General features: G+C 59.9%; 107 protein-coding genes, 1 pseudogene and 1 other annotated feature (2 of these 109 only partly in view). Of the genes and pseudogenes, 80 read left to right on the top strand and 28 right to left on the bottom strand.

The window, feature by feature from the left end; translation table 11 throughout:
* The 3 genes from ACP26L_RS22665 to ACP26L_RS22655 all read right to left on the bottom strand — a co-directional run.
* Nucleotides 1-107: the 5' portion of a hypothetical protein gene (locus ACP26L_RS22665; protein ID WP_426446602.1), read on the bottom strand. It extends 112 nt beyond the left edge of the window; the window shows 107 of its 219 coding nt (coding positions 1-107); the start codon lies at nt 105-107; the stop codon falls past the left edge of the window.
* 90 nt (nt 108-197) lie between these two features.
* Nucleotides 198-866 carry a DUF3967 domain-containing protein gene (locus ACP26L_RS22660; RefSeq protein ID WP_426446600.1) on the bottom strand — a complete coding sequence of 223 codons (669 nt, stop codon included), beginning with the start codon at nt 864-866 and terminating at the stop codon, nt 198-200.
* Between the two features lie 441 nt (nt 867-1307).
* On the bottom strand, nt 1308-1949 hold the full coding sequence (locus ACP26L_RS22655; protein ID WP_426446598.1) for a cell wall hydrolase: 642 nt from the start codon (nt 1947-1949) through the stop codon (nt 1308-1310).
* Between the two features lie 308 nt (nt 1950-2257).
* Between ACP26L_RS22655 and ACP26L_RS22650 the strand changes: the two genes are divergently transcribed.
* The gene (locus ACP26L_RS22650) at nt 2258-2431 is read left to right on the top strand and encodes a hypothetical protein (RefSeq protein WP_426446597.1); all 174 of its coding nucleotides are present in this window, start codon (nt 2258-2260) and stop codon (nt 2429-2431) included.
* Nucleotides 2432-2577: 146 nt separating this feature from the next.
* Here ACP26L_RS22650 and ACP26L_RS22645 read toward each other — a convergent pair whose 3' ends face one another.
* Nucleotides 2578-4254, bottom strand: coding sequence for a peptide ABC transporter substrate-binding protein (locus tag ACP26L_RS22645; protein ID WP_426446595.1), 1677 nt, complete (start codon nt 4252-4254; stop codon nt 2578-2580).
* A 434-nt stretch (nt 4255-4688) separates the two neighbouring features.
* Between ACP26L_RS22645 and ACP26L_RS22640 the strand changes: the two genes are divergently transcribed.
* The 5 genes from ACP26L_RS22640 to ACP26L_RS22620 all read left to right on the top strand — a co-directional run bounded on the left by ACP26L_RS22640 (nt 4689) and on the right by ACP26L_RS22620 (nt 9742).
* Nucleotides 4689-5204 (top strand): cysteine hydrolase family protein, encoded by a 516-nt coding sequence (locus tag ACP26L_RS22640; RefSeq protein WP_426455054.1) that lies wholly within the window; start codon nt 4689-4691, stop codon nt 5202-5204.
* Nucleotides 5205-5337: 133 nt separating this feature from the next.
* Complete coding sequence (locus ACP26L_RS22635) at nt 5338-8169, top strand: EAL domain-containing protein (protein WP_426446594.1); 2832 nt, start codon at nt 5338-5340, stop codon at nt 8167-8169.
* A gap of 112 nt (nt 8170-8281) precedes the next feature.
* Nucleotides 8282-8566: a hypothetical protein gene (locus tag ACP26L_RS22630; protein ID WP_426446593.1), complete on the top strand. Its 285-nt coding sequence runs from the start codon at nt 8282-8284 to the stop codon at nt 8564-8566.
* A gap of 168 nt (nt 8567-8734) precedes the next feature.
* Nucleotides 8735-8959 carry a hypothetical protein gene (locus tag ACP26L_RS22625; RefSeq protein WP_426446591.1) on the top strand — a complete coding sequence of 75 codons (225 nt, stop codon included), beginning with the start codon at nt 8735-8737 and terminating at the stop codon, nt 8957-8959.
* A gap of 126 nt (nt 8960-9085) precedes the next feature.
* A complete protein-coding gene (locus ACP26L_RS22620) occupies nt 9086-9742 on the top strand; it encodes a deoxynucleoside kinase (protein WP_426446590.1) in 657 nt (218 codons plus the stop codon).
* A gap of 862 nt (nt 9743-10604) precedes the next feature.
* Here ACP26L_RS22620 and ACP26L_RS22615 read toward each other — a convergent pair.
* Nucleotides 10605-11726, bottom strand: a complete 1122-nt coding sequence (locus ACP26L_RS22615; protein WP_426446588.1) for an IS110 family transposase — start codon at nt 11724-11726, stop codon at nt 10605-10607.
* Between the two features lie 703 nt (nt 11727-12429).
* Between ACP26L_RS22615 and ACP26L_RS22610 the strand changes: the two genes are divergently transcribed.
* The 3 genes from ACP26L_RS22610 (at nt 12430) to ACP26L_RS22600 (ending at nt 19305) form a co-directional block, all read left to right on the top strand.
* Complete coding sequence (locus ACP26L_RS22610) at nt 12430-13602, top strand: trans-sulfuration enzyme family protein (protein WP_426446586.1); 1173 nt, start codon at nt 12430-12432, stop codon at nt 13600-13602.
* Between the two features lie 789 nt (nt 13603-14391).
* Nucleotides 14392-15735 (top strand): vWA domain-containing protein, encoded by a 1344-nt coding sequence (locus ACP26L_RS22605; protein WP_426446584.1) that lies wholly within the window; start codon nt 14392-14394, stop codon nt 15733-15735.
* A gap of 342 nt (nt 15736-16077) precedes the next feature.
* Nucleotides 16078-19305, top strand: coding sequence for an SNF2 helicase associated domain-containing protein (locus ACP26L_RS22600; RefSeq protein WP_426446582.1), 3228 nt, complete (start codon nt 16078-16080; stop codon nt 19303-19305).
* Between the two features lie 397 nt (nt 19306-19702).
* Here ACP26L_RS22600 and ACP26L_RS22595 read toward each other — a convergent pair whose 3' ends face one another.
* Nucleotides 19703-20032 carry a hypothetical protein gene (locus ACP26L_RS22595; RefSeq protein ID WP_426446580.1) on the bottom strand — a complete coding sequence of 110 codons (330 nt, stop codon included), beginning with the start codon at nt 20030-20032 and terminating at the stop codon, nt 19703-19705.
* 29 nt (nt 20033-20061) lie between these two features.
* Nucleotides 20062-20472, bottom strand: a complete 411-nt coding sequence (locus tag ACP26L_RS22590; protein ID WP_426455053.1) for a VOC family protein — start codon at nt 20470-20472, stop codon at nt 20062-20064.
* 179 nt (nt 20473-20651) lie between these two features.
* Between ACP26L_RS22590 and ACP26L_RS22585 the strand changes: the two genes are divergently transcribed.
* The 12 genes from ACP26L_RS22585 (at nt 20652) to ACP26L_RS22530 (ending at nt 33012) form a co-directional block, all read left to right on the top strand.
* A complete protein-coding gene (locus ACP26L_RS22585) occupies nt 20652-21209 on the top strand; it encodes an NUDIX domain-containing protein (protein ID WP_426446578.1) in 558 nt (185 codons plus the stop codon).
* A 211-nt stretch (nt 21210-21420) separates the two neighbouring features.
* A complete protein-coding gene (locus ACP26L_RS22580) occupies nt 21421-23340 on the top strand; it encodes a PAS domain S-box protein (protein ID WP_426446577.1) in 1920 nt (639 codons plus the stop codon).
* Nucleotides 23341-23455: 115 nt separating this feature from the next.
* Nucleotides 23456-23968, top strand: a complete 513-nt coding sequence (locus ACP26L_RS22575) for a TetR/AcrR family transcriptional regulator (RefSeq protein WP_426446575.1) — start codon at nt 23456-23458, stop codon at nt 23966-23968.
* Nucleotides 23969-24130: 162 nt separating this feature from the next.
* Entirely contained in the window at nt 24131-25042 is a 912-nt protein-coding gene (locus ACP26L_RS22570) for a hypothetical protein (protein ID WP_426446573.1), read from the top strand.
* Between the two features lie 183 nt (nt 25043-25225).
* A complete protein-coding gene (locus ACP26L_RS22565; RefSeq protein WP_426446571.1) occupies nt 25226-25657 on the top strand; it encodes an ABA4-like family protein in 432 nt (143 codons plus the stop codon).
* Between the two features lie 68 nt (nt 25658-25725).
* On the top strand, nt 25726-26199 hold the full coding sequence (locus ACP26L_RS22560; RefSeq protein ID WP_426446569.1) for a GNAT family N-acetyltransferase: 474 nt from the start codon (nt 25726-25728) through the stop codon (nt 26197-26199).
* 276 nt (nt 26200-26475) lie between these two features.
* Complete coding sequence (locus ACP26L_RS22555; RefSeq protein ID WP_426446567.1) at nt 26476-28374, top strand: PrkA family serine protein kinase; 1899 nt, start codon at nt 26476-26478, stop codon at nt 28372-28374.
* A gap of 23 nt (nt 28375-28397) precedes the next feature.
* A complete protein-coding gene (gene yhbH / locus ACP26L_RS22550; protein ID WP_426446565.1) occupies nt 28398-29627 on the top strand; it encodes a sporulation protein YhbH in 1230 nt (409 codons plus the stop codon).
* 34 nt (nt 29628-29661) lie between these two features.
* Nucleotides 29662-30912 carry a SpoVR family protein gene (locus tag ACP26L_RS22545; protein ID WP_426446563.1) on the top strand — a complete coding sequence of 417 codons (1251 nt, stop codon included), beginning with the start codon at nt 29662-29664 and terminating at the stop codon, nt 30910-30912.
* Nucleotides 30913-31162: 250 nt separating this feature from the next.
* On the top strand, nt 31163-32074 hold the full coding sequence (locus ACP26L_RS22540; RefSeq protein WP_426446561.1) for a GNAT family N-acetyltransferase: 912 nt from the start codon (nt 31163-31165) through the stop codon (nt 32072-32074).
* Nucleotides 32075-32149: 75 nt separating this feature from the next.
* On the top strand, nt 32150-32416 hold the full coding sequence (locus ACP26L_RS22535; RefSeq protein WP_426446559.1) for a hypothetical protein: 267 nt from the start codon (nt 32150-32152) through the stop codon (nt 32414-32416).
* Nucleotides 32417-32508: 92 nt separating this feature from the next.
* Nucleotides 32509-33012 carry a MarR family winged helix-turn-helix transcriptional regulator gene (locus ACP26L_RS22530; RefSeq protein ID WP_426446557.1) on the top strand — a complete coding sequence of 168 codons (504 nt, stop codon included), beginning with the start codon at nt 32509-32511 and terminating at the stop codon, nt 33010-33012.
* A 72-nt stretch (nt 33013-33084) separates the two neighbouring features.
* Here ACP26L_RS22530 and ACP26L_RS22525 read toward each other — a convergent pair whose 3' ends face one another.
* Both ACP26L_RS22525 and ACP26L_RS22520 read right to left on the bottom strand, forming a co-directional pair.
* Nucleotides 33085-33849, bottom strand: a complete 765-nt coding sequence (locus ACP26L_RS22525) for a hypothetical protein (protein ID WP_426446555.1) — start codon at nt 33847-33849, stop codon at nt 33085-33087.
* A 441-nt stretch (nt 33850-34290) separates the two neighbouring features.
* The gene (locus tag ACP26L_RS22520; RefSeq protein ID WP_426446553.1) at nt 34291-35499 is read right to left on the bottom strand and encodes a cytochrome P450; all 1209 of its coding nucleotides are present in this window, start codon (nt 35497-35499) and stop codon (nt 34291-34293) included.
* Between the two features lie 160 nt (nt 35500-35659).
* Between ACP26L_RS22520 and thiM the strand changes: the two genes are divergently transcribed.
* Nucleotides 35660-36478, top strand: a complete 819-nt coding sequence (gene thiM, locus ACP26L_RS22515) for a hydroxyethylthiazole kinase (RefSeq protein ID WP_426446552.1) — start codon at nt 35660-35662, stop codon at nt 36476-36478.
* A gap of 508 nt (nt 36479-36986) precedes the next feature.
* On the opposite strand, the gene ACP26L_RS22510 is transcribed toward thiM, so the two are convergent.
* Both ACP26L_RS22510 and ACP26L_RS22505 read right to left on the bottom strand, forming a co-directional pair.
* Nucleotides 36987-37484 (bottom strand): spore coat protein, encoded by a 498-nt coding sequence (locus ACP26L_RS22510; protein WP_426446550.1) that lies wholly within the window; start codon nt 37482-37484, stop codon nt 36987-36989.
* Between the two features lie 97 nt (nt 37485-37581).
* Nucleotides 37582-38886, bottom strand: coding sequence for an RICIN domain-containing protein (locus ACP26L_RS22505; RefSeq protein ID WP_426446548.1), 1305 nt, complete (start codon nt 38884-38886; stop codon nt 37582-37584).
* 292 nt (nt 38887-39178) lie between these two features.
* Here ACP26L_RS22505 and ACP26L_RS22500 point away from each other — a divergent pair.
* The 16 genes and pseudogenes from ACP26L_RS22500 (at nt 39179) to ACP26L_RS22425 (ending at nt 56724) form a co-directional block, all read left to right on the top strand.
* Nucleotides 39179-40344, top strand: a pseudogene (locus ACP26L_RS22500) (alcohol dehydrogenase catalytic domain-containing protein).
* A 164-nt stretch (nt 40345-40508) separates the two neighbouring features.
* Nucleotides 40509-40805 carry a hypothetical protein gene (locus ACP26L_RS22495; protein WP_426446546.1) on the top strand — a complete coding sequence of 99 codons (297 nt, stop codon included), beginning with the start codon at nt 40509-40511 and terminating at the stop codon, nt 40803-40805.
* A gap of 69 nt (nt 40806-40874) precedes the next feature.
* Nucleotides 40875-41405: a GNAT family N-acetyltransferase gene (locus tag ACP26L_RS22490; RefSeq protein WP_426446544.1), complete on the top strand. Its 531-nt coding sequence runs from the start codon at nt 40875-40877 to the stop codon at nt 41403-41405.
* Between the two features lie 202 nt (nt 41406-41607).
* Nucleotides 41608-41742, top strand: a complete 135-nt coding sequence (locus ACP26L_RS22485; RefSeq protein ID WP_426446542.1) for a hypothetical protein — start codon at nt 41608-41610, stop codon at nt 41740-41742.
* Nucleotides 41743-41944: 202 nt separating this feature from the next.
* On the top strand, nt 41945-43186 hold the full coding sequence (locus ACP26L_RS22480) for an NAD(P)/FAD-dependent oxidoreductase (protein WP_426446540.1): 1242 nt from the start codon (nt 41945-41947) through the stop codon (nt 43184-43186).
* A gap of 699 nt (nt 43187-43885) precedes the next feature.
* Nucleotides 43886-45466, top strand: a complete 1581-nt coding sequence (nikA, locus tag ACP26L_RS22475) for a nickel ABC transporter substrate-binding protein (protein WP_426446538.1) — start codon at nt 43886-43888, stop codon at nt 45464-45466.
* Between the two features lies 1 nt (nt 45467).
* Nucleotides 45468-46412, top strand: a complete 945-nt coding sequence (gene nikB / locus ACP26L_RS22470; protein WP_426446536.1) for a nickel ABC transporter permease — start codon at nt 45468-45470, stop codon at nt 46410-46412.
* Entirely contained in the window at nt 46409-47287 is an 879-nt protein-coding gene (gene nikC / locus ACP26L_RS22465) for a nickel transporter permease (protein WP_426446535.1), read from the top strand. The genes nikB and nikC overlap by 4 nt, the downstream gene beginning before the upstream one ends.
* A 22-nt stretch (nt 47288-47309) precedes the next feature.
* Nucleotides 47310-48413, top strand: coding sequence for an ATP-binding cassette domain-containing protein (locus tag ACP26L_RS22460; RefSeq protein WP_426446533.1), 1104 nt, complete (start codon nt 47310-47312; stop codon nt 48411-48413).
* The gene (locus ACP26L_RS22455; RefSeq protein ID WP_426446531.1) at nt 48401-49180 is read left to right on the top strand and encodes an ABC transporter ATP-binding protein; all 780 of its coding nucleotides are present in this window, start codon (nt 48401-48403) and stop codon (nt 49178-49180) included. Before ACP26L_RS22460 ends, ACP26L_RS22455 begins: the two co-directional genes overlap by 13 nt.
* A gap of 173 nt (nt 49181-49353) precedes the next feature.
* Entirely contained in the window at nt 49354-50175 is an 822-nt protein-coding gene (locus tag ACP26L_RS22450) for a class I SAM-dependent methyltransferase (protein ID WP_426446529.1), read from the top strand.
* Complete coding sequence (locus tag ACP26L_RS22445) at nt 50172-51509, top strand: opine metallophore biosynthesis dehydrogenase (protein ID WP_426446527.1); 1338 nt, start codon at nt 50172-50174, stop codon at nt 51507-51509. Before ACP26L_RS22450 ends, ACP26L_RS22445 begins: the two co-directional genes overlap by 4 nt.
* Nucleotides 51482-52366 (top strand): DMT family transporter, encoded by an 885-nt coding sequence (locus ACP26L_RS22440; protein ID WP_426446525.1) that lies wholly within the window; start codon nt 51482-51484, stop codon nt 52364-52366. Before ACP26L_RS22445 ends, ACP26L_RS22440 begins: the two co-directional genes overlap by 28 nt.
* 278 nt (nt 52367-52644) lie before the next feature.
* Nucleotides 52645-52799: a sequence feature (16S ribosomal RNA rRNA prediction is too short), on the bottom strand.
* 323 nt (nt 52800-53122) lie between these two features.
* A complete protein-coding gene (locus ACP26L_RS22435; protein ID WP_426446524.1) occupies nt 53123-53938 on the top strand; it encodes an MBL fold metallo-hydrolase in 816 nt (271 codons plus the stop codon).
* A gap of 414 nt (nt 53939-54352) precedes the next feature.
* A complete protein-coding gene (locus ACP26L_RS22430; RefSeq protein WP_426446522.1) occupies nt 54353-56314 on the top strand; it encodes a DUF2207 domain-containing protein in 1962 nt (653 codons plus the stop codon).
* Nucleotides 56315-56430: 116 nt separating this feature from the next.
* Nucleotides 56431-56724, top strand: coding sequence for a Dabb family protein (locus ACP26L_RS22425; protein ID WP_426446520.1), 294 nt, complete (start codon nt 56431-56433; stop codon nt 56722-56724).
* A 59-nt stretch (nt 56725-56783) separates the two neighbouring features.
* Here ACP26L_RS22425 and ACP26L_RS22420 read toward each other — a convergent pair whose 3' ends face one another.
* From ACP26L_RS22420 to ACP26L_RS22410, 3 genes are all read right to left on the bottom strand, one after another.
* Complete coding sequence (locus ACP26L_RS22420) at nt 56784-57389, bottom strand: potassium channel family protein (protein ID WP_426446518.1); 606 nt, start codon at nt 57387-57389, stop codon at nt 56784-56786.
* 117 nt (nt 57390-57506) lie between these two features.
* The gene (locus ACP26L_RS22415) at nt 57507-58100 is read right to left on the bottom strand and encodes a TetR/AcrR family transcriptional regulator (RefSeq protein ID WP_426446516.1); all 594 of its coding nucleotides are present in this window, start codon (nt 58098-58100) and stop codon (nt 57507-57509) included.
* A gap of 100 nt (nt 58101-58200) precedes the next feature.
* Nucleotides 58201-59682 carry an NAD(P)/FAD-dependent oxidoreductase gene (locus tag ACP26L_RS22410; protein ID WP_426446514.1) on the bottom strand — a complete coding sequence of 494 codons (1482 nt, stop codon included), beginning with the start codon at nt 59680-59682 and terminating at the stop codon, nt 58201-58203.
* 193 nt (nt 59683-59875) lie between these two features.
* Between ACP26L_RS22410 and ACP26L_RS22405 the strand changes: the two genes are divergently transcribed.
* Nucleotides 59876-60154, top strand: coding sequence for a hypothetical protein (locus ACP26L_RS22405; protein ID WP_426446512.1), 279 nt, complete (start codon nt 59876-59878; stop codon nt 60152-60154).
* Here ACP26L_RS22405 and ACP26L_RS22400 read toward each other — a convergent pair.
* The gene (locus ACP26L_RS22400) at nt 60151-61011 is read right to left on the bottom strand and encodes an aldo/keto reductase (RefSeq protein ID WP_426446511.1); all 861 of its coding nucleotides are present in this window, start codon (nt 61009-61011) and stop codon (nt 60151-60153) included. The two genes, ACP26L_RS22405 and ACP26L_RS22400, sit on opposite strands and share 4 nt — an antisense overlap.
* Nucleotides 61012-61209: 198 nt before the next feature.
* On the opposite strand from ACP26L_RS22400, the gene ACP26L_RS22395 reads away from it, so the two are divergent.
* The 5 genes from ACP26L_RS22395 (at nt 61210) to ACP26L_RS22375 (ending at nt 65422) form a co-directional block, all read left to right on the top strand.
* Complete coding sequence (locus tag ACP26L_RS22395; RefSeq protein ID WP_426446509.1) at nt 61210-61788, top strand: spore coat protein; 579 nt, start codon at nt 61210-61212, stop codon at nt 61786-61788.
* Between the two features lie 39 nt (nt 61789-61827).
* The gene (locus ACP26L_RS22390; protein ID WP_426446507.1) at nt 61828-62367 is read left to right on the top strand and encodes a hypothetical protein; all 540 of its coding nucleotides are present in this window, start codon (nt 61828-61830) and stop codon (nt 62365-62367) included.
* Nucleotides 62368-62761: 394 nt separating this feature from the next.
* Nucleotides 62762-63550: a hypothetical protein gene (locus ACP26L_RS22385; protein ID WP_426446505.1), complete on the top strand. Its 789-nt coding sequence runs from the start codon at nt 62762-62764 to the stop codon at nt 63548-63550.
* Between the two features lie 164 nt (nt 63551-63714).
* On the top strand, nt 63715-64359 hold the full coding sequence (locus ACP26L_RS22380) for a rhomboid family intramembrane serine protease (protein WP_426446503.1): 645 nt from the start codon (nt 63715-63717) through the stop codon (nt 64357-64359).
* A 43-nt stretch (nt 64360-64402) separates the two neighbouring features.
* Nucleotides 64403-65422 (top strand): DUF1835 domain-containing protein, encoded by a 1020-nt coding sequence (locus tag ACP26L_RS22375; protein ID WP_426446501.1) that lies wholly within the window; start codon nt 64403-64405, stop codon nt 65420-65422.
* Nucleotides 65423-65633: 211 nt separating this feature from the next.
* On the opposite strand, the gene ACP26L_RS22370 is transcribed toward ACP26L_RS22375, so the two are convergent.
* Nucleotides 65634-65831: a cold shock domain-containing protein gene (locus tag ACP26L_RS22370; protein WP_013919082.1), complete on the bottom strand. Its 198-nt coding sequence runs from the start codon at nt 65829-65831 to the stop codon at nt 65634-65636.
* A 255-nt stretch (nt 65832-66086) separates the two neighbouring features.
* Here ACP26L_RS22370 and ACP26L_RS22365 point away from each other — a divergent pair, with 255 nt between their 5' ends.
* Nucleotides 66087-67301 (top strand): styrene monooxygenase/indole monooxygenase family protein, encoded by a 1215-nt coding sequence (locus ACP26L_RS22365; protein ID WP_426446499.1) that lies wholly within the window; start codon nt 66087-66089, stop codon nt 67299-67301.
* Nucleotides 67302-68408: 1107 nt separating this feature from the next.
* Here the strand turns inward: ACP26L_RS22365 and ACP26L_RS22360 are convergent.
* A complete protein-coding gene (locus ACP26L_RS22360; RefSeq protein ID WP_426446497.1) occupies nt 68409-68585 on the bottom strand; it encodes a hypothetical protein in 177 nt (58 codons plus the stop codon).
* A 47-nt stretch (nt 68586-68632) separates the two neighbouring features.
* Nucleotides 68633-68776, bottom strand: coding sequence for a hypothetical protein (locus ACP26L_RS22355; protein ID WP_426446495.1), 144 nt, complete (start codon nt 68774-68776; stop codon nt 68633-68635).
* A gap of 317 nt (nt 68777-69093) precedes the next feature.
* On the opposite strand from ACP26L_RS22355, the gene ACP26L_RS22350 reads away from it, so the two are divergent.
* The 12 genes from ACP26L_RS22350 (at nt 69094) to ACP26L_RS22295 (ending at nt 79390) form a co-directional block, all read left to right on the top strand.
* Nucleotides 69094-70314, top strand: a complete 1221-nt coding sequence (locus ACP26L_RS22350) for a hypothetical protein (RefSeq protein ID WP_426446493.1) — start codon at nt 69094-69096, stop codon at nt 70312-70314.
* 63 nt (nt 70315-70377) lie between these two features.
* Entirely contained in the window at nt 70378-70959 is a 582-nt protein-coding gene (locus ACP26L_RS22345; RefSeq protein ID WP_426455051.1) for a DUF1697 domain-containing protein, read from the top strand.
* Between the two features lie 44 nt (nt 70960-71003).
* Nucleotides 71004-71459, top strand: coding sequence for a GNAT family N-acetyltransferase (locus tag ACP26L_RS22340; protein WP_426446491.1), 456 nt, complete (start codon nt 71004-71006; stop codon nt 71457-71459).
* Between the two features lie 548 nt (nt 71460-72007).
* Nucleotides 72008-73015, top strand: coding sequence for an ABC transporter ATP-binding protein (locus tag ACP26L_RS22335; RefSeq protein ID WP_426446489.1), 1008 nt, complete (start codon nt 72008-72010; stop codon nt 73013-73015).
* Nucleotides 73012-73815, top strand: a complete 804-nt coding sequence (locus tag ACP26L_RS22330) for an ABC transporter permease (RefSeq protein ID WP_426446487.1) — start codon at nt 73012-73014, stop codon at nt 73813-73815. The genes ACP26L_RS22335 and ACP26L_RS22330 overlap by 4 nt, the downstream gene beginning before the upstream one ends.
* Before the next feature lie 7 nt (nt 73816-73822).
* Nucleotides 73823-74602: an ABC transporter permease gene (locus ACP26L_RS22325; RefSeq protein ID WP_426446485.1), complete on the top strand. Its 780-nt coding sequence runs from the start codon at nt 73823-73825 to the stop codon at nt 74600-74602.
* 147 nt (nt 74603-74749) lie between these two features.
* Complete coding sequence (locus ACP26L_RS22320; protein ID WP_426446483.1) at nt 74750-75022, top strand: hypothetical protein; 273 nt, start codon at nt 74750-74752, stop codon at nt 75020-75022.
* Nucleotides 75023-75317: 295 nt separating this feature from the next.
* Nucleotides 75318-76010 carry an HAD family hydrolase gene (locus tag ACP26L_RS22315; protein ID WP_426446481.1) on the top strand — a complete coding sequence of 231 codons (693 nt, stop codon included), beginning with the start codon at nt 75318-75320 and terminating at the stop codon, nt 76008-76010.
* A gap of 11 nt (nt 76011-76021) precedes the next feature.
* A complete protein-coding gene (locus tag ACP26L_RS22310; RefSeq protein WP_426446479.1) occupies nt 76022-76906 on the top strand; it encodes a stalk domain-containing protein in 885 nt (294 codons plus the stop codon).
* 624 nt (nt 76907-77530) lie between these two features.
* The gene (locus ACP26L_RS22305) at nt 77531-78583 is read left to right on the top strand and encodes an NAD(P)H-dependent flavin oxidoreductase (RefSeq protein WP_426446477.1); all 1053 of its coding nucleotides are present in this window, start codon (nt 77531-77533) and stop codon (nt 78581-78583) included.
* 23 nt (nt 78584-78606) lie between these two features.
* Nucleotides 78607-78930: a hypothetical protein gene (locus ACP26L_RS22300; RefSeq protein WP_426446475.1), complete on the top strand. Its 324-nt coding sequence runs from the start codon at nt 78607-78609 to the stop codon at nt 78928-78930.
* Between the two features lie 232 nt (nt 78931-79162).
* Complete coding sequence (locus ACP26L_RS22295; RefSeq protein ID WP_426446474.1) at nt 79163-79390, top strand: hypothetical protein; 228 nt, start codon at nt 79163-79165, stop codon at nt 79388-79390.
* 481 nt (nt 79391-79871) lie between these two features.
* Here the strand turns inward: ACP26L_RS22295 and ACP26L_RS22290 are convergent, their stop codons facing one another.
* Nucleotides 79872-80834 (bottom strand): DMT family transporter, encoded by a 963-nt coding sequence (locus ACP26L_RS22290; RefSeq protein ID WP_426446472.1) that lies wholly within the window; start codon nt 80832-80834, stop codon nt 79872-79874.
* A gap of 143 nt (nt 80835-80977) precedes the next feature.
* On the opposite strand from ACP26L_RS22290, the gene ACP26L_RS22285 reads away from it, so the two are divergent.
* From ACP26L_RS22285 to ACP26L_RS22270, 4 genes are all read left to right on the top strand, one after another.
* A complete protein-coding gene (locus tag ACP26L_RS22285) occupies nt 80978-81811 on the top strand; it encodes a metallophosphoesterase (RefSeq protein ID WP_426446470.1) in 834 nt (277 codons plus the stop codon).
* Between the two features lie 151 nt (nt 81812-81962).
* The gene (locus tag ACP26L_RS22280; protein ID WP_426446469.1) at nt 81963-82466 is read left to right on the top strand and encodes a hypothetical protein; all 504 of its coding nucleotides are present in this window, start codon (nt 81963-81965) and stop codon (nt 82464-82466) included.
* 191 nt (nt 82467-82657) lie between these two features.
* Nucleotides 82658-83464 (top strand): class I SAM-dependent methyltransferase, encoded by an 807-nt coding sequence (locus ACP26L_RS22275; protein ID WP_426446467.1) that lies wholly within the window; start codon nt 82658-82660, stop codon nt 83462-83464.
* A 67-nt stretch (nt 83465-83531) separates the two neighbouring features.
* Nucleotides 83532-84626 carry a M24 family metallopeptidase gene (locus tag ACP26L_RS22270; RefSeq protein WP_426446465.1) on the top strand — a complete coding sequence of 365 codons (1095 nt, stop codon included), beginning with the start codon at nt 83532-83534 and terminating at the stop codon, nt 84624-84626.
* A 415-nt stretch (nt 84627-85041) separates the two neighbouring features.
* Here ACP26L_RS22270 and ACP26L_RS22265 read toward each other — a convergent pair whose 3' ends face one another.
* Entirely contained in the window at nt 85042-86499 is a 1458-nt protein-coding gene (locus ACP26L_RS22265; RefSeq protein WP_426446463.1) for a GMC oxidoreductase, read from the bottom strand.
* Between the two features lie 385 nt (nt 86500-86884).
* Here ACP26L_RS22265 and ACP26L_RS22260 point away from each other — a divergent pair, with 385 nt between their 5' ends.
* The 3 genes from ACP26L_RS22260 to ACP26L_RS22250 all read left to right on the top strand — a co-directional run bounded on the left by ACP26L_RS22260 (nt 86885) and on the right by ACP26L_RS22250 (nt 90947).
* Nucleotides 86885-88087, top strand: coding sequence for an MFS transporter (locus ACP26L_RS22260; RefSeq protein WP_426446461.1), 1203 nt, complete (start codon nt 86885-86887; stop codon nt 88085-88087).
* Between the two features lie 294 nt (nt 88088-88381).
* Nucleotides 88382-89200: an adenosylmethionine decarboxylase gene (gene speD, locus ACP26L_RS22255; protein ID WP_426446459.1), complete on the top strand. Its 819-nt coding sequence runs from the start codon at nt 88382-88384 to the stop codon at nt 89198-89200.
* A 202-nt stretch (nt 89201-89402) separates the two neighbouring features.
* A complete protein-coding gene (locus ACP26L_RS22250; protein WP_426446458.1) occupies nt 89403-90947 on the top strand; it encodes an extracellular solute-binding protein in 1545 nt (514 codons plus the stop codon).
* A 96-nt stretch (nt 90948-91043) separates the two neighbouring features.
* Here the strand turns inward: ACP26L_RS22250 and ACP26L_RS22245 are convergent, their stop codons facing one another.
* On the bottom strand, nt 91044-91820 hold the full coding sequence (locus tag ACP26L_RS22245; RefSeq protein WP_426446456.1) for a DUF1836 domain-containing protein: 777 nt from the start codon (nt 91818-91820) through the stop codon (nt 91044-91046).
* Nucleotides 91821-92082: 262 nt separating this feature from the next.
* Here ACP26L_RS22245 and ACP26L_RS22240 point away from each other — a divergent pair, with 262 nt between their 5' ends.
* Nucleotides 92083-93411, top strand: coding sequence for a hemolysin family protein (locus ACP26L_RS22240; protein ID WP_426446455.1), 1329 nt, complete (start codon nt 92083-92085; stop codon nt 93409-93411).
* 92 nt (nt 93412-93503) lie between these two features.
* On the opposite strand, the gene ACP26L_RS22235 is transcribed toward ACP26L_RS22240, so the two are convergent.
* The 4 genes from ACP26L_RS22235 to ACP26L_RS22220 form a co-directional block, all read right to left on the bottom strand.
* Nucleotides 93504-94115: an AAA family ATPase gene (locus tag ACP26L_RS22235; protein ID WP_426446453.1), complete on the bottom strand. Its 612-nt coding sequence runs from the start codon at nt 94113-94115 to the stop codon at nt 93504-93506.
* Nucleotides 94116-94397: 282 nt separating this feature from the next.
* The gene (trxA, locus tag ACP26L_RS22230) at nt 94398-94748 is read right to left on the bottom strand and encodes a thioredoxin (RefSeq protein ID WP_426446451.1); all 351 of its coding nucleotides are present in this window, start codon (nt 94746-94748) and stop codon (nt 94398-94400) included.
* Nucleotides 94745-95128: a MerR family transcriptional regulator gene (locus ACP26L_RS22225; protein WP_426446449.1), complete on the bottom strand. Its 384-nt coding sequence runs from the start codon at nt 95126-95128 to the stop codon at nt 94745-94747. The genes trxA and ACP26L_RS22225 overlap by 4 nt, the downstream gene beginning before the upstream one ends.
* A 275-nt stretch (nt 95129-95403) precedes the next feature.
* Nucleotides 95404-95874 (bottom strand): DL-endopeptidase inhibitor IseA family protein, encoded by a 471-nt coding sequence (locus tag ACP26L_RS22220; protein ID WP_426446447.1) that lies wholly within the window; start codon nt 95872-95874, stop codon nt 95404-95406.
* A gap of 162 nt (nt 95875-96036) precedes the next feature.
* Here ACP26L_RS22220 and ACP26L_RS22215 point away from each other — a divergent pair, with 162 nt between their 5' ends.
* The 9 genes from ACP26L_RS22215 (at nt 96037) to ACP26L_RS22175 (ending at nt 104695) form a co-directional block, all read left to right on the top strand.
* Nucleotides 96037-96960, top strand: a complete 924-nt coding sequence (locus ACP26L_RS22215) for a DoxX-like family protein (RefSeq protein ID WP_426446445.1) — start codon at nt 96037-96039, stop codon at nt 96958-96960.
* Nucleotides 96957-97637: a DUF4166 domain-containing protein gene (locus tag ACP26L_RS22210; RefSeq protein WP_426446443.1), complete on the top strand. Its 681-nt coding sequence runs from the start codon at nt 96957-96959 to the stop codon at nt 97635-97637. The genes ACP26L_RS22215 and ACP26L_RS22210 overlap by 4 nt, the downstream gene beginning before the upstream one ends.
* An 86-nt stretch (nt 97638-97723) precedes the next feature.
* Nucleotides 97724-98422 carry a Crp/Fnr family transcriptional regulator gene (locus ACP26L_RS22205; RefSeq protein ID WP_426446441.1) on the top strand — a complete coding sequence of 233 codons (699 nt, stop codon included), beginning with the start codon at nt 97724-97726 and terminating at the stop codon, nt 98420-98422.
* Nucleotides 98422-99681, top strand: coding sequence for an MFS transporter (locus ACP26L_RS22200; RefSeq protein ID WP_426446439.1), 1260 nt, complete (start codon nt 98422-98424; stop codon nt 99679-99681). The genes ACP26L_RS22205 and ACP26L_RS22200 overlap by 1 nt, the downstream gene beginning before the upstream one ends.
* Before the next feature lie 499 nt (nt 99682-100180).
* Nucleotides 100181-100432 (top strand): YolD-like family protein, encoded by a 252-nt coding sequence (locus ACP26L_RS22195; protein ID WP_426446437.1) that lies wholly within the window; start codon nt 100181-100183, stop codon nt 100430-100432.
* A 50-nt stretch (nt 100433-100482) separates the two neighbouring features.
* Nucleotides 100483-101154: a sulfite oxidase-like oxidoreductase gene (locus ACP26L_RS22190; RefSeq protein ID WP_426446435.1), complete on the top strand. Its 672-nt coding sequence runs from the start codon at nt 100483-100485 to the stop codon at nt 101152-101154.
* A 400-nt stretch (nt 101155-101554) separates the two neighbouring features.
* The gene (locus ACP26L_RS22185) at nt 101555-102388 is read left to right on the top strand and encodes an alpha/beta fold hydrolase (RefSeq protein ID WP_426446434.1); all 834 of its coding nucleotides are present in this window, start codon (nt 101555-101557) and stop codon (nt 102386-102388) included.
* 5 nt (nt 102389-102393) lie between these two features.
* A complete protein-coding gene (locus ACP26L_RS22180) occupies nt 102394-102885 on the top strand; it encodes a PAS domain S-box protein (protein WP_426446432.1) in 492 nt (163 codons plus the stop codon).
* Nucleotides 102886-103021: 136 nt separating this feature from the next.
* A complete protein-coding gene (locus ACP26L_RS22175; protein WP_426446430.1) occupies nt 103022-104695 on the top strand; it encodes a glycoside hydrolase family 13 protein in 1674 nt (557 codons plus the stop codon).
* A gap of 125 nt (nt 104696-104820) precedes the next feature.
* Here ACP26L_RS22175 and ACP26L_RS22170 read toward each other — a convergent pair whose 3' ends face one another.
* Nucleotides 104821-106014, bottom strand: coding sequence for a ParB/RepB/Spo0J family partition protein (locus tag ACP26L_RS22170; RefSeq protein WP_426446429.1), 1194 nt, complete (start codon nt 106012-106014; stop codon nt 104821-104823).
* A gap of 470 nt (nt 106015-106484) precedes the next feature.
* Between ACP26L_RS22170 and ACP26L_RS22165 the strand changes: the two genes are divergently transcribed.
* A complete protein-coding gene (locus tag ACP26L_RS22165; RefSeq protein ID WP_426446427.1) occupies nt 106485-106637 on the top strand; it encodes a hypothetical protein in 153 nt (50 codons plus the stop codon).
* A 75-nt stretch (nt 106638-106712) separates the two neighbouring features.
* Here the strand turns inward: ACP26L_RS22165 and ACP26L_RS22160 are convergent, their stop codons facing one another.
* On the bottom strand, nt 106713-107336 hold the full coding sequence (locus ACP26L_RS22160) for a hypothetical protein (protein WP_426446425.1): 624 nt from the start codon (nt 107334-107336) through the stop codon (nt 106713-106715).
* Between the two features lie 383 nt (nt 107337-107719).
* On the opposite strand from ACP26L_RS22160, the gene ACP26L_RS22155 reads away from it, so the two are divergent.
* The 3 genes from ACP26L_RS22155 to ACP26L_RS22145 all read left to right on the top strand — a co-directional run bounded on the left by ACP26L_RS22155 (nt 107720) and on the right by ACP26L_RS22145 (nt 110556).
* Nucleotides 107720-108853: a GDSL-type esterase/lipase family protein gene (locus ACP26L_RS22155; protein ID WP_426455050.1), complete on the top strand. Its 1134-nt coding sequence runs from the start codon at nt 107720-107722 to the stop codon at nt 108851-108853.
* 239 nt (nt 108854-109092) lie between these two features.
* Nucleotides 109093-109863 carry a C40 family peptidase gene (locus ACP26L_RS22150; RefSeq protein ID WP_426446423.1) on the top strand — a complete coding sequence of 257 codons (771 nt, stop codon included), beginning with the start codon at nt 109093-109095 and terminating at the stop codon, nt 109861-109863.
* A 135-nt stretch (nt 109864-109998) separates the two neighbouring features.
* Nucleotides 109999-110556 (top strand): hypothetical protein, encoded by a 558-nt coding sequence (locus ACP26L_RS22145; protein ID WP_426446421.1) that lies wholly within the window; start codon nt 109999-110001, stop codon nt 110554-110556.
* 180 nt (nt 110557-110736) lie between these two features.
* Here the strand turns inward: ACP26L_RS22145 and ACP26L_RS22140 are convergent, their stop codons facing one another.
* On the bottom strand, nt 110737-111693 hold the full coding sequence (locus tag ACP26L_RS22140) for an ArsR/SmtB family transcription factor (protein ID WP_426446419.1): 957 nt from the start codon (nt 111691-111693) through the stop codon (nt 110737-110739).
* 404 nt (nt 111694-112097) lie between these two features.
* Here ACP26L_RS22140 and ACP26L_RS22135 point away from each other — a divergent pair, with 404 nt between their 5' ends.
* Both ACP26L_RS22135 and ACP26L_RS22130 read left to right on the top strand, forming a co-directional pair.
* Nucleotides 112098-113435 carry an ABC transporter substrate-binding protein gene (locus tag ACP26L_RS22135; RefSeq protein WP_426446417.1) on the top strand — a complete coding sequence of 446 codons (1338 nt, stop codon included), beginning with the start codon at nt 112098-112100 and terminating at the stop codon, nt 113433-113435.
* A gap of 46 nt (nt 113436-113481) precedes the next feature.
* On the top strand, nt 113482-114333 hold the 5' portion of the coding sequence (locus ACP26L_RS22130) for a carbohydrate ABC transporter permease (RefSeq protein WP_426446415.1). 72 nt of this gene lie beyond the right edge of the window; 852 of the gene's 924 nt are visible here — the first part of the coding sequence; it begins with the start codon at nt 113482-113484; its stop codon lies off the right edge, out of view.

The following is a 114333-nucleotide window of genomic DNA, read 5'->3' as shown; positions in this document are numbered from 1 at the left end:
TTTTCGAATTCCTCGGGCCGCAGCCCGAGCGCCCGCTCCTCGTCCTCGCCCACATAGACGTTGACCATTTCTTCTTCCGTAAACGAGAGCACTACATAAATTTTCATCCGTAAGGTTCCCCTGTCTTCTTCTGTCATAGGGGGAAGCCGCATGGCATTGATTCCGGTCTGGAGGAGCTGATGCGAAACCTTCCGCCTTCAGCCGCGCATCGGTGCGCTGTCATCCCAGAACTTCCACCAGCGCTTGTCCCGCGCGGCAGCGATCTGGGTCTTCGTCTGCTGGATCTCCCGGAGAGCGAACATGAGCTCCTTATCCCGCTGATCGACCCGGTTCTCGATATAGCCCTTCAGGGTGGCGAGTTCCTCCTGCTGCTCGGCGCACTGCTGCTGCAGCTTCTTGCTGCGCACTTTAAGCTCCTGCACCTCAAAGTCCATCTCGTTGAGTGACTGCTTCAGCGACAGGAGCTCGGGGAGCAGTCCCATGCGCACATCCGTCTCGATCGACGTCTTGAGATGGGCGATCACATCGGTTGGCAGCACGGACATCGGCGCTTCGGCAGGGAGCTCGCCGGGAAGGGCTGCTGCCGCCTCGGCCTGCGGGGAAGGTTCTTCGTGGCCCGCTTCCATGACGCCTTTGGCCGCATCCTCGAGATTCATGCGCTTGTGCTTCACGAGCACCTGGTACCGCTTCAATGCGGCGATATCCTGCTCGCGGAAGACCCGGGCTCCATCCTCGCCGAGCAGGAACGTATAGCCTTGGAACTCGAGCATGCGGCACCAGCGCCGGAGCGAGCTGTCGGAGATGCCAAGCTGTTTGGCGAGATCGTGTGTCAGACGGACATCCATGGTGGTTTCGTGTGCTAACATGCTTATAACGCCCCCAATCGATTATACAACCGCATCCCCCGAAAGAACAAACAGCGCAAGAGCCTGCGGAAGCGGCCGAGAAGTCAGCGGGCCACAGGCCCGCAAGGTAACGCAGTGCGTGCATAGGAAACGATTGCGATCCATCCGGTGAATGGGTCTGCCGCGATTACACACACGGCCGGGTTCCTGTCCGGAATCCTTAGAATCTCTCAAATGATATTTATATCATAAAGGATTCATAGTGAAGTTGCTGTCGAAAAACGGATGGAGAAATATAAGAAATATTGCGGGAATAGGGGGGCTTTCAGAGCTTTTCGCGAGGACAGGGGGGCGCTATGACCGGGAAGTGACTCGGGAGGGAAGAGGCAAAAAAGAGACGGCGGATGAGCCGTCTCTCTTACGGACCGTTCGATGGGAACGGCGGGGCTGCCGGCACAGCGGCTACTTCGTAAACACATGATTGCCGATTTTCGTCACCCGAGGACGGGCCTTGCTCCACGCGGAGGTCGCGATCTTCGGGTTATAGTAGAAGAGGGAGCCCTTGGTCGGGTCGCTGCCGTTCAGCGCTTCGCGGGCCGCACGGTAGGCGGAAGCGTTCGGCTTCAGGTTGTACTGTCCGTCGAGGACGGCGTCGAACTGGCCCTCCTGGAAGATGACCTCACGGATCGAGCCAGGGAACATGGAATGATGAACCCGGTTGATGACCACGGCGCCTACGGCGACTTGTCCGAGATAAGACTCGCCCCGGGCTTCGGCATGAATGATGCGGGCCATCTGCTCCAGCGTATTGGCGCTGTCCTTGGTAACCTTCTTGAGCTTCGCCAGCGTGGCGTCATTCGCGACCCCGTCGGCCGGAAGGCGGTAGGCCTTCTGGAATTTCTTCACGGCCGCTGCCGTGACGGTGCCGTAATAGCCCGTCGTGCCTACCTTGAAATAGCCTAGGGAGGCCAGACGTTCCTGCAGGTCGAGCACCTGCGCGCTTTTGCTGCCCTGCTTGAGCGTCTGGGCGTGGGCGGTCTCCGAAGTCCCCAGGACCCCGAGTGCACCAGCCAGGATGGCAGCGGCTACTGTCAGTCTTTTCAACGTTACGGAACCTCCTCTGAAAATAATGAACCGCATTATGTATGGTGGGTTAGTCTGCGCACGGATGACTTGGAAATGACGGCCTTACAACACAGTTCGGCACAACATTGGGAATTTTGACCGAAAGGGTTTCCATTATCCTACCATATTTTCTCGCCTTCGTGTCAAACTATTCGTGATTCGGGCATTCTCCTCCCACATCCACGCCCAAAACAAACAAACCCCCATCAGTAATTAGACAAACTTGGCGCTGCATAAACATGAGTAAGCCACAAAAATGCAGGTCGAACTAACAGGGGGAGAGCGGTATGTTAAAAGGAGTCGACTGGAACCTGTTCCGGTTCCTGACAGGAAGCCTGCTGACGGAGGCCGCGGGACGTCCCGCCCCGATCGGCCGGTATCGGCCGAGGCGCCGTTGGATACGGCCCAGGCTGGTCATGTTCAAAGTAAAGGCTTCGCCGAAAAGCCGGCCAAAGTGGTAGCACGCCGCTGCCGGGGCTCCTTGCAATCGGGAAGCCGCCTGCCCGGCAGCAGTGCCTTGCAAGCGCATGTCAAAAAAGCCCTTGATCTCCGGTGGAGACCAAGGGCTTTGATGTTCTTGCAGCCGCGTGGGCGGCTTGACGCGGGATTATTTGACATAAGCCCACTTGAATTCCAGCTCCACACCGTACGGCGGGAAGATCAGATCCTGGATCTTCGGATTCTTAACCCAGCTTGTCGCCCGGAAGTAGTTCGGCAGGATCGGCATTTCTTCAATGAGCAGCTTCTCGGCCTGCACCATGAGGTCGGACCGCTTGGCCTTGTCGAGCTCGGCGATCGCCCCGCCTGCAAGCTTGTCATACTCCGGGTTCGACCAGTCGACATCGTTGAGGTCGGAGCCCGTGATGAACATATCGAGGAAGGTCATCGGATCGTTGTAGTCCGCCCCCCACCCGGAGACCGACGCCTGATACTTGTGATTGTTCTCGTTGTCTACACGCAGCTTGTGCGGTACCGGCTCGGCAAGCGCGTCCACACCGAGATTCTGCTTCCACTGGGCCACGAGGAACTCCAGCGCTTTGGGTCCGGTATTGTGGTCATCTCCCTGGAGCTTGAAGGTTGGCAGCTGGCTGAGGCCCGCCTCCTGCAGACCTTCCTTCAGAAGCTGCTTCGCCTTGTCCGGATCGAACTTCGGCATCAGGCTGCCCGCTTTCTTGCGGAACTCCTCCCCGTTGCCGTCGCTCGTGCCTGACGGGACGAATCCGGTCGCGGGTACGGGGCCCTTGCCCATGACGGTCTCGATGAAGGCGGCGTTATCGATGCTCATCGCCAGCGCCTGGCGGATCTTCTTGTTCTGGAAGGCTGGGACATTCTTCTGGCTGAGCTTGATGAACCACGAGGAAAGCTCGGGCTGCAGTACGTACTCCGGCTTGCCCTCCCAGAGGCGGATATTGTCGCCGGTGATCGTCTGCAGATCGGAGCCGCCCGTCTGGAACAGATTGAGGCCGGTGTTCTCGTCCTTGACGATGTTGAGCTGAATCTGCTCCAACTTCACGTTGTCTTTGTCCCAGTATTTGTCGTTCTTCACCAGAACGATCTGCTGATCGTGATCCCATTTTTTGAGGATGAAGGGGCCGGCACCGACGACGGATTCGGCATCGGCACCGTTCTTTTCTTTATATTTGTCGATAATATCCTGACGCTGCGGGAAGAAGTTCAGGAAGGAGAGCTGTTCGGTAAAAAAGGGAATCGGCCGCTCGAGCGTAATCTCGAGCGTTTTGTCATCCAGCGCCTTCACGCCCATTTCTTTTTTCTTGGCTTCGGCTTCTTCCGGAGTTTTGGCTTTCATGACGTCCGTGCCGCCTTTGATCCAGGCGACCATGAAGGCGTAGATGGCTTTGGTGGCCGGGTCCACGCTGCGCTGGTAGGAATAGACAAAGTCCTGGGCCTTGACAGGGACCCCGTCCGAGTAGGTCAGGTTGTCTTTGAGGGTGATGGTGTAGGTCCGGCCGTCCGGCGAGATCTTCGGCATATCCTTGGCCAGCCCCGGCTGCGCTTTGTTGTTCTTATCGAGCCGGTACAAGCCTTCGCCGACGGCACCGAGAATGGTGAAGGCGGCGATCTGCGTCGTCTTGGAGACGTCGAGCGCACCGGGCTCCGCCCGGTAGTTCAGCGTAATCTGCTGCTTGGGTGCAGCAGTCTCTTTCCCCTCTGGAGTGGCCGTTTCATTCGGTGTGGTTCCGCTTCCTCCGCCGGTACAGCCGGCGGCCAGCCCGCAGGCCAGGGTGAGTACAACCGTGCTGGAGAGCCATTTACGAAGATTCATAGAGTCGCTCCTTCACTTGTTTTATACAATCAAGAACGGTCCGAAGAAGACCGTCCGTTGATCCGGACCCCTTACCTGTACAGAAGTTAGAAGAAAATGAAACAAAAGAAGGAATATGGACACGTAGGAAATAATGGTAATGTGATTAAACTACCATATCGGGTGATAGGATTTCAATAGAAGAATACAAGATTTGGAAGGTATGGCAAGCGGGGGACGGGACGGTTGGCATGGGGAACGAACCGCGGGTCAAAGAGAAACGCCTATGCCGTCCTTTCAGGACGATGCGCGTTTGTTTCGGATACTCCAATGAAAAATAGGTTATAACGGTCCTTGCCCTGGCCGAGATACCCCTCAGGCAGGTACACTGGAGAAGAGAACTTGTCTGGAGAAGAGAACTTGTGGAATAGAACAGGAGGGAATAGCGTTTGAAGGTGGCGCTGTGCATTATCGATATGCAGGAAGGGTTCCTGGGACATCAGAGGAAGGAGCTTCGCCTCGCTTCCGCGTGCGAGGTGATCAACCATACGGCCGCACTGCTGCGGGAGGGGGGCCATCCGGTGATTCATATCCGCGACGTGGAATCGGCGGAGGAGCGGGGCCCGGAGGCTTTGGCGGTCGTTCCCGAGATCCGGGTGGAGGCGGGAGATCTGCACCTGGATAAAATGCACTCGAACGCTTTCTGGGAAACGCAGCTTGAGGAGCTGCTGCGCGAGCATGAAGCGGGGCTTGTGATCGTCTGCGGCTTTGCCGCGGAGCACTGTGTGCTGTTCACCTACCAGGGGGCGGTGGAGCGCGGGTGGAGAGCGGCCGTGCTGCAGCAGGGCATCCTGAGCGAACACGAACAGGCCGTGCAGGATACGTACCGTTACCGGCATACGATCTCCTACCCGGTCATTGAATTTATGATGGAGCCGTCCCGTCACGAAAGAAAATCCGGTCCGGCATAATGTTCCCGTACCTGATCCCCGATAATAACTATGGGGATCTTTTTTTATTTTCTGCGAAAGCCGGTGCCATGATGCGCTTCGGCTGCACAAATAAGGATCACAGTAGTAGAGCGGCAAGGGAGGAGGAAAGCCGATGCTCCGAAAGTATAAAAGATGGAGAAGCCGGAATATGGGCCGTTCGCTTGCTGTCGACCTCGGCTTCGTCTCGGCTCTGATCCTGACGGCATTCGGATTCTTCTATGCCGCGGTATGGAGGGATTCGTCGCTGGTCATCCGGAAAGACCGGATCGACCGGCAGGCCGAATTCATGGTCCAGCAGCTGCATACCGCTCTGGTTACCCAGGAGAGCGGGCAGCGCGGGTACCTTCTGACGCGGGACCCGGAGTATCTCGAAACCTATCAAGAGGGCACTCTTGAGTTCGAACGGCTGTCGAGGGAGCTGAGGGCACTCTATGAGCAGGAGGACCATCATCCGGATATTCATAAGGAAGTGAACTCGCTCATCCGGGCCGGGGAGCAGTGGCATGACGACTACGCGTTCCCTCAGATTGACCGGTTCCGCAAAGGGACAACGGTCACGAAGCCGGAGCTGCTCAGCGGGAACAGCACTTTTCTGCGTATCCGCGTCCAGGCGGATGATACGCTGCAGCTGATGAAGGTGATCCGCGAGGAGCATGCGGAGAATCTGAAGAATGAAACGGAAAAAAATTTGAATATTTTGCTCACCCTGCTGGTATCGGCGATGGTGCTGCTGATCCTTCCGGTCAGCTCGCGCGTCCGCTGGTGGTCGGAGAAGGTACGGGGCATGAACGCAGCGGCCGGGGTCTACATAAGCCGGCAGGGGGTGGAGCTGCCACCGGAGCATCACGGCGGCGATCTTCCGCTGCTGGCCGAGCAGCTGGCCGCCCTTCAAGAGCTGGCCTCGGCCAGGCAGGGGGCGGACCGGGAGCTGGCCGTCCGGCTGGCGGCTGGGATGACGGAGTTCGCCCTGGTGACGGACCGGGAGCTGGAGGTTCTCCATGAGGAGCTGCCGGTGCCGGTGGAGGCGAGCTTCCCGCATGGGATCCAGTCGCTTGGCGATCTGCTCTCAAAGGAGAACCGGTCCGGCTTCCTGGCCCGGATGGAATCCGCGCGCCGCACCGGAGGGGAAGAGCAGTTCACCACCGAGCTGATCCTGCCGGGAGGCAAACCGATGCAGGTGCAGGCTTCGCTCATACTGCTGAAGGGCGGCCGGGGCATGGGGGAGGACCGCTTCCTCTGCCTCTTCCGGGATTTGACCGAAGAGCTCGCTCTGAAGCAGCGCTACGCCGAGCATGAGCAGCGGTTCCAGTCGCTCTTCGACCACAGCCCGGATCCGGTGTACGCACTCGATCTGGAGGGGCGGTTCACCGCCTTTAATCCGGCCTGCGCCTTCCTTGGATACCGTTCGGAGCAGCTGCTCGGATCCTCGTTTCTCATGCTGGTGACCCCGGAAGAGAGAGAGAGGATCTGGAAGGTCTTCCTCCGTTCGAAGGAGGGGGAGCCGCAGCATATTGAACTGTCGGTCATCGATTCCCACGGCCGCAAGCTCTATCTGCGGGAAGTCAAAATCCCGATCAAGGTGAACGGGGAAGTGGTCGGGGTCTACGGCATGGTGCAGAACATCACGGAGCGCAAGCTGATGCTCGAGCAGATGAACGAGCTCGCTTACTTCGATGAGCTGACAGGGCTGCCGAACCGGCGCCAGTTCATGAGGAAGGTCCGCGAGTGGATCACCGGTGAACCTGGCGGAGAGCTGAAGCTGGCTGTTCTGCTTGTGGACCTCGACCGCTTCAAGATGATCAACGACTCGTTCGGACCCGAGCGGGGGGATGACATCATCAAGAAGGTCAGCGAGCGGCTGCGCATGATCCTGGGTCAGGACGGGGTGATCTGCCTGGCGCGGCTCAGCGGGGACGAATTCGCTATAGCGATGGAGTACAGCGAGGGCTATCAGCTGACCGCCACGGCCAAACGGATTGTGGCCTCGCTCGATACCCCGTTCGCGGTGGATGAGATCGAGTTCCGGTTCACGGCCTCGGTCGGGATCTCCGCTTATCCGCAGCACGGCCATGACGAGCTCTCGCTCTTCAAGCATGCGGAATATGCGATGTATACGTCCAAGAGCCGCGGCCGGGGGCAGTTCACGATATACTCCGACACGATTCAGGGCAACTCGCTGGAACGCCTGTCGCTCGAAACTCAGATCTCCAAGGGGCTGGAGGGCGGCGAATTCATCGTCTACTATCAGCCGCAGATCCATCTGGCGAGCGGCCGGGTGACCGGAGCCGAAGCGCTCGCGCGGTGGAATCACCCCGAACGCGGCCTGGTGCCGCCTGGCGAGTTCATCCCGGTCGCCGAGGAGACAGGGCTGATCGTCAAGCTGGGCAGGCAGATGCTATATGAGGCCTGCCGGCAGGGCCGGGCCTGGATCGATGAGGGCCATGAGGGCATCCGGGTAGCGGTGAACGTGTCGGGCAAGCAGCTGCAGTACGATGCGTTCGCCGAATATGTGCGCCGCACGCTGCTCGAGACGAAGTTCCCGCCGCACCTGCTCGAGCTGGAGATTACCGAGAGCGTCGTCATGGACAACGTGGAGAAGGCGGTCGGCGTGCTCAGCGCGCTGAGCTCACTCGGCGTACAGATTGCGATCGACGACTTCGGTACCGGCTATTCGTCGCTGAGCTATCTCAGCCGGCTGCCCGTGCAGCGCCTGAAGATCGACCGATCGTTCGTCAGCGAGATGTTCAGCTCGAGTGCGAACCAGGTCATCGTCCATACCGTGCTCGCGATGTCGGAGAGCATGGGGCTGGAGTGCACGGCGGAAGGCGTCGAGACCGCCGAGGAAGCGGAATTCCTGCGCTCGCTGGGCTGCGCCGAAGCGCAGGGCTACTATTACGGCAAGCCGATGACTGCGGCCGAGTTCAAGGGGAAGTTCCTGGAATAGCCTGCCGCGGAGCGGGAGCGGACCAGACGAACTGCACAAGCTGTAAAGCGGAAGGGGCTGCCGGAGCGGCGGCCCTTGTTTGCACGATTAAACAAAAAATACACATCAAAAATTGAAGGCCGGGCAGGCATTCGAGCATATTCAGGGATCGGTCAATGAAGTGGCCGAACAGGTCCTCGAGGTCTCTTCCGCGATCGAGCAGATGTCGGCAATTGCCGACATCTGCTCGATCGAATATGTGGTCCGGTTGGCGGAGGATACGGCCGGAGGAGCGCAGCGCATTTCCGCCGCTTCCCAGGAGCAGCTGGGCTCTATGGAAGAAGTATCGGAATCGGCGGACACCCTCTCGCGGGTGGCGGACGAGCTGGAGACGCTGACAGGCAAGTTCAAGGTATAAGCTTCGGGCAATAGATGCGGGAACCCCTCGATTGGATCACATCCGGGAGGGGTTCTTTTCGCTTGGCGTTTTGAGAGCGGGAGAGAGGCCGGCGGCTTGGTGCTACAGGGGACACTGGTCCCGCAGCGGGCAAATGTGTATCATAAGTGAATAAAGGGAGGCGATGCTATGGAAGCCTATCAGAACTTGATCGGCGTCGTGCTTGAGAAGATGCAGATGACCCATAAGGAGCTGCGCTTCAATCTTGACGGGCTGAACGGGGTGCTGCAGCAGCACAGCGAAGAGGAGAAACGGGATACGCCGGAGCTGCTGACAATTGCAGAGCTGCGGGATACGTATGCCGAGCTGCTCTCGGCACTGGAAGGGCGTTTTCCGGGGCTCAGGGAGCTGTAGGGGGCCGCGGCATCGTTTTGGCAAAAGAAAGGACTCCCGTCCCGCTGCATTCCCTGCTATAATAGGGACTCCAGGCAGGGAAGAAGCCGGCCGGGAACGAACTGGGTTAAAGGGGAAAGGGGAAATATGTCTGTGATTGTGGTTGGGGGAATGATCGGCCTGGGGAAGACATCGGTAGCCACGCTGCTCGGAGAAGCTTTGGGGTCTGAGGTATTTTTTGAGAGCGTTGACGACAATCCGATTCTGCCGCTGTTCTACACGTCATCGCCCGAGGAGATCGAGAAGAAGCGGTATCCGTTTCTGCTTCAGCTTCATTTTTTGAATACGCGATTTAAGGCGATCAAGGCTGCACTCATACATAACCGTAACGTATTGGACCGCAGTATTTATGAGGATTGGTATTTTGCCAAAGTGAACTTGGAGCTCGGCCGCATCTCGCCGCTGGAGTTCGAGGTGTACGAGGGGCTGGCGGACAACATGATGACGGAGCTTGCCGAGCTGCCGAAGAAAGCGCCGGACCTCATGGTCTACCTCAAGGCGTCGTTCGAGACGGTCATGTACCGGATCGGCCTGCGCGGCCGCAGCTTTGAACAGGATGCGTCGCTGGTGGAGTACTACCGGCTGCTGTGGTCCGGCTATGACAACTGGGTCATGAACCATTACCATGCCTCGGAGGTTCTCATCGTCGACATGGACCGCACCGATGTCGTCAACCGTCCGGAGGATGCCGTCCGGCTGGTGAACGAAATCAAGGCGAAGCTTGACGAGCTGTGCATTGTGTAAGAACGGAGTGTCCGGGAAGCCGGGCGCTTTTTTTTTGTTATTATAGAATTCATAACATAGCAGGGTGGCGCAGAGAGAAGATTAGAGAGGGAAGGAAGATAGGATGGGAAAAGTTTACGGGCCGCCTTTGAAGTCGCGTCGTACCACTCCAAATTCGAATGGGACAAGACTTCAAGAGCGGTTGGAGCCCCATGCCCCTGCCTCCCGTGACCAACGTATGGACTGGCACGCTCCGAGATCTTAAGGGACGCCGACAGGCGCTGCTGGCGCGCGAGCCCTCTATGAAAATAGCGGAAGTACGGTGCGTTATTTCCACTTTTCGGGGGTTCCCACCAGAAATAAGGGGGCTCTGATGCGCTATTGTAGGGATGGGCGGGGGTTCCAGGCCCGTTTTCCCCATATTTTTTTTTGTACTCCAAACTAAGCCTGTCAAGGTGTTCTTTTTGACAGGCGGCTTCTTTCCTCCCATACTTGTTTACGGGTCTGACTATCAAGTCAGACCCTGCCTTACGGCGAGTAACGGGGTGCAGGGGGCGTGCTCCCTGCATAGTCTTTTTCCTGAGAACAGCGGGACATGTCTACATTCCTTGGCACGAGGGCAAAATGGTTCTTTGCGCCGGCTGGCAACCTGATATTCGTGGGTTCTCACATGTGATTACATACGACCAGAGAGTTTCCTGCTAACTATCAACGCACATAAAGCTCCTGTTCCCTTGCTTTGTGCAGCGGAACTACGCGGATTTCTCTCTGCCTAGCTTTGTACTTTGCCCCCGAGCCAAAGAATGTAACGCATCTTCCTCAAATCCGTTCTCTTACCACCTCCTTCTTCGTATTTTCAAACTTCTATTACAAGCACAAGCGATTATGCTGCCGCTCTTTGCTTCTGGACTTCCTTGGCTATAGCCCAGATAAATCCCAAGAGCTCCCTGGCCACGGCGGTAACGATGGTTCCTTTGTTCTTTCCCCTGAAGCTTAACCTATTAAATTTATGATGCAGTCTTTTATGCGCCTTCCAAGAGATCTCAATAATCTCCGAACTGAGCTCCTTTTGCCTCTCCCGCAGGGCTCTTCTTACAGCAGGTTTGCTCCGGTAGGTCCAGGCGGCTTCGACCAGTACCCGTCGAATATGCGCATTACCGACTTTCGTGATTCGCCCTTGCCAGCGGCTGCCTCCGCTTGAACTTTCCGAAGGTACCAATCCGGAATAACTCATAAGCTGCGGCGCAAAAGCAAATCTTCCTGCGAGATCTCCGAGTTCGGCCGCAAGAGTAGTGGCCGTAACTAAAGCAATACCATGAAGTCCTTGCAGCGCCTGAATCATGGTAGCCTGGCACCCTGCCGAAGCCTGCCGTTCCATTTCCTTTTCGTATCGCCCAATCCGGTTTGCGGCCTCCCTGATGGTGTTGCGGTATTCTTGAAAGACGATATCCTCGCACGCATCCGTAAAGCGCAAGGTATCCAGCCAGTTCTCGTAGGCCGATGTCCATAACTTCGTGCCGCCCGGTGGATGAAGCTGGTGCCGAAGCAGGAACTTCGTTAGCCGCTGCTTGTGCCGATTCATATCCTGAACCGCATCCTCCCGGGCCCGAACCAAATCCCGCAGTGCTTCGTCCTCGGGTGTAGGTACGTAGATTTCGGTTAACTCTCTGGCCCTGTAGAGCTGCGCTAAACGTATAGCATCCCTTTTGTCGGTTTTAATGCGCTTGTTGCCATCCAATGCTTTGGGCGCAACGACGCTGCAATTGACAAAGAGTTCAAGGAACCAACGATACAGCTGAAACCCTGTAGGCCCGGCCTCATAGCAAACGTCGAGTTTGATCTCATCGTCCTTTGCAAGCTGCTTGACTAACTTTCGCACGGCCTCCTTGGTATGGGGAATCGTCCCCCAGAACCGCACGGGCTCATCTCGATTTTCCGTGGCTATGGCAACGGCAATTTTTTCCTTGGATACGTCTAACCCTACATACTTTGTGGACATACTCATTACTAACCGACTCCTTTTTGTTTGTAGCTCTGTTTTGGATATGATTGGTTTATTCATTCCAAGTCATTTCCAACTTCAACCTACGTGATGCAAAGAGGTAGTCGGTTTCGTTCATTATAACTATAATCCGGGAAATGCCGGGAAAACCTTCAATAAGATACCTCACTTCCGTTATTGTAAAACGAACACTTCGTCGCCCTGCCCAAACGATCGGTCACCGGAGGTGGAGGCTGAACCGAATACCTTTCGGATCTCACTTCAGGTCGCGGATCGCCGCCTGAGACAAATCGCAGCTCGGCTCCACCTGCAGCGGCTGAAGCTGAAACCATCCGTCAGGCAGGCGTACTCCCCGCGCTGCTTGTCCCCGTATGGACAGCGGTGAAATACGGATTCCGCCGGATCAGGTGGAAGAACAGCCGGCCCGCCGCCTCCCAGCGGTCACGGTAGAGCAGCTGCACATCTTATATGTTTAAGAAACTAGCACCGTTCATTAAGGGCGGCAATGCCATTTATCTCATTGCAGGGAATCGTCAGATTAATATACATTCCCCCAATTGGTGCGGCGGTGGTTAGGCCTAGTTCGGCGGCCGGCTGTATAGAACCGGCTTCGGAGGCAGAAACTGAGGGGCAAAGAAGGCATTGGCAGGACTGCGGAAGACGCGGTTCGCAGCCGAGGCGGCAGAGAAAGCGAGGAGGAAAACGGATGGTTACGGAAGCAGTCCCGCATGAAGACCGGCAGACACTCCTGCATGGGGGCGATGAACGGGAAGCCTTCGGGCATGCGGCGGTGCCGCCGATCTATCAGACGGCGCCATTCGCCTATGACACCTTCGAGGCCTATGCCGAGGCGGAGCGAACGGATTACGAGCACTATGTCTATTGGCGAGGCACCAATCCTACGGTAGAGCTTGCCGAGCGGAAGCTGGGGGAGCTGGCGGGCGGCGAAGCGTGCAAATGCTTCGCCTCCGGGATGGCGGCGATCACGGCGGCATTGATGTCATCGCTGTCAGCGGGAGACCATGTCGTGGCCGTGGGTCAGGTGTACGAATCGACGGTGGCCCTGCTGAAGTATCTCGGCAAATGGGGGATCTCCCATACGGTCACAGCCGGTTGTACGGTCCAGGAAGTGGAGCGGGCCATCGGCAGGCACACCAAGGTGATCTACATGGAGAGCCCGAGCTCCATGACCTTCCGGCTTACGGATGTGCCCGAGGTCGTCCGGCTGGCCCGAAGCCGCGGAGTTCGCACCCTGATCGACAATACGTGGGCGACTCCTATATTCCAAAAACCGCTGGAGCATGGGGTGGATCTCGTGATAGAGGCCGCATCCAAGTACCTCGGGGGGCATAATGACCTGCTGGCCGGAGCGGTGATCGGATCGCAGGCTGCCTTGGAAAGCCTGTTCTCCAAGGAGTTTCAGCTGTTCGGGGCGGCGCTGGCGCCCTTCGAAGCTTGGCTGCTGAGCCGTGGACTGCGCACCCTGCCGCTGCGGATGAAAGGCCACCAGGAGGGCGGGCTTGCGGTCGCCAGAGCATTGGAAGGTCATCCGGCGATTGCCCGGGTGAACCACCCGGGGCTTCCCTCCCACCCAGACTATGAGCTCGGAAAGCGGGTGCTCAAGGGATATTCCGGCGTATTCAGCATCGAGCTGAAGGACGCCCGGTTCGAGCGGGTCGCGGAGGTCATCAACCGGATGAAGCGCTTTGAGATCGCCCCCTCGTGGGGCGGGTATCAGAGCCAAGCGGTATCCCCGAATTATGGTTATAACCTGCAGGCACTGGAGCAGGAGAGGCTGTCTCCGGGGCTGATCCGCCTGGCCGTCGGTTTGGAGCCCCCGGAGGAGCTTATTGCGGACCTGGAAGCCGCGTTGGGATAGAAGGTGGAGCAGACGGCGGAAGCGGCTGGGGAGGCGTGCGCTGCAGACAGGAGACGCATGTCCCGCTGAGGTAGCTGGAGGCAGCAGTACAGGCACTAGTCCAACGCAGCTGGTGACCAAGCCGAAGGAGCAAGCAGTGGGGAAATGGAGGGCAAGGCGGCAGGCCGCGAGCGATCGCAAGCTGCGAGCGTATGCAGAAGCAGCTCCTGACAGAATGCGGAGCATGCGCAGGAGCCGCTGGTCTTCGGTCAGCCTGTTCGCAAGCCCAGCGGACAGCGGGCCATCGCAGCTGGGGGCAAAATACGGACCGAAGCACAGCAAAGAACAGACCGGCAGAAGAGGACACTCCCGGGTACGAGAGCCGGCGCGCGGCTTATTAATCTAAGGCAAGGACATCCAGGAGGGGGCCGGTCGGCGCCCTTTTTGTCTTGGACTTGCACGGAAATTCGCTTGGAGTATTCTTTGGGACAATATACTTGTTAACACAATTATAGTTGAATGTAAAATCATCCCTTGGCCGCTCGGTAAACATCGGATGCCGAAGCGCCTTCAGGCTCACCATAAACTTATTATCAATAAACGTGTTTACAACCTTAATGGACTGCTTTCTCTTTTCGGTACTCCGTCACTTCGAGAACCGGCCGTACGCTGCCGGGATCTTGACCCAAGAGGCATAGGCGGCAAAGGAGCTATCCCCGCTGGAAAAAAGAAGAAGTTCCAGAGCAACATCCCCCTATCGTCATTCGTCTGGAAAAAGGAAGGACCATCGATGAGAGGGGAATGAGCGGCATGGGGGGTCAAAAAAGAAGAGGAAACAAGAAGACAAGAAAGACGCTCAGAAGAACGGCCGGTTGGCTGAGCCTGATGATCATCATGGCGCTGGTGTCCGCCTGCAGCAGCTCAAGCAGCGAAGAGTCCCAGCCGGCAGCGAATACCGCAGCCCCGTCTGGAGCGGCAGGCTCCTCCGATTCGGCTGCCAAGAAGCTGGAAACGGCAGCTCCATCTTCCGAGCCGGGCGGCGGCGGAGGGAAGACTGACAGTCCTCCGTCCGATAAGCGGCCGCCGGAAGGGAGGGCGCCCGGTCCGGCAGCGAATCAGGCGCAGGCGGGCCAGCTCACGGCAGGGGAGTGGAACGACCTGCGGAGCTGGGATGCCTGGCTGGGGACGCTGAACAAACCGGCGTACAGCCAGTACTTGGGCCGCTGGAGGATGTACCCGCAGCAGCGGGTCACGGTCAAGGTGACGGACGGCGGGCAGCCGGTCATAGACGCTTCGGTAGACCTGCAGCCTTCCGGAGGAGGGCAGGCCGTCTGGAGCGCGCGGACGAACAACAGGGGAGAGGCGGAGCTGTACGTCGGCGCGTTCGGACCGCATCCGAAGGACAGCTACACCGTGGGAGTCACGAGCGGGCAGGCCAGCCGGAAGCTGGAGGCCGTCCAGCTGCAGTATCGGACGGAGCTGGCCGTCGAGCTGACGGGGGCCGCCGCCAAGCCGGCAGGAACGGCGGACCTCATGCTCGTCTTAGATACGACGGGCTCGATGGCCGACGAGCTCGATTATTTGACCGCGGAGCTGGCGAATGTCGTGGAGCGGGTGAAGTCACAGGAGAGCGGGGCGCCGCTGGCGGTGAGGGTGTCCGTCAATTTTTACCGGGACCATGGGGATGATTATGTGCTCCGGCCTTTTCCTTTTACGGAGGAGGTGAAGGAGGCGGTCCGGCGGCTGGAAGCGCAGACGGCACGGGGCGGCGGCGATACGCCGGAAGCGGTCGAGGAAGCGCTGGAGGATGCGCTGCTGAACCATCAGTGGAGTGAATCCGCCCGGGCTCGCCTGCTCTTCCTTGTCCTCGATGCCCCGCCGCACGGTACCGAGAACGCCATCGCGAAGATGGGTGAGCTCGCCCGGAAGGCCGCTGCCATGGGCGTGAGGATCATACCGGTCGCCTCGAGCGGTGTGGACACGAATACGGAATTTCTGATGCGCTCCGTTGCGGCCTTCAGCGGAGGCACCTATGTCTTCCTGACCAACCACAGCGGCATCGGAGGGGAGCATGCCGATCCGGTGACAGGAGAGTACAAGGTGGAATTCCTCAATGATCTGATGGTACGGGTCATCGGCGAGTATACGAAGTAAGCGAAGTCACCGAAAGAACCGAAGTCACAGGCCGGGAGCCGCAGCAGCGCGGCTTCTTTTTTTCGCTTACGGATGGCAGAAAACGAATGCTGCACCCAAACAGTACGCCTGAGAGGCAGCGCTGCGGCACGGTACCCTGAGTTTCACACCAGGGAGCAGGCTGGCAGGGACTTTTGCCGCATGAAATGCTGCTGCGTTCAGAAGGTTAGCTTGGGGGGGATGCCGCCTTCTGTTTTTTCTGCTGCAATCTGTTATGATAGGAGTACATATGTACGGGGATGGTATGTTCGCTTATCGCCCGGGAGCTGCGGAACAAGATCAGGTGGAGAGGACAAGAGAGTCATGAGTTTTACGCTGACGGATGATGGCATCAAGCTGCTCTGCGGCCGGTTTGCCTATGAAGAGGGGGAGTCGCTGTACAGGCACGGAAAAGTAAATCTGCTTCCCGGCGGGCCGGAGCCCCAGGTTCAGGAGGCGGAGGTGGACGGGGAACGGGAGCTGTACCTGGTTACCGTGGACCTGGACCGGGAGGGCGAAGCCTATGCGGAGTGCTCCTGCCCGGTGTACCACCCGGACGACAAGTACTGCGCCCATATTGCCGGCGTGCTGTGGCACCTGCTCCATGCCCCGCCGGAGGAGCCTGTCGATGTATCGGAGGTGGACCGAGTGCTGGCCGGCGGCATGCTGGATCTCTTCGGCCATAAGCCGCGGCGGTCCAGCGGGCTGCGCCCTTTGTTCGATGCGCGGACAGTCCTTCCGATGGAGTTCGTATGCAGACCCGCGGCTTACGGGGACGGAAGGACCGTGCTTGGAATGGAGCTCCACACAGGCCCCAAACGGGTATACGCCGTGCAGTCGATCAGGGCTTTCCTGGAAGCGGTGGACCGCAGGGTAAGTTACAGGGTCAGCAAAGGCTTCCTGTACGACCCGGATCTACACTGCTTCGCCCCGGAACAGGATGCCGTGCTCCGGAGCCTGATCCGGATTCTCCGCAACGAGGAACTCTACCGGGAGACGGAGGGTGGCGAGACGGGAGCGGGCCCTATGCGGCAGAAGGTCCTGGAGATCCCGCCTTACGCATGGGAGGGGCTGCTGCCGCTGCTGGAGGCGTCCCCTTCGGTACGGGTCGAACAGGCGGGATCCTCCTGCGAGGGGATCGGCTGGCTGGAGCAGGGACTGCCGCTCGAATTCCGCTTCAGCGATGCGGAGGGACACGGGTCGGGCTATGTGCTCGAGGTTGAGGGATTGGAGCGCGTGCTCGTGCTGGAGGGCTACAGGCTGGCACTGTGCGAAGGCCGGTTCCTGAAGCTGCCCGAGGAGGAGTGCCGCCGGCTCTCGGAGCTGAAGCGCATGCTGGCTGACGCGCGCCGCAGCCGGATCCGCATTGCAGCGGAGCAGGCGGAGCCTTTTGTCGACAAGGTCGTACCGGGGCTGATGAAGCTCGGCCGTGTCCGGATCGAGGAAGCGGTGTCCGAGCGAATCGTGCAGATCCAGCTGAAGGCGAAGCTGTACCTGGACCGGGTGAGGGACCGGCTGCTGGCCGGACTCGAGTTCCAATACGGCGACATTGTTATCAATCCGCTGGAAGCTTCGGGCGAGGTCCATGGGGAAGGAAGAATCCTCATGCGGGACGGGGAGCGCGAGCAGCAGATCCTGGCGCTGATGGAGCAGGGGGATTTTACGGTGACCGAAGCCGGGTACTACATGAACGATGAGGAGTCGGAGTATGACTTCCTCTACCGGATCGTGCCGCAGCTCGAGAAGCTCCTGCAGGTTCTGGCCACATCGGCCGTCAAGCTGCGGATCCACAGCGGACCGATTCTGCCCAAGGCGACCGTGGATGTGGATGAGCGCACCGAGTGGCTTGAGTTCAAATTCGAACTCGAGGGCATCCCCGATTCCCAGATCCGGAAGGTGCTGTTCTCGCTGCAGGAGAAGCGGCGCTACCACCGGCTGCCGGACGGCTCCCTGCTGCCATTGGAGGGGGACGCCTTCCAGGAGATTCTCCGCACGATGAACGCGCTCGGGATGGCGGAGGGGAATCTCGGGCTGAAGCTGCCGGCCTTCTACGGGCTGCGTCTGCCGGAGACCGACGGGCAGAGCGGAGCCGTGAGGCTTGGGAAATCGCTGCGGCGGATGATCGAGCATATGCGCAATCCCGACCACCTCGAGTTTCCGCTGCCCGAGAGGCTGGCCCCGGTGCTGCGGGATTACCAGGCGTACGGGTTTCAATGGATGAAGACGCTCGCCCGCTACCGCTTCGGCGGCATTCTTGCCGACGATATGGGGCTGGGTAAAACGGTGCAGAGCATCGCTTTTCTGCTCTCGGTGCAGGAGGAGATCCGGGAAACGGGTCAGCCCGCTCTTGTGGTCTGTCCCGCGTCGCTGCTGTACAACTGGCTCGCAGAGATCCGCAAATTCGCCCCAGAGCTACGCACCCTTGTCGCCGACGGAAGCCGGAGCCAGCGCAGCAGCATACTGGAGGGGGCGGCAGAGGCGGATGTCATCGTCACTTCCTATCCTCTGCTGCGCATCGACTGGACCTGGTATGCCGCTCGATCCTTCCATACGCTGATACTTGACGAAGCCCAGGCCTTTAAGAACCACGCGACCCAGACGGCGCAGGCCGTGCGGCAGGTGCAGGCCCTGTACCGTTTTGCGCTGACCGGCACGCCGGTGGAGAACCGGCTCGAAGAGCTCTGGTCCATCTACAGCGGGGTATTCCCCGAGCTGCTGCCTCCCCGCAAGGCCTTCCATGAACTGACCCGCGAGTCGGTGGCCCGAAGAATCCGTCCGTTCCTGCTGCGCAGGGTGAAATCGGATGTGCTCAAGGAGCTGCCGGACAAGATCGAGACGCTCCAGGCGGCCGACCTGCTTCCCGAGCAGAAGAAGCTGTACGCGGCTTACCTGGCCGGTCTGCAGGAAGAGACCTTGAAGCACTTGAGCGTAAGCGGCTACGATAAAAGCCGGATCAAAATCCTGGCCGGTCTCACCCGGCTGCGCCAAATTTGCTGCCACCCCGCGCTGTTCGTGGAAGACTACCAGGGAAGCTCGGCCAAATTCGAGCAGCTGCTCGAACTCATCGACGACTGCCGGAGTGCGGGCAGGCGCATGCTCGTCTTCTCGCAGTTTACGCAGATGCTCGGTCTGATCCGCCGGGAGCTCGGGTACCGGGGCATCCCCCATTTCTACCTCGACGGCCAGACGCCGTCCGCCGAGCGGGTTGAGCTGTGCGGCCGGTTCAATGACGGCGAAGGCGATCTGTTCCTCGTCTCGCTGAAGGCGGGCGGCACCGGCCTCAACCTGACGGGGGCGGATACCGTGATCCTGTATGACATGTGGTGGAATCCTGCTGTGGAGGAGCAGGCGGCCGGCCGGGCGCACCGGATCGGGCAGAAGCATGTCGTGCAGGTGATCCGGCTGGTTGCCAAGGGCACCGTTGAGGACAAGATGTACGAGCTGCAGCTCCGCAAAAAGAATCTCATCGAGGCGGTCATCCAGCCCGGGCAGGAGGCGCTGTCAGCCCTCACCGAAGAGGAGGTCCGCGAGATTCTGATGCTGCATCCGTAAGAGCCGGCCGCGAGGCCGAGAACGCACCTAAGCAGCATGCCCGTGATTCGCATGAAGCGGACGGGGCATGCTGCTTTTCTATGCTGTTGCGGGAGGGAAGGAGACAGGCCAGCCAATGGGGGCGGGCTTGCCGGTAGCCCAAACGCGTGCGGAACACGGAAAATCCGTGTCAGCGGAGGGACACTCGGGCAAAGTCAGCTCGAGCGCGTGCGGAACACGGAAAAACCGTGCTGCAGCGCAAGCATCGAAGGAAAGCGGCCCGTTAACACAGAAAAACCGTGTTAGCCGCGGATAAACCAGCCGCACGCTGCAGCCTGGAGAGGGTAAGCGGGTTCCACACCCGAGCCGCAATTCGTTTCATCACTCTACAACGACCGGCCACCGGACCGATCTCAAGTCACAAATCCTCAAAGCCGGCCACGAGGATTATCAGCATATTTACAATAAACAAGTGAACCGCCGCCATGGTGAAATGCAGCTGCCCGTCCCAGCGCAAGGATGGCCGCCCTCTTCGGCGGAGGTGGTATCCAGCGCTTTGGGTCAACGCGAAGCTGAACAGATTGGTGACGAGCAGGCATTGGACCAGCCACTTGGATACGGTGATGAACGCCGGGGTGTTGTTGACATTCGGAGGGAGAAACCAGCCCAGCGGGCTGTATGCCTGTAATGACAGCACGAGGATGACCCAGGCGAAAAACTGGCACAGCGCTGCGCTGACAATAGACATAGAAGCCGCTCCTTTCGATGATATCGTTCTTACGAGCCCTCGTCATCCCTGAAGGCGGGAGGAGCGACCACCTCCACCTTGATCCGGTCGGGATCCTCGAAGAATACGGCGTAATGGCCGGGCCCGCCCGCATACGGATGACGGTCGGGATAGAGCAGAGGCGTTCCTCTTCGCAGCAGCTCCACAGTCAGCTCGTCGACATGCTCCTTTGATCCGGCATGGAAGGCCAGGTGGTTCAAGCCCACCCGGCACCGGTGATACGGCGGGTCCATAAACCGCTCCTCAGCCTGGACGAAGACAAGATAAGTCTGATCCCTGCGGAAGCTGAAGCCCTGCTCCCACCGCCTGTATTCCGAGTATCCCAGGCGGTGCAGCAGCCAGCCCCAGAAAGCTTCGGACTTCGCCAAGTCGGAGACGTACAGCTCGATATGATGCAGCAGGACAAGGCCTCCTTCCCGATAAAAGAAATGCTCTACGGCTACCAGACGAGCTTCCCCCGGCGGAAGTTGCTCATCGAGGGAATGAACAATCATTCTTGTACGTTCTCCGGAAGCTGAAGTACAATAGACGAATGATTGGCATCACACCAATAATAGATTATTCAGGCAGGGTGGAGCGTATGGAAGCCAATTTTTGTATGAGCTGCGGAGCAGCGCTTGAGGACCGGGACATGGACGGAACGATCAGACGGGCATGCACGCAGTGCAGCTTCGTCCACTGGGGCAATTACAGCATCGGGGTCGGGGCATTGATTGCCAAAGACCGGGCGTTCCTGCTTGTACGGCGGGCCCAGAATCCGGGCAAGGGGTACTGGACGAACCCCGGAGGATATATCGAGCAGCTGGAGGCAATCGAAGAAACGATCCGCCGCGAAGTGCGCGAAGAGGCGGGAGTGGACGCTGTAGTCCGCAGGGTGGTGGCGCTGAGAGACCTGCCGAGGGCGGTCCACAACGTGTATATCGCCTTCGAGATGGAATACGTGGGCGGGGAGCCGGTGCCGGACGGCATCGAAGTCGATGCGGCGGGCTTCTTCACGCCGGAGGAGATCGAGACGATGAACGTCGCCCCGTTCACCCGCTGGCTGCTGGATGCGGCGGCGAACGCAGGTGGCGATGGGCTGCATGCCGACGGGAACCCGGCCGTGCCGTTGGCCGGCTATGGCTTATTCCGGGCCTGATGAGGAAGGACTGCCGGCGGCCGTGTAGAAGAGGGCTTCCCCTTCACCCTGGGGCCGCCGGTATTGGGCCGGCTGACCCAGGCTGAAGCAGGGCCCGCAAAACCGGCGTCATTTTAGCCTGATTAATCTTGAGCTCGGTCGAAGACGTATGCTATCCTACAAGCACGAGTTCGCCTAAGAAAGATACTACATGGATGAGGGATGCGAGAGTATGGGCGGTTTGGATGTGTTTGGCCATCTGAAGTTATTCGAGCATGTGTTTCGGAATGCGCCGATCGGCATAGCGTTCGTTACCACCGAAGGGCATTGGACCAGCGTCAATCCTGCCGTGTGCCGGATTCTCGGGTATACGGAAGAGGAGTTGATGACGCTTACGTCCCGGCAGCTCTCTTATGACAAGGAAGCGGACCGCGAGAACGCCCTTCTGGACGAACTGCTGGACGGACAGCGGACGACATTCGAGATGGAAAAGAAGTACGTGCATAAGAGCGGCCAGACGATCTGGACGTCTCTGCACGTAAGCCTGGTCCGCGATGAGGCGGAGGGCAGGCCGCTGTTTTTTATAAAGCAGATCATCGATATTACGGAAAGCAAGCTGGCGGAGATGAGGCTGCAGGAGAGCATTGAACGGTATACCTCGCTTAAAAAGTACAACCACGACGCCATCATCTCGATGGGTCTTGACGGCAATATCATTAACGGCAATCAAATGGTGAGGCAGCTCACAGGCTATACCATCGAGGAGCTGGCGGGCACGAGCATTTCCCGGCTGATCGGCCGGAGCAACCAGGACCGCATCCTGTCAGACAACATGGATTATTCAGAGATCGAACAGTCGATCAATTATCTTCAGCGTAAGGATGGGGGGATGACTGAAGTACTGGCCACGCTGGCGCCGATCGTAATCCACAACAAGACAACGGGCTTTTATATTATCGCCAAGGATATGACGGAGCAGAAGCGGCTGCTTATCGAGAAAGAAGCGGCGGAGAAGACGAACAAGGCCAAGAGCGAATTCCTCGCGATGATGAGCCACGAGATACGCACGCCCATGAACGGGGTGATCGGCATGACGGACCTGCTCTTCGAAACCCGTCTGGATAGTGAGCAGGAGGAATACGTGCAGATTATCAAGAACAGCGGCAATACGCTGCTCAGCATCATCAATGATATTCTGGACTTTTCGAAGCTGGAATCCGGGAAGGCCGAGCTGATCCAAGAACCGTGCAACGTACGGGCGATCCTGTCCGAGACGATTTCGCTGATTCTTCCCAAAGCTCTGGAGAAAAACCTGGAGATTACGACCTCCGTCTCTCCCGACATTCCCCATTTGGTACTGGGGGATCAAATGAAGCTGAAGCAGGTGCTGATGAATCTGCTCGGCAACGCTGTCAAGTATACCCCGAGCGGGTCGGTTGCGGTTTCCGTAAACCGGGTAAAGCAGGCCCCGGATTCGGTGAAGCTTCAATTCGAGGTCCGGGACACGGGGCTGGGCGTGCCGAAGGAGAAAGCCGTCCACTTGTTCGAGCCGTTCTACCAGGTGGATCATTTCATGACCCGCAATGCAGAGGGGACCGGGCTTGGGCTGTCGATCTGCCGGAACCTGGTTAAGCTCATGGGCGGAGAAATTTGGTATGAGGCCGGACGGGAACAGGCTGGCTCCACGTTCCTTTTTACAGCAGAATTCCGGAATCATCAGGGTGGAGGGCTGTATGAAGCGGACGAAGAAGCGAACGGGAAGGGTGCCGGTAAAGTGCGCATTCTGATTGCCGAAGATAACGATATCAATACCCTGGTCATGAAAAGAGTCATTGAGAAGCTGGGTTATTCCGCCACGGTCGTACAGAATGGGGCGGAGGCCGTCGATGCGGTCAAACGGCATACGTATGACCTGATATTCATGGATGTCCAGATGCCGGTCATGAACGGGCTTGAAGCCACGAAGGCGATCAAGGAAGTGACGCCGCCGGAGAGCCGCCCTTACATTGTGGCGGTGACGGCCCATGCGATCAAGGGAGACCGCGAGAGATATCTGGCATCCGGAATGGATGAGTATATCAGCAAGCCGATCAGCATGGACTCCGTATCGGATATCATTGAGGGATACCTGGCACTCAAGAAAGCACCGTGAGGGGACGGGCAGCGGCGGATGGATAGAAGGGGATGCCAGGAAGGGATTGACAATTCCTCCCCTTCCGGTTTATTATTTATTTATCAATAAATCAGACGATCGAGGTGCATGGCGTTTGGCCCGCGAAAGCAAAAAAGAAGTGATCATCGACGGAGCTGTGGGTATATTCGCGGAGCTCGGGTATTACAAGACGACGACAGCGCGCGTAGCCAAGGCGGCGGGGGTAACCCAGCCGTATGTGTTTCATTTTTTCAAGAACAAAGAAGAGCTCTTCTTGGCTGTAATCGACCGGGCGATGAAGCGGCTCCACGATACGTTCGACGGGGTGGATGCGCCGGCCGACCAGCTCTCCGAGACGATGGGGGATGCGTTCATGCGCATCCTCGAGACCCACCGTGACGAGACCCTGATGGTCATGCAGGCTTACGTGATCGCCGAGCCTGAGATCAGGGTGCATGTGCGGCGTAATTTTGCCTTTATCCATGAGACGCTGACGGCCAAATACGAGAAAGCGGGTCTTCCACCCGGAGAGGCCGGTGCGGCTGCATCCCAGTTTATCGGCATGGGGCTGCTAATTACGCTGTCCCAGGTGCTGGATCTGCCCGGAATCGTATGCTTCGATGAGTAGAAGTGCCGGATTGCCTACATTCGACTTCCTACCAGGATGCTTTCTTAATTCCTCCACCCAATCTGACAGACATTCACACAGGCAGCCGCAGCTGCCTTTTTCAAAAAGGTTCTATTTATTTATCTATAAATAAATTTATTTGGCAGAAAGGATGTTGAAGCGATGTACAGCAAAACCTCTATCGGGGGGTCCAAGGTGACCGGAGGACCCCGGTTCTTTGAGGGCGAGAGAATCCTGGTGCTCGTCGGCCTCTTCGGTCTCCTACTTGCCCTGCTGCTGAGGCTGCCGATTCTGATGAACGGTCCCCTCGTTGCCCCGGAGGGAAATCTGGAAAGCGCCTTTTCCTTTGATGCGGCGCTCGGCCTCTACGTGCTGTCGTTTGCGGCGTTCATGCCCTTAAGCGGCATGAGCGAAAAGGGCCTGCGGCGGCTGCGGGCGATTTTTGTTCCCGGGGCCCTGTATGCCTTCCTGATCGAGACGATCCAGCACCTGCGGGGCATCAATCCCCGTTTCTCGAAGGCAGGTTCGGACATGGACGGGGTGTTCGGACTGCTCTTCGGTGTAGATTCCCTGCTGCTCATCCTGGTCGCCGTCTTCGCGGCCATTCCTTTCTTCCGCAGCCGCCCGGCGGGAGACCGGACACTGCCGGTACTGGGTATAAGGTATGCGTTCGTGTCGACGATGCTCGCCTTTGCCGCAGGCCTCGGGATGATTGCTCTGCAGAGCCGCTACCTGGGAAGCTCGGGCAATCTCATGGTGCTGCACGGACTTGGATTTCATGCACTGCAGACGCTGCCGCTGCTGGGCTGGCTGCTCGAGAGGGAGGGGGGACATTCGCCGCAGGCCCGGCGGCTGCTCCATACCGGGGGCATCGCCTGGAATCTGGCTGTAGTCCTCGTAGGCCTGCAGACGCTGCGGGGTGTGACCGTATTCGAGATCAGCTTCCTTCCTGTGCTTGCCGTCATCCTGCTTCTCGTCTGGGCGGCTGCAGCAGCCCTGTCGCTGCTCATCTGGTGGAAGGGCCGTCCGTGGGGAGGCGGCCGGGCCGGAGCGCGCGCCGGGCGGGCTTCCTGATCCTCGTGGCCGGAGGGCGTCCCGCCCACAGGAAGGAGTGCGGCAGGCTCTCCGGCGTCATCCAGCCCGGAGAAGGGGTGGAAAAAGTCTCCAGGGCAGGTTATCCTTACAAGGAAGCCCTGCGAAGCGGCGTTTGATCTAAGGAAAAGCACCGTTTGATTATAGGAAAAGGAGCTGCCTCATATGTATTCATGGTTATTTGCCGCAGCCGGGATCGCGTTCCCATTCTGGCTGCTGATGATCCTGATGCCGGGCTGGCGCGTAACGCGATTCCTGGCGGACCGTCAGGTGTTCCCCATCCTTCTGGCTGTGCTCTACACGGCCGGGATCGGGGCGGCCGTCGCCCAGTACGGCATCGGCTTCGTGCAGGATTTCGGCTCGGAGGAAGGCGTGCTCCGCCTGCTGGGCATGCCGGATTTTGCCCTCATCGTATGGATTCATATCCTCTGCTTCGATCAGGCGATCGGCCATTGGATCTACCGGGACCACATGGCGGACCGCTTTCTGCCACTGCCCGTGCAGTCCGTGATCCTGTTCTGCACGCTGATGTTCGGCCCCTTCGGATGGCTCCTCTACACCGTGCTCCGGGCGCTGCTCCGGCCGGCCCGCACTTGATTCGAGGGACATAGCGCAGGATAATGACAGTGTCACTTCTGATATTCGACGAAAGAAGGGAACAAGGGATGAACACCAGCCCGTGCTCAGCGTCTATCACACTGCGTGCTGCCGATTTGTCTGAGAAGGAAAGGCTTGCGGACCTGCGGGCCCTTGTACTCCAGACGGATTTGACCCGGCTTGGAAGATATGACGAAGAGAAGGTCCGCGAACGATTCCGGGGAGCGTTTGCCCCCGAATGGACGCGGATCGTCGAAGTGGAAGGCGCCTTTGCCGGATGTGTGGCGCTGAGGCCCGAGGGGGAGAGGGATGTACTCGAGCACTTTTATCTTCATCCAGAGTTCCAAGGACGGGGGATCGGCAGCCGGGTGCTCGCGATCCTGCTGTCGAAGAACGCGGCGGAAGGAAGAGGCGTGACCTTGAATGCGCTGCAGGGAAGTCCCGTCAGACGGCTGTATGAAAGATTCGGATTCCGGGTCGACCGGGAGGATCCGATCGACGTATTCATGACTTGGGAGCCGGAGGATTGGCGGAACGCCTGAATGCCTGAATGCTTCCGCTGACTCTGCCTGCCGGTTGGAGCAGTCTTGCTGCGAATCCGGATGACGGGCACGTTAACGCCGATTGCTGCACTCCAGGGAAAATGAAAGAGACATTTTCTCGCCTTCTTCGGGGAACCGGGGAAGGTTTTTTTTCATATAATCTGAAAATTCATATTTATCTGACAATAATTTGCTGGTATACTGGGAATTGTACCTGTTCCATGACGTGTTGTTTTCTCAAAATGGGAGAGACGGACGAGGAGGGGAGATGCGCCTATGGTGTTTTTGGACAAGCTGGCGGATTACCGGCTGAAAGAACAGGGTCTGCACTGGGAAGGGACCTTCCTGCAGTATCTCGAGAAGGTCAGGGAGCGGCCGGAGATCGCAGGGCTCGCCCATGACCGGATCTATCGGATGATTGAGGCGGCAGGCATCGAGGAGAAGGAGGACGGGCGCCGGGAGTACAAGTTCTTCAGCTCCGAGCTGTTCGGGCTGGAGGACGATCTGCAGACGCTCGTCGAGGAATACTTCCGGCCTGCGGCCCAGCGGCTCGATGTCCGCAAGCGGCTGCTCCTGCTGATGGGGCCGGTTAGCGGCGGGAAGTCGACGCTCGTGGCGCTGCTGAAGCAGGGGCTCGAGAAGTTCTCGCGCACCGAGGCCGGCGCCGTCTACGCTATCGCAGGCTGCCCGATGCAGGAGGAACCGCTGCATCTCGTGCCGATGGAGCTGCGCGAGGACTTCCGCCGAGAGTTCGGGATCAAGGTCGAAGGCGAGCTGTGCCCCGTCTGCCGGATGCGGCTCGAGACGGAATACGGCGGCCGGGCGGAGCTCATGCCGGTGAAGCGGGTGCTGTTCTCAGAAGTGAACCGCTCGGGGATCGGCACATTCGCCCCATCCGACCCGAAGTCGCAGGACATCGCCGACCTGACGGGTTCGATCGATTTTTCGACCATTACGCAGTACGGTTCCGAATCCGACCCCCGCGCCTACCGCTTCGACGGCGAGCTCAACAAGGCGAACCGGGGACTGATGGAATTCCAGGAAATGCTGAAGTGCGACGAGAAGTTCCTGTGGAACCTCCTCTCGCTTACCCAGGAAGGCAACTTCAAAGCAGGCCGCTTCGCTCTCATCTCCGCAGACGAACTCATCGTCGCCCACACGAACGAAACCGAATACCGTACCTTCATCGCCAATAAGAAGAACGAAGCCCTCCACTCCCGCATGATCGTCATGCGCATCCCTTACAATCTCAAGGTGACCCAGGAAGAGAAAATCTACCGCAAGCTCATCGGACAGTCGAACATCCGCGGCGTGCATATCGCACCGGGCGCCCTCTGGACCTCCGCCGTGTTCAGCGTGCTCTCGCGGCTCAAGGAATCGAAGAAGCCCGGCATGGACCCGCTGAAGAAAATGTACCTCTACGACGGCACGGAAGTCGAAGGCACGAAGAGCGGCGACGTCCAGGAGCTGCGCCGGGAGTTCACCGACGAAGGCATGTCCGGTGTCGATCCCCGCTATGTTATCAACCGCATCTCCAGCGCGCTGCTCAAAGGGGACAAGTCGTGCATCAACGCGCTCGATGTGCTGAAGTCGCTGAAGGAAGGACTGGACCAGCATGCCTCGATCACGAAGGAGGAGCGGGAGCGGCTCCTGAACTTCATCAATCTCGCCCGCAAGGAATTCGACCATAAGGCGCGCACGGAGGTGCAGCGGGCCTTCGTGTATTCGTTCGAGGAGTCGGCGCATACGCTCATGAACAACTATCTCGACAATGTCGAGGCGTACTGCAACGGCTTCAAGCTGCGCGACCCGATCACAGAAGAAGAGCGGGAGCCTGACGAGAAGCTGATGCGGTCGATCGAAGAGGGGATCGGCGTCACCGAGAACCAGAAGCGGGCGTTCCGGGAAGAGATTCTGATCAAGATCTCATCGCTTGCCCGGCGGGGCAAAAAGTTCGAGTACACGAGCCATGAGCGGCTGAAGGAGGCGATCGAGAAGAAGCTGTTCGAGGACCTGAAGGATGTGGTCAAAATCACAACCTCGGCCAAGACGCCGGATGAGACGCAGCTGAAGCGCATGAACGAGGTGTCGGGCAGGCTGATCGAGCATCACGGCTACTGCGCGGTCTGCGCGAACGAGCTCCTGAAGTACGTAGGCAGCCTGCTCAACCGCTAGCATTCCGAAAGGGGGAGAGACCGATGCAGCATCCGCTGTTTATCTTGTCGCAGGAAGACTGGTCTCTGCACCGCAAGGGCGAGCAGGATCAGCAGCGGCATCAGCGCAAGGTGAAGGAAGCGCTGCGTGACAACCTGGCCGATCTGGTCAGCGAGGAGTCGATCATCACCTCGCAGGGGGACCGGATCGTCAAGGTGCCGGTCCGCAGCATGGACGAGCCCCGCTTCCGCTACGATTACAGCGATAAGCCGCGCGTGGGGCAGGGCGGCGGGGGGACCTCTGTCGGCGATGTGATCGGCCGGGCCGGGGACGGCGGCCAGCCGGCGATGCCGGGACAGGGACGGGAGGCCGGCGATATGCCCGGCAGCGACTATTACGAGGCGGAGATCACGGTGGACGAGCTGGCGGAGCTCGTGCTGGAGGACCTGCAGCTGCCGAAGCTGAAGCCGAAGGCATCCGAGGATCTGACCGTCCCCGACGTGCGGTTCCACGACGTGCGTCCGAAGGGGCTGATCGGCAACGTGGACAAGCGCCGCACGCTGATGCAGGCGCTGAAGCGGCAGGCGCTGAGCGGGCAGGGGGGAGGCTTCGCCCCGCAGCCCGTTGTTCCCTCCGCCCTCGCTGGCAGCGCGGCGCCGGCGGACGGGCTGACCGGAGCCCGGGGGCTCATCCGGCAGGAGGACATGCGGTTCAAGACGTGGGAGGAGTTCCGCAAGCCACAGAGCTCGGCGGTCGTTTTCGCGATGATGGACACTTCGGGGTCGATGGGCCGTTTTGAGAAATACCTCTCGCGCAGCTTCTTTTTCTGGATGGTGCGGTTCCTCCGGACGAAGTACGAGGACGTGCGGATCTGCTTCCTCGCACACGATACGGAGGCGAAGCAGGTGGACGAGGAGGCGTTCTTCACCAAGGGGCAGAGCGGCGGGACCCGGTGCTCCTCCGTGTACCGGCTCGCGCTCGAGCTGATGGAGCGGGAGTATCCGGTTTCGCACTACAACACGTACGCGTTCCACTTCTCGGACGGGGATAATCTCGACTCCGACAATGCGGCCACGGCCGAGCTCGTCCAGAAGCTGCTGGAGTCGGTACACCTGCTCGGCTACGGGGAGATCCGGCAGTACGGGCAGGGCGGCCGGCTGTGGGAGACGATGAACGGGATCCGGCACGAGGCGTTCTCGCGGTCTGTGCTCCGGGACAAAAGCGATGTGTACCGTACGCTGCGCGAGTTCTTCCGGGAAGAGGCGGAAGGTTGATACGGGCAGGTATACAAGGAAGGAGGGAGGCCCGTTGAGGACGGCACAGCTGCAGGCATTGGAGCAGTCCATTGCGGAAATCACCGAGATGGCGGTGGAGGAGGGGCTCGACTTCTTCCCCATGCGCTACGAGATCTGCCCGGCGGAGGTGCTCTATTCGATCGGCGCTTACGGCATGCCGACCCGTTTCGCCCATTGGAGCTTCGGGAAGGCGTACCAGCGGATGAAATCCGCATATGACCATGGGCTGAGCGTGATCTATGAGCTCGTGATCAACTCCGATCCGTGCTACGCGTTCCTGCTAGACCGCAATACGCTGCTGCAGAACAAGCTGATTGTCGCGCATGTGCTGGGGCACAGCGACTTTTTCAAAAACAATGCGATGTTCTCGCGCACCGACCGCGGCATGGTCGAGCGGATGGCGGTGTTCGCAGACCGCATGCGGGCCTTCGAGCAGGCGTACGGCAGTGAGGAGGTCGAGAAGTATCTTGACGCAGGGCTGGCCATCCAGGAGCACATCGACCCCCACCGGCGCTTCGGGCGGGAAGGCGGCTTCCAGGAGACCGAAGGCGGCACGAAGGACGTGATCGGCTTCATCGCCTCGAACAGCCGGACGCTGGAGGATTGGCAGAGGGAGATTCTCTACATGCTGCGGGGCGAGATGCACTACTTCTGGCCGCAGATGGAGACGAAGATTCTGAATGAAGGCTGGGCCACCTTCTGGCACCTGCGGCTGCTTCGCCGTATGGAGCTGGATGAAGAGGAGATCCTCGAGTTCGCCAGGATGAACGCAGGGGTCATTCAGACCGCGCCCGGGCGGGTGAATCCGTATCATCTCGGCCTCCGGATGCTGGAGTACGTGGAGCGGCGTGAAGGGCTGGAGGCGCTCTTCGAGCTGCGGGAGACGGAGTCGGATGTCTCGTTCCTGCGGAGCTATCTCAGCCGCGACATGGTGGAGGAAATGGATTTATTCCTCTTCGAGCGGCAGGACGGCTTCTACCGGGTGACGGACAAGGAAGCGGAGAAGGTCCGCGATACGCTGATCGGGGAGCGGGCGAACGGAGGCTTCCCGTACATCACAGCGCTGGACGACGACTACCAGGGCCGCGGGGAGCTGCTGCTGCTCCACCGCTATGAAGGGCTGGAGCTTGACCGCAAGTATGTGGACCGTACGCTGCCGCTCGTTCACCGGTTGTGGGGCAAGCCCGTGCATCTGGAGACGCGCGGGGAGCATCAGCGCACGGTCCGGTACAGCTGCGACGGGCAGCGGGTGGCGGCCGGGTGAGAGCCGGGGAAAGATGCCTGGATGAAGCGTGAAGGAGGAAGGAACCGACATCGGGTCAGCATGAGGGCGGGGACCGGGGCGGTAAGATAGAACCATAGGAGTGGGGAGCCGCAGGCCGTGGGGGCCTGGGCTTTCTTTCTTTTTAAGCGAATGCGCGTGGAATTCCCATGCTCTTGGAAGGAATTTGCAGAGGGGGCTCGAAGTAAAGGGAGGGAAGACAAGTCCAAAAAAGAGAATTCGGGAGGTACCCATGAGCAGCGTGGAAATCAGAAGGCTGACGGATTGTTCGTTATGCGATGCCGTTCAGGCGTGGAATCAGGGCTTCAGCGATTATTACATTGAGATTCCGATGACGCCGGCTTTGTTCACCCGCGTCAAATTCGGCATGGAGGACATCCATCCCGACCACTCGTTCATCGCCTACGTCGGAGGGGTGCCTGTAGGACTGCTCCTGAACGGCATCCGGACGATCCGGGGCAGCAGGGTCGTATGGAACGGCGGTACGGCCGTCGCGCCCGCCTACCGGCGGATGGGCGTAGGCCGGGTGCTTCTGGTCCGGACGCTTAAGGAGTACAGAGTGCTGAAGGCGGCTTCAGCTCAGCTCGAAGCACTCTCCCAGAACGAGAAGGCGATCTCCCTGTACAAGCAGTTCGGCTACCAGACAGTCGATACGCTGTATGCGTACGCCGGAGAGACCCCGGGCGGCTTGGAGGAGAATGCGGCCGGCCGGGAGCTTCGTTATGATCTGATTCCGTCGACTCCGCGGGAGGTTGGGGCGCTTCCGTTCCATCCGGACCCCGTCTCCTGGCAGATGCAGTGCGGCAGCGCGAAGGAAGGGCAGGCGCTCGTTGCGGAAGATCCGGGTACAGGCCGGGCGGCCGGCTATGTGCTCTACCGGCACGTGTATGACGAGGCCGGGAACCAGACCGCGACGTCGATCCTGCAGAGCTGCACGGACGGGGGCCGGCAGGATACGCCGGAGATCCTGGAGACCCTGCTGCGCAGCGTCCTGTCCGAGGGAGGTCCCCGCCGGATTACGGCGAACGGGGTGCCGCAGACGCAGCCGCATCTGATGAAGGCGCTGGAGTCGCTCGGGCTCGAGCAGAAGCTGAGTCAGGTGCACATGGTGTGCCGGCCAATGGATGGAGAGGCCGAGGGGTAAGGGAAAGGGAAAGAAAGTTAGGGGAAAAGAGTAAGGAAAGGGAACCTCCGGGCGGTGGATGGCGTCCGTTTAGGTATGAAAACACAAATAGGAAAGAAATTGAGGATCGTGCTCTTGTCGCTGGCTTTTCTCCTCTTTCTGCTGGTTGTGCCGGGGACCTGGCTGCTCGTGCCGGTGGTCGGTGTCTGGATCGGTGTCCGGCGGATCCGAAGCGGGAAGAGGTACGGGGGATGGATCATCGCCACCGCGCTGCTGTTGTTCCTGCTCCCTTATCTGCTGCTGCTGATGGCCGTTATGTCAGATCCCTATGAGCCGCTCGAAGGGGCGGCAGCGTGGCATTGATCCGTGCGGGGGATTCCCTGCTTGCATCCCGGGCCGGCTCCCGGTAAGCTAAGGGTAACTACACCGCAACAGGAATGGGGATCGGACATCTGATGCAGCCACCAAGTGAAAGCGTCTTCTGCCTGCTGGAGCGGGAAATCGCCGTTTTCGTGCGACGGGCGGAAGCCGCCCGGATCGCCCTGCTCAAGGATACCCCGATGGACCGCTCCACCTATCTGCTGCTGCAGGAGCTGAGCGGCAGAGGGCCGCTCGGGATCAAAGCTCTGGCGGAGGCGCTCCTGCTCGACATCTCGACGGCAAGCCGGCAGACGGCGACCCTGGAGGAGAGAGGCTATGTCGAGCGCGTCACCGACCCGCGGGACGCGCGCTACAAGCTGCTGCACATTACGCAGCGGGGACTGGAGCAGCTCGGCGAGATGGGTCGGGCGCGCGCCGCCTTCTACGCCGAGCTTCTGAAGGAGTGGCCGGAGGAGGAACGGCAGGCGTTCGGCGAGCTCATGGCGAAGTTCAACCGGACGACGGGGAAGCATATTGCCGAATACCGGGCAGCCGAAGCGTGCGCCGGGGATCGTAAGGCGGGAGAGCCTGGGGAATAAGCAGGGCAAAAAGCAGCTGCCGGGATTAAGGTTTGCTTTTTCAATTCAGGTTCACAGCGGAGAAACGCTCGATTAGCGCCGCATCAATTCTGGGAAAAGAATGGAAAGCACAATCGATACACTCTCCACCACTACGCATACAAGGGTCCAGATGATGGCCTTGCGTGATGGCGGCGGACCGTCGCGCAGCACTTTGATACCTAGAGGGACTAACGCAATGCAGAGTCCCAAGATCAGGAAGGTAGACTCGAATCTTGTACCTTTGAGGGTGCCCAAGGGCAGGAAGAACATGGAGGCCAATGCCACCGAGCGAATGATCCCTAATATACCTGAACGGTAGGCACCGATGGCCAAGAGTATCCAGCCAAACATCATCATGCCATTAAAATAACGGACGATATGGAATGCATGGTAGGAGTCGCTTACTGCTTTGGCAGCAAGATCAAGGCTTTGTACATTCACGAGTTGGAAGGCCATATGGTCAATGCCGCCATGAAACACTCGGCCCATTAGCCCCAAGATCGTAAACATGCCGCCCCAAATGGCTAAAACGGGATGTTTACTGCCGATGAATCTGGCTAATGTAATGATCCCGGGCCAGAGGAACAGGCAGCCTAGCACAAAGCAGCTGTAGGCGGCCGTGATGAGTGCGGGATGACCGGCATAGGCAGCAAGCTGCGCGTCGTAGAAATAATGAAACTGAATCCTGAGAAGAGCGGCTGTTAGTAATAAGAGCGGTCCAAGGATTAAAGAGAGGCCTCCGATCCAGCGCCCAGGGAACCAAAAAGCAGTGTTCTCTCTTTCATGGGATGAGTTTTCTTGTAATGGATGACTCATCATGCTTCCACCTCCAAAAAAATGAATGTGATCCCCAATTGAAAAAGCACCCTTAAGGGGTGCGAAAGAGGATATTCCTCATCATGTGAGAACGTGATTTAGATCTTCTGTAACAATGACATGATTCTGAGCTAATCCATTCTATAATATGATTTTATCATGGAATTGATGGATAGTATGTTAATTATTCACAAAATATGTAGCCATGATTGCAGCTGCGCCTTCGATGTGAACATGCCGGACGCTGCAGGTAAGGGCATCATGGCTCCGCTATCATGCCCTTACAGCTGAATATCCCGATGAAAAGAAAAAGAGAATCCAAGTGCGGATTCTCTTTTTCTTCAAGAGGCCAAGCTTTACGAACACAGCGGCAGGGCAGCGTCCAGATCGCTGTCGTTATCCGTCACAAACAAGGTCAGAAGTGCGGATGTCAGGCGCTGCTCAAGCCTGTGACCGGAACGTGACCGGATAGCCCGTCACCCCGAAGACGAAGGGGCTCGGGATCGGCACGAGCTCCGCCCCGTCCGCCAGCCGCAGATCGCGGAACCGGCGGAGAAGCTCTTCTGTGGCTACCTTGGCTTCCAGGCGGGCCAGCGGCGCGCCGAGGCAGAAGTGCGGCCCGAAGCCGAAGGCAAGGTGCGGATTGGGTTTGCGGTCCAGACGGAATGCTTCCGCGTCGTCGAACTTGATCTCGTCCCGGTTGGCGGAGGCGACCCAGGAGATGACCTGGTCCCCGGCACGGATGGTCTCACCGCCGATCTCGATATCCTGGGCCGCTACGCGGCCGACTGCGAGAATCGGCGGATAGAAGCGGAGGACCTCCTCGACAAAGCCCGGCACGAGCTCCGGCTGCTCTTGAAGGAGCGTCTGCAGAGCCGGATCCTCGGTCAGGCGGCGCACCCCGTTGGTGATGAGGTTGGTCGTCGTCTCGTTACCGGCAACGAGAAGAAGGATGGCGAAAGAGATGACCTCCTCCTCGGTCAGCTTCTTACCGTCGATTTCGGCCGCCAGCAGCGCGGAGATCAGATCATCCTGCGGCTGTGCACGGCGTTCCTTCAGGATGCCGGAGAAATAGAGGCCGAGCTCCTTCGCGGCCTGCCCCCGTTCGGCCTGCATCTTGGCGAAAGCAGCCTCGGTATTCTCGTCGACACCCTTGACGAGCACGTCGGACCACTCCTTGAACAGCTTACGGTCCTGCGTCGGTACGCCAAGCAGCTCGGCAATGATAATCACCGGCAGGGGGGCCGCAAGGTCGTGCACCATCTCCATGCGGTCGCGGCCGGCGGCCTCATCCAGCAGTTCGGCGGTGACCCGGCGGACGTGCTCCTCCAGCGCACCGATCGCCTTCGGCGTGAACGCCTTGTTGACGAGGTCGCGCATCTGCGTGTGCCTTGGCGGGTCCATCACGAGCAGATTCTCCTGACGCATCTCCATCCCGCGGCGCGAAGAGAAGGCGGCGGGGTCCTTCAGCACCCGGTGCACATCCGCATAGAGAAACAAGTCCCAAGCGCTCCGGTACTCATTGTAGCGGACCGGGGTATTCGCCCGCGCTTCACGGTAGAAGTCGAACGGATTCAGCTGCTTCTGGACCGTGTCGAGCTCCTTCAAGGGAATGATGTTCGCGTATTTTGCTGGGGAGCCGGTGTTCATAAGTATTCCTCCTTATGCGTAATATGGGAATAAATGCATTCAGTTGTATTATACAACTATACGGACGGAGGAGCAAATTACGCGGTCTTGACCCCTGCAGCGGAAGAGCGTATTATCAGGGACAAGCAGCACCAATAACAGGTTAATGGGGATGACGGATATGGATATGGAGAGAATCGGCAGCGTACTGGAGCGGGTGAGGGAGAGAAGTCCGCTGGTTCATAATATCACGAATGTGGTGGTTACGAATGTTACGGCCAACGGGCTGCTTGCGCTCGGCGCTTCGCCGGTAATGGCTTACGCGGCGGAAGAAGTTGCGGATATGGCACGGATCGCCGGAGCCCTCGTGCTCAATATGGGAACGCTCGATGAGACGGTGGTGGCCTCTATGCGGCTGGCTGGCCGCTCCGCCCGTGCCCATGGCGTCCCGGTCGTGTTCGATCCGGTCGGAGCGGGAGCCACGCCTTACCGGACGGAGACCGCCCGAAGTCTCGTTCGGGATCCCGGCGTATCGATCCTCCGGGGCAATGCGGCGGAAGTCGCCAACGTGATTGGCATCCCGTGGGACATCAAGGGCGTCGACTCGGCCGGAGGCAGCGGCGAGCAGCTTGCGGCGCTGGTGGTGCAGGCTTCCCGGACGCTCGGCTGCATCACGGTCGTGACCGGACCCGAGGACTGGGTCAGCGACGGGCAGCGCACGTACCGGGTCGGCGGAGGCACGCCGCTGCTGACGAAGGTCACCGGCACAGGCTGCCTGCTGACGTCAGTCATCGGAGCGTTCGCTGCCGTAGAGCCTGACGGCGTGCTTGCGGCCGTATCGGCGCTGGCCTTCTACTCGGCCGCAGCCGAAAGGGCTGTCGCGCTCTCGGGTGCGGACCGCCCGGGCCGGTTCCAGACCGAGCTGCTCGATCAGCTGCACTTGACGGGCAGCGCCGACCTGCAGCCGCCCGGAGCGGAGCCAAGGGTCACTGCCTGGTAAGCCGGCGGAAGGAATGTATTCCGGTACACCCGGTTTGCGGCAGGGAGCGGCTGCTAGACGAACAATAGAGCAGTATGAGCAGCAATAGGCGAAAGGGTCGGCCTCCCGTCAAGGGATGCCGGCCCTTTTGCTGCGTTCCGGCCCTGGCATGCGGCTGGGGCAGCCCGTTTCTTCGATAGCAGCTGCCATGCCGGCTTGTTTTCCTGCAGGACCTTGCTAAAGGGCTGCCAATGCCATGTTAAGTGTATTAACGGAAGGCATGCGCGCTTGCAGCCGCCCGGCCTCGCCCACGGCATGACAGCTCCCCGCGCCACACCGCAAAAATCACAAAGAAGCCGGTCAGCAGCGCAGCCGGCTTCTTTGGGGTATGTGTTTGGGATCGGCTCATGCAGCAGCCGTATGAATCGTCCCCTCCGGAGCTGCGGTCAGCAGGACGCAAGAAGGGGATCGGCTTTTCTACGCCGATGCCATCCTCCAGCCCATACACCCGGCAGGGGCGCCGCCTGAACTACAGCTGTATGGCGCGCGTGGCGTTCTTCACGTCGCCGGCCAGCAGCTGGTCGAGGTTGTAGGCCGGGTAGTAGCCGCGCTCGTACATGAAGTCGAACACTTTAGCGTGCAGGGCGATCGCCGCATTCAGGTGCTTCACGAACGTATCGCGCAGCTGGGGCGTCGCCGTCTCTGTAACGGCGATGGCGTAGTTGCGTACCGCCGTCTTCATGATGCCGAGCAGCTGGGCCGACTCCACATCCGGCAGCTCCACGTCATCCTTGCTGTCCCGGTGGGCGGACGGCGCTTTGGGATAGAAGGCGAGCAGCTCGGTGAGGTTCTTCGTCAGGCTGGCGACCGCTTCGGTGTAGAGTGCCCGCAGACCGGGGTCATGCAGTGTCGGCAGCTTCTTCTTGAACGAGACCAGTTGGGCGCTCTGAAAAGCGACCAGCTCATGCAGCTCCAGCGTCTCATGCCAGGCCAGGTGAGCCGGGTACCCTGCGTTCGGTTTGGCCATGTTCCATTCCACTCCTTCGGGGCGATTTGGTTCTTACGCCTAAGCATATGCCCATGGAACGTGAGTTGGAACAAAAAGCGTACATTACCCTGAACCGTCAGAGCCTGACGAGGCGCCACTTTTGGGCGGCGGAGCCGTTATCCCAGGCGATCTGCACATTCGTCCCGTCGCCGGTGCCGGCGCCCGCCACATCCAGCGCCTTGCCGCTGTTCGGGTTGATAAGCTTGAATGTGCCGTCCGCATTGGAGATGAACTGCCATTTCTGTGCGGCGGACCCGTTCACCTCCCAGATCGCCACGTTCGTGCCGTCGGCCGTGCCTGCGCCTGCCACATCCAGCGCCTTGCCGCTGTTCAGATTGACGAGGCGGAACGTGCCGTCGCCGTTGCTGAGCGCCTGCCACTGCTGTGCCCCCGTGCCGTTGTCGGTCCATACGTCCACGTTGGTGCCGTTGGCTGTTCCTGCGGAAGAGACGTCCAGCGCTTTGCCGCTGTTCACGTTGATGAGCTTATAGTTCGCACCGGACACCACACCGGAGGAGGCCGGCCGCTGGTACACCCGCACGTAGTCGACTTCCATCGTCTGCGGCAGGACGGTCGAGGCGGTGGGGTCGCCCGGCCAGTCTCCGCCGACGGCAAGGTTCAGCAGCAGGTGGAAGCGCTGGTTGAACGGAGCGGGCGAGGCGCCGCCGGAGCTGTACCACTCGGAGGCGGAGCGGGTCTGGAAGAGCTGATTGTCGACATACCAGCGGATCTGGTCGGGGTCCCACTCCACCGCATAGTCATGGAAGCCCCCGTTGGTGCTGTTATTGGTGATCGTATAAGAACTGTTGATGTACTTCCACGGGTTGCCGAAGTGCAGGGTGCCCCATACCTTCTGCGAGGCGGCCGAAGCCGATTCGCGGCCGACCATCTCCATGATGTCGATCTCGCCGCTGACCGGCCATGTACCGTATACATTGTCGGTCGGCAGCATCCAGATCGCCGGCCAGATGCCCTGCAGCTGCGCCGGGCTCCCCGCTGGAAGCTTCGCGCGGACGACCATCCGTCCGTAGGTCCAGTCTCCCTTGTTCCTTGTAACGAGGCGGGCGGAGGTGTAATTGCGGCCGCCGTACGATTCGGCGAGCGCTTTGATGACCAGCCTACCGTCCTGGATGTAGGAGTTCTTTCGGGAGTCGGTATAATACTGGCGCTCATTGTTGCCCCAGCCTCCGTTGATGCCGGTGCCGAGGTCGTAGGACCATTTGGCGCTGTCGGGGGCGGAGCCGTTCGCCCCGCTGAACTCGTCGCTCCAGACGAGATTCCACGAATCGGTGGGGGCGGCTTCTGCTGCGGGGACGGCGGAAGCGGATAGGGATGCCGCAAGCACGGCGGCTAGGACGGCTTTGGGAACGGGACGGGACATGACTTATACCTCCATCTCATAAGTAAACTTTTAGAATAAAGCGGTTACATAAAAACTCGCTGCTCACCTCCTCCCACTCATTATAGGAAAAGGGAGGCGGATTTACAGGGCTTCGAAGTTAGGATCGGGTGCCGGAATTTCAGGTGTCCGTACGAGGAAGGGAAAGGCGGCAGATAGCCGGGGGGCGAAGGAAGACCTCTGCAGAGGTTGCAATCGGCTGGATCGGGTGTAATAACAGGGGGACCCAGCCGGGTTCCACACCATTCCTGTCGGACCGAAGGGAGAGTCAACCATGAAAGCCGTAACCTACCAAGGCGCAAAGCGCGTCACCGTCAGCCAGGTCCCCGACGCCAAGCTGGAGAAAGCCGATGATGTGCTGGTCCGCATCACGACCACAGCGATCTGCGGGACGGACCTTCACCTGTATAACGGACCTTCACCTATATAACGGACATCTGCCGGGAACGCCGGACGGATATGTCATCGGGCATGAGCCTGTCGGCATTGTAGAGGAGACCGGGCCGGAGGTGACCCGGGTGAAGAAAGGGGACCGCGTCATTATTCCCGCAACTGTGGCGTGCGGGGGATGCCGCTACTGTCGCAGCGACCTTGAGAGCCTGTGTGACAATGTATCACAAAACCAGTGCGTTCGGGGAGCCGGGAGGGGTGCTTGGCTATTCGGAGAAATACGGCGGCTTCGCCGGCGCCCAGGCCGAGCTGCTGCGCGTACCGTACGGCAACTTCATGCCCTTCCCTGTTCCGGAGGAATCGGAGCTGACCGATGAATCGCTGCTCTTCCTCTCGGATATCCTGCCGACTGCTTATTGGAGCGTGGAGAATGCGGGCGTGATGCCGGGGGATACCGTGGTCGTGCTCGGCTGCTGGCCGGTCGGCCTGCTGACCCAGAAGTGTGCGAGGCTCAAGGGGGCGGCGCGCATCATCGCGGTCGACCATATCCCGTACCGGCTCGAGCACGCCAAGGCGACGAACGTCGTGGAGACCTTCAACTTTGATGAGACGGACAAACTGGAGGAGCACATCAAGGATATCACGAAGGGAGGGGCCGATGTCGTGATCGACTGCGTCGGCATGGACGGCAAAAAATCCGTGCTGGAGAAAGTCGAGACGGCACTGAAGCTGCAGGGCGGAACGCTCGGTCCCCTGCGCATGGCCATCCAGATGGTGCGCAAGGGCGGGACGGTGCAGCTTACGGGCTTTTACGGCATGCTCTATCATGCCTTTCCGCTCGGGTACATGTTCGAGCGTAACATTACGCTGCGGATGGGCAGCGTACCTCTCGTGCACTACATGCCGGAGCTCTATCATCTCGTGAGAGCCGGAGCGATTGACCCGACGGATGTCATTACACACCGCCTGCCGCTTGATGAGGGGGAGCGGGCTTATGATCTGTTCGCCGGGAAAAAAGACGGCGCGATCAAGGTGCTGCTGAAGCCATGAGTCTATTCCGTGAGCCTGGCTCGGAGACGTTGCGTCGCCGGGACGACTTGCCGGTCCCAACCTGGTCGCATGGGGTTGATTTCATTCTCACAAATGGAATATTCTAGTTAAAAGGCGGGGCATACATTACCCCCCGCTGTTCAGAAGGAAGTGAGGTGCAGGCGGTGGAAAAAAGGCTTGTCAAAGGGGCGGTGTACAGCTTTCTGCTGGGCATCTGCCTGGCCGTTCTGTTCACTCCGGCAGAAGACTCGATCGGGATGCCGATGAGGGAGTATATCATCCGGATTCTTCGGTTCGGCATCATGGCTATGTTCGGCACGCTGATCGCTTTGTGGCTTCTTGGGCTCGAGAGCATGCAGCGTAGCGAAGTCTACGAGTTTATCGCCGGCATGCTGAAGTCGTTCGTCGTCGTCTCCTTGTTCATCGCCCTGGTGGTCCTGGTCGCCAATGTATATTCGTAAGAGTAAGGCTCTCATGCGACAGATGTCCTATCCTAAGTTCAAAAATGAAGATGAAGATGGAGGCTGACTATGACTGCTGCCTGCACGCTGGAAGAACTGGACTCGCTCGACGCGGGTACCCGGGAAGCCCTGGTGGAACTGCTGGTCGCCGTAGTGGATGACGGCGCTTCCGTCGGTTTTCTGCCGCCGCTTGAGCGAGAGGAAGCCCAGAGCTATTGGGACGGCGCTCTGGGGCCGGGTGTCCGGCTCTGGGTGGCCCGGTCCGGCGGCCGGGTCGTGGGGACGGTGCAGCTGCAGCTGGCGGGAAGGGCCAACGCAGTGCACCGGGCGGAGATTGCGAAGCTGATGGTGCATCCGTCCTGGCGGCGTCATGGAACCGCCCGTGCGCTGATGAAGGAGGCGGAGCGGAAAGCGGCCGAGCTGGGAAGGGAGCTCCTGATCCTCGATACGAGGGAAGGCGATCCTTCCAATCAGCTCTACCTTTCGCTCGGCTGGACCGTGGCCGGCCGGATTCCGCAGTATGCGATCTCCGCTGACGGGAGCCGGGATGCCACCGTGTACTATTTCAAGCTGCTGAACGGCGGCGGGGCAGAGGCTTAACGAGGCCGCGCGGGGATCATGCTTTTGAGCCGCAGGGGCTGCGGCTGGGCGGTTTCCGAATTAGCGCGATTCCCTGCTCAGCCGACTAATCTGCTTCGCTCGATTCACGGGTTTCCTCAGATTCACGGTTTCATTCAGGCGGGAGCGGGTAAATTCTAAGAGAAGACAGGCTCACTACTACTCAAGCTTAGGAGGGAACAACATGGTATCCAAAAAATCACTGCTGACGACCGTTGCTCTCGGAGCTGCCTATCTCCTCAGGAACAAGGAATCCCGCGACAAGCTGATGAACCAGTTCAAGCAGTTCTCGGCTCCTACGACGAAGGAGAAAGCCTAATCTTTTCGCAGGCCCAAAACTGATTCCGGAACGAATCGAATGCAAAGCCGCGCCCCGCGCGGTTTTTTGCATTGGACTCCCAGCTGCCGCCATCTTCCGCATGACGCCCCCCATGACTCCGGTAACTGGTCACATGACGGCGCTCCGCGGTACGATGCACATATGCTATTCGTGTCTGAATGCGGAGGGGGATCATAACAGCATGACAAAGGATAAAACGTACGACGTCATTATCGTGGGTGCCCGGGTAGCCGGTTCCTCCCTGGCGTATGAGCTGTCGAAGAAGGGCATGCAGGTGCTGCTGCTGGAGAAGGGCGGTTTCCCTAGTGATACGCTCTCGACACATAATTTTTTCAACAATGCCGTAGCGGGGCTGCGGGACATGGGAGTGCTGGACCGGCTGCTGGAGAGCGGGTCGCCGCTGTACAAGCGGGCCCATGTGCAGTTCGAGGATGCGGTGATCGACGGGGATTATCCCGCTGTGAATGGAGAGGCGTGCTGCCTCTGCGTCCGCCGCACCCATCTGGATCGGACGCTGTTCGAGCATGCGGCCTCGCAGGAGGGCGTCACGGCCATACTCGGCTTCCGCGTTACCGATGTCGTCACGGAGAACGGGGCGGTGTGCGGCGTGGCCGGGCGTCACAAAGACGGGACCGGGATGACCTACAGGGGGCGTCTGGTCGTAGGGGCTGACGGAAGGCGGTCCACGGTCCGCTCTCTTGTGAAGAGTGAACGGAAGCACTGTGTGCCGACGGACTTTGCATCCTTTGTTGGCTATTTCGAAGACTTCCGGCAGGAGGGGGAGACCTGCGTCGAGTTCTACAAGCAGGGCGACAAGCTGGCCATCATCTTCCCGACCAGCGACGGCCTGGCTGTCGTCGGGCTGATGTATCCGCTGGAGGACACGGCACGGACGGAGCGGTTTGCACAGGATGTCGAGCAGGCGTTCCGCGAGCTGGCAGACGAGGCATTCCCGCATCTGAGCTTCCCGCAGCGCCTGGCGCAGGCACGCTTACACGGCAGTGTGAAGGGGCTGCTCGGCTATGATAATGACTGGTGGGACGGCATGGGACCCGGCTGGTCGCTGCTCGGCGATGCGCTGTCGTTCAAGGATCCGGCCGTCGGCCAAGGGATGTACGATGCGATGACCGGCGGCCGGGTGCTGGCGGATATTCTGGCGTCGCATCCGGATTGGTCGTCCTCCTGGGACCGGATGCGGGAGGAGTACAACGGCACGATGGAGGCGAAGACAATGACGCGCTTCGGCATGGCGTGCCTCTATACGAAGAACATGCCGTTCACCCCCGAGCAGACGGCGGTCAACCATTTGATCGGCGCTCATCCCGAAGCGGTGAAGGCATTCCTTGGCATGTACAACTATGCGAATGAGCCGCAGGATTTCGAGCGGCTGGTCGGGGAGCTGCTGCAGGGACTGGGTTCGTGACAGGAGAAGCTGATTTTCCGCAAAATATAAGGAGCTGACCGGTTCGCCGCAGGCTATCCCCCAAAGCTGTTCGCAGTGGAGTATCCGGAATTGCCGGAGCATCGTGCCATAAGGCCGCCAATCTCAGGCGGTCTTTTGGGTATTTTAGAATTTGGATTCGGCGTATGGGGTTGGGAGACGGCGCATATTCGCAGGAAAGCCGGCATATCTATGGAACAGTTTGTACCCAACGGCCGAGGCAAAAGGGGAAGACGAAGGCCGGTCTGCCGTTCCTGCCCGGCCGGTTTGGACGACCCGGATGCAGGGCTGTCCGCCGGACGGCTTGGAAATCGGAGGGAAATTCGCTATTGACAGGTGGAAAGGAGGCCTGCTATACTCAAATAGTAATAATTACGTTTAATTATGGATGCATACATAGGTGCAGGCCCAGGATGATCATTCGAATCCACGGGCAGCCCAACATTTCTTGTCTCCAGTGCAGTTCCTGCCGGAGCATAGCAGGCGGTGACGGCCCCCAAGCACCCCATCTGCGTCATGAAGTGGAAACGGCAACTCCCATCCGCTCGATACAGTCTTACCAAGGCTGAACTCAGGCGCGACACATATTCGTAATTATTACAGTACATTGGGAGGCTGTAAAGTTGAATTTTCGGCCGGCTTCCATCATCATGCTCGGATCACGAAAGGAAGGGTTCATTCTTGTTACTTCAATCGCGTAAGAAACTCGGCACGATAAGCCTCAGTGCGGTACTCTCCACAGCGGTCCTGCTTGCGGGCTGCTCCGGCTCCAAGGGTGCTGCGGGAACGACTGCGGGGACGGGAGACACCGTTCCTGCCTCCAAGAAGGTCACCCTGATGTATCACTTCAAAAGCGGAAGCCTCGACCCGTCGAACGACTATATTGGGGTCCGGGCGGGGATCGTCGAGACGCTCGCAAAGCTGAACGGGAATCTGGAAGTCCAGCCTTGGCTGGCGTCGGGGTGGGAAGCGAAGGATCCTGTCACGTGGAGCTTCACAATCCGCGACGGCATCCAGTTCCAGGACGGCACACCGCTCGATGCGGCCGCCGTCAAGGCTTCGCTGGAGCGTTCGATCCAGGCCAGCAAGCCGCTCGGCGGCACACTCAAGATCGCCTCCATGGAGGCGTCGGGACAGCAGCTGACCATCGTGACCCGCGAGCCGCACCCATCCTTGGTGTCGGAGCTGGTCAATCCGTACACGGGGATCATCAACACGGAGGCCGAGAAGAAGGTGGGCACGGCAGCATTCAACCAGGCGCCGGTCGGCACCGGACCGTTCCGGGTGAAGGCGTTCACGCCGAATGTCAGCGTACAGCTCGGGAAGAACGAGAAGTATTGGGACGGCGCGGCCAAGCTCGACGAGGTGGAGTGGAAGTTCAACGAGGACGGCAACGTACGGTCGATGGCCCTGCAGGCGAAGGAAGCCGACATCGCCACGCAGCTGCCGGCCGAAACCGTCTCCGCGATCACGAGCGACGCAGAGCTGAAGGTGGAATCGACCGCCAGCCTGCGCGTTCACTTCCTGCTCTTCAATCCAGCGCGGGACGCGGTGAAGGATGTCAGGGTGCGCAGGGCGCTGGACCTCCTGCTGAACCGGGAGAGCATTGTGAGCGACATCATGCTCGGACACGCCACGGCGGCGAACGGCCCGTTCAATACCCGCCTTCCCTTCGGGAGCAAGGACCCTGTGACAGCTTTCGACCCGGAGCAGGCGAAGAAGCTGCTGGCGGAGGCGGGCTATGTGCCGGGAGCCGGCGGCAAGCTGGAGAAGGACGGCAGGCCCCTGACTCTCGATCTCGTCACCTATAAGGGACGGCCGGAGCTGCCTCTGATCGCGCAGCTGCTGCAGTCCGATGCCGCCAAGGCGGGCATCACCATCAACATTCAGACGGTCGAGAACAGCGACACCTACCTGCGGCAGAACAAGAATTGGGATCTGGCCACGTACAGCAATCTGTCCGCTCCGCGGGGAGACGGAGGGTACTTCCTGTCCTCGTCCCTGGTACCGGGGGGCTCGCTGAATGCCGGCGGCATCTCCATTGACAAGCTGAATCCGATCCTCGCCCGCCTCCAAGCGACAAGCGATCCGAAGATGCGCAGTGAGATTACCCAGGAAGCGGTGGCTGTGGTAAGGGAGGAAGTTCCGCATGCTTACGCCGTCTACCCGAACTTGATCGTGGGCATGAACAAGCGGGTGACCGACTGGAAGCCGGGCGCGGAAGAATACTATATCCTTACGAACAAAATGGATGTGAAATAACATGCTTCAGCGCATTCGATCCCGTCTGCTCCAGCTCCTCACCGTCCTGTTCGCCCTGTCGCTGCTCACCTTCACTCTGATGAAGCTGGCTCCGGGCGATCCGGTACTGTCGCTGCTGCGGGTGGACGAAATGCAGGTGACGATGGCCGACGAAGCCCATCTACGGGAGGAGCTCGGCTTGAACCGGCCCATCCACCAGCAGTACTTGGCATGGCTCGGGAACGTGCTCCGGCTGGATCTCGGGACGTCGATCCTGAAAGGCAAACCAGTCCTCGAGGAGCTGCTGGACCGCCTGCCGGCCACCATCGAGCTGACCCTGGGCGGACTCGCGTTCATGGCGCTGGTGGCCGTCCCGCTCGGGATGCTGGCCGCACGATACCCCGGGCGCCTGCCCGATCATCTCGGGCGGCTCTTCGCCCTAATCGGGGCTTCCGTCCCGCTCTTCTGGCTGGGCCTGATTCTGATCTTCATCTTCTCGCTGAAGCTGCAGTGGCTTCCGATGACCGGCAGGGGAGAATGGAAGGGGCTCATCCTCCCTTCCGTAACGCTCGGCTTCGGGCTTGCAGCCGTGCATGCCAGACTGCTCCGCTCGGGCATGCTGGAGAGCCTGTCGCAGGAGTATGTGCGAAGCGCCAGGGCCCGTGGCCTGTCCGAAGGCCGCCTTTATGTGAAGCACGTCCTGCGGGCCGCTCTGATTCCCGTGCTCACCGTATTCGGCATGACCTTCGGCAGCCTGCTGGGCGGCTCGGTGGTGGTCGAGACGCTGTTCGCGTGGCCGGGGCTAGGCAGCATGGCGGTCGAGGCTGTGTTCCAGCGGGATTATCCGCTCGTACAGGGATACCTCATGATGACCGGCCTGCTCATCATCACCGCCAATCTGGCGGTGGATCTCCTGTACGGCTGGGTGGATCCGCGGATCCGTGTGAAAGGGGGCAGGGTGCAATGAGTCTCGTTCATTCTCCCTCGGGCGTCAGGGAGGCCGCGGCTTCCCGCAGGTCCCTGGTCCTGCGGATGCTCCGCGACCCGATGACGGCCGCCGGGCTGGTCATCCTGACGCTGCTGCTGGGATTGGCCCTCCTGGGGCCGATCCTCGTTGCCAATGACCCGCTGGCCGTCAACATGGCGCACCGGCTTCAGCCCCCGAGCCTGCAGTATCCGCTCGGCACGGACAGCATGGGCCGCTGTCTGTTCTCGAGGCTGGCGGCCGGCGCACAGACGACCCTCGGCATCCCGGTGCTGGTGCTGGCGATGGTGCTGGCCATCGGCATCCCGGCGGGCCTGCTGGCGGGCTATGCCGGCGGCCGGATCGACGCGCTGCTGATGCGTACGGTGGACGGCATGTCCGTCGTGCCGGATTTTCTGCTCGTCATTGCGGTCTCCGGGTTCCTCGGCCCTTCCCTGAACAACTTGATCCTCTCCATTGTGCTGATCAATTGGTGCGGGTATGCCCGTCTCATCCGGGGGATCGTGCTCTCGGAGCGGGAGAAGGACTACGTATTGGCAGCGAGAGTGGCGGGCGGCCGGGTCGGGACGATTCTGCGGCGGCACCTGCTGCCCCAGGTGGTCTCCCCGGTGCTGGTCTATGCGGCGCTCGATTTGGGCAAAACGATTCTCGTGATTTCATCGATGTCTTATCTCGGCCTCGGAGCCCAGCCGCCGTCCCCGGAGTGGGGCGCGATGCTGAACGAGGGCCGGTCTTATTTTCAAACGCACCCCGAGCTTATGATCTATCCCGGTATGGCTGTTCTGCTCGTCGTGGTCTCCTTCAACCTGATAGGCGAAGGGCTGCGCGATCTGCTGGATGTGCGCGGCCGGGGATGAAGCCGGGAAGAGGGAGGTCCGCATGACGGAAGGATTGCTCGAACGGGTACACCCCGAGAGTGTACAGAATGTAACGGAGACTGGGCGCAGCGACGAGCCGGAAAAAAGAAGCTGCGATCCGAAGGCGCAGACGCAAGGTGTGGAGAGACCTGTGGGGTTGCTGCAGGATGAGCGGCCGAAGGAAGCCGCGGCTCCGGCGGGAGGAAGGGAGGGCTCCTTCGCCGCGGTCCGCCTTGGGCAGGTACATCCGGTGATGGAGCTGCAGGGACTCTCCCTGGACGCTGCGGCCGGAAGGGGGAAGCGGGTGCCGATTCTGCAGGACGTGTCGCTCGCTCTCCACCCGGGCGAGACGCTGGCGCTCGTCGGGGAGAGCGGCAGCGGCAAAAGCATGACTGCGGGCGCGATTCTGGGCCTGCTGCCGCAGGGGATCGGCATCACCGGAGGTCAGATGATCTACGGGGGAGAGAATATCCTCCCCTGGTCCGCGAAGAAGCGCCGGAGCCTCTGCGGCCGGGAGATCGGCTGTGTGTTCCAGGATTACCGCGGAAGCTTCTCTCCCTTCTGGCGGGTGGGGGACCAGCTGGTCGAGACGGTCCGCACCCACCGGCGCCTCACGGGCCGTCAGGCCAAGGCCGCCGTACTCGAAGGCTTCGAAGAGCTCGGCCTGCCTCCGGAGCGGGCGTTCTCGAGCTATTCCTTCGAGCTGAGCGGCGGGCAGCTGCAGCGGGCGGCGATGGTTTCGGCCCTGCTGCTGCAGCCCCGTCTGCTCATCGCAGACGAGCCGACGACCGCGCTCGACGTGCTGTCCGGCGAGAGGGTGCTGGACCTGCTCGAACAGCTGCGGCGGGCAGCCGGCTGTGCGGTGCTGCTCATCTCGCACGATCTGCGGCAGGTGCTGAAGCGCGCCGACCGGATCGCCGTTATGCGGGAAGGCCGGATCGTGGAAAGCGGCCGGGCGGAGGCGGTCCGGGACCGGGCGCAGCATCCGTACACCCGTCAGCTGCTGGATGCCTGCCCGCGGCTTCCGGGGCACGGGCATGCGCACGGCATCGAATCGGAGGCCGGCTGCCAAGAGGCGGAGCTCTATCGCATCACGCGGGAGGAGGCGGTACCATGGGGGCGCTGATCGAGGCCCGGGGCCTGTGCAAATCTTACCGGCGGCCCGGCGGCGTAGTGGAGGCGGTGCGGGACGTGAGCTTCGAGATCGGGGCCGGGGAGTGCCTCGGCGTCGTCGGGGAGAGCGGCAGCGGCAAGAGCACGGTGTCCCGCCTGCTGCTCGCCCTCGAACGGCCGGACCGCGGCAGCCTCCGGCTGGAAGGCGTCTCCCTGCAGGAGCTTAAGGGCGAGGTCCTGCGCCGCTCGCGCAGACACATCCAGGCCGTGTTCCAGGATCCGTCCGCTTCGCTGAATGACCGGCTGCCCGTCTGGCGCTCGGTCGTGGAGCCGCTCGACAACTTCCCGGAGGTGGTTCCCCCCTTCCTGCAGGACATCCGGCAGGACCGGAGGGCTTCGGCTGCCCGTCTACTCGAGATGGTAGGGCTTGCCCCCGGACTGCTGGAGCGGTACCCGCATGAGCTCAGCGGCGGGCAGCGCCAGCGTGTCGCCATCGCCCGGGGGATCGCGCTGAGCCCGAAGCTGCTCGTCTGCGATGAACCGACGTCCAGCCTGGACGTTACCGTGCAGGCGCATATTCTCAAGCTGCTGAAGTCCCTGCAGCGCGAGCTCCGCATGTCGATGCTGTTCATCTCTCATGATCTGGCTGCTGTGTATTCGGTCAGCGACCGCATTCTGGTTATGAAGGACGGGTGCGGTGTCGATACGTTCCGGGGCGAGGACATTCTTCATCCCGACCGTCATCCGTACACCCGGCTGCTGGCGGCTGCCGCGCATTGAGCCGGAAGCCCGCGCCGGGGCGGCTGCTGCGCTGCACTGCGGCCTGACGCGAGAGAGGGATACGAAGGAGTGGGTAGGCCCGCGTACGGCGGGCTGTAAGCCAAACAGGAGAGTGAAACAAGACAACGAGATCTGACTTAATATCGTAATTATTACATATAAGGAGGCCGGTTATGATCGACAAGTATGAACTTCTTTTATCCATGAAGGTGCTGCAGCTTGAGATCGCGGAGCTGACACGGTATGCGAGGGAGTGCAGCACCTGCTACGGGCTGCTCAAGGAGAAGCTGGAGGGGCTGTGCGCGTTCATGACCTCCACGCGCAGCGAAGCGCAGTGGAACGAGTGGGGGAGCCTGCCCGAGATCCGGGAGCGGGCCGACGGGCTGCGTGACACTTCGGTGAGAGCCCTGTGCGAGATGGAGAAGTACCAGTCGGTGCGCGCCTGCAGCGGAGAGTTGGACCTGGGCGGCTATATGGCCGCGCTGTCCCAGTCGGTCCATACGGAGATGGGGCATCTGCGCATCGGCCACGGCGCCCGCGTGCTCTTCGTTGGTGCTGGAGCGTTCCCGCTCTCGGCGATGACCATAGCCCGGGAGCTGGATGCCGAGGTCGTCGGGATCGACATCGACCCGGAGGCGGTCTCGCTGGCCGAGCAGCTGGCGGATGCCTCAGGCATGGCGTCGAAGATCTCGTTCTCCGGTGAGCGGATCGGCCGCCTTCCATTCGCGGGCGAGGCCAGCCATGTCATCGTCGCGTCCCTGGTGGAGAACAAGGCGGAGGTGCTGCGCGAGCTCCAGGAGGCCGTGGCGGAGGGCACGCGGATTGTCGTGCGCTACGGCAACGGGCTCAAATCCGTCTTCAACTATCCCTTCACCGGGGAGGTGCCGGCCGAGCTGCAGCGCACCTCGGCCGGCGGGGGAAGCCCGATCTACGACACGGTCGTGCTGGAGCGGCTGCCCCGGACCGTGCAGGAAAGGAGTGTGCTCATCCGATGAGCAGGCATGAAGCCCCGCTGCGGGCACCGGGCGGCCAGCCCTTTGGCCGGACGCTTCTCGTGGGTGCGGGACCGGCCGCCGTGCACACAGCCGTACAGCTTTCCCGGGGCTGGTGCACGGAGCTCGGGCTCGCGAACCGGCCGGGCGCGCACAGCGTCCGCCTGAAGGAGGAGCTGCAGCGTAGCGGGCAGACGCTTTACTCTATCGTGCAGGCCGAGCGCTGCCGGCACTTGTCGGGGGAAGCGAAGCTGAGCCGCTTCCATGTCTCCTTCGCGGAAGTGGAGGAGGGCTGGCAGACGCTGGTGCTCTGCACCCCAAGCGACAGCTACCGGGAGATCCTGGAGGCCCTGCGGGCGGACTCCCGCAGAGAGCTTCGGACGATCATCCTGCTGTCCCCGGCGATCGGCTCCAACCTGCTCGTGAGGAGTCTTCTCGGGAGTGCGGGAGACCGTGTCGAAGTGGTCTCTCTCTCGAATTATTACGCCGCAACGAAGTGGGAGCCGGGCAGGGACAGCGTGATCCATGCCTATACGAAGGCATGCAAGAAACGGGTCTATCTCGCCTCAAGCGGAGCAGCAGCCGGGGCGGCCGCCGCATTTGCCGCCTTCATGGAGTCGATGGGCATCGGCTGCCGGACCGCTGCCGGCCCGGTCGAAGCCGAGAGCCGGAACATCACGACTTATGTGCATCCGCCGCTGCTTCTCAGCGATTTTTCCCTGGATGCCATCCTCAGCGAGCGCGATACGAAGAAAAGCATGTATAAGCTCTACCCGGAGGGGCCGATCACACCCCACACAATCCGGACGATGGTTCTCTTGTGGAAAGAAATCTCATCGCTGGTGGAGGCCCTCGGGGCGGCCCCGCTGAACCTGCTGCAGTTCCTGAACGACGACAATTATCCCGTTCATGAGCAGACGTTGTCCCGTGCGGACATTGAGGGCTTCCTGGTCCACGAGCCCGTGAAGCAGGAGTACCTGCTCTACGTCCGCTATGCGTCGATCCTCATCGATCCGTTCTCGGAGCCTGACGAGCACGGCCGCTATTTCGACTTCTCGGCTGTGCCTTACCGGAGGGTGGAGCTTGCCGCGGACGGCACCTGGTCGGTCCCGCGCATTCCCCATGAGGATTACCGCAGGCTGACCGGCCTCCGCGCCCTGGCCCGCAAGGCCGGAGTGGGGATTCCCACGGCCGAATCGCTGATTGCCGGCTACGAGCGCAGTCTGACGGCTTTCGCCGAGCGGACCGGCCGACCGGCGGGAGCCGCTTACAGTCCTGCTCCCCTCGAGGATGCGGACGCCGATAGGATATGGAAGGAGTGGCAGCGAAGCCGATGAAGAATGGTGTGCTGTTGGCCGTAGGTTCTTCCCTGATTTTCAGTGTAATGAATGCGCTCGTGAAGGCGGCTACGCTGACCGTGCCGCCGGCCGAGGTCGCTTTTTTTCGCAGCATCATCGGCACGGCGATGATCTGGATCATGATGAGAGGGGCGGGGGTTGCCTTCTCCACGAAGGGAATTCCCATGCTCACTCTGCGGGGTGTGCTCGGCGCCCTGTATCTCCTCGCTTACTTTTACACCATCTCCAAAATCCCGCTGACCGATGCCAGCATTCTGGCGCACTTGTCTCCGTTCTTCGTGCTGCTGCTGTCGGTCACCTTCCTGAAGGAGAAGCTGCCGCGCCAGGTGCTGCTGCTTCTCCCGCTTGCCCTGCTCGGCGCGGTGCTACTGGTGAAGCCGGGACAATTCGGCTCATACTCGGTGTATGCGCTGGTCGGCATGCTCAGTGCGGTCTTGGCGGCCGGAGCGGCGACGTCGATCCGCTACCTGAGCCAAAGGCATCATTCGTATGAGATCGTCTTTTATTTTCTTGCCACGGCGACGGTGGTGTCCGTTCCCCTGATGTGGAACGACTTCGTGGTGCCGAGCGGAGTCGAATGGCTCTATCTGGGGGCGATCGGCGTCGTGTCGCTGCTCGGGCAGGTGTTCCTGACCAAGGCGTTCACCCACGAAAATGCGGTGGTGGTCGAGGTCACGAGGTACATCGGGATCGTGTTCAACGCCCTGTGGGGATTCCTGTTCTGGGCCGAGATACCGGACGGGCTGACGGTTGTCGGGGGTATTCTTATCGTAGCCTCCTGCATTCTGCTCTCGAGGCGGAAGACCCCGCAGGCGGCACCCGCCAAAGCCGCGTAAGCTCGTGCCGGCAGCCGTGACGGTGACGGGTGAGCCTTTTCACAGGGGGGATTGCGGATTGCCGTTCGTGAACCTAGCAGTCCTTTTGCCCCTAATACCGTGCAGCGTGGACCCTCCAGTAGGGTCCTCTCTCTTGGCCATCCCATCATCGAATGGGCACAAAGCCGTTTCTGCAGGGCAGGCGTATTCCCCGCACCTCTGTCCCTGTATGGACCGCGCGAGGTAGGAATCCTGGCGGGACAGGTAACCCTGTTTGCTCCCACGCTTTCGCGCCTCAGCGTCAGTTATAGACCAGAAAGCCGCCTTCGCCAATGGTGTTCCTCCACCTCTCTACGCATTCTACCGTTACACGTGGAATTCCGCTTTCCTTTCCTGCACTCAAGTCTTCCAGTTTCCGGTGCGAACCGGGGTGAGCCCCGGGCTTGAGAAGCAGAGAGGAGTTAAGCGAGGGAATGGGTTTGGGGAGGTACGTTTACGGGCTGCATTTGAAGTCAAAAAGCGGTTGGAACCCGATCCCCATTCCTCCCCGAGTACCAACGGCTGGACTGACGCAGTGATCTTAAAGGACGTCAACTGGCGTTTTCTTAGCTGCAGTGGTCACCCGGCGCACTACGTGCGGAGCAGGCATCGGACCGAACGTACTCGATGGAACGGATTCCAGTAATTGACAAAGAATGAAATACGTAATATATTTATTGTACGTAATATAAATAATGTGTGTTGATCATACCTCCAAGCCGAAAGGGGACATCATCCATGACGCAGGGCTATTATTCGGTTCATCCCATTGATGACGGTATCTACCACCTGTTTGAGCCGGCGGGCGTAGGCTGCACGCTCGTCACCGGCACGGAACAGGCGCTGCTGCTGGATACAGGGTATGGCTTCGGGAACCTGGCGGACACGGTCCGGGGACTGACGGACCTGCCGGTTATCCTGGTGAACAGCCACGGCCATGTCGACCATATCGGTGGGAATCTGCCGTTCGGCAGGGCTTATCTCCACGAAGCCGACATGGATCTGGCCCGGCTCCACGGCTCGCAGACGATGAGGCGGCACATCCTGGGGGCCGTCGATGCTTCGCACCTGCCGGACGGCTTCTCCCGGGAGGCGTATGCCGGGCGCACTCCCCACGGGTGGAGCCCGGTCCGGGAAGGGCACCGCTTCTCCTTGGGAGGGCGGGAGCTTGCGGTTTATCACACCCCCGGCCATACGCCGGGCTGCATCTCGCTGCTCGACTCGAAGACCGGGACGCTGCTGTCGGCGGACACGGTGATGCCGATGGTATGGCTGTTCCTGCCGGAGAGCACCGGCCTCAGCACCTACACGGCCAGCCTGGAGAAGCTGCGGAAGCTTCCTGCGGGGAAGATTGTTTCCTCGCATGTTCCGCACGCGCTGCCTGTCTCCTGTATTGATCGCCTGATCGAGTGCGCTTCACGGATCGATATCTCGAAGAGCGTTCCTTACTCCACGCCGCTCGCTGCAGGCGAGGCTTATCTGTACACGGACCGGGAGGGGGACATGGAGGTATCCATCGCGTTTGATCCGCATAAGCTGGGGACGCCGGCCTAGGTTTCATCCCGCATAGTCCCCCGCTAACCTGCTTCATTCGTCACAGCAGCGCGGGATTAATTATGAAGGCGGAGATCCTCACCGGTTCGTCAAAGCGGTCCCCCTTCACTGACTTCCTGCGTCCGAAACTTATCCCGCTTCCGCGGCAGTGCCCCATGCACTGCCGTTTTTTGGCGTGGTGTCGGCGCATGGCCCTCTCGGAATACACTTAGACCGCCCAGCATTGGGAAGACAGGGGGGAGGCTTCTTCCATGCACCGGTGCCGCCCGGGCCGGAAGTCAGGCGTCCGCTTCGGGAAAATGCGGAACGCTGTGGAACATTTTGCCTGTTCGTGCGTATATGTCTAGGTGCTGTACGAAACTTGGACCAACCAGAGGTGAGCAGATGAGGAAGGGCTTGATTGGAGCAGGATTAATGGCAGGTCTGGCGGTAGGCCTGATCTTGGGCGGACAGGCGGCGTCGGCTGAGCCTTACAGCGTCGATGAGGTGAACGTGAGGGCCAAGGTGCTGCCGGACGGGGATTTGTTCGTGGAGGAGCTCTTCACCTACTCGTTCCATGAGCCGGTGGAAGAACTGGAGCGGCATGTGGAGCTTGGCGGCGCCGGCGGCGTGGAGTTCTTCGAGGCGTATGTGCCTCCGAAAGGGGCGAAGCTCGGAAGTTTCGCGCATCAGGGACTGCAGCAGCTGGACACGGCCTTTCAGGAGGAGGACGAGTCCTTCTATACGTCCCCTGCCGTGAAGGAGGGAACACAGCGGCTCTACTACCGCTATCGGGTGGACCAGGCGGCTTCACGCTATGTCCGGACCGGAGAGCTCAAGTGGAAGTTCTTCGCGGACAGCGATACCGACATACATAACGTGACGATGGAGATTCTGCTGCCGCAGGCCTTCAAGGAAGACCAGGTGCATGCTTTCCTGCATGACCCTACGGGAGGGAGGCTCCAGGTCAAGCCGCCTTCAATCGTGCGGTATGACAACCCGAATCTGTCGATGTACGGCAGCGGCGCCGTCCGCTTGTTGTTCCCGTCCGAATTTCTCGGGGAGGCGCCGACGAAGAGCGAGGCGGTGCGCGTGGAGGACATCCTCGAGGAGGAGGCTGCCCGGGAGAAGCGCTTCGGCATGCGGGGGACACTGCTGGGTGCCGGGAAGGCGGTGTCAGCCGGCCTGTTCGTGCTGGTGCTGGGGTCGGTGGTGTGGCTGCTCTTTTCCCTGAAGGGCCTGCTGGCGGGTCTGCGGGAAGGCCGTCCCGGGCTGAAGGAGCTCGCGGAGACCGATCCGGTGCGGCTCAGCTACCTGTACCGCCTGGGAGAACTGCAGGCAGGAGACTTCGCGGCCGGGCTGTTCTCCCAGCGCCGGCGGGGGCTGCTGGGCGTCGTGGCCGTACCGGCGGAGAACCGGTTCAGCAGCGAGGAGGGGGCCTTCCATACGTCGCTGCAGTTCGTGAGGACAGGGAAGGGCGGCGGGGATAGGGCCTCTGACGCCAGGCTGAACGCGTGGCTGCTGCGTTCCCGGAAGCAGGGAACCCCTTCCGTCCGCATCGACAGCCTGGCCGGCCCTACGGTGACGGAGCGCAAGAGCGGTACACGGACCGCCTCCTTCCGGAACAAGCGGCGGGGCTTCCTCGCCGGCTTCCGGACTTGGAAGGAGAGTGTGGAAGCGGAGCTGGCCGAAGCCTGCTTCCGGCCTTACTCCCCGCTGCGCCGGTACGGACGGGGGCTGGTGGCGCTGCACGCGCTGCTCCTGCTCTATCTGTTCTATGCCGACGCGCAGAGCTGGGGTGCCCTGCTGGTTCTGCTGCTGTTCCTCGCGGCCGGCGGCTGGTTCGCCATGCACCGCATCGAACAGAAGTGGAGGCTGGCGCTCTATCTATTCGCCTGCTTCGTGGCCGGCGCCATGATCGTGGACGCGGATGCGAGCGGTGTCTACCTGCTCTTCGTCCTGGCGTCGCTGGTGCTCGTGCCGCTGCTGCCCCGCCGGAGCCTGACCTCTCGGGCGGCGGGGGAACGGGGTGCGATCCGTTCCTGGCGGACAAAGCTGAAGCGGGGTGCGGTCGGAGCCGAAACGGAAGAGATCTCGGTGCTCGAGAACTATGCAGAAGCGGCCGTGCTCCTCGGGGTCGGGCGCGAGTACCTGACGAAGGTGCAGAAGCGGCTGAGGGAGGCCGGCCGGACCGTGGAGTCTCCGCTGCTGAGCCTCTCCGGCGGAATGCAGAGTGTGCTCTATACGCAGATGACGCTCCGGTTCCCTGCGGAAGGCACGGCCTCTAGCCAAAGCTCCTCCGGCAGCTCGGACACGGACGGAGGCGGCTTCTGGGACGGGGACAGCGGCAGCTCGGACGGCGGGGGCGGTGACGGCGGTGGAGGCGGAGGGGATTGAACCCCGCCGCCGGTTCCGGCCGCATGAAGGTTTGCTGAAAGGGTTGGTTCGTCCGCTTCTCCATGATATAGTATAGCTTGGACTTTAACCCTACTACCGGAAAAGAGGACACCCCGATGATCGACCATATTGTACTCGTCAAATTCGGCGAATCGACAACACAGGAGCAGCTGAGCGAAGTGGTAACGCGCTTCAAGGCTCTGAGGCCTCATCTTACCGGTATTGTGGACCTGCAGGCCGGCCTGAATTTCTCCGAGAAGAATCAGGGCTACCAGGTCGTGCTGTCGGTGCGGTTCGAAGACCGCTCAGCGCTTGAGGCTTACGGCCCGAACCCGCAGCATCAGGCGGTGGCCGCCTACATCCGCGAAGTCGGACGGGTGGACAGCATCGTAGTGGATATTGAGATTTAAGCGGTTTTCTTTCTTTTCACCAAACAAAAGAACCTTGAGCGGGGCCATGCTGCCTGTGCTCAAGGTTTTTTTGGGTTTGGCGTCTCTCCCTTCGCGCCGGCCTTGGCACCGCTCTCTGTCCGGGAATTTCCTTCCCGGTGCTGCTGAATGTATTTCCAGACGAGGGTGGCCAGGAGCAGGGAGCTGATGAAGAAGCCGTGAAGCATCTCCACAGATGCCACCGCGTTCGCCAGAGCGCCGTGGGGAAAGATGTCCCCGTAGCCGGTGGAAGTAAACGTCGTGATGCTGAAATACAGGAAATCGCCTTCCGTCAGCGTTTCTCCGGAGAAAGAAGCCGATCCGTAGATCCGGTACACCTGGTGAAAAAGAATCGAATAACCCAGGACGACGATCAAGAGCAGGAGGCCGGATGCAGTGAAGATATGCGTCAGTCGGGCCTGCGAATTCGTCATGCTGTCCATGAACTCCGTGATCATCCGGATGCTTGCCCCCAGCATCAGGATGGCAGCTAGGCATCGGACTCCAGCGCTAACGGGGTGAAGTGAGACCCACTCCCCCAGCACCCGGTCCGAGAAGAGGAGAAAAAGCAGCAGAGCGGCCGATCCGCCGTACAGGACGAGCTTCTTCCGGCTAAATTCGGATTCGGATATTTGTGTTCGCGGCAATGCGGCTTCCCTCCCCGGTTTGTCAGGATGTTCCATCCGGCAACTACTATCCCCCGGAAGAGACCATATTATGCGCCGTCTAAAGCAGGAAAGAACGGGACGCCGACGGAGCGAATCTCAGGGTGGAGTGAGCATGCGGAGCAGCAGGCTCGTCTCCGGGATCCGGTATTCGCCTTCCTTCGTATGCAGGACCATGAGCCCCGAGAGGATCGACAAGTAGGACGCGATGAGTTCCTCGGCATTCCCGGAGACGATCTCCCCCGCCTGCTGGCCTTCCGTGAAGAGGGGGATGAGCACGTCGATGAACGTCCGCATGGAATACGCCGCGATGAGTTCCTTCGCCTGCTCGGGCACGCCGTCCGACGTGCGGGCCTGGTGAATCAGCAGGAAGTATTCCGTGCCGCCCGGATCGAGAATCTCGGCGGTCAGGAACCGGAGCTTCTCCATCGGGGAGCCCGGAATGGAATAGATGCTCCGGACCGCTTCCGCGGCCGAAACGACGGCTTCCTCTACCAGGGAAATGAAGAGTTCATCTTTGGATTTGAAGTAGTGGTATACAAGACCGTGCGAGATGCCGGCCTCCGAAGCGATCATGCTCATCTTCGTCCCGAGGATGCCGCGCCGGGCGAAGACCTTCAGGCCTGCTCTGCGGATCTGCTCCCGCCGTTCGTCGCGGATCTGGTGCAGCTGTTCGTCGTTCAGTGGGGCCACAGTGGATGCTCCTTTGATTGGGGTATCGAGTAAAAAGATGAATGAATCGCAAGAAGCGGTGCGCATCTTCAAGTATACCACCGGGACCCCGCTGCCGCAGCTAGGCTTTGGGGACTTCAGCCGCCGTACTGCAAAAGAAGGAGGGGAGGAGCACCGCCGGCAGCCCGGAAGTGCGGACTCCGTGCTGCTGTGCCAGAGCGTCGAACCAGGCCCGGTCGTTCTCGGATGCCCCGGCCAGCACGGCATCCATCAGCTCGGGCCGGACCAGCTCGTTTGGCGGCGCAAGCAGGGTGTTCACCGCCCAGAACAGGCCGTAGAGCTCCATGCTCTGCTCCTGCATGACATGGCGGTGGTACTGATCGAGGTAGCGCTGGGCGAACTCGACCCCTTCCAACTGCACGGTCCCGGTATACTCGACGCCCTTCCAGCGGAGGGCGGCCGTGCAGTTCAGCCACCAGGCCGGCTCGATGAGCTCCTGCATCCGGCCGAGCACGCGAAGCTCGAAGCCTTCACGGGGCTGCCCCCGTTCTTCCCGGAGGCACTCCTCGAGCAGCTCGGCTTCCATGGCCGCCACGGTGATGCCCTGCCCGAAGATCGGGTCAAAATGGCAGAAGGCATCGCCGAGTACGAGCAAGCCGGCGGGCCAGCGCGTCATGTGCCCGTAGCGCCGGCGCACCAGCTCGGGGACCCGGAACGCACGGGGCGGGCCGAGCGGCTCCAGGTCCCGGATCGCTTCGGCCAGCACCGGGGAGGTCAGAGCGCCGGCTTCCTGCGCGTATCTCTCCGCTTCCGTAGTGGGATAGACGCCGCCGGCACTGTACAGCACGCTTTCGGCGAGGCCGTTCTCGATAGGGCTGAATACTCCCGTGGCCCTGCCCTCGGAAGCGCAGCCCGAGGTATGGATCACATTCCAAGACCGCTCCGTGCCATCGGGGACCCGGTAACGCCGGGTACTGTAGCCGAGGTTCAGGTGGAGGCGATCCGGCGCCGGCACCTCGTATCCGAGCTCGTTCAGCCAGGCGGTCAGGCGGGAGACACGCCCGCCGGTCTCCACGACAAGGTCGGCCGCAAGCGTGCGCCGCTGTCCTTCGGAGCCGCGCTCCCGGACTAGCACACCGGTCACTGCGGTGCTGTCTGGCGGGGAGAGCAGCCCGGTCACTTCCTGCTTCGTTAGAAAGCGGATGCCGGGGACCGCCCGCGCCCGGCGGCGGATCACCCACTCGAGCAGGGACCGGGTGCAGGAGGCATGGTTCTCCGGGTCGGGACCCATGACCAGGATGCCGTGCTCGTTGCTCATGTGATTGAACCCATTCAGCGTAGAGGGCGCTCCATGCCCGAGCAGCTCCTCGTTGAAGCCGGGGAAGTAGCGTTCGAGCAGCTCCAGGCCGCGCGGAGTCAGCCGGTGGGGGTGGAAGGCCTGCGGCGTCCCCGGCCTCAGCTCGGGTCCGTCCGGAAGCTCATCCTTCTCTACGACAATGACTTCCTCGTAAAAGCCGGAGAGCACCCCGGCCGCAAGCAGACCGGCCATGCTTCCTCCGATGACGACAGCCCTCTGCTGCCTGCACTCTTGCATCTCGTTCATCTTCATCGCTCCTTTGACGGTTCGGATTTCGGGAGGCGGGTTATGCAGCATGGGGGCTGCGTGCGCTGATGTCGTAGTCACACTATAGCTTAGATTGACTAAGTCAGTCAATAAAGAAATCAGGGTGCCTGTCCTTCCCTCAGGTTGGAGGCAAGGGGAAGGGCTTGGCCGATATCGTGACTGTGCCGGAGCTGTGAACCGAAAGCCGTCCGAACGGCGGCTGGCACTGGGGGATCTGATCCGGCGGAGGCAGAGGGCTGGGGAACGGGGGGACCGCGGTCAATGGATGACGAAGCGCAGCGTGCCGGCCGGAGGCAATGAGACGCCTCTTGCAAAAGACATGACGAACAGGCGGTCCGGCATCGATCTGCCTTACCGCCTGCCGTCCATCCAGGGCAGGAGCTTGTCACAGCCCCGCCCTTATCGTCCGCTTCCTCCGTGCAGCAGCCTGCAGCACGGACTGCCGTCCTAAGGCCGCTCGTACCAGCGGCCGGAGGTCCATTCGGAGGCTTTCCAGCGAAGCACATCCGGGGTGGCGAGATGGGCGATCTCCTTGAGGAATTCGAGCCGCTCTACCTCGGTCATCGGCTGGAAGCTCCGGGCTGCGGCCAGGTTGCGTTCGAGCTGGTCCATCGTCTCCATGCCGACAATCGCCGTGGAGACCGGCAGGCTCCAGGTGTACTGCAGCGCCTTCTCGTACCAGGGCGCGAGCTTGCCGAGAGCGAACACCTTCATCCCGACCACCGCCGTGCCCTTCTCCAGCGCCTTCGGCAGGAACTCATGCGCGAAGCTGTAGATGAGGTGGTCGGGGGCGGAGACGGCGACCAGCGCGCTGTCGAAGGCGAAGCGGTCGAGGGCTTCCAGCTGGACCCGGGGGTTCGTATGACCGCTGATCGAGAGCTTTTTGACGACGCCCTGCTCCTGTGCTTCCTGCAGCGCCTTAAGCGCCCCGTCAGCGGCAAAGCAAGCGTCTAGCTCTTCCATCGTCATGATATTGTGAAGACGCCATTCGTCGACATGGTCGGTCTTCAGCCGCTTGAGGCTTGCTTCGAGCAGCCGCCATGAGCCGTCCCGGGAGCGGTCATGCGTCTTCGTGGCGATCCAGACATCGTTCCTGCGGCCTTCGAGTGCAAGGCCGAGGCGCTGCTCCGACTGCCCAGCCGAATAGCTCGGCGCTGTGTCGAAGTAGGTGACGCCCGCTTCGATCGCCCGGTGCACGATGCGCACCGCTTCTTCCTCCGTGCACCCATGCTCGTCCACGATGCGCTGGGCGCCGAAGCTCAAGATCGGGAAGCGCTGTCCCGTCGTTCCGAAGGCTCTCTTTTCCATGATAGGCACTCCTTGTCTCAAGAGGGAATGGTGGATTCTGTAAATCAGTATACCACACCCGGGCAGCCATTCCAGCCGGCGTCGGAGTGCGGCAGATTTATATGGAAGAGGATGGAATAGAGGCGGGACGATCTGGGAAAAGTAACCTATGGGCTGAAGAGCCAGGAACCGATTTGACGACAAAAGGAGATTACCCCCATGCCATTCGGCGCTCATGAAACGATGGAAGTCCATGAAATTCTCAACGAGAAAATGAACCTCATCGAGCATTTTGCTCTCTACGGACAAATGGCCCAGTCGCCGGTGGTCCGCGATCTGGTCTACCGTCACCTGCAGACGGCCGCAGCAGGATATGACCAGCTTGTAGCCTACACACACGATTACAGTGCGGCGAAAGCACCGGGACCGGGGATGCCGGGCTTCCATTCCGGGATCCGTCCGGACCAGATCCAATATGGATTGAACAACCCGGCGCAGGTCGCCCCTATGCTGCAGGGCGCGCTGAATGACCGCCAGATTCTGGCCGCGGTCCTCTCCTGCCACAAGGCTTCTGCCAAGACGCACATGCAGGCCTGCCTGGAGTGTGCTGACCCGAATGTAAGACGCATGCTGCAGCAGGGAGCCAACCTCTGCGCAGAGCAGGCGTATGAGACGTTCCTGATCATGAACCAGCAGGGCCTGTATCAGGTGCCGACCATGCAGGATCATACCGCCAAAACCTTCCTGCATGCCTATCAACCGTCGAATCCCGGACAAAACCCGAACCCGATGATGTAAATCGGGGACCGACTTATTCAGCGGCAGAGGAGGAGAACCATGGAAGATCAAACAGCGCGGATCCTGGAGCGGATCCGCTTCGCCGGGACGCTCTGCGAGCTGGACGCAGCCAAGAGCCGTCTGCAGTCCGAACAGCTGCGGGAGCTGACCCGGCATCTGGACCGGATGAGGGAGCGCTTCAGCGCCCTGCAGTCCCTCCCGGAAGACCGGGCCGAAGTGATGGAACTGCGACAGAGCCTGGCCGAGCTGCGGGAGGAGCTGCGCCCGTGCGGCCAGGATGTGGAAGTGAAGAGGGAGGAGTGCCTCAAGGAATACCGCAGCGCCCTCGGCGAGGACAAGGAAGCATTCGAGAAGCTGAGCGAAGCGGAGCAGCAGGGAAGCCGGCCGCTCGCTTACCGCTACAAGCAGGATTACCGGACCCTGAAGGATCTCTCCGAGATCCTGTCCCTGCTGTCGGCGGACCTCATGAATCTCAGCGACCAGGTCGAGCATCATTTTCTGCACAGCCATCCGGCGCCGGAGATCGGGGATTACGAGTACAGGGACAATGTGCCGGAGCCGGGAAGCCTTTCGCCTTAAGCGTTTCACTTGGGGAGGCGGCTTCCGTCCATAACAGAAGATCGCTGCATTTACACCGAGGCCGTGAGCTCCCCTTTGGAGCCGCGGCTTTTTTGAATTTGCCTGCCTCGTCCATAGGAGACGTCGAAGCCATATATCTCATTGGGGCCGACGCCTGTAACCCGAAGCCGTACGGATACCCGCTGAAATCATAGGCTCATCCCTGCATTTGGCCTGCAAGGTCGGTGCTCCCCGCTTTCTTTAAATTGGATCCGTTGGATTTCGCTGGGATCGTACACGCTTTTGCTTTATTTCTGCGATTCTGACACCGGGCTTCGACAGTATATTTTGGCCAAGGGAGGTATTCTAGTAAAAAGCATGCCAAACTGTTCTCCCAGAAAGGATGAATGAAATCGTGAACATAGAGTCGGTGGCCCAGCGGGTATTCGTATCGGAAGTTTCCCTGAAGCGGTGGTGTGTGTTAATGGAGAAGTACAAGTACAAGTTCGCCGCGGATGAGCAGGGTGAGCGGGATTTCACGGAGCGTGACGTCGAGGCGATCAAGTGGATCTCGATGAAGCTGCTTGACGGCAAGGAGCTGCGTGTGGCGGTCAAAGAGGTGGTCGCGCAGTACCTGGTGCCGTCCACGGGAGGCGAGGACAAGCAGGCGGCGCAGAAGCTCGGCGTCGATGAGGAAGAGATCAAGAGCCTGATCCACCACCTGTTCGACCTGCGGATGAAGGAGTATATAGCGAGCAGCGACCAGCGGCTGGCGGACCTGGAGCTGAAGGTGAAGGAGACGGAGGGTGACCCGCGGCTCGCGAACCTGGAGAAGAAGGTGAAGGAGGCCGAAGCTCAAGTCAAGAAGACGGTGAACCAGATGAAGGCGGCCGTCGATCAGGTCAAAGAGACCGGCAGGCGCGTCAAGGAAGCCGAAGCCAAGGTATCGAGGCTTGAGAAGGATCAGGATACCATGGTGACGGAGGTGCTCGTTCTTCATGAGAAGGTGGATGAGAGCGCCAGGCAGAATGAAGCCTTCCGCAAGATCCGGGAGGACGAGATCATGAACATGATGAAGGAGATTCTCGAGACCCGTCGGATGGTGGCGGCTGCTCGGGAGCGGCGGTGGCAGGGGCTGTGGAAAACGGTCACCCAGGTGCTCTCCCCGAAGAAGCAGCGGCTGCGGGGGAGAACCACCACCTGAACCGCCTGCCCGCCCGTACGCTTAGCGGTCCGCCCATCCGGCAGACCGCTCTTTCCGCGTTGGCGGAGGGTCCGTCCTCCAAGGTATAATAAGAGGTACACGCGCCCTGCAGGATAGGGTGCGGGGTGTCGGTTTCATATCAACCTGGAGAGAGGTGCGGATCCATGTTTGACCGCAGAGAAAGCTTGAAAGAATACATGCGCCGCTACCCTGTGACGCTCGCCCTCATCCTGGTGCAGATCGGCGTGTGGCTGGCCATGGAATGGGCAGGCTCGTCGGAGGACCAGCGAACACTGTTGACCTTCGGAGCGATGTTCGACCTGCCCGGCATGCAGCCGGAGCCTTGGCGGTATGTCACCGCGATCTTCCTCCATATCGGCTTCCAGCATCTGCTCTTCAACAGCTTCGCCCTGTATGTGTTCGCCGCACCGCTCGAGAGGCTGCTGGGACGGTGGAAGTACCTGCTGTTCTACCTGCTGTGCGGGATCGCCGGCAATCTTGCCAGCGCCTGGCTGCACGGCGATTATTACATCGGCGCCGGGGCCTCCGGAGCGATCTATGGCGTCTACGCCGCCTTCCTGTACCTCTCGATCTTCCGCCGGGATCTCATCGACTACGCGACGAAGCAGACGGTGCGGACCATTGTCATTGTCGGCTTCATCTACTCCATCGTAGTGCCGCGGGTGGACCTCTATGCGCATGGCGGCGGGTTCATCGGGGGTTTTCTGATCTGTGCCTTGATGAGCCTGCTCGTTAGGCGCAGGCCTGCGCGGCCAGAGCGGGAACCGGACGGGACGCTGAATGAGTGAGCCGAAGGCTTACTGCGGCAGGGAGAAAGGAGGCGTGCGGAAAATGGAACGCTACATGGGGGAAGTGGGAAAGCTGAGCGAGGCGGAATGCCGGCGTTTCCTGGTGTTGCTGCTCACGCAGTCGGCAGGTCAGGAGCCGGGTGCGGTGGATGTATTGGGCCTGTGGCAGCCATATCAGGAAGCCTGTGACCGGGAGAACAGGCTGCGGCTGGAGAGGGAGCGGTTCACCCATGTCCTCTTCAGCCCCTCCGATGCGGGGCTCATGAAGGTGGCGATCAGCAGGCTCGGGAAGCGGCCGGAGAGCAGAGTGCTGGCTTCCGGGGAGCTTTTGTCCGTCGGGCCGCTCAGGAATCTGGAGCAGGGGGACGGCAGGATAGCCCGCTTCGAGTGGTTCTCAGCCCGTTATGCCGAATTTCCGTATGCCGCCTTCGGGCAAGAAGAATACGGTGTGATCCACTGGGCCGAGGAGCTGCGCAGGATTCCTGCGCATCATGCGGTGGTCCTATGGGGCGGAGAGAATGCGCATGACCAGATGGGGGTCCGCCTGGCGCTGCATCTGCTCCGCGAACGGACCGGGCCGGTGCATCTCGTTAACGTGTCGGAAGCTTATGCCCGCACAGCCGAACGGTATGATCCGGAGCTCCATCCGCTGACCGCAGGGGAGCTTCCCATGGAAGCGGTTCAAGAGCTGCTGCTGCAGGGGCCGGGAGAGCCGCTGAGCCCGGAGGCCAGGGCGCAGTATGCCGCGCAGTGGCTTGAGCTGAGTGAGGATCCTCATCCCTTGAGAATCTGGCGGGATGGACGCATAGTTCCGGTGGAGGAGGATTACTTCGACGGTCCTCTGCTCGAGATCGTGAAAGAGCTGGAGCTGCAGGCAGCGGAGGCGGAAGACGGCTTCGTGCGGGCGGGACAGGCTGTCGGCACGGCGATCGTCCGGTGGCGTCAGGTGGTCGGGGACGGCTTTGTAAATTACCGTCTGCTCTCGCTGATTAGCGCCGGACGGCTGGAATTCCAGGGGCTGCCGAGCGCGATGTTCCGCTACCGGGTCAGGGTACGGGAGTAGAGCGGGTAGGAGCCGCCTATACGGCAAGCACCAACTTATCGTCCACTCTCGCTGATTAGCGCCGGGCGGCTGGAATTCCAGGGGCTGCCGAGCGCGATGTACCGCTGCCGGGTCAGGGTACGGGAGTAGAGCGGGTAGGAGCCGCCTATACGGCAAACACAAAAGGAACCACTCCGGGGGAGTGGTTCCTTCTTCTCATTGACTCTTATTATTAGAGTTTTACGACGTTCGCAGCTTGTGGACCGCGCTGACCTTCAACGATGTCGAATTCTACGTCTTGGCCTTCGTCGAGAGTTTTGAAGCCATCGGATTGAATCGCGCTGAAGTGTACGAATACTTCGGTGCCGTCTTCGCCGGCGATGAAGCCGTAGCCCTTTTCAGCGTTAAACCATTTTACTTGACCCTTCATGTAACGTCCTCCTGTGTAAACCAACAAATTTTTTTCTTACAAGCCTATTATAAGCGTTTTGCGGAAAAAAACCAAATTTTGAAGAAGTTTTTTTTGGAAAATTATTTTTGGGAGGATTTAGGCGGGTTTGAGGCGGTTTCTAGTACCCATTCCGAGTAGTCGGTTTCGCCTATTCCCGTTGAAAGTGCTTTCCCTTATGATGGCAGGAGTGCAAGGGATGTTAAGAGTCTGTTAAGACAACCGGGAGGCGGATGTATGAAGAGGATTGCAGTGCTCGGAAGCGGGACGGCGGGTCTTCACCTGAGCTATGCCCTGGTGAACAGCGGGGCGTTCCAGGTAACCGTTTATACGGATCGGACGCCAGAGGAAGTAAAAAGGGGGCGCGTCAGCTCGACACAGGTGCATTTTGGTCCGGCGCGGGCCCGGGAGGCTGCATACGGCATGCCCCTGTGGGAAGCGGGGCCCGAGCTCGAGAGCATCCACGTTACGGTAGGCGGGCAAAAGCTGTTCACGGGAGGGCTCGTGCACCCGGCCAAGTCTGTGGATCAGCGGGCTTACTTCTTCAGGTGTATGAAAGACCTGGAAGCCAAGGGGGTCTCTTTCGTCTACGGCCGTGTGGACGAAGAGCGGCTGCAGGAGCTGGCGCGGGCATATGACCTGATCGTCGATTGCAGCGGCAAGCGGGGGCCTATTGCGCCGTTTCCGCAGATCGGCGAGCTCTCGCCCGTGACGACACCGCAGCGCAAATGCAGTGCCGGGTATTTCCACGGCGTGGTGCCCCTGGAACCGGCGGGCGTCTCGATCACGATCCTGCCCGGTGCAGGGGAGCTGTTCGAGATTCCGGCGCTGACCGCCTTGGGGCCCGTGACCATCCTGTTCATCGAATCGGTGCCCGGCGGGCCGCTGGATGTGTTCGGCGGGATCAAGGACCCTGAGAGCTTCCGTGACCGGATGAGGGCGGTCGTGGACCGTCATTTTCCTGCGGTCGCCGCCCGGGTGGACGGGGAGCACTTCGGCCTGTGCGACGAGCGAGGCTTCGTCCAGATTGCGGTGCAGCCGGCCGTTCACCGGCCTTACTGTACGGTGGGCGGGACGCTCGTGCTTGGCTGCGGCGACAGTGTCGTGCTGAACGACCCGATCACCGGCCAGGGCTGCAACACGGCGTCCTACTGCGCCGAGCAGCTGGTGCGAACGCTCACGGAGGAGCCTGTTGGGCCGTGGGACGAGAGAACCGGTGAGGCGTACTGGAAGCGGATCCGTGATTATGTGACCGAGGTGACGCAGTGGAGCAACGCCATGATGGGACCGCTGCCGGACCATGCGGTGGGCCGGCTTATGGCGGCAGCCGCAGACCCCGCGGCCGCAGACCGCATCGCCGGCTGGTTTGCCGATCCGGCCACGGCGTATGAGGATTTGTTCCGCTCCGCGGCGGGAACAAAGGAACAGGCGGAGCGGCAGGGCGGGCTTTGAGTGGGGCGGAGGTGCGAATTGCCGGCCGGTTAGGCGATCCGGTGATGGCGTTTGAGGATGGTTTCGCTCCGCGGCGAGGAACAAGAGAACGTACGAGGATTTGTTCAGCTCCGCGGTGAATCAAGGGAGTAACCGGAACGGCACGGGTGGCTGCGAGTGGATGCTCAGATGGCGACACCAGCTAGTTATCCCATCTCGCCAGGGCGTACGAGGATTTGCTCCACGCCGAGGCGGAACCAAGTGTGTAGTCGGAGCGGCAGGGCTGACGGCGAGAGGGTGCACTGTGGGCGTCGCCGGCTGGTAAGCCGATCCGCCTAGGGCGCACGTGGATTGTTTTCGCTCCGCGGCGAGGAACAAGGGAACGTACGATGATTTGTTCCTCGCCATGGTGGGTCCAAGGAAGAGGCGGGGCAGCAGCACTGGCGGCGAGCAGAGGTCGGAGAACTAGAAGTGCAGACAGGAACTACTGGACGAAAAAGGGTCCTCGAATAGCTGGCCGCACATCAGCTATTATGCCGGTCCTCCCGCCGTGTACGATGACTAGTTCCGCATCGCAGCGGGTTAAAGGAGAAGGGCGGCGGTTCAGCGAAAGCTGGCGGCGGGAGGAGGACGCGGGACATCGGCGACCGTATAACGGGCTATTATGCCGATCAATTTACTATTGGCAGCCACGTGAGCATTGGGGGAACCGGCTGAGATGGGTTCCCATGTCAACTCGGTCGCTCGCTCAGTCGAACTCAGGCTCATTCGTGCTGTACATTGCCCACGGGAAGAGAAACACTACGTCCGGCCCCTTACTCTCGGCGTAAACAATAAAATTAGAGGAACTGAGATGCGTTATATTCATCTGTGAATGGGCTGTTCTTGAAATAGAGGAACTGATGTTCGCTATTTCGCTGCAGGGGGCTGTTTTTCCATGAGTTTGGGATCATTAACGCATCTGAGTTCCGTTATCCTCCGGGAAATGACGGGAAATATGCCAATAAGGCATCCTAGTTCCTTTAAATTCAATCCACGGCGGTAAAGTCGGGGGTGTGAGGCCGAGCGGGGCACCAGGATATGCTGTCCGGATGGCTTGGACAGTATTGGCACAGCCGGCCTGCTGTATCATCTCGGCACAGCCGGCCGGATCAAGGCTCCGCCCGGAGGCCCGACATAGGCATGCATGGACTGCACGCCCAAGGCGACACAGCGGCGGGCGTCCGCAGCGAGCCCCTGCGGCGCCTGCGGAATTGCCTCATGCAGGCGGCAGCACGACCTGACGTTCAGGGCAGACCTGGACATAGGCCGGCCTTTCAACAAAAACGGATCTGCTCCAGTCCCCGATTTTCTTACCCCAGCCATTTCACCAGAAGATAGACGAGCAGGATCCAGAACGGCGTACAGACGAGGATGCCGGTCAGGCAGCCTTTGAACAGGAAAAAGCGTTTGCCGGTAGTCGTGTTTTCATCGAGAGGATGATGAGAGTCCGGCACAGAATCGTCTGCCGGGTGGTTGTCTCTGTGGGACTTTCGATCGTTGTTAATAGGTCATTTCTCCTCCGTCAAGGATGCTGTTATTTATTGTAGTATCGTTCGTTATAAAGAACAACTCTTTTTCGACCTGCTCTCCTTATATGGGCAGCTGTCCATCCTTCATGAATTCATACCACCATGCGGCATACCTGCGTGGGAGACGGGAGGGCACAACGATGATTCCGTCCTGGGCCGGGGCCAATCTCTCCGTGTTGTTTCTGGAGGGCGGCGCGGCGGTTAACTCTGCTTATAGACGTTTCTGAAAGAGGTGGACTTTCATGACAAAAAGCGTCCGCTGGCTGGCCGCCGCGCTGTTCCTGCTGCTGCCGGGCACCGTGTCGAGCGAGGAGGCCGGAGGGCTTCCGGATACATCGGTATCCACGAAGGAAGTAGTGATTACAGCAGATTCCTGGCTCTACGGGGATGAGCAGGGGAAGCCGGGAGAGTCGGATGGCCTCCTTCCGGCCCTGCGGGAGCTGCAGATCGGCTGCCGTCCGCTCGAGCAGGGATGCATTGTACTGCAGAACGGACGGCCTTGGCTTCCGGTAGAGACGGCCGAGGGACGAAAGTGGATCCCGTACGACAGCCGGGTGCTTCAAGGCAGGCTCGATCCGACCGAGCGGAAAGGGACCCTCCTGCACAAGGTGCAGCTGTACGAGACTCCGGATGAAGAGCGGGGAACGAGTGAGGAGCTCGACCCGCAGCAGGTCGTGATCACCGCCTCGATCTCCTATACGCCCCGTGACGCGGACACGGCGAGCAGCATGGTGGCTCAAAGCGGCACCTGGTACCGGATCTCCACCTCTCTCGGAGAGAAGTGGATTCAGAATCCGGTCATCCCGGAGGAGTTGGAGCAGCGTCCCTATATCGTGCCGATCAAATTAAGCGGCGACGAGCTCAGCTATCCTTTCCCTTTTGAGGCGGAAGGGAAAGGGGAGCGCACCGGACAGGATTACATCCAGCCGGTCTCCGTGTCCAGCGTGCCGCAGGGAAGCGAACGGGCGGTCTGGTACCGGTATAGAGGAACGGACGGGGTAGATCGCTGGGTAAGTCCCGATCCCCGAACGCAGGAGGAGAGGAACCGGTTTCTGCTGGACGGAGCGCCGGTCGTGCTGCCCACGGCGGCCCGTTTGTTCAACATCCGCGGGAAAGAGGAGGGGGCGCAGTGGGTTGAGGGGGGAACGTACCCGGCGTTCGAAGTCTACGAAGGCTGGATACGGCTGCGCACGCCGGCTGGAACCGGATGGGTGAATCTGAACCGCGCTCTGCTCGAGAGGCCGGAAGGAGTCGTGCCTTCGGAAGCGGTCATTACGTTGACCCCCGAGACGAGAGCGTACCGGTTTCCGCTGACCGGAGAGGTGAGCCTCGAAGCCGGCACCTTCCAGACGCAGCAGGTTCGCGCGAACGAGCAGTGGACCTCGCCTGAGGGTGAGGTGTGGTACCGGATCGATTCGTTCGGCGGACCGGTATGGATTCCGGAGAAGCCGCTGCCGGCTTGATCGTGCTATACTGGAACCGTCAGGATTATCTTAAGCCAGGGAAGCGGGGCGACGGAATTGGCCGTGTATATTGCACTGCTGCGCGGCATCAATGTCAGCGGGAAAAAGATTATCAAGATGGAGGAGCTGCGCAGCCTCTTGGAATCCTTGGAGCTGCAGCGGGTGCGGACGTATATCCAGAGCGGCAATGCCGTGTTTATTGCGGCTGACGACGCTCAGGATGCCATGGCGGATAGGATCTCCGCGGCGCTGAAGGAGAAGTTCGGCTTCGAGGTCGGCGTGATCGTCAAGACTCCCGAAGAGCTGGAGGCCGCTTTGCGCGATAATCCCTTCTCTGCCGCTGCCAGAGGTACGGCGCAGGAAGAAGCAGGGGAGAAGCGGTATTATTCTTTTCTGGCGAAGGCTCCGGAGCCGGCGGCCGTGGATTCGCTGCAGGCCTATGCCAATGAGGTGGATGACTACCGCATCGTGGGCGATGCGGCCTATATCCTCTGCCGGGGCTCCTACGGGAAATCGCAGTTTTCAAACAACTTCCTTGAAGCGAAGTTGAAGGTCATGGCGACGACACGCAATGAGGCGACCGTCCGGAAGCTGCAGGAGATGGCGAGAGAGGCAGAGGGGGAAGACGCCGTACGGACTCGCTGAAATACGTAGAATTAGCAGGCTGATTGTTCAGGAGGATGGGTTTCATGGAAATACGAAAGCTGGCGCAGGAGGACCCTCTGCCGATGGAGCTGCTGCTCCTCGCGGACCCTTCCCTGAAGCTGGTGGAAGAGTATGTATCCCGCGGTGAATGTTATATTGCCTGCGGGGAGAAGGGGGCGGTGGTGGGCGTCTATGTGCTGCTCCCGACCCGTCCGGAGACGGCCGAGCTGGTGAATGTCGCGGTCGATGAGGCCCATCAGGGCCGGGGGATCGGCCGGCAGCTCGTTATGCATGCGGTCTCCCGGGCAAGAGAGCTCGGTTTCCGCACGATCGAAGTCGGCACCGGGAGCACCGGCGTCGGGCAGTTGGCCCTGTACCAGAAGTGCGGCTTCCGCATGACCGGGATCGACCGGGACTTCTTCGTCAGGCATTACAGCGAACCGATCTTTGAGAACGGCATGCAGCTGTTCGATATGGTGCGGCTGAGCCAAGACCTTTAAGTGAAACGGCACATCCGGAATATGCAGGTGTCCCCCTTCCAAGCGGATGGGGGCTTTTTGGCTTGAGTTTTTTCAACGCGCATCGTCCGTAAAAGACGCCATGGCCGTTTAATCTTTAGCCTGGCTGCACGAAATCAGGGATCACTCGTTAACGAGTTCGCGGATGTCCTGGTTTCGGGCGGAAAAGGGCACCTGCCGGAAGGAGCCGCAAAGCAGTGGAACGGAAAGGGCATGGCGCCTGGAAGGACCCCTGCTTGTGGGTGTCCCCAAAACATCAAAAAAAGCCGGGCAGCTGCTAATGCAGCCTGCACGACCTTGTAAGTAACGATGTAAATAAACCAAAAAAACCAACGAAGATAACAAATAAAAAGGCGAAAAATCGAATGCTGGTTCGAAAAATTAAAGATTTGAATACCGGACTCATGAGGGTAAAATTCAATTTCTAATAATAATAGTATAGCACGCGGATGATTATAAGTCTATACTTTCTTCCGCATTTTGGATATATTTTTTTAGCATTCGAAACCGCGGTTGAGGGAGGTTGAATCATGAGAAGGGAAAGCGTCACACATGAGCCGATCATTACCCTGAAGGATATTGGCAAATCGTTCCAGGTAGCGAAGCGGGCGGCAGGCCTCGGTCAGGCCTTCAAAGCGCTGTTCGCCCGCGAGTACAAGGTGGTGGAAGCGCTCCAGGATATCTCTTTCGAGATCCGGGAAGGGGAGATCGTCGGGTACATCGGCCCCAACGGAGCAGGCAAATCCACGACGATCAAGGTAATGAGCGGTATTCTCGTTCCCGACCGGGGGACGTGCAGCATTATGGGATACACGCCCTGGAAGAGCCGGGTGGACTATGTCCGCGGGATCGGCGTCGTATTCGGGCAGCGCTCGCAGCTCTGGTGGGATGTGCCGGTGATCGATTCCTTTGAGATGCTGAGGGATATCTACAGTATTCCCGCAGGCGCTTACCGGGCGAACCTGGAGATGCTGACCGACACGCTGGGGCTCTCCGACATCCTCCAGGTCCCTGTAAGGCAGCTCAGCCTGGGCCAGCGGATGCGCTGCGAGATCGCGGCTTCGCTCCTACACGATCCGAAGATCCTGTTCCTCGATGAGCCGACGATCGGACTTGATGCGGCCAGCAAGATCGCGGTCCGGCAGTTTATCAAGACGATCAATCGGGAGAAAGGCGTCACTGTCATCCTCACGACTCATGATATGAGCGATATCGAAGCGCTGGCCGACCGGATTCTGATGATCGGCAGAGGAAAGCTGCTGTACGACGGGACACTGGAGGAGCTGCGCGGGCGGTTCGGCACCCAGCGGACGCTGACGGCGGATTACCGGGCTCACCCTAAACCCGTCGAGATTCCGGGCACAATCAGGCTCTCCTGGACCCCGGAGCGGGCGGTGTACAGCATGGATACGGAGCACGTGCGGATCGACCGGGTAATCTCCCGGCTCTCCGAAGAGGTGGAGCTGCTTGACGTTTCGGTGGAGACGAAGCCGGTTGACGAGCTCATTCTCCGGCTGTACGAGGAGCACCAGGTATGAGGGCGTATGTATCGGTGTGCCGGATGCGCTTTCTGAACGGTCTGCAGTACAGGGCCGCCGCGATGGCCGGTATTGCCACGCAGCTGTTTTTCGGACTCATCTTCATCATGGTCTACCTGGCCTTCTACAGCGGAAGCACGGCGGAGGCTCCGATCTCTCTGCGGGATATTGTCACCTACACCTGGCTGCAGCAGATCTTCCTCGCCTTCATCATGCTGTGGGCACGCGACAACGAAATCTTCCAGCTGATCACCGGCGGCAACATCGCTTACGAATTATGCCGCCCGTGCGGGATCTATCCGTTTTGGTTCGCCAAGCTGCTTGCGAACAGGCTCTCCAGTACGCTGCTCCGCTGTTTCCCGATTCTGCTCATCGTGTTCTTCCTGCCGGAGCCTTACCGGCTCTCTCCGCCCGAGTCCCCCGGGGCGTTTGCTCTCTTCCTCATCACCCTCGCCCTGGGCCTGCTTCTCGTGGTGTCGATCTCCATGCTGATCTACATCTCCGTCTTCTGGACGATGTCACCGACCGGCTCGATCCTGATGGTCTCCGTGGCCGGCGAGTTCTTCGCGGGCATGATTCTTCCGGTGCCCCTGATGCCGCTCTGGCTGCAGCACATCACTTATCTGCTGCCGTTCCGCTGGGCGGTCGATCTGCCGTTCCGCGTCTATTCGGGCCATATTCCGGCGGCCGAGGCGCTGTGGGGCATTCTCATTCAGCTGGGCTGGCTGGCCGTGCTGATCGGCACCGGCCGGCTGCTTCTGCGGCGGGCACTCCGCCAAGTCGTGGTACAGGGAGGGTAAAGAGGGTATGATCTATTTTCGCTACATGTCGCTTCACTTCCGGTCCCAGCTGCAGTACCGGGCTTCCTTCTGGCTGATGACGTTCGGACAGTTCTTAATCCCGTTCTCGGTCTTCGCGGGGCTGTATCTGATGTTCGAGCGCTTCGGGCAGCTGCAGGGGTGGAGCTTCTTCGAAGCGGCGCTTTGCTTCGCGGTCATTCATCTCGCGTTCTCGCTCAGCGAGTGCTTCGCACGCGGCTTCGACGCCTTCTCGTCCCTCGTGGGAGGGGGCGAGTTCGACCGCCTGCTCGTCCGTCCGCGCAGCACGGCGGTTCAGGTGCTCGGCTCCCGGTTCGAGTTCACCCGGTTCGGACGCATCCTGCAGAGCGCGGTGGTCCTCGTATGGGCGGTAAGCAGCCTGCCCGTGGCCTGGACAGCGGCCAAAGCGGTGACGCTCGTGCTCATGATCGCCTGCGGCGTGCTGATTTTTACCGGGATCTATATGCTGGCCGCCACGCTGTGCTTCTGGACGATCCAGGGGCTGGAAGTCGCCAATATCTTCACGGACGGGGGCCGGGAGATGGCGCAGTATCCGCTGAATATTTACCAGAGATGGGTGACCGTCTTCTTCACCTTCATCATCCCGTTCGGCTGCGTGAGCTACCTGCCGCTGATGTACATTTTGGACCGGGTGCAGGGTCCTCCCATGCTGTATATGCTGATGCCCCTCGGCGGCGCCGTGTTCGTGCTGCCCTGCCTGCTCGTCTGGTTGGTCGGGGTTCGCTATTACCGCTCTACGGGGTCATGACCCGGCTGGTGCACAGGTGTCTCCCTCATTTCCTAAATATAGGAAAATGTGACAACCATCATAGGCCATCCCGCAGGCCGGGTGTATAGTGAGCTTATACACTCGGATCTGCTTCAGGGCAGAAGCGATGGAGAGGGGATAGGCACCATGTGGATGTCCATGATCGAAGCAAGCGCAAGGTCGGCAATGGAGCTGCTCATCGCCGCCGTACGGTTATTGGAGGAGTCGAAGAACTCGGGACTGGGGACGGATTACATAGAGGACTTGTCAACGGATATTCTGCTGATGGAAAAAGAAGTCGTAAGTCTGCTCGGCGGCAATTACGATTCCGGGGAGGTCACCGGGCTGTTCAATAAAGTCTATGCGGCCGAAATGACGATTGACGACTTCATCAGCCGGACCCTGCTGGAAACGGCCTGATGGGATGGCCGGGTCCACGCCATAAACCAAAGAGAAGCTACAGCACCTGCGCTGTGGCTTTTGCCGTTGACTCCAGCTCCAGGCGTCAGCTGTTCCGGAGGCTAAAGGGGCGCTGCGGTGCCATCGGCTCTCCGGCAGCATCGCGGCCGGCAGGACAGCCGTCAGCCGGAATTCAAGTGAGGGGGCATTGCATCCGCGCAGCCCGCTTCACTTATTTACAATTGGAAGAAGAGGGACTAGGATAGAAAACAGCCCTCATCTTGAGCAGCCGCAAAAAAGCCTGAGGAGGAGCGCCATGCCAAGGGTTCAAGCCGTCTTCTTCGATTTGTTCGAAACGTTGATTACCGAGTACAAGAACGGGGTCTGCAAAGTGAGACGGGCTGCAGACCCGGAAAGCCGGAGTCGGATCGGTCTTACACAGAGCGAATTCAGGCGGGAATGGAACGCGCGGCACGCCCAAAGAATGACGGGGGAATACCCCGGATACCACGCGGTCCTCAGGGATATTTGCTCTCATCACGGATTGGGTTATCCGGAAGAAACGGTTCAAGCCATGTACGAGGAGCGGGTGGCCGAGAAAGCGGCGGCCTTCGGTGAGATCGGCGAGGACGTTAGGGAGCTTCTGCGGCAGTTGAAGGTCAGAGGCCTCCGGATCGGGCTGATCAGCAATTGTACGGAGGAGGAGGTGACGGCCTGGGGCGGGTGCGGCTTGGCGTCCTATTTTGACACGGTGGTGTTCTCCTACGAGACGGGGCTGGCCAAACCGGACCCGAAAATCTACGAGCTCGGCTGCTCGCGCCTCGGTGTCCGCCCTGAGGACTGTCTTTTTGTCGGCGACGGAGGGTCGAAGGAGCTGGAAGGGGCAGGGGCGGCAGGCATGACCTCACTCCAGGCCGCTTGGTATGTCCCGGAGGAGATTGCGCTGCGTGTGCAGGGAGTTACACGATTGAAGAAGCCGGCACAGCTGCTGGAGTGGATTACAGAATAGGAGAGACAGCGATGAAACGAGGAATAGCCGGGCTGGCACTGTGCACAGCCCTGTCGGCAGGTACGGCGGCATCCGCTTCGGATGCCGTGCAGGCGGTGCTTTTTGACGTTACATACAAATTCGGCGGGAAGCAGGCGCAGCTGGGCGGGGAGTATGTCTCCTTGAATTATAACGGGCATGCGTATGTGCCGATCCGCTTCGTGGCCGAGCAGGCCGGGTTGAAGGTGGAATTCGACGAGCAGTCCAAGACAGTGAAGGTCGGCCGCGCGGGGAGCTATGTGGCGGAAGCGGCGGCACTGGAGCTGGCGAAGCTGTCGGTTCCGGATGCCAAGGGGGCCGCCTGGAAAGCCGAACTGCTCGAAGCAGCGGGTGCGGAAGGGCAGCCCGTCTGGAGGGTGACAGGCACTGATCCGGAAGGCAGACGGACGGAGGTGAAGCTGAACGCAGAGACCGGGGAGCGGATTGCCATGAAGGAGCTGGGGGTAAGTGTTCCACAGCTCGGAGAAGCCTACGGCCTGATTCTGTCTACGATGGCGGATCATAGCAGGGCGACCGGCGGCCCGGAGGCGTATATAGCCGTTGATCACCGAGGGCTGGAGAAGCTGGGGGAAGCGGAGTCCGGCGTGATGCTCGGCATGCTGGGGAAGTACCAGGTGCCGGTCCTGTTGGCCTCGCTGGATGAATTGAAGGCGCAGGGCAGGGTGGATGCCGCAAGCCATCATGCCATCGACGGTGTGCTGCTCGGGATCGAAAAGACCGTTGTGGAAGGAAGCCGCCTGGTCGTCGACGCTTATTTGTACAAGAGCGCACTTGGGGCCGAAAGCCGGCAGTTTACGCTGGAGCATAAAGAAGGCGGATGGAAAGTGGTAGAGGACAAACTTTTCGGGATCAGTTGAGGAGGCTGGAAAGACAAAGGACAGGGCTATGACGGTTAGCTGCCCAGTGAATGTGGAGGCCGCGCGCGGAAGGAAGAGATCCGACCGTTGGGGGCGTATGTTGTCCGCTCCGGGTGCCGTGGCGTATTATCCGACAAGCGGCTTTGATCGGGCGGACAAGGCTTTTGTGGTCACGTGGAGAGGCTGAAGGGCGCCGACCGGCGTCCTTTTTTGCGTTCTGGCTGGCGGCAGGAGGGGAAAAGATAGATGTGTGGGCAATATACTTGTTTTCACACTTTTCATCCTGATTGTACGCGTATTCCTATGTGCAGGAAACCGTATTGAGGAGCCTGTACGACCCGCCCCGACCGGCCGCCGCCATTGCCGTTCGTACCTGTGATGTCGGGAGTATTGGAATAAACTTGCGATAAATATACTTGTTTGCACGGGTTTGGGCGTTTGCTCCATCCTGCCGTTCCATGGAACCACGAGGTTGGCAGACGTTTTCCCGTTCGCTCACCGCCAAAAAGTGAGAAAGGGTGATGTGCTGTACCTGTCCGTTTGGTTGTGCAGGAAGGAGCTTCCGTATTACACTGGGAACAGCGGATTCGCTCATATGTAAGCTAAAGAGGGGGAGAAGGCGGAATGAATCACAAGCTGGCTTGTCCGATCATTGCGGCTCCGATGGCAGGCGGGGTATCCACCCCGGCTTTGGCCGCTGCCGTTTCGAATGCCGGGGGATGGGGCTTTCTCGCCGGAGGATATAAGACGGCGTCCGCCATGCAGGCGGAGATTGAAGCATTGAGGGAGCTGACCGGGGCGCCGTTCGGTGTGAATCTGTTTGTGCCCGGAGGGGAATCCGTGGATGAGGGGCTGCTTGCTTCTTATGCGGAACGGATGAGGGGAGAAGCGCAGCATTACGGTGTCCTCCCGGGGGAGGCACGGTATGATGACGACGAGTGGGAACGGAAGCTGCAGGTTCTCATGAAGCTGCACGTTCCCGTGGTCAGCTTCACGTTCGGCTGTCCTTCCCCGGACATTGTGAAGGAGCTGCAGCAAGCGGGCTCCACGGTTATCGTGACGGTTACGACGCCGGAGGAGGCCGAAGTCGCCGTGGAAGCGGGGGCGGACGCGCTCTGCGTACAGGGCGGGGAAGCCGGCGGGCATCAAGGCTCCTTCGGCAATGCGCTGCCGGACCCCGAGCCCATCGGGCTGCTTGTGCTGCTGGGGCAGATCCGCAAGGCGGTCTCCGTCCCGCTGATCGCCGCCGGAGGCCTGATGCACGGGGCGGATGTGGCGGCCGTGCTGAGTGCCGGAGCCTGTGCGGCGCAGCTCGGTACAGCTTTTCTGCTGTGCCCCGAAAGCGGGACGCATCGGGTGCACCGGGCGGCTCTGACGGACGGCAGGTATTCCGGGACGGCTCTGACGCGGGCTTTCACCGGCCGGCGGGCCCGGGGGCTCGTGAACCGGTTCATGAACGAATACCCGGACGCCCCGGCTGCTTACCCGCAGCTTCATCACCTGACAAGGCCCATACGCAAGGCCGCCGGAGACAAAGGGGATGCCGAGGCCATGTCGCTGTGGGCGGGGCAGGGATACCGGCTTGCACGGGAGCTTCCCGCTTCCGAGCTGGTGGACGTGCTGCTGCGTGAAGCCGGAGAGGCGATAGCGCAGGGCGCGGTCCGGCTGCCCTCTTGAAAGCCGGGAGGGAGACATATCCTATGAAATTCCAGGGAGCCGACGAAGCCTATAGTCATCTGCAGGGGGCATACTCCCCCCTAGAACAGAATCAGGAGCTGACGATGGACAAAGAAGTACAGCTGGCTGTCGAGAAGATCGAACAGCTCAATATCAGGAATCAGAGAGCCATGATGGAGCTCATCCGCCGCAGCATGAAGCTGAATGAAGACGAGTTCATCAAGGAGCTGCTGCTTGCCTACGCGCAACGCAATCCCGTACATATTCTCGAGATTTCGATTGCGCTGCAGTACGAGGAAATCATTAAAAGCCTGCCGGACAAGTTCGTGTGGTCAGGCGAAGGCTAGTCGAAACTGTGCAGGAACCGGGAAGAGCCGTGGAAAGCGGTGAAGCTTTCCATCCCGGCCGGACGCCATCGAGAACGGGAGCTGCTGCCTTAGGCGGTTCTCGTTCTTTTTTTCTATCGGTCCCTCCCAGGCGGGAGAAGATACGTGAGGATCGTACGCGGTTATGTACTCGGAAGCGTAGGCTGGCCTCCGTCGGGGTAAATAGAAGGAACAAGCCATAGGAGGTGCTGTCATGCATAGCTCATGGAATACCATAGGTGAGTCGGCCGGCGTACTGGAGAGGCCCGAGATTCCGGCAACCCCCGCACAGCCCGAAATCGTCCCGCAGCCGCTGCCCGAGATTACACCGAAGCAGCCGCCGGAGGTGGTGCCTACCGTCAAGCCCGAAATCCGGCCGGATACGCCGCCGGAGATTAAGCCGGGAGGTCCCGCCGAGATCCCTGGTGAACAGGCGGTGTAAGGCCGTACAGCAACCGCGATCCCATCCTGTGGATGGATCGGCAGCGCTGAACGGCGGAGACGGAGAGGAAGGCTCGCCCGCTGTTGTGTTCCTTTCCGGCGCAGGAGCGGCCCGAAGATAATGAATCTTTGTCATACCGACCCTCTTCTGACTCTAGCGGAATCAGGCGACGGCTTGCTTTTCACAACGATTGCAGTTTCGTTGAGAGAAGTGCCGCAGCTGGATTCCGCTAGTTTTGTTTTTTTGAGGGGGCGCGCAGGAAGGGGAATCCCTATACTTGTCGAAATTGTATGGAAAAGGAAGGCGATGGCCGGCAGTGAGCGTTCGTCCGGCCGTCCATGCACGACAACCAGCCCAGTCCTCAGCGGGATGACCGCTTCTGGCTGGGCAGTATGCCGGTGCTGCCCCAGCCGGGGAGCCCGTATTTCCGGGCAGCCCGGAGAGTCTGCACGCGCGGGCGGGAGGGCCTTCACGTCCATCGTCATCCCGAGATTGGCGGCGAGAGTCGCTTCGCCTGCCGCGCGGCGCGCACGGTCCACAGGCTCTGCGCAGCCATCCCAAGGCAGATCAGCGTCATGCCCAGCCAGCCCCATACAGCGGGGAGAGGGGCGGAGAGGATGAGGACCTCGCCCAGCACCGCGAACAGCACCTCGAGCGACTGGGTCGCTTCCACGGCGCTGAGCTTCTGCATGTCGCTGCGGACCACGTCCGTGGCCTGAAAGAACAGAGCCGTCGCGATGATCCCCGACAGCAAGGCGACCAGCCCGGACTGCAGGATGAGCCCGGACGACGGCGGACCCGACTGCACCCAGCTGACGGCGGCGAGCAGGAGCCAGAACGGCATGCTGAGCAGCGTCATGCCGAGCAGCCGCTGGGGGGCGCTGAGCCGGCCGCCGCAGACGTCCATCATCTTGCGGTTGCCGAGCGGATACGCGAACGAGGCGAGCAGCACCGGAAGGAAGCCGAGCCACAGGGCGGACGGATGCGCCCAGGAGAAGTGCTCCGCCTGGATCATCCCAATGCCCGCGAGAATGATCAGCGAGAAGCCGAGACCGCCCCAGGGAATGCGTCCGCGGACGGGTACACCGTCCTTCTCCTGCCAGAAGAGCGGGGCAAGCAGCGAGCCGGAGAGGATCGTGATCTGCCAGGTGCCGGCGATGAGCCACCCGGGACTGTAATCGGAGGCGAAGCACAGCGGCGCGTAGAACAGGCCGAAGCCGACGGTGCTCCACAGCAGCCAGGCGCCGGGAGCTCTACGGATCTCCGCCCACAGCGGGCTCAGCCGGTGGCGGCCGACCAGGAGCAGCAGCAGGGGAACCATGAAGACATACCGCAGCGAGGCGCTCCACATCCAGGACCCGCCGGAGAGCGAGATCGAACGGTTAAGCACGAACGTAAAAGCAAAGAAAAAAGCAGCACAAATGCCGAGCAGGATCGGGCGCATGGTCCAACCACCTTTTGTATCCAATTGGGCTTCGAATCTTCATTGTACTGAAACGCTTCCCCTGTTGTCATTAGGAAAAAACGGTTAACCTCATAGCTCGCCGCCTGTCATTGTCGATTGAATCCTGTCTTCGGAGGTCTGCCATGAAAATCTGTGTGGTCTCGGATCTGCATATCGATACGTATCCGTCGTCCGCCCCCCTAAGCATCATCGACGCTCTCTGTACGGTCGTACAGGAAAGAAAACCAGGCCTGCTGCTCGTTGCCGGCGATCTCTCCAGCGATTTCCGCATGAGCCTCGCCGCTCTTGAGGAGATCGAACGCCGTACAGGCCTTCCCTGCCTGATGGTTCCCGGCAATCACGACCTCTGGAATTGGCATGACCCGGAGCTCGGTACGTGGGACATCTACAACCGGCTGCTGGACTACCCGCACAATTTGGCGCGAGGGCCCTACCGGGTGAACGACGAATGGGTCGTGATCGGAGACTCGGGCTGGTATGATTTTTCGTTCGGTGACACCCGGTTCACGAAAGAGGAGTTCTTGCGGATGGAACGCGGCGGGCGCGCATGGAACGACAGGGAGTTCGCTCCCTGGGACCGTCCGGCTCCCGAGATGCACAGGTATTTTCTCGAGAAGCTCGAGGCCCAGCTGGAGGCCCACCGGGGAAGCAGCATCCTTCTGGTTACCCATACCGTCCCTCACCGGCATTTTACCGTGCCGCTGCCGAACGACACCTGGAGTTATTTCAACGCGTTCCTTGGCAGCGAGGCGTATGGCAGCCTGATCGCCCGGTACACCGATTCGATCCGCTACGCGGTGTGCGGCCATGTGCATTACCGCAAACGGCTGACGTTTCATCGGACCGAATTGATCTGCTCCTGCCTGGGCTATGCGAAGGAATGGCGGAGTGCCGACGTACTGGAGGAGATGCGCGTGTCCGTAACGGACCTGGAACTCCACGACCCGCAGCCCTAAAGATTCGAAGTAAAATAACGGGAATGGGTTATCCTAAGGGATAAATTAACAATGCGCCGCCCTTCTGACGATATGATTAGATGGGCTTATGCCGTTATTTTTTTATCCCGGCCGGAGCAGTAGGCCCGCGCGGGAGATCGGGAGGACATCCATGTCGGATTTGGATCGCAGATTTCATTATTGGCTGGAGAACGGAACGCTGATTTATGCGAGCTTTTTGAGGAAGGGCGAGAGAGATCCTGTTAAAATTTGGGGCCGTGTGATGAAGTATGAAGTGCTTCCGGACGGTGACGTTTCTTTCGTTCTGTACAACGACGACTCGAAGGAATCTGAGGCCATCCGGATGTCCCGCCTGGATGACTTTCAAGCGGAAGAGGAGCCGGATGTGCAGTATGTGACGTATTATCCGGGGCAGGGCTCGCAGGTGGTCGGCTCGATTCACGGTACCGTGGAGCCGCAAGCGGCTGAGCCAACCGCAGGTGAGGCGGCGGTGGAGGATGGCAGCCCGGCAGCCGGACTGCCAGCGGAAAGCACGACGGCAGCACCACAGTCTGCCGGTTCGAACGCGGACGAACTGCACCGCATTGCCGTGGGCCTCGCGGAGCAGGACCTCGCGCTGCTGCTGGAACTGGCCAGACGGCTCGCCTCCCGCTGAGGAGCCACCTGCCAGCTGTCCTTAAGGCCCGCTGTACCAGTTAAGCCGGATGATCTCCGGCTTATTTGTCGTAATCCGGCCATCCGGTCCGGCAGCCGCTGAAGAAGCTCTTGACATGGGAATGGTACTGATTTACAGTTATGGACCCGATGGACAGAGGAAAGATCAGGAAGTCAAGGAGGAGAAGCTGAATGGTGGATATCACGGCAAGCAACAGGGAGGGCTGGTCCCGCCATGCCTATCGTGCGTGGGTACGGGGCAAAGGGAGTCCGCAGGCGGTGGCGGAAGAACTGAAGGCGGCCCCGTGGAGGAAGCTGGAACCGTTTTGTTCTGTGCTCGGCGACCCCGAAGGGCGGAAGGTGGCCAACCTCCTCGGCTCGAACGGCAAAGCGGCGGTCTCCCTGGCCCTGCTCGGCGCCGACGTGGCGGTAGTCGATCTCTCCGCAGAGAATGCCCGGTATGCGATGGAACTCGCTGAGGCGGCGGGTGTCAAGCTCCGGTACCTTGTCGCGGATGTGATGAACCTGCCTGCGGAGCAGGCGCCGGCAGATTGCGATCTGGTGCTTATGGAGCTGGGCATTCTCCATTGGTTCACCGACCTGGGGCGCTTCTTCAAGGTGGCGGCGGCGATGCTGAAGCCGGGAGGGCGGATGATCGTCCGCGACTTCCATCCGGTGAAGAACAAGCTTCTCCGGTGGAAGGACGGCCGGATGACGGCGGACGGCGATTATTTCGACGAGTCGCTTCGGGCCGGGGCGGTGCCTTATTCGGTTTTTCTCACGAATGAAGAGCGGGCTGAGGTTCCTGAGGTCTATACGCGGGGCTGGACGATGGGGGACATCGTGACGGCTGTAGCGGACGCGGGCCTGGTCATCCGGTCGCTGAAGGAAGAGAAGGGAGCGGTGCAGCGGTGGGTGTTCCCGGAAGAGGCGCCGGCCGGGACGGAGGAACGGATGCCGGGAATCTACACGTTGACCGCGGACCGGATCGCGCCTTGAGTTTTGTACGGAAAGTGCGGCGTAGTACAATAGGGAGTGAAGGATGTCACGAAAGGCGGTATTCCGCATGAACGAAAGACTTAGCAGACTGTATGCGCTCCTGGAGCGGGAGGGGCTGGATGCGGCCTTCCTTACCCATCCGAAGAGCGTGTATTACTTTACGGGATTCTATACGAATCCCCATGAGCGTTTTTTGGCGCTGGTATGCCTCCGGGGGGAGGAGCCGATGCTGTATGTGCCTGCCCTGGATGAAGAAAAGGCGGTGCAGACCTCCTCGGTAACCCGGATTGCGGCGCATTTGGACACGGAGAATCCATATACCAAGCTCGCCGGGCTGCTGGGGGAGCGGCGTCTTGGGACCGTGGGTCTTCAGGAAGACCACCTCAGTGTGAAAAGCTTCCGCGCACTGATGGATGCCACAGGCGCGCAATCGGCCCACAGCCTGGAGGCGGAGCTGGCCGCCATGCGGGTGATCAAGGACGCCGCGGAGATTGCGGTCGTCCGGCGGGCGATCCACTGCATTGAGGAAGTGTTCCGTCACGCGGCCGCCAAGGTGAAGCCGGGCATGACCGAGATGGAGCTCACCGCTGAAATGGAGTACCAGATGCGGCGGCTGGGCTCAGAGGGGCCGTCCTTCGAGACGATGGTGCTCTCCGGTGCGAAGTCCGGTCTGCCGCACGGCTTTCCTTCAGGGGATGCGATTCGGGAGGGACAGCTTCTGCTGCTCGACGCGGGCGTGTTCGTTGACGGCTATGCGTCGGACCTGACCCGCACTTTCGCCGTAGGTGAGATCGGAGATGAAGCGAAAGCTGTGTACGATGCCGTACTGCAGGCCAATCTCGCCATGATCGACGCCGTCCGTCCCGGTGTCTCCTTCGGCTCGCTGGACCGCGCCGCCCGCAGTACAATCGAGGGCAGGGGCTACGGGGAATTCTTCATTACCCGGGCCGGCCACGGGTTCGGTCTGGAAATTCACGAGTACCCCTCGATTCATGGAGGCAACGAAGACCTTCTGCAGGAGGGCATGCTCTTCACGGCAGAGCCCGGCATCTATATTCCCGGCTTCGGCGGCGTCCGCATTGAAGACAATGTCGTGGTGACGGCGGACGGGGCGAATGTGCTGACGACGTTCCCCAAGGAGCTGACCGTGGTCGGGGTATAGCAGCCGCGGCGTGCTCCCCGGTACGGTCCTTCCGTGAGCGGTATCTCACAGTTCGCGGGGGACGAGCTCATCGTGGATAAGGCGAGGCTGCCGGCACGCTCCTCTGCCGGTTTCGAGAGCGGCATAAGCGCCGCCGCAGCCGGCTGCCCGGCGAAAGACTGGGGGCGGCGGGCATTACGCATGGATCACGAATGGCATCGGCATGCAGGATCTAGCATGGAACGCAACCTAAATCACCCTTCATTCCTGGCGTTTACCGCCGTAGTGAAGGGTGATTTTTTTGGAAGGGGGCCTCGGCAGCCTAGTGTTTAGGGACTGAGGCTGCCGCCTGCTCCCTTGCCCCGCCGGTGCGGCGGAAAGGTTATCGGGCGTGGATGCAGGTGCAGGTGTAGGTGCAAACAAAGGTGCAGGCAGGTCACCCGTTATCCCTCTCTGCGATATAGTCGGCCGTCCGGAAGGCTAAGGCGGCTGTGGTCAGTGTAGGATTCGCCGCCCCGATGGACGGCAGCATGCTGTTGTCTGCGACATAGAGCCCGGGGACGCCGTGAATCTGCCCGTAAGGATCGGCCGCGGAATTATCCGGGTGCCGTCCCATCCGGCAGGTGCAGGCTTCGTGGTTATCATCCCCGGGCGGAAGGGTCCTGGGCGGGGAAGCGCCGTCGGCTTCCTCCAGAGAGAGCCCGAGGGCATCGGCGGTCCGACGGAGGGTTTGTGCCGTCCGTTCGATCGCCTCCAGATCACGTTCGCACCTCGAGAACGCGACCTGAAGCAGAGGCACACCGTCCTCGTCCAGCTGGAGAGGGTCGAGGTAGATCCGGTTCTCCGGCCGGGACTCTACGCGCGCAAAGCCGTTCATCTGGACATCGACCGCCTTCCCTCGGGGCGCCGGATGCTCCGGAGGATACGCATAGTGGGGGGCGGGTCCGAAGAGCTGGAGCTGGTAAGGAGCTTCCGCCGTCTGGGGCAGTTGGATCACGGCCGGGCCCTCCGGAGGGCCTGCCGCTGCCGTACCCAAGAGGCGGCCGGTGGCCCGGACGGTCGAATGGTTCGTAAGATACCGGCCGATCGCGGCGCCGGGGACACCCGATTGCAGCAGGATCTGCGGGGTGATGAAGCCGCCGGCTGCCAGGACGACGGTGCGGGCGTGAATCACATGCGCTCTGCCGCCGCATACCGCCTTGACGCCGGCCGCCCGGCCGCCTTCCAGCAGCACTTCGGTTACGCGGGCCCGGGCGGCCAGATCGAAGGGCAGGCGGTATTGGGCGTAAGCCAGGTGATCGATGGAGCTGAAGAGACTGCCGGCTGACAGCATACCGCTGCGGGCGGCATCCAGCCTGACGGCCATCGGCAGGTCGGCCGCCTGCGGGAACCCGTTCTCCCGCAGCCGGGAGAGCAGCAGGGTCTGCAGGGCGGAGCCGGCGGCAAAGCCGTCCGTGACATGCATGGCCTGCTCTGCGAGGCCGTAGTAGGTGTCAAGCTCCTGCCGGGAGAGCGGCCAATCCGCCGTTTCGCAGGCGGGCATACGGGGCGTGCCGCCCGTCCAGAACAGCGTCCGCCCGCCGAGGCCGAAGGTCAGCTTCGCGTCGGGATAATCGGGCAGGCGATCCCCAAGCGGGGTGGACATCCGGGCGAAGAGCTCGCTGACGACCCGATCCGCCGTCACAGTCGGCAGATTCTGGGCGTGCGTCGGCAGCAGCAGATCTCCTGCCTCCAGCATGCCGATCTTCCTGCCGCTGCCGCCCCACTGCTCCGCCAGCCGTCTAAGCACGGCTGCGCCCCCGGCCCCGCTGCCTGCAATCAGCACGTCATACTCCCGCTCCGCCATCTCTTCGGCAGGAGTCAACGAGATCCATTCCACCGGGTAGGTTTCCATCCGCACCACTCCTCTTTTTCCATCGATGGTTCCAAACATGTTTACACCTTTGGATACCCTCCCGGAAGGGGAGTTAAACGAGCCATAAGGGAGATGATAGACGGCCCGGAAACATGTTGACTTATATACAAACATGTTACGTCGGGAAGAGGCCGGTTCGGCGAACGCTGGGGGGATGGTGGGAGTACACGTACAATAAAATAGCGGATCCCACATATTTCCTTTACATTTGTATGAAGTTCATTGGCGATGCTTTTATGAGATTAAAATGGAGGTTCATTTTTGACCAAGGATCAGATAAAATAAGCTGGCGTGCCCTTAAGGGCACAACAAAGGAAATGGTCTCAAAAGTGAAATCCAAACTGCTCTTAAAGGAGAATGTGCTTTGCATCCGAACCGGAACGACATAGCGGAGACACCAATTCCAACACGCCATTATTTCATTCTGATTACCGTGGTGATTGTAGCCGGGATGAATCAGGGGCTGCTGCTTCCGCTGCTGACGATGATGCTGGAGCAGACCGGGATTTCCTCAGGTGTCAACGGACTGAATGCGGCGGCCTTGTATGTAGGCATCTTCGCGACGATGTTCTGGATCGAGAAACCGGTCCGGCGCTTCGGCTACAGGCCTGTGATTGTCGGAGGGATGCTGATCGTCTGTGCGGCGCTCATCCTCTTCCCGATATTCCCTTACTTCTGGGTTTGGCTGCTCCTGCGGGCAGCGGTCGGCGTAGGGGACAGCGGGCTGCATTATGCCACCCAGCTGTGGATCGTCTCTTCCTCACCGGCGGACCGCCGCGGCCGGTATATCTCGCTGTATGGGATGGCCTATGGGGCAGGCTTCAGCATCGGTCCGCTTGGCATCAATCTGCTCGGCTTCGGACAGAGTGCGCCGTTCCTCGCGGCCGCGGCTTTGTCCCTGGTCTCGCTGATGCTCGTGCTGAGGCTGCGCAGCGGCTTTCCACCATCGGTTCAAGCAGGGGAGAAGGCTGCCGCCAGCTATCCGGCCGTGTTTCGGCTGGCCTGGTTCGCCCTCTTGACTTCGCTGCTGTACGGCTATATGGAATCGTCTCTGAACAGCAGCTTCCCGGTGTACGGCCTGCGTGCAGGCTTGAGTGACACCTGGATTTCCCTGCTGCTGCCTGCCGTGGGGATCGGCTCGCTGATGCTTCAGCTGCCGCTTGGCATCTGGAGCGACCGCTGGGGGCGCAGGCCTGTGCTGATGGTGTCGGGTCTCTTCGGCGGAGCGGCCTTCCTGGCCGTTCCATTCCTTGAGGGCGGCAGCCCTTACCTCCTTCTGGTGCTGTTTGCCCTGGCCGGAGGGGCTGTCGGTTCCTTCTATACGCTGGGGCTTGCCTATGCGGCCGATGTGGTTCCCCGGTCGGTGCTGCCGCGGACGAATGTCATCGCGTCGGTCCTCTTCAGCGTCGGCAGCATCCTCGGCCCGAATATCGGGGGCTTCAGTATGCAGTACGTTTCCCTTCACAGCATGTTCTATTGGCTGGGCGGGGCTTTCGTGCTGTTCGCCCTGCTGGGGTTGATGTACCGGCCGGCCGCAGTGGATCCGACGCGGAAGCTGCCTGCCTAACCCCGTCCTGCCCGCTCTCCGAAGCGGTTTTTCTCAACTATAAGAATGCATGTCTCGCCTGGGCTCGATCCTGTCATCTTATATTTGTAATAAACGCGCCTCGTCCCCAGAGGACGGCGAAGCCGTTTATTTTGCGCTGTCACGCGCCTTCCGGTGCCCCGGTCAGGGTCAGTGTGTTTTTTCTTAGTTAGAATGGGTAAACATAGTATGTATGCCGCTGTGCTACGGAGAGAACAACTGCCGCAAGGGAACATGGGTGGTCCCAATCACTGTTACCAGAAGGAGACATCGCTTATGAAACTAACACCGGAACAGCGCGTGACACTGCATGGATTCAATAACCTGACGAAATCGCTCAGCTTCAACATGTATGATATCTGCTACACGAAGACGAAGGAAGAACGCGAAGCCTACATCGAATACATTGACGAACAATACAATGCGGACCGGCTGACAAGCATTCTCAAGAATGTGTCGGAGATTATCGGCGCGCATGTGCTGAACATAGCCAAGCAGGATTATGTGCCCCAGGGGGCCAGCGTGACGGTACTCGTATCGGAAGGGCCGGTGGTCGAGGTGCCGACGGAATCGTTCGAGGAGTCGCCGGGACCGCTGCCTTCTACGGTCGTCATGCAGCTCGACAAGAGCCATATCACGGTGCATACGTATCCGGAGTATCACCCGGACGAGGGGATCAGCACCTTCCGTGCGGACATCGACGTGTCGACCTGCGGGGAGATCTCGCCGCTGAAGACGCTGAATTATCTCATTCATTCCTTCGATACGGATATTATGACGATCGATTACCGGGTGCGCGGCTTCACCAGAGACATCTACGGCCACAAGCTCTTCATCGACCATGAGATCAGCTCCATCCAGAACTATATCCCGGAAGAGATCAAGGATATGTACGATATGATCGATGTGAATGTGTACCAGGAGAATATATTCCACACGAAGTGCAAGCTCCGGGAATTCGATCTCGACAACTATCTGTTCGGTTACACGAAGGAGAAGCTGACGAAGCGGGAGCAGGAGCAGATCGCCGACCGGCTCAAGATGGAGATGGACGAGATTTATTATGCCAAGAATATTTCATTCGTTGGAAACTGACTCAGCTCGGCAGAGCGTCCGCGGGCAGCCCGTCTCTTATTCCAGGGAGAGGGCTGTTTTTTTGTGCCGGCAGGACAAGAATAGAGAAGTTTGGGGCAAGAAGTACAAAGAAGTGGAAGAAATCGCAGAAATGATCCCCTAAAATGAAAGCGGTAACAAGTTTGTCGCTGCTATCCATATCACGGGTATAGGAGGTCATTTCGTGAATCGTGGTTTCTTGTTTGCCGGGCGCAAAGCCAAAGTGCTGCCGCTCACCTGTTCTGCGCTGCTGCTAACCATGACCGCCTGCTCTCAAGGCACCGGCTCACCGGCTTCCTCGGGAGGAGCCGCGGATTCGAACAAGCCCTTCGAGCTGAGCATCATGACCGTGCTGCATACGCCTGAAGTGCCGAACAACAAGGTGCTGAGCCGCATCGAAGAGAAGACGAATACGAAGCTGAAGATCAGCTGGGTGCCTAACGGTGCCTATGAGGAGAAGGTCAACTCGGCGATCGCTACCGAAACGCTGCCGATGGCGGTCTTCGCTGGCAATATTGCCATCTATAACAATTTTAAGAGCTCCATGCGGGACGGGCAGTTCTGGGAGATCGGTCCGTATCTGAAGGATTACAAGTATCTCAGCAATCTGGACCCGGCCGTGCTGAAGAACAGTGCCGTGGACGGGAAGATCTACGGTCTCTATTCGTCGACGCCGCTGTCGCGGCAGGGGGTGATCTACCGGAAGGACTGGGCGGACAAGCTGGGGCTTGCAGCGCCGCAGACCCTGGATGATCTCTATCTTATGATGAGGGCGTTCAAAGACAAGGATCCGGACGGCGACGGGAAAGCGGATACATTCGGACTTGCAGACCGCAGTGATCTGGTGTACGGAGCCTTCAAGACCGTGGCTTCTTATTTCGGCACACCGAACAATTGGGGAGAGAAGGACGGCAGGCTGGAGCCGGAATTCATGTTCCCATCCTATATGGAAACGATGAATTTCTTCAGAAAACTGGTGGACGAAGGCCTCATCAACCGGGATTTCTCGGTCACGAGCAAGTCGGACCACGAAGCGTTGTTCAAGTCCGGCAAGGCCGGCGTCTTCATCGGCTGTATCTGCGCGGCACCCGGCTATGAGCGGGATATGGTGAAGACGATGCCGGAGACGAAGCTGGATGTCGTCAACCGGATCATGGGACCGACCGGCAAGCACGGGGTCTGGTCCGTGCCGGGCTACGGGAATGTCGTGCTCTTCCCCAAGACAGCGGTAAAGACCGAGGAAGAATTGAAGAAGGTGCTGTCGTTCTTCGACGGTCTGATGAGTCCCGAGCTGTATAATCTGGTGAGCTATGGGATCGAAGGAGAGCACTACGAGCTCGTGGAGGGCAAGGCCAAGATCCCGACCGATCCGGCGAAGGTGGCCGTGAACGACCGGGAGGTCCGACCGATTCTGAGCCTGCGTGTCGGCGGACCGGAAACGGTAGCCGGGCTCAAGACGCTGGTCGATAATCCGCTGCAGAAGAAGACCGACGAAAGCATGGAAGACAACAGCAAGATACTCATCACCGATCCGACGGCCGCATTCAGCTCCCCTACGAAGGATAAGAACGGGGTTCCGCTTGGGCAGATCATCACGGATGCGACGTATCTATACATCATGGGCAAGATCGACGAGCAGGGCTTCCAGGCCGCAGTGGAGAATTGGAGGCAAAAAGGCGGGGACGCGATTATCTCCGAGTACAACGAGCAGTACGCGAAGTTCAAATAGCGGCCGGGGGACCGGGTCCCCGGCACCATCAAAAAAAGATCGCCCTTCCGTAAGCGGAGGACGATCTTCCTTTTTTTATGATCTATGTTGAAAGCCTCAATTCAGATTGTTCAGGAACAGGGTGGCGTTGAGATAGCGCCTCGCCATGGAATGAAAATACGCTGTCTGGACCGAGATCATCGCGATGAACAGCATGTTGCGGACCGCTTCCCGCTGCTGCGGGTTCAGGTGCTCCATCGCGCAGGCATACTGGTCGGCCTTCTGCCTGATCGTGAGCTCCGTCAAGAAGTCCTCGTTGCGCCTGCCGGCGGCATGGCCCTGAACGTCCATCAGCTGGTCATTGTTGGCATCAAGCTCCTCGAACAGCCGCGAGTAAGCGGCATACAGATCGACAGGGCTGAGCAGATCGTCGTTCTCGTCTTCCGGCTTCTGGAAGATGATCTCGAAGAGCCGGCGGATCGATTCGAAGTCGAGGCAGTGCTTCAGGTCGTCGATAATGAACAGCATGGCCGCCTGGTCGATCGAATATTTCTTGCCAACTTTGGGCGATCCTAAGAAATCTTTAAAATCCCTCTTCACCCAGTTCTGCATGGATGTGATAGACATGTGGGTATATTCGATGCCGCTGCCGAGAGAGACAATCTCCTGAAGAGAGAAGCCCTCCACGCGCTCGGTCTTGATCATCTTCTCGAGCACCGGAGTCAGCTGGGTGGACAGAAAGGCCGACAGCGACGAGCCGTGCTGAACTTCGGTGCGGTGATTCTTCTTCCAGGCCTCCTGCAGAACGGTCAGCGGTGTGGCGGCGGCCGATTTTCCTTTCAGCGAGAGGAGAATGATCGCCATGTCTTTGCGGGTCAGCGTGAACGTCTCCATCCCATCTCCTCCTCCTTCGGCAGTTTGTCGTGGTGTGACGAGTTCATTTGAACCCATCATAAATCGTCAGCAATCCTTTGTCAAAGAGAGTCAGGGAGCGAGCGGGGGTTGTTTAGTCCTCACGTCCTTCCACTACGCCTGAATTGGGGGCAGAGAGGTCCAAAATCGGCTTTGGAGGTTTGAAGCCGGCTGCGATATAATGAGTTCATAAGAACTCTTTTGATTGGTGGTCTTAAAATCTTATTTTATAAGGAAGGTTGATATGGCCTTAAATTTGTTTCTTGTAGCCCTTCTCATTTTGCTCACGGCCTTTTTCGTCGCAACCGAATTTGCGATTATCCGGCTCCGCGGCTCCCGGGTGGACCAGTTAATCCTCGAAGGACGGAAGAATGCGGTCGCCGTGCAAATGGTTCAGCGCAACCTGGACGGATATTTATCCGCTTGCCAGCTGGGGATTACGATCACTGCGCTCGGACTGGGATGGCTGGGAGAACCGACCGTAGAAGCGCTGCTTCACCCGATTTTCAATACCCTCAGACTTTCCGAAGAACTCGCAACGCCGATCTCCTTCTTGGCCGCTTTTCTGATTATGACGTATATTCACGTGGTATTCGGCGAACTGGCGCCCAAGACCTTCGCGATTCACAAGGCGGAGGCGATCTCGTTGATGCTGGCGCGTCCCATCATGATTTTCTACAAAATCATGTACCCGTTCATCTGGCTGCTCAACGGTTCAGCCAATGCGCTCGTGCGGGTGTTCGGCTTGAAGCCGGCCAAAGAGCATGAAGAAGCGCACTCCGAGGAAGAGATCCAGATCATCGTATCCGAGAGCTTCCAGAGCGGAAAGATCAACCAAACCGAGTACGGCTATGTGAACCGGATCTTCGCATTCGACGACATGCTGGCCCGGGAAATCATGGTGCCCCGCACGGATATGATCTGCTTATATACGAACAATTCGCTGGAGGAGAATCTCGAGATCATCCGCCGCGAACAGTACACACGGTTTCCTGTGGCCAAAGAGAGCAAAGACAATATTGTCGGGATGATCAATACGAAGCAGTTCTTCCTGAAGTATGACTACCACCCGGAAACCTTCGACTTTGCGTCGCTGGTGCATCCGGTATTGACAGTTCCCGAATACATGCCGGTCAATAAGCTTCTGACGCGGATGCAGAAGGAGCGGGTGCATATGGCCCTGCTCGTCGACGAATACGGCGGAACCTCAGGCCTCATCTCGATGGAGGATATCCTGGAGGAGATCGTCGGTGAAATCCGGGATGAGTTCGATGCCGATGAAGCGAAGGAGATTGAGAAGCTGGGCGAAGCCCACTATATCTTCGACGGGAAGGTATCGCTGACCGAAGTGAACGACCTGCTGGGCAGTCACCTCGACAATGAAGATGTGGATACGATCGGGGGCTGGCTCTTCGCCGCGAACTCGGAGATTAAGGTCAACGATCCGTGGGTCCGGGGTGACCTGGAGTTTATCGTCCACAAGAAGGACAGCTACCGCATCCGCAGGGTGGAGATCCGCAGAGCGGATATGCCCGTCACGGAGGAGCCGGCTGTAGAGATGTCGGAAGTGTGAGGCTGTCCTGCGTGGAATGGAATCAGGTAGATGAAAACAGTCATGCATGACCAAAAGCCGGGAGCAATCCCGGCTTTTTGCTGCTCGTCAGGTCAGTGGGAAGGGGCTGCGCCCGGCGTACTGCCGTAGATGAAGTCCTCCAGGGAAGCCAGCCGCGCCTCGGTCAGCGGGCCCGTGTTGTCGAAGTGCAGCACGGAGGAGGAAGCGAGCGGCCAACGGATCGCGCGCGGAGCGAGGGAGCGGCGGAACTCGTCCCAATGCTCGAGCTTCCACAGGTCGAGCTCCGAGCCGCGGCGGCGGATCCGATCCCGATAGGCTTCTTCGGAGGGAAGGGTGACCATGACGACACGTACTTGAACGGTCTCCAGGGAGCCCCCGATGCGGGCCAGCTCGCTGTCGATCCATTCCCGGTCTTCGGTTTCCTTGGTGAAAGGACCGACGACGACGGCGTCGATGCCAAGCTCCAGATTCTCCAGGGCCGCATCCATGGTGATCCGGTAGCCGAGGTCCCGGCAGCGGACCTTGTACTCGGCGGAATCCCGGTCGGCTGGGTCGAGGCCGGAGAGCGCCATGATCTTCTCGGCGGCGGGCCGGAGCAGGGTGTCCATATCGAAGAAGGCGGACCGCCGTTTGGCCGCCAGCTTCTTGGCCAGAGTCGTTTTGCCTGCGGCGGCAGGTCCGAGGAAAAAGGTCAGCTTCGCCATACAAGTTCTCCTTGCGTTAGGAAATAAAGGTTCATGGAATCCATGTCCCCGGGTGCCGTCCGAGCATCCTATTCATGCCGGAAGGATACGGGTGGATCCATTATAAGCCGGAGCGGCTTCGCAGGCAAAGCCTGACCTGTGGACCTTCGGCGGCCTGCCTCCGCTGGCTGACCCGGAGGAGGTGGAGGGCCGCTGCCAATGGCCGCAGTACCGGTGCAGGCTGTCTCCGCGAAGCGGAGAGCAGCCCGCCAGAGGCGAGGTCACGGGTGGCAGCTGGGCAGCTTACCCGCGGGCCGGCGTGATCCCGCTTGCAGCCGGAAGATGCCGGTCGACGATGCTCTGATAGCCGGCCTTGCCCCGGAGTCCGACGAGCTTCTCCACAGGCTCCCCGTTCTTGAAGAGGATGACCGTCGGCATGGACATGACGCCGTAGGCAGCAGCTGTCTCCGGGGAATCGTCGCAGTTCAGCTTGAGCACCGCCAGGCTGGAGCCGTAGTCTTCGCCGAGCTCATCGAGCAGGGGGAGCAGGGTACGGCAGGGGGGGCACCAAGGGGCGCCGAAGTCGACCAGGGTCAAGGCGTGCGAACGGAGCTGTTCGCCAAAATTCGAATCATTCACATTCACGGGTTTCATTGGGGGATTCCTCCATTTCGCTGGGTGGATTGCTGTTCTTCGCGGATCGCTTCGATCCGCTCGATCAGGTTGGAGCGGATGCGGGTCAGCAGCTCGATCTGCTCATTCATTTCGGCAAGCTTCTTCTCGTACAAGGGCAGGACCTCTGCGCAGAAGGCCTCCTTGTTCTTCATGACACACTGCAGGAAGCCTGCGATCTGTTCCGTCGTCAGCCCGAGGCTGAGATAGAACTGCACGGTCCGGACCTGCTCCGCCGCAAATGGGCTGTATTCGCGGTAACCGTTGGCCATGCGCACGGGCTGAATCAATCCTTGTTCTTCGTAATAGCGCAGGGAGCGGATACTGACCCCTGTGCTGCTGGCGAGCTCTCCGATTCGCACCGCGGCGCCTCCTTTCCTCGTGGAGTATCCCCAGTATAAACCATGACATGGATGTGAGGGTCAAGAGGTTTTCCTCGGGGGATGGGGTGCAGTTCCTCGGGGCGGGGATGCTGGTGAAGCCGGTAAGGCCCGGTGAAGCGCAGTACCTTCTGCTTGCAGCCGGTGACCCCGCGCTTATGGGCTGAGCTTAGACATCCTTACAATAGAGAAGCGCCGGTCCTCCATGGGAGGCCGGCGCTTTTTGTCACTGCGCATGGGGTGGACTTGGGCATGAGTTAACGGCAGGGCTGATACCGGTAATCCACCAGACGGCGGGTCCGGTTAATAATGGCGAGCCGCCCGCGGATGACCGCGAATGTGTACAGGATCGTCACGTTGCCATCCGGATCGCCGGACAGTACGGCCCGTACGGCGATACGGGAGGACGTACGGCGGATGACCGCCAGCGAGACGACGCGGGTAGGTACGGGGCCGGGATCACCGACCGGCACGTACAGCGCTCCGCGGTACCGCAGTGTTCTCAGGTTGCAGAGCAGAATCCGGCTGAGGCTGGGGCCGAAGTAGCGGCGGAAGAACGCAAAGATCTTCGTCCGCGTGTTGAAGCGGGTGGGGAGCTGACGGTACTGATTGCCGCCGATCGTGAGGAGCCGTCCGTTGAGAGAGGAGTCGAAGACAATGAACCAGAGATCTTCGGCCCGGTTGATGAAGTTGCGTAGCGTAGTTGAAGTATATGGCAGAAGTGCCATTTTGGCTTCACCTCCTGCGTTATTCTATGAATCTATGAGTTCGAGCGTCCGGGCAGGGGTTATAGGATAGAGCCGTTTTTTTAGTTATGGGGCGATTATGATAGGATGGTAAGCAATAGAGTGAACGATTGGCCTGATCTTGTATGGGGGAGGACAAAGACATTGAAAAGTGAACCGATCTATGTCGAGATCGCGATGAACACAGAGATGGAGAGGCTGTGGGAGTATACACAATCACCCCAGCTGCATCAGCAGTGGGACCTGAGGTTCTCGGAAATCCTCTATCTGCCGAGGACGGACGACCGGGAGCCGCAGCGCTTCCTGTACCGTACGCGGATCGGATTCGGATTGTCCGTCGCAGGAGAAGGGGAGACGATGGGAACAACGGAGAAGAACGGCGTGAAGACCTCCGTGCTAAAGTTCTCCTCCGGCCAGTCGGTCTCGCTGATCCGGGAAGGGGCGGGATTCTGGAGGTACGTGCCGCAGGGGGATGGAAGGATCCGTTTCCTGACCCGCTATGATTATCAAACGCGCTTCGGGGCGTTCGGGAGGCTGCTGGACCGGTTCTTGTTCCGGCCCTTGATGGGCTGGGCAACGGCCTGGAGCTTCGACTGCTTGAGACTGTGGCTGGAGAAGGGCATCCCTCCGCATCTGTCAGGTGCCAAGGCGCTGACCCACACCGTCTGTCTTGCGGCGCTGTCATTCGATTGGATCTATCAGGGCGTCGTGCCGAAGCTCCTCTATCCGAATTCGGGAGAGCTGGAAATTCTGGGGGGCACGGGTTGGTTCTCCGGCAGCGAGCTGGAGGTCATCCGGCTGATGGGGGCGGCCGAGGTGGTATTCGGCCTGCTGACGCTTGCCGCCGGCAGCAGATACGGCCGCCTCGTCTACTGGCTCCATATCATACTGCTGACCGGGCTCGGCTTGAGCGCCGCAGGCCATCCCCTCACTTATGTGGAGCCCTTTAATCCGGTGACGCTGAACCTCTCGATGATCGCCATTGCCTTCATCGGTCTGCTGCAGCTCAGGGACCTTCCTTCGGCCCGCCGGTGTCTGCGCAGACCGGAGAGGAGGGAGGAAGCGTGACGTCCATATATCAGAGGATGCTCGGCCCGGAGTTCGGCCGGCTGCATCCGGAGATCCGCAGGCGCTTCGGGTTCTGCTCGGAAGACCGGATCGCTTCCATCGGCCGCGGCGTCATGGACCGGGTCTGGTATGGGAGAGCATTCACCAAGCCGTTCCTGTCCCTTGGCGCGTGGCGCAACATCATGTTCCCCCAGCAGGGGGAGAACGTGCCCTTTAGCATCGAGAACTATGCGTACAAGGACCGCTTCGGGAGAGAAACCGTCACCTGGATCCGCAAGTTCCACTTTCCCGGGCGGATCCGCCGGTTCGATGCCACGATGATCTACAGCGAGCAGCGGCGTAAGATTGTGGATTATCTCGGGACACACCAGCATCTCGCTGTGGAGATCGACATGTCTCCGGCGGAGGATGGCGGGATCCGGCTGCGGTCGGGCAATCAGTACTTCTACGAAGGCTGGATCGGCTTCCGATTTCCCATGCGGTTCTCGGGCTATGCGGATGTATGCGAATGGTTCGATGAGCAGGAAGGGCTTTTCCGCATTGAGGTGAATGTCGCGAATCCCTCCTTCGGGCCGCTCTTCGGGTACAGCGGCCGGTTCCGTGCCGAATATGTACACGTCGAGGAGGGGGGGGTTCCGGCAGATGTATTCCCTCTCCGGGAGGAACGCCGGGAGTAAGGGACTTTCGGGACATATGTCCTTTTCTTGACGGGAAGGATCGGGTTTAATGGGGAATATCCAAAGAATACAGACAGGTGGAGAGCATGGAGATATCCCAGATCCTGAAGAAGCACCGGCAGATGGCGGAGCTGTTCGCCGGCGTGGACGAGGAAGCGTTGAAGGAATGGAAGGTAATGACCTATGCCCCCGGCGAGAAACTGTGCGGGCAGGAGGAGCCGCTGACCCTGCTGCAGATCGTGGTGGAGGGGCTCGTACAGGCCGAGCATCTGATGCCGGGCGGCGAAGGCGTCGTACTCGCACGGATGGAGAGCGGACACATGATCGGCGATCTGGAGCTGCTGCTGACCGAGCCGGTCGTCTGCCAGGCGGTGGCCGTCGTGCCCACGACGGTACTGGCCACCCAGGTCGAGAAGTTTCGCCGGCGGCTCGAAACCGATCTCGTCTACTCCCGCATGCTGAATCTGCAGCTGGCCAGCAAGCTGTACCAATCGTCGGTCAGCACGGTGGAATATGCGCTGATCCCTTTGAAGCAGCGTCTGCTCAAATATTGGGTTGACCGTATGGAGGGGCTCGACTTCGGCAGCCAAAGCCTATACGAACTGGACTACTCCTCGGAAGAGACGGCGAGGCAGTTGAGGGTGACAAGCCGGAGCGTCAACCGGATCATGAAGGAGTGGAAGGAGCAGGGCCTGCTCCAAGCCGGACGCCATAAGGTGCTGGTGACAGAGCGCAGCCTCTCGGTATTCCGCAAGCTCCTGAAGCGGGGCGGAGGGGGAGACTGATGGGCATCGGGCAGGCAGGCTCGGCTGCGCTCTCCGGGCCGGGAAGCAGTCTTCAGGCTTCGGCCCTGAAGGCGTTCTACTTCTGCTATTTCGCGGCGTATGGCTCTTTGTTCCCTTACCTTGTTCCTTACCTGCAGGAGCGCATCGAGCTGACCGGGCTGCAGGCGGGGGTGCTGCTTGCGGTGCAGCCGCTGATGATTATCCTGATCCAGCCGCTCTGGGGGCTGCTCTGCGATACGACCCGGCAGGCCAAGCTCATACTGGCCGCCGCGGCCTTCTGCACGGTGGCGAGCGGACTGGCCTTGTCCGCCGCCGGGAGCTTTACGGCGATCGTGCTCGCCCTGGTCGGTGTGGCAGCCTTCCAGTGCGCCCTGATGCCGATCGCCGACAGCCTGACCATGGCGTTCTCGCTGCGGACCGGCAGAACCTACGGATCGTTCGGGCTGTGGGGGGCCATCGGCTTCTCGGCATCCGTCTTCCTGACGGGCCGGCTGGCGGCGGTCTTCGGGCTGTCGGTCTCGGTCTGGTCCTTCGCAGCGGCCGGTGCGCTTGGTCTGACGATCATCCTGCTCCTTCCTGGGGAGCTCGGGGAGCGGGAGGCGGCGGAGAAGCGGCAGCCCGCGCTGAAGGTGCTGCTCGGGCTGCTGCGGATCCCGAGAGTGTGGATGTTCCTGCTCGCGGCTCTCCTCATTATGGGGCCGGTGTTCGCGAACAACACCTACTTCGGCACGTATGCGGCAGGCCTTGGAGGCAGCATCGCGGCGGCGGGCCTGCTCATGCTGGTTGCGGCCGCCAGCGAGATTCCCTTCATGCAGGCCGCCGAGCGCTTTGCCGCCCGGCTCGGCCTGCTGCCGATGCTCACGGCCGCGGCGGTGCTCACGGCCGTAAGATGGTATATGTACCTCTTCGAGCTGCCGCAGGGCCTCCTGTACTTGACACTGCTCATGCAGGGCTTCTCCGTGGGCCTGCTGCTTCCGCTGACGATCCGCTATATCGTTGCGGCGGCGCCGCAAGAGGTCCGGGTGACGGCGATCGCGCTGTATTCCGTGATGGGCGCAGGGGTGGGCAACGCCTTCTGCAATTTTGCCGGCGGCCTGCTGCTGGCCGCCTTCTCGGTCCATGCGGTATACCTTTTGTTCGCGGTCCTTGCCACGGCCGGCGTGCTGCTGCTTGCGGGCATCGGGGCGATCGATCGGCGGGGCAGGCATCAGCTGCCGGAGCGACCGGCATCCGTCAGGATGAAAACCGGGAATCCGTAGACGGCGTCACCGCCTTAAGGGGGCCGGCAACCGAAGCCGGCGGCCGGGAGAGGATGCCGGATGCGGTGCACCAGCCTCCTCCCGGCCGCAGTCGGCAAGCAGCAGCGGTGAAGGAGCTGCGGCTTGGATGAAGGTATCGTGTGGGCGTCTCTCCCTTCCGTCAGCCTGACGGGGGAGGGCGCTCTTTTTGCTGTGGGATGCCTGCGCAGTCATAGTTTCTCCTGAGGGCGTCCCGTGCAAGGGAATGACACCCGAATCTGCGAACGAAGCGCATGGTGCAGGAGCATCCGGTGGGAGAAGGGGCCGAAGAAGGAGCCTGCGCCATAGGAAATGAGGGAGAATGCCCGGTTCATGCCGGTGGGGCGAGCGAAAGGGGTTCGGAAGTAAGGCCGGCCGTGAAAATATCGGGTTCCCCTTGCCGCGCATCTTTTGCTATAATGATAGGATATGTATCTAAGGCAGTGCATCGTGCACCAAGCGGCAGGAGGGAAGGACAACCATGGCAAAAGCGAAGGTGGCCAAGCGCCCGACACGCGACGAATTCGAGCTCGAGGAGCTCGGCAATCAGCTCGTGGAAGCGAAGAATGAGGATTCCGAAATCGTGCTCACCGTCTGGGGCTGGGAGGAACAGGTCCGCGGCAGGATCGTCAACATGGATTCGAGGACGAAGCTGGTTCATATCGAAGGAGAGCAGCAGCTGACGAAGGTACCCTTCATGGATATCATGAAAGTGGAGTATCCGAGGGATTAAGGCATAAGCGACAGCGGGAATCAGGAAAACATCAAGGAGGGCTGCAACTTATGCACAGCAAAGCCGAACGATTGAAAGCGATGAAGACGCCGGTGGCGGCTGCGGTCAAGCCGGAGCTCGCCCGCCGGCTGCCTCCGGGGCAGGTCTGGACCGAGCGGTTCCCGATTCTCCATGAAGGGGAGGTACCGCAGTATGATATGGCCGAATGGACGCTCCGCTTCTTTGGGGCCGGGGTGGAAGAACGGACGCTTACATACGCGGATCTGATGAAGCTGCCGCAGACGACCCTGCGGTGCGACATTCACTGCGTGACCCGGTGGTCCAAGGCGGATACCGAATGGTCGGGGGTCCGGTTCCGGGATCTGCTTGAGGCCCTGGAGATCCGCACGGAAGCGCCCTATCTCATGATCCACGCCGATCCCGATTACGAGACGAATGTCCCGCTGAAGGATCTGCTGGGCGATGCGCTGCTCGCCCACAGCTACAATGGCGAGCCGCTGACCCCGAAGCACGGCTGGCCGCTGCGTCTGGTGGTGCCGCACCTCTACTTCTGGAAGAGTGCGAAGTGGATCCGCGGCGTCGAATTCATGACGGAGGACCGGACAGGCTTCTGGGAGCGCAACGGCTTCCACAATACGGCGGACCCGTTCCGGGAAGAGCGGTTCTCAGGCGAGGAGCTGCCGATTCCTGAGGATGAGTGGGTCCACAAGGATTATGACTGAGAGCACGTTTACGCAAGGATACAACACTCGGCGGCTGTGCCGGGTGTTATTTTGTATGGGGACACAGCTAGTACCCAGACCATGGCTGATCGGACGAGTGCCTTCTGTTTTCTCTTCTTATGAGAGCGGAGGGTACTTTATTTTTGTGGTAAGGGCTTACAATGGAATATCGATGGGATGACGCTTGCAGGAGCGGGTAAGATTGAGATGGGGAGTGGGAGAAGAACCGGGGTGATGGGCGGGAATCCCTTCAGGAATCCCTTCGGGGAAGCGAACGCAGGCTGGGCAAAATATGGTATAGTAAGGGACGTTACGATCCGAAAGGGCCATTACCGCGCGGTATCCGCTTAGAGAGGTGCAGGCTCCTTAAGGCTGGCCTGCCATAGAAAGGTGTGTTGTGATGAATGCCGCTATTCTGGTCCGCAATCAAGTGAATATGACGGACAGGGGTACGCAGTCCATCTTGTTCGCCCCCGGTTTCGGGTGTGACCAGAGCATGTGGCGTTATGTGGCCCCCGCCTTCGAGGATACATACCGGGTTGTCCGCTTTGATTATGTCGGTGCAGGGCAGACCGACAGGTATGATTATGATCCGCAGCGGTACGCCGATCTGGACGGCTACGCGCTGGATGTGCTGGATATCTGCCGCACGCTGGATCTGCAGGGTGCCGTGTTTGTCGGGCATTCCGTCGGTGCTATGATCGGCCTGCTGGCTTCGATTCGAGAGCCGGAGCGCTTCTCCCGCTTGATTCTACTCGGCCCGTCCCCGTGTTACAGGAACGATCCGCCGTCTTATGCCGGCGGCTTTGAACTGGAGGACCTGGAGGGGCTCATCGAGCTGATGGAGAGGAATTTTACGGGCTGGGTGGACTTTCTCGCTCCTGCGGTGATGCAGAATCCGGAGCGTCCGGAACTCACAGAAGAGCTCCGGACCAGCTTTTGTTCGATGGAGCCGGATATCGCCCGCCGCTTCGCCCGCGCGACGTTCCTGGCGGATAACCGCAGCGACCTTCCTAAGGTCACGGTGCCTTCCCTGATCCTCCAATGCTCGGGGGACGTCATCGCTCCGCTGGAAGTAGGGCAGTATGTGCACCGGCACCTTCCCGGGAGTACGCTCGAGCTTATGGAGGCGACCGGCCACTGCCCGCATCTGAGCCATCCGGAGGAAACCATCCGCCGGATCCGCGAATACCTGGCGGCAGCCGGGGGCCCGCCACCGGAAGACGGCAGGTGAGGCTCATGGATGAAAGGCTGGATCGGGCCCCCTGCGGCTACCTGGCCGTGAAGGAGGACTGCACGATTCTGGAGAGCAACCGGACCCTAGCCGAGCTGCTCGGCACCGATGCCTCCAAGCTGGCGGGACGGCCGCTTCATTCCATTCTGGCGGTCTCCAGCCGGATGTTTTTTCAGATCTACTTCTTTCCCTTGATGCATCTGCAGGGCAAGGTTGAGGAGATGTACCTCTCCCTGCAGACGGTTGCCGGGCAGGAGATTCCCGTCCTGCTGAATGCGGTTAGACAGGATCGCGAAGGGAAGCCTGTGTTCGAATGCATCTTCGTGCCGATGCGCCGGCGTATGGAATACGAGCAGCAGCTGTCCGCATCCGAGCATGCCGCCTCCAAGGCGAAGCTCGAGCTGGAGCGTCTGCAGCGGGCTGTGGAGCGGAAGCGGAAGGAATGGCTGGAGCTTAACGGCAGGGCGGGGAAATTCGACTCCGCAGGTCCCTTGTGAGCTGCGGACTCCGTCCCAAGAAGGAGCTTCTGGAAGGAAGTCTAGCGATAACAAGAAGGGGGCTGTCACCGGTTGGAGGGCGGTCCCCTTGGGTTGATGAAAACAGCCGAGCTGTGAGACGAAAGGAGCGGACATGATGAAACGCGCATTCTGGAAGGAAGCGGTGGTGTATCAGATTTATCCCCGAAGCTTCATGGACAGCAACGGGGACGGGGTAGGCGACCTGCAGGGCATCGTCTCGAAGCTGGATTATCTGCAGGAGCTGGGTGTGGACGTCGTCTGGCTGTCGCCGGTGTATCAATCCCCGAACGACGACAACGGATATGATATCAGCGACTATCAGGCGATCCTCGGCGAATTCGGCACGATGGAAGATTGGGAGCAGCTGCTGGAGGGCCTCCATGCCCGCGGCATCAAGCTGATTATGGACCTGGTCGTCAACCACACCTCGGACGAGCATCCGTGGTTCGTCTCTTCGCGGGAGTCCAAGAGCAGCCCGTACCGCGATTACTACTGGTGGAGGCCGGGCAGGGACGGCCGGGAGCCGACGAACTGGGTGTCCGTGTTCAGCGGTCCGGCTTGGGAGTATGACGAGCCGACCGGAGAGTATTACATGCACCTGTTCTCAAAAAAGCAGCCCGACCTCAACTGGGAGAACGAGAAGGTGCGGGAAGAAGTATACGAGATGATGACCTGGTGGCTGGACAAAGGCATCGACGGCTTCAGGATGGACGTCATCAACATGGTTTCCAAGGATCCGTCCCTGCCGGATGCCGGCGATGCCCGGTATGCATGGGGCGGGGAGTACTTCACGAACGGGCCGCGCATTCACGAATTCCTGCAGGAGATGAACCGCAGGGTGCTCTCCCGTTATGACATCATGACGGTGGGGGAGACACCGGGCATTACAGCCGAGGATGCCGTGCTCTATACGGGCGAAGACCGCGGGGAGCTTAACATGGTGTTCCAGTTCGAGCACATGGACGTCGACAGCGAGGGCAGCAAATGGAACGTCAAGCCCTGGAAGCTTACCGATCTGAAGCGGATTCTGAACAAGTGGCAGCTGGAGCTTCAGGGCAGGGGCTGGAACAGCCTCTACCTGAACAACCATGATCAGCCCCGCATGGTTTCCCGCTTCGGTAACGATGGACCGTACCATGTGGAATCGGCCAAAATGCTGGCCACGCTCCTCCATACGATGCAGGGCACGCCTTATATTTATCAGGGGGAGGAGATCGGCATGACCAATGTCCATTTCGGCTCGATCGAGGAATATCAGGACATCGAGTCGCTGAACTGGTACAGGGAGCGTACGGCGCAAGGGGCGGATCCGGCGGAACTGCTGCATGCGATCCATGCCAAGGGCCGCGACAATGCCCGGACGCCGATCCAATGGGACGCTTCGCCGAACGGAGGGTTCACGGCCGGCACGCCATGGCTGGCGGTCAATCCGAACTACACAGAGATCAACGCGGAAGAAGCGCGGAGGAACCCGGATTCGGTATTCCATTACTACAAAAAGCTCATCGCCCTGCGTAAGCAGCATGACATTATGGTCTACGGCGAGTTCGTCTCGATCCTGGATGAGCATGAGCAGATCTATGCCTATCTCCGGAAGCTGGGCGAAGAGCGCTGGCTGATCCTGCTGAACTTCGCGGGGGAAGACACGGTGTTCGAGCTGCCCGGTTCGGTAGACGAGGGCGGCGGCGAGCTCATCATCGGCAACTATCGCGATGCGGAAGCTGAAGCGGCTTCCGTCCGCCGGGTGGACCTGCGGCCGTATGAAGCGAGGGTATACAGGTTGAAGTGAAAACAGGAACAGAAGAAAGCGCGGTCACCTGGGTGACCGCGCCTTTCTTCGTGTCCGTGCTGCACTGCGTGTGAGGGCAGTTGATTTGCTTGACGTGTTGGCCAGAGTGGCCGGGTACGAGCGCGTTACACCGTGGCCTTGGCCTGCTCGCGCACACTCTTCCACTCGCTCAGGTGGAGCTCAAGCTGGCCGATCAGGCTGTCGATGCCGGCGAGGATCTCCTCCCGTTCGGCGGCCGGCAGCGTGTCCAGCGAGCGGATCAGGTCCGCCCGCAGCGGGGCGGTCTGGGGCAGAGCCGCCAGCATGCGCTGCACCTGGCTCAGGGCGGATGTTGAGGCGGGCTGGGCCGGGGCAACGGCCGCATCCGGCAGGAGCAGCGCTTCGCCGCCCGGCGTGCTTGCTGCGGCGGCCCCAAGGGGAGCTGCGGCCTGCGAGGCAGGTGCGCTGGACGGCACTGCCGGCGCCGCCGCAGCAGGCTGTGCCGCCGCCGCGCTTCGCTCGGCCGCCGCCTGCTCCGCCTGGGCCTGCCGCTCCTTCGCAGCCTGCTCAGCCGCCGCCTTTGCTTCGGCCTCGGCCTCCGCTTTGGCCTCCGCCGCCTTGGCCCGCTCGGCCTTGTTATGCTCGTGCACGGACCAGGTCTCGATCAGGCCCGGTCCGCTTTTGTAGAGCAGCTTGCTCTTCGTGTTCTCCGAGACATCCTTCGACTTGAACAGCTTCGCGATCTTTTTGACGTCGCTGACCGGCATCTCGTCACGGGCTATCGTGAGTGCCAGCGTATCGCGGTACTCAAGCGGCAGATCCTTCAGTGGAAGCAGCTGCTCTTCCGTGAGCAGATCCTTGCGGATTTCCGTGCCGCTGACGATCAGCTTTTTGACCGCTCTGCCGAACTTGAGGAGCTCGCACTTGTTCTTGATGTAGGATTCGGGCTTCCCGAGCTTGTTCGAGAGGTATTTGGTCGAGCTCTTAAACTTGGGATTGTTGAGCAGCTTGTCGAACGCCTCCGCTTCCTCGATCGGAGAGAAGCCTTCGCGCGTCAGGTTCTCCGCGATCTGCTCCAGATAAATCTCCATTTCATCGGTTACATCCGAGACGATGCAGGGGATGGTCTTCCGGCCCAGCATTTCACATGCCTTGTACCTGCGGTTTCCATAAATGATCTTGTACCGCCCGCCCGGTGTTGTTCTTACTTTGATCGGGGAGAGAAGCCCCAGCTCTTCGATGCTCTCCATCAGCTCCCGAAGGGCTTCTTCGTTAAACTGATATCGGGGCTGGTCCTTGTCTTCGTCGATCAGGTTCATCGCAATTTCGGTCATGTTCATCTGCACGTTCTCCTATGAATCTATTGACCCGCTGTATGGCAGCCTGCGGGACATCTCTCTAATTATATACCATTCCAGGGGCCGTGAACATGTTTTGGGGTGCCCGGTTCATAGTATGGCTCCCTCAAGCAAAACTTGAGTTCCATAGAATCCCGGATTTTAAGTGGCTTCCTGTACTTTTTTTCTCTTGGTCTTCAGCTTTCACCCATTTCGTATAGCATGGAACCTTCTGGCTAATCCTAGGTTTTAGCTCTTGGTTAGTTTAGCCCTTGGTTAGGTGCAGTGGTGAATTTAGCACTTCGTTAGTCAGCGAGGAGATCTCTTTTTGACAGCGACCTTTATGCGAAGCATAACGGAGCGCAAAAAGAGATGCCCGAGCGTCGAGCGCAAAAAGAGATGCCCGAGCGTCGAGCGCAAAAAGAGATGCCCGAGCCTGATCTGTCCGAGCGAGGGAAAGGAGGGGAACGTGCATGCCGAACGAAAAAGTGGAAATGGAACGGGACCAGGACGAGAAGAGCTTGTTCGAGGACACAGAGGGACACGAAAGAACCGGCTTCGTCATCGATGAAGACGACCGGATTCCCGCTTCGCAGAGCACCCGCGAAGAATTGGAGCTGGATTGATCCGGCCGGGAGGGCTGAGCAATACCGAAAAAGACGGCCGGCGGGCCGTCTTTTTTTAAGGGTTACAAAAATAGATTACTGCGAGCAGCCGATCGGCAGCGGATATCCAAAGAGCTTGGAGTTGGTGCATACGGTATCATGCCAGTAGGCCAACTGGTCGTCGAGATCTTTGGCGGCATGCTGCTGGATGATTTCCAGGGAAACCGTATCGGCTGCAACCTCAGGGGAGAAATCCTGCGACCAATAGTCCGTTCTGTCATAACGGCCGATCCATGTGCCGTCGACCCCGAATTTTTTCTGGTCGGTCACTCCGATTACGGCCCCGTCGTTGTTGCGCAGCAGGATGAATACGCCGCCGGTAAAGCCGGTCAATTTGACGCTGTTCTTCGTGCGGGTAACGGCATCGAGCCTGCCGGCCAGCGGGCCGGAGCGCTGGAGCGTAGCCCGTGTGTTCATGTAGCGTCCGCCGTTTGAGCTCTGCCAGGAAGCTTCCTGGGACAGGGCGCCTAAGGTCTGCGCTGTGCTCTGCGATGTGGTTGGAGCCGGAGTATATCCGCCTCCACCACCGCCTCCGCCTCCTTCTACATCCTCGTTACGCTGAGCCAGCGCCGAGGATCCGGGCGCCACAGCGAGCAGGGCTGTGCCCGCGATGGTAAGGGACAATAAAGCGGTTTTCCATTTCGATTTTGCCGTTTTCATGTGTAAGTACCTCCTGAATTTGTACATTATTAGCAGCTGCATAATGAATATAACGCACTGTATAAGAATTGGTAATTATCCTAAAGTATACATTTTATGGCTTTACAGGAGACCATCCCTAATTCTCTGGCAGCGCATAAAGCGGAAATTTAAACAGAGAGCACTGATTTTTTGCTTTCTCTGAATATGGGAATTATCCTATCATTTAACTGTAAGGCGCGGCGCAGCTTTAGAGCAATCGACGAAAGGGGAGGAGTGTGGGGCGGCGAAGGCATAAGGCGAGACCTGGCATCCGCGTCAATATGATTGCGCTTACAAGACAGGCGCAGACCTACATATTCAAGGAGGTAATGATCATGAGAAAAGGCATAATCCCGAAGCTGATGAGCCTGGTGCTTGGGGCCGGCGTGCTGCTGGGCAGTCTGGGAGCCCCGCAGGTGGGAGCAGCGGAAGACAGCTACCGGTTTGATTTTGGGAACGGTCCGGTGGAGCGGGGGTATATCGGTGTAAAGGCGGAAGATCAGTATACTAAGAAAAAGGGCTACGGGTTCAATACGCCGGAGAACATGCGTAATGTGGCGGCTTCAGGTACGGGGGCTGCAAGCGACTCCGTCCAGTTCGTGACCTACGGGACGAAGAGCACGAATACCTTCAATGTCGATCTGCCGCCGGGCCTCTATGAAGTCAGCGTAACGCTCGGCAACACAAGCCGCTCCAGTGTAGCGGCCGAAGGGGTCTACCAGATCATCAACATGACAGGCAACGGGGCGGTCGACAAGTTCCAGATTCCCGTCTCGGACGGCCAGCTGAATCTTCTGGTGACCGAAGGCAAGGCGGGAGCCGTGTTCACTCTCAGTGCGCTCGATATCAAGAGGATCTCGAGCAGGCCGGTCACGAACCGGACCATCTGGATCGGCGGCGACTCTACCGTCTGCAACTATTATCCGCTGGACAGCAGCGTGCAGGCCGGATGGGGGCAGCTCTTCCCGCAGTTCATCGACCCAAAAGCATTCCAGGTCCGGAACATGGCCTCCGGCGGGCAGATTGCCCGGGGCTTCCTGAATGACGGGCAGATGGAAGCGATCCTGAAGTACATCAAGCCGGGGGATTACTTCATCCTGCAGCTCGGCATCAATGATACGAATCCGAAGAACACAACTACCGAAACGCAGTTCAAGGAGTACATGCGCGAGATGGTAAGACTGGCGAAGGCCAAAGGGGCAACCGTCATCCTGTCGACGCCTCAGGGGCGCGCTTCCGACTTTACGGCGGATGGCGTGCACTTCTCCGAGAACCGCTGGTACCGCCACTCTACGGTAGCACTCGCCCAGGAGGAGGGGGTGCCGCTGGTGGATCTCAATGTGCTGAGCTCGGCTTATTTTACCTCGATCGGCCCGGAAGCGACGCTGGCTCTGTATATGACCGGGGATACGCTGCATCCGAACCGCGATGGAGCAAGAGAGCTGGCCCGGATCTTCCGGGAAGAGCTTAGAAGACAGGGACTGAACGGCTTCTAAGCCCGCCGCACCCTCCGCGTTGATTCACCTTGCAACCATGGTCCCTCGGTTTCATCAGGGCTATTATCTATTCAACTTAAAGTGGCAGCAGTCTTGTCCGCCTTACGGCCGGGCAGGGCTGCTTTTCTTTTTCACAGCAGCGGCAACCGGCAGGGACGGAAATTCTTGACATAAAATCGGACGCCCTGTCCCATCCTAAGGGCATCAACTTACGGAGAGGCTCAGTGAAGAGGATGCGAATGAACAAATGGTTGGTCGTGCTGCTCTGCAGCTGTATAGCGGTATCGGGCTGCTCCGGCGGCAGGAGCCGGATTCAAAGTGCGGGTGAGGAAACCGGTGCGCAGGATGAACCGGTGACCGACGGCCGGATGTCAGACCGAGCGCTGCTGCTCGGTGATGAGGATCAGCAGGTGGGGGATCTGGGCGTGGAACGGCTGTACCGGGAGATCCGTACGCGCAGCATCGAGCCGGGTGTACGCCCCTATGCCGCTTCCCCGCTGCTCGACCCTAGCGGCTTTCCCTTGATCCGAAGGGTTCCGGACAAGTCCGTTGTACCGCTGCGAGGACGCTATGTGGAGAATGTCATCGAGACGGCCAAATCGTACAGGGGCACGCCCTATGTATACGGGGCGGACCGCAGCGATCCCTCCGCGTTCGACTGCTCCAGCTTTACCCGCTGGGTGTACCTGTACGCCCTGGGGATGGACCTGCCGTGGAACTCCAGGGGCCAGGCCGCTTATGTCAAGGCGTTCGCGAAGCGGCAGTATACGGCACTGAGCCAGGCGCGTCGAGGAGACCTGCTGTTTTTCACCAAATTCCACGGCACCCGGCCATCCGACTACGTGAAGCTGACGCCCGGGCAGAAACCTATCTCCCATATGGGCATTTATCTCGGCAGCGGCAAAATTATTCATACGGCGTCAAAGGATACAGGAGGGGTTCGGATCGATACGATCCGGGGCAAGCACCTCGAATACCGGCTCGTGTTCGGAGGAGGCATTCTCGATTAGTGCGATGGAGGCTATCAGCGAATGTTAAGCAGACTTTCAGCCGTCATTCATGTGGGATTCAGGCAGGATTTAGATTTCTCCCTTATGCTGTGAAGGAAGAGAAACCAAACCATACTGAGACTAAGGGTGAACAAGATGAAAAAACAAATGATCTCCTCCCTCGTCCTGCTGGCCGTTCTGGCTGCAGGCTGTGGAACGAAACCGGAAGCGGCACAGGAAAGCGCGGCGCAGGGAGCCCCGGCGGCAGCGGCAGCCGGAGAACAAGCGGCTGGGACATCGGCAGACTCGCAGAGCGGAACCAAGCCGGCGATGAACGACAAATCGTTCTCGATGATGTCAACGTTCCGTTCGCTGATCATGCTCGATAAACAGGAGGGCCTGGCCATTACGAAGGAGCAGGCGCAGCAGATGCTGCCGGTCGTGCAGAGCGCGGTCACCGCTTCCGAGCTCACAGAGGAGAACAAAACGAAGCTCACCGGCATGCTGACGGACGAGCAGAAGAAGTTCGTCCAACAGGCGGCAAGCCAGCGTCCCGGCGGCGGGAACCGTCCGGCGGACGCAGCGGCCAAGACCGACGCGGCTGCAGGCGACCGGCCGGCCCGCGGCGGCGGCCAAGGCGGCCAGGGCATGAACGGCGGACGCAATGTCGGCCAGGAGCTCATTACCCTGCTGCAAACCAAGATCGGGCAGTAATCCGCAAGGTCAGCAGCGGGATCCATCCAAGCAGCATGACCACCGGATAACCGTACTTCGTACACAGCACGGCAGCCCCGGCGGGTCTCCTCAGAAGGAGCCTGCCGGGGCTGCTGTTGTTTGCGGGGGATACGGTTCGGCCTTCATACGAATCAGCGGTGATCGTGCGGTCCGCTGACCTTACGGCTGTTCCAGCGCGTCTGTGCGATCGGGCAGGATCTTGGCGGAGCCGCTGATGTACGTCAGCTTGAAGACGATGTCCTGGTAGTAGTTGCCGAAGCCGGTGCCGTAGATCGTCAGGCCGCCGATGTTCTTCGCGTCCTCCTTGACGGAGAGGATGAAGTCCCACTGCAGCCTCCGGATGTTGACGTCGCGGATCGTGTAATCGGACACCTTCGTGCCTTCGATGAAGGTTCCGTCCTCGTTGATGCGGATATGAACCAGCAGACCGTATTGGTTCATGTTGATATCCCACCACTCGGGCGTATGCTTGCCCCGCGTGCCGCCGAAGTCGCCGGGGGAGGTCCACCTGCCGATATCCACCCCGTTGAAGGCGAAGGATATATCGGACGGCCAGTGCTCGTTGGACAGCGGGGCTTCGGAGGCGAGCTCCATGGAGATCTCGAGCTCCTCCGGCTCTTCGTCCGGAAGCAGGTAATTGGCGATCTTGTAGGTCACATAACCCTGGGAGAACCAGAGGATCTTCGCATCGACACGCTCGGTATCAAGGAAATAACGCGGGTCGTCGAAGCCGCCCCCGATGATCTTGTACTTCGAAGCGAGTCCGCAGGTCGGCTTGACCTCAAAGTCCGTGAAGTGCCCGATCGGGATATTCGAGACGTGAAAATTGCGGGGGATGAGCCCCTTGCTCGGGAAGACGAGCTCGATGCGTTCGGCCACCAGCGTGCAGAGCTTCTGGGACGCGCCTTTGCCCGGGATCATCTCGGTGCGGACCAGATCGGCCCGCTCGAGCTTCTTGACGTGCATGGTGATGATCGAGTTGCTGAGTCCGAGCGCGGAGGCCAGGTCTTTCATAATCATGGGCTGCTGGCCGAGCAGTTCGATAATTTTGATCCGTACGTTGCTGGCCAGTGCTTCAAACAGGGGAAGATTGCTTTCCGATACGATTTTCTCCATGGTCCCTCTTCCGGTTTTCAATTTATGTTTTACTATACCTTACTTATTTGACATTTAGCAAGGGAGGTTCGTGTCCCTTAGAAAAATATTGTAAACCCCTAATAATTTCACATAAACATAAAACACTTCACAAAAAAGTGTTGACATGAGGAAGGATCATCCATATGATGTGAATAGATAAACGTTGTTGTGAAGTAGTTTATAACATTGTGAACCACTTAAGAGCTGTTATCAACATTAGGGGATGCAATGAAATAAGCTGCCTTCTTTTGGCTCTTGTGATATCGCTTTCATAACCTGAACTCCCAGCCAATAGGGGAACGCTTCCGCAGCAGCAGCGAAGTTGGAGACACTAGTAAGCGTTTACAATTTAGCTGGTATCAAACCAAGGAGGTCACTAAGGAATGAACAAAAAGGCTATCACGATGTTGATGATGTCAGGGGTCATTGCGCTGACAGGGTGTTCAGGCGGCGAGGCTCCGAAGGATGGGGCGGCCGCAGGGTCTTCCTCCGGAAACGGCAAAGTAGAAATCACCGTCTCTTCCTGGGGCGCGCCAGACGAGCGGAAGGTCTTCGAAGCCGTTCTCCAGGACTTCGAGAAGGCGAACCCGAATATCAAGGTCAAGTTCCAGCATATTCCGAGCGATTACTCGGTGAAGCTGAACACCATGATTGCCGGCGGCAAAGCACCCGATGTCATCTTCACGACGGACGGGGACTTCCCGCGCTGGGTGAAGCAGGGAGCGTTCCTCAATATCGACGAGATGATCAAGGCCAGCGGGAAGCTGGATCTGAACGATATGTGGGAAACGGGCTTGGCCCGCTACCGTTATGACGGCAAGGTACTGGGCAATGGCCCGCTGTATGCGCTTCCGAAGGATATCGGGCCTTCCGTTATGTACTACAACAAGGATCTGTTCGACAAGTACAAGGTTCCTTATCCGAGTGCGGACAAGCCGATGTCCTGGGAAGATGCGCTCGCGATGTGGAAGAAGCTGACGATCGACGAGAACGGCGACGGCAAGACGGACATTTACGGCTCCGGTCCAAGCTGGTGGGAAGGCTTCGTCTGGTCGAATAACGGGGACGTGCTGAGCAAGGACCGCAAGGAGTTCACGCTGAACAAGCCGGAAGGCGCGAAGGCCATGCAGTTCGCGTACGACCTGATCAACGTGCACAAGGTCGTTCCGGATGCGCGGGCGCTGCAGTCGATGAACGACGGCCAGATGTTCGAGGCCGGCAAGCTGGCTACGATCACCGGCGGCCGCTGGCAGGTGCCGACCTACCGCAAGCTGAAGTTCAACTGGGACGTAGCGCCGATCCCGTCGGCCACGGGCAGCTGGGTGAACGGCTGGTCCGGTTCGGCCGCCCTCGGGGTGAATGCGAAGACGAAGCACCCGAACGAATCCTATAAACTCGTGGAATGGTTCGCCGGCAAGGAAGGCCAGACGAAGATGACCGAGCTTGGCTTCTCCATCCCGAACTTCAAGTCGATGTCGAACACCGATGTGTTCCTGCAGCCGGGCCAGAAGCCGGAGCATGCTTCCGTCTTCATCAAAGCGGCGGAGAACCAGCAGGCCGGTCCATGGACGTATCTTCCGAATCCGAAGTGGTCCGACACGTTCAATCAGAAGCTCGCCGAGTTCTGGGTCGGGACGGAACCTGCTCAAGCCTTCCTCGACAAGATGAAGCCGGTCATCGACAAGGAGATTCAGGAAGGCAACCCGGAAGTGTTCAAATAAGGCATGCCGGACGACAGAGAGACCAGGATAGGAGGACCATGCTGCTATGATCACCAAACCACTGACGACCGCGGGCACACGGGCTGCTAAAAAAAGATCGCTGTATGCCAGCGAAAAATGGTGGGGCTATCTCTTCATCGCCCCTCCTTTCATCGGCCTGACCGTGTTTCTGCTGTATCCGCTGCTCACTTCGCTGTATTACAGCTTCACGATCTTCGATTTCAGTTCCCCGCCGCAGTTCGTGGGGACGGAGAATTACAAGAGAGCCCTGTTCGAGGATCCTCTCGTATGGAAGACACTCTGGAACACGTTCTATGCGGCGCTCTGCGTGCCGATCGGCATGGCGGTTTCGCTCCTCATCGCCATTATGCTGAACCAGAATCTGAAGGGAAAAAATGTGTTCCGGATGCTCTTCTTCCTTCCGACGATCTGCTCGATCGTCGCGATGTCGTTGATCTGGCAGTGGATTTTCAACTCGGATTACGGGCTGCTGAACTACTTCCTGAGCCTCCTCGGCATAGAGGGTCCGGCCTGGCTGACCGATGAGCATTGGGCGATGCCGGCGATGATCTTCCAAGGCGTATGGGGCGGGCTCGGCATCTCGATCATCATGTACCTGGCGGCGCTGGGCAACGTGCCGACTTCCCTGTATGAAGCGGCTACGATGGATGGAGCCGGGGCCTGGAAGAAGTTCGTGCACATCACCGTGCCGGGCATCTCTCCGATCACCTTCTTCATCCTGGTCACCTCGCTGATCGCGGCCCTGCAGGACTTCCCGCGCTTCGTGCTCATGACGGGCGGGGGGCCGAACTTCTCGACGACAACGATCGTGTATTATCTCTATACGACGGCTTTCGAGTACAACGAGATGGGCTACGCTTCCGCGATCTCCTGGTTC

Source organism: Paenibacillus sp. S-38 (assembly GCF_049942825.1).
GTDB lineage: Bacteria > Bacillota > Bacilli > Paenibacillales > NBRC-103111 > Paenibacillus_G.
This window is presented reverse-complemented; position numbering and strand designations above follow the sequence as displayed.

Bases quoted from the DNA above. Each gene is read 5' to 3' on its own strand.
- ACP26L_RS22560 (WP_426446569.1), top strand. From the start codon at position 25,726: ATGAACACCAGCCCGTGCTCAGCGTCTATCACACTGCGTGCTGCCGAT.
- ACP26L_RS22600 (WP_426446582.1), top strand. From the start codon at position 16,078: ATGAGTTTTACGCTGACGGATGATGGCATCAAGCTGCTCTGCGGCCGG.
- ACP26L_RS22185 (WP_426446434.1), top strand. From the start codon at position 101,555: ATGAATGCCGCTATTCTGGTCCGCAATCAAGTGAATATGACGGACAGG.
- ACP26L_RS22570 (WP_426446573.1), top strand. From the start codon at position 24,131: ATGTACAGCAAAACCTCTATCGGGGGGTCCAAGGTGACCGGAGGACCC.
- ACP26L_RS22280 (WP_426446469.1), top strand. From the start codon at position 81,963: ATGTCGGATTTGGATCGCAGATTTCATTATTGGCTGGAGAACGGAACG.
- ACP26L_RS22200 (WP_426446439.1), top strand. From the start codon at position 98,422: ATGGGCATCGGGCAGGCAGGCTCGGCTGCGCTCTCCGGGCCGGGAAGC.
- ACP26L_RS22180 (WP_426446432.1), top strand. From the start codon at position 102,394: ATGGATGAAAGGCTGGATCGGGCCCCCTGCGGCTACCTGGCCGTGAAG.
- trxA (WP_426446451.1), bottom strand. From the start codon at position 94,748: ATGAAACCCGTGAATGTGAATGATTCGAATTTTGGCGAACAGCTCCGT.
- ACP26L_RS22555 (WP_426446567.1), top strand. From the start codon at position 26,476: ATGGTGTTTTTGGACAAGCTGGCGGATTACCGGCTGAAAGAACAGGGT.
- ACP26L_RS22650 (WP_426446597.1), top strand. From the start codon at position 2,258: ATGTTAAAAGGAGTCGACTGGAACCTGTTCCGGTTCCTGACAGGAAGC.
- ACP26L_RS22390 (WP_426446507.1), top strand. From the start codon at position 61,828: ATGGAAGATCAAACAGCGCGGATCCTGGAGCGGATCCGCTTCGCCGGG.
- ACP26L_RS22195 (WP_426446437.1), top strand. From the start codon at position 100,181: ATGGCAAAAGCGAAGGTGGCCAAGCGCCCGACACGCGACGAATTCGAG.
- ACP26L_RS22165 (WP_426446427.1), top strand. From the start codon at position 106,485: ATGCCGAACGAAAAAGTGGAAATGGAACGGGACCAGGACGAGAAGAGC.
- ACP26L_RS22525 (WP_426446555.1), bottom strand. From the start codon at position 33,849: ATGAGTCATCCATTACAAGAAAACTCATCCCATGAAAGAGAGAACACT.
- ACP26L_RS22530 (WP_426446557.1), top strand. From the start codon at position 32,509: ATGCAGCCACCAAGTGAAAGCGTCTTCTGCCTGCTGGAGCGGGAAATC.
- ACP26L_RS22645 (WP_426446595.1), bottom strand. From the start codon at position 4,254: ATGAATCTTCGTAAATGGCTCTCCAGCACGGTTGTACTCACCCTGGCC.
- ACP26L_RS22330 (WP_426446487.1), top strand. From the start codon at position 73,012: ATGAGGGCGTATGTATCGGTGTGCCGGATGCGCTTTCTGAACGGTCTG.
- ACP26L_RS22540 (WP_426446561.1), top strand. From the start codon at position 31,163: ATGAGCAGCGTGGAAATCAGAAGGCTGACGGATTGTTCGTTATGCGAT.
- ACP26L_RS22190 (WP_426446435.1), top strand. From the start codon at position 100,483: ATGCACAGCAAAGCCGAACGATTGAAAGCGATGAAGACGCCGGTGGCG.
- ACP26L_RS22635 (WP_426446594.1), top strand. From the start codon at position 5,338: ATGCTCCGAAAGTATAAAAGATGGAGAAGCCGGAATATGGGCCGTTCG.
- ACP26L_RS22315 (WP_426446481.1), top strand. From the start codon at position 75,318: ATGCCAAGGGTTCAAGCCGTCTTCTTCGATTTGTTCGAAACGTTGATT.
- ACP26L_RS22460 (WP_426446533.1), top strand. From the start codon at position 47,310: ATGACGGAAGGATTGCTCGAACGGGTACACCCCGAGAGTGTACAGAAT.
- ACP26L_RS22135 (WP_426446417.1), top strand. From the start codon at position 112,098: ATGAACAAAAAGGCTATCACGATGTTGATGATGTCAGGGGTCATTGCG.
- thiM (WP_426446552.1), top strand. From the start codon at position 35,660: ATGGATATGGAGAGAATCGGCAGCGTACTGGAGCGGGTGAGGGAGAGA.
- ACP26L_RS22150 (WP_426446423.1), top strand. From the start codon at position 109,093: ATGAACAAATGGTTGGTCGTGCTGCTCTGCAGCTGTATAGCGGTATCG.
- ACP26L_RS22455 (WP_426446531.1), top strand. From the start codon at position 48,401: ATGGGGGCGCTGATCGAGGCCCGGGGCCTGTGCAAATCTTACCGGCGG.
- ACP26L_RS22285 (WP_426446470.1), top strand. From the start codon at position 80,978: ATGAAAATCTGTGTGGTCTCGGATCTGCATATCGATACGTATCCGTCG.
- ACP26L_RS22170 (WP_426446429.1), bottom strand. From the start codon at position 106,014: ATGAACATGACCGAAATTGCGATGAACCTGATCGACGAAGACAAGGAC.
- ACP26L_RS22430 (WP_426446522.1), top strand. From the start codon at position 54,353: ATGGCAGGTCTGGCGGTAGGCCTGATCTTGGGCGGACAGGCGGCGTCG.
- ACP26L_RS22360 (WP_426446497.1), bottom strand. From the start codon at position 68,585: ATGTCCAGGTCTGCCCTGAACGTCAGGTCGTGCTGCCGCCTGCATGAG.
- ACP26L_RS22580 (WP_426446577.1), top strand. From the start codon at position 21,421: ATGGGCGGTTTGGATGTGTTTGGCCATCTGAAGTTATTCGAGCATGTG.
- ACP26L_RS22295 (WP_426446474.1), top strand. From the start codon at position 79,163: ATGCATAGCTCATGGAATACCATAGGTGAGTCGGCCGGCGTACTGGAG.
- ACP26L_RS22380 (WP_426446503.1), top strand. From the start codon at position 63,715: ATGTTTGACCGCAGAGAAAGCTTGAAAGAATACATGCGCCGCTACCCT.
- ACP26L_RS22290 (WP_426446472.1), bottom strand. From the start codon at position 80,834: ATGCGCCCGATCCTGCTCGGCATTTGTGCTGCTTTTTTCTTTGCTTTT.
- ACP26L_RS22310 (WP_426446479.1), top strand. From the start codon at position 76,022: ATGAAACGAGGAATAGCCGGGCTGGCACTGTGCACAGCCCTGTCGGCA.
- ACP26L_RS22425 (WP_426446520.1), top strand. From the start codon at position 56,431: ATGATCGACCATATTGTACTCGTCAAATTCGGCGAATCGACAACACAG.
- ACP26L_RS22480 (WP_426446540.1), top strand. From the start codon at position 41,945: ATGACAAAGGATAAAACGTACGACGTCATTATCGTGGGTGCCCGGGTA.
- ACP26L_RS22450 (WP_426446529.1), top strand. From the start codon at position 49,354: ATGATCGACAAGTATGAACTTCTTTTATCCATGAAGGTGCTGCAGCTT.
- ACP26L_RS22595 (WP_426446580.1), bottom strand. From the start codon at position 20,032: ATGTCTATTGTCAGCGCAGCGCTGTGCCAGTTTTTCGCCTGGGTCATC.
- ACP26L_RS22625 (WP_426446591.1), top strand. From the start codon at position 8,735: ATGGAAGCCTATCAGAACTTGATCGGCGTCGTGCTTGAGAAGATGCAG.
- ACP26L_RS22325 (WP_426446485.1), top strand. From the start codon at position 73,823: ATGATCTATTTTCGCTACATGTCGCTTCACTTCCGGTCCCAGCTGCAG.
- ACP26L_RS22585 (WP_426446578.1), top strand. From the start codon at position 20,652: ATGGAAGCCAATTTTTGTATGAGCTGCGGAGCAGCGCTTGAGGACCGG.
- ACP26L_RS22350 (WP_426446493.1), top strand. From the start codon at position 69,094: ATGACAAAAAGCGTCCGCTGGCTGGCCGCCGCGCTGTTCCTGCTGCTG.
- ACP26L_RS22245 (WP_426446456.1), bottom strand. From the start codon at position 91,820: ATGGAGACGTTCACGCTGACCCGCAAAGACATGGCGATCATTCTCCTC.
- ACP26L_RS22240 (WP_426446455.1), top strand. From the start codon at position 92,083: ATGGCCTTAAATTTGTTTCTTGTAGCCCTTCTCATTTTGCTCACGGCC.
- ACP26L_RS22395 (WP_426446509.1), top strand. From the start codon at position 61,210: ATGCCATTCGGCGCTCATGAAACGATGGAAGTCCATGAAATTCTCAAC.
- ACP26L_RS22400 (WP_426446511.1), bottom strand. From the start codon at position 61,011: ATGGAAAAGAGAGCCTTCGGAACGACGGGACAGCGCTTCCCGATCTTG.
- ACP26L_RS22610 (WP_426446586.1), top strand. From the start codon at position 12,430: ATGGTTACGGAAGCAGTCCCGCATGAAGACCGGCAGACACTCCTGCAT.
- ACP26L_RS22490 (WP_426446544.1), top strand. From the start codon at position 40,875: ATGACTGCTGCCTGCACGCTGGAAGAACTGGACTCGCTCGACGCGGGT.
- ACP26L_RS22265 (WP_426446463.1), bottom strand. From the start codon at position 86,499: ATGGAAACCTACCCGGTGGAATGGATCTCGTTGACTCCTGCCGAAGAG.
- ACP26L_RS22375 (WP_426446501.1), top strand. From the start codon at position 64,403: ATGGAACGCTACATGGGGGAAGTGGGAAAGCTGAGCGAGGCGGAATGC.
- ACP26L_RS22510 (WP_426446550.1), bottom strand. From the start codon at position 37,484: ATGGCCAAACCGAACGCAGGGTACCCGGCTCACCTGGCCTGGCATGAG.
- ACP26L_RS22605 (WP_426446584.1), top strand. From the start codon at position 14,392: ATGGGGGGTCAAAAAAGAAGAGGAAACAAGAAGACAAGAAAGACGCTC.
- ACP26L_RS22370 (WP_013919082.1), bottom strand. From the start codon at position 65,831: ATGAAGGGTCAAGTAAAATGGTTTAACGCTGAAAAGGGCTACGGCTTC.
- ACP26L_RS22205 (WP_426446441.1), top strand. From the start codon at position 97,724: ATGGAGATATCCCAGATCCTGAAGAAGCACCGGCAGATGGCGGAGCTG.
- ACP26L_RS22335 (WP_426446489.1), top strand. From the start codon at position 72,008: ATGAGAAGGGAAAGCGTCACACATGAGCCGATCATTACCCTGAAGGAT.
- ACP26L_RS22275 (WP_426446467.1), top strand. From the start codon at position 82,658: ATGGTGGATATCACGGCAAGCAACAGGGAGGGCTGGTCCCGCCATGCC.
- ACP26L_RS22505 (WP_426446548.1), bottom strand. From the start codon at position 38,886: ATGTCCCGTCCCGTTCCCAAAGCCGTCCTAGCCGCCGTGCTTGCGGCA.
- ACP26L_RS22320 (WP_426446483.1), top strand. From the start codon at position 74,750: ATGTGGATGTCCATGATCGAAGCAAGCGCAAGGTCGGCAATGGAGCTG.
- ACP26L_RS22220 (WP_426446447.1), bottom strand. From the start codon at position 95,874: ATGGCACTTCTGCCATATACTTCAACTACGCTACGCAACTTCATCAAC.
- ACP26L_RS22565 (WP_426446571.1), top strand. From the start codon at position 25,226: ATGTATTCATGGTTATTTGCCGCAGCCGGGATCGCGTTCCCATTCTGG.
- ACP26L_RS22300 (WP_426446475.1), top strand. From the start codon at position 78,607: ATGAAATTCCAGGGAGCCGACGAAGCCTATAGTCATCTGCAGGGGGCA.
- ACP26L_RS22145 (WP_426446421.1), top strand. From the start codon at position 109,999: ATGAAAAAACAAATGATCTCCTCCCTCGTCCTGCTGGCCGTTCTGGCT.
- ACP26L_RS22140 (WP_426446419.1), bottom strand. From the start codon at position 111,693: ATGGAGAAAATCGTATCGGAAAGCAATCTTCCCCTGTTTGAAGCACTG.
- ACP26L_RS22160 (WP_426446425.1), bottom strand. From the start codon at position 107,336: ATGAAAACGGCAAAATCGAAATGGAAAACCGCTTTATTGTCCCTTACC.
- ACP26L_RS22660 (WP_426446600.1), bottom strand. From the start codon at position 866: ATGTTAGCACACGAAACCACCATGGATGTCCGTCTGACACACGATCTC.
- ACP26L_RS22435 (WP_426446524.1), top strand. From the start codon at position 53,123: ATGACGCAGGGCTATTATTCGGTTCATCCCATTGATGACGGTATCTAC.
- ACP26L_RS22520 (WP_426446553.1), bottom strand. From the start codon at position 35,499: ATGAACACCGGCTCCCCAGCAAAATACGCGAACATCATTCCCTTGAAG.
- ACP26L_RS22410 (WP_426446514.1), bottom strand. From the start codon at position 59,682: ATGAACGAGATGCAAGAGTGCAGGCAGCAGAGGGCTGTCGTCATCGGA.
- nikB (WP_426446536.1), top strand. From the start codon at position 45,468: ATGCTTCAGCGCATTCGATCCCGTCTGCTCCAGCTCCTCACCGTCCTG.
- ACP26L_RS22620 (WP_426446590.1), top strand. From the start codon at position 9,086: ATGTCTGTGATTGTGGTTGGGGGAATGATCGGCCTGGGGAAGACATCG.
- ACP26L_RS22175 (WP_426446430.1), top strand. From the start codon at position 103,022: ATGAAACGCGCATTCTGGAAGGAAGCGGTGGTGTATCAGATTTATCCC.
- ACP26L_RS22270 (WP_426446465.1), top strand. From the start codon at position 83,532: ATGAACGAAAGACTTAGCAGACTGTATGCGCTCCTGGAGCGGGAGGGG.
- speD (WP_426446459.1), top strand. From the start codon at position 88,382: ATGAAACTAACACCGGAACAGCGCGTGACACTGCATGGATTCAATAAC.
- ACP26L_RS22235 (WP_426446453.1), bottom strand. From the start codon at position 94,115: ATGGCGAAGCTGACCTTTTTCCTCGGACCTGCCGCCGCAGGCAAAACG.
- ACP26L_RS22445 (WP_426446527.1), top strand. From the start codon at position 50,172: ATGAGCAGGCATGAAGCCCCGCTGCGGGCACCGGGCGGCCAGCCCTTT.
- ACP26L_RS22365 (WP_426446499.1), top strand. From the start codon at position 66,087: ATGAAGAGGATTGCAGTGCTCGGAAGCGGGACGGCGGGTCTTCACCTG.
- ACP26L_RS22535 (WP_426446559.1), top strand. From the start codon at position 32,150: ATGAAAACACAAATAGGAAAGAAATTGAGGATCGTGCTCTTGTCGCTG.
- nikC (WP_426446535.1), top strand. From the start codon at position 46,409: ATGAGTCTCGTTCATTCTCCCTCGGGCGTCAGGGAGGCCGCGGCTTCC.
- ACP26L_RS22305 (WP_426446477.1), top strand. From the start codon at position 77,531: ATGAATCACAAGCTGGCTTGTCCGATCATTGCGGCTCCGATGGCAGGC.
- ACP26L_RS22155 (WP_426455050.1), top strand. From the start codon at position 107,720: ATGAGCCTGGTGCTTGGGGCCGGCGTGCTGCTGGGCAGTCTGGGAGCC.
- ACP26L_RS22440 (WP_426446525.1), top strand. From the start codon at position 51,482: ATGGAAGGAGTGGCAGCGAAGCCGATGAAGAATGGTGTGCTGTTGGCC.
- ACP26L_RS22485 (WP_426446542.1), top strand. From the start codon at position 41,608: ATGGTATCCAAAAAATCACTGCTGACGACCGTTGCTCTCGGAGCTGCC.
- yhbH (WP_426446565.1), top strand. From the start codon at position 28,398: ATGCAGCATCCGCTGTTTATCTTGTCGCAGGAAGACTGGTCTCTGCAC.
- ACP26L_RS22340 (WP_426446491.1), top strand. From the start codon at position 71,004: ATGGAAATACGAAAGCTGGCGCAGGAGGACCCTCTGCCGATGGAGCTG.
- ACP26L_RS22615 (WP_426446588.1), bottom strand. From the start codon at position 11,726: ATGAGTATGTCCACAAAGTATGTAGGGTTAGACGTATCCAAGGAAAAA.